77 protein-coding genes, 1 tRNA gene and 3 pseudogenes (1 of these 81 running past the window's edge) are annotated in these 92540 nt (G+C 65.7%); 48 read left to right on the top strand and 33 right to left on the bottom strand.

Annotated elements, in window-relative coordinates:
* From ACQG3P_RS10810 to ACQG3P_RS10785, 6 genes are all read left to right on the top strand, one after another.
* On the top strand, positions 1-193 hold a 193-nt coding region (locus ACQG3P_RS10810), incomplete at its 5' end, for a DUF3999 family protein (RefSeq protein WP_426805033.1).
* 132 nt (positions 194-325) lie between these two features.
* Positions 326-1501: a phosphoglycerate kinase gene (locus ACQG3P_RS10805; protein ID WP_426805032.1), complete on the top strand. Its 1176-nt coding sequence runs from the start codon at positions 326-328 to the stop codon at positions 1499-1501.
* Positions 1502-1506: 5 nt separating this feature from the next.
* Complete coding sequence (locus tag ACQG3P_RS10800; protein WP_426805045.1) at positions 1507-2187, top strand: HAD hydrolase-like protein; 681 nt, start codon at positions 1507-1509, stop codon at positions 2185-2187.
* 180 nt (positions 2188-2367) lie between these two features.
* Entirely contained in the window at positions 2368-3834 is a 1467-nt protein-coding gene (gene pyk, locus ACQG3P_RS10795; protein ID WP_068853848.1) for a pyruvate kinase, read from the top strand.
* A 140-nt stretch (positions 3835-3974) separates the two neighbouring features.
* Positions 3975-4979, top strand: coding sequence for a class I fructose-bisphosphate aldolase (locus tag ACQG3P_RS10790; protein WP_093533681.1), 1005 nt, complete (start codon positions 3975-3977; stop codon positions 4977-4979).
* Positions 4980-5066: 87 nt separating this feature from the next.
* A complete protein-coding gene (locus ACQG3P_RS10785; protein WP_426805031.1) occupies positions 5067-6485 on the top strand; it encodes a M1 family metallopeptidase in 1419 nt (472 codons plus the stop codon).
* On the opposite strand, the gene ACQG3P_RS10780 is transcribed toward ACQG3P_RS10785, so the two are convergent.
* Both ACQG3P_RS10780 and cysK read right to left on the bottom strand, forming a co-directional pair.
* Positions 6379-6975: an O-acetyl-ADP-ribose deacetylase gene (locus tag ACQG3P_RS10780; protein ID WP_068853846.1), complete on the bottom strand. Its 597-nt coding sequence runs from the start codon at positions 6973-6975 to the stop codon at positions 6379-6381. The genes ACQG3P_RS10785 and ACQG3P_RS10780 overlap by 107 nt on opposite strands.
* 230 nt (positions 6976-7205) lie before the next feature.
* Positions 7206-8165, bottom strand: a complete 960-nt coding sequence (cysK, locus tag ACQG3P_RS10775) for a cysteine synthase A (RefSeq protein WP_426805030.1) — start codon at positions 8163-8165, stop codon at positions 7206-7208.
* A gap of 169 nt (positions 8166-8334) precedes the next feature.
* On the opposite strand from cysK, the gene ACQG3P_RS10770 reads away from it, so the two are divergent.
* The 10 genes from ACQG3P_RS10770 to ACQG3P_RS10725 all read left to right on the top strand — a co-directional run bounded on the left by ACQG3P_RS10770 (position 8335) and on the right by ACQG3P_RS10725 (position 22861).
* Positions 8335-9318 carry a LysR family transcriptional regulator gene (locus tag ACQG3P_RS10770; RefSeq protein ID WP_426805029.1) on the top strand — a complete coding sequence of 328 codons (984 nt, stop codon included), beginning with the start codon at positions 8335-8337 and terminating at the stop codon, positions 9316-9318.
* Between the two features lie 238 nt (positions 9319-9556).
* Entirely contained in the window at positions 9557-10078 is a 522-nt protein-coding gene (locus tag ACQG3P_RS10765; RefSeq protein WP_426805028.1) for a DUF2946 family protein, read from the top strand.
* A gap of 74 nt (positions 10079-10152) precedes the next feature.
* Positions 10153-12213: a TonB-dependent copper receptor gene (locus ACQG3P_RS10760; protein ID WP_426805027.1), complete on the top strand. Its 2061-nt coding sequence runs from the start codon at positions 10153-10155 to the stop codon at positions 12211-12213.
* 393 nt (positions 12214-12606) lie between these two features.
* Positions 12607-13785, top strand: a complete 1179-nt coding sequence (locus ACQG3P_RS10755; RefSeq protein WP_426805026.1) for an efflux RND transporter periplasmic adaptor subunit — start codon at positions 12607-12609, stop codon at positions 13783-13785.
* The gene (locus tag ACQG3P_RS10750; RefSeq protein WP_426805025.1) at positions 13782-16907 is read left to right on the top strand and encodes an efflux RND transporter permease subunit; all 3126 of its coding nucleotides are present in this window, start codon (positions 13782-13784) and stop codon (positions 16905-16907) included. The genes ACQG3P_RS10755 and ACQG3P_RS10750 overlap by 4 nt, the downstream gene beginning before the upstream one ends.
* A complete protein-coding gene (locus ACQG3P_RS10745; RefSeq protein WP_320457616.1) occupies positions 16900-17433 on the top strand; it encodes a GNAT family protein in 534 nt (177 codons plus the stop codon). The genes ACQG3P_RS10750 and ACQG3P_RS10745 overlap by 8 nt, the downstream gene beginning before the upstream one ends.
* Before the next feature lie 96 nt (positions 17434-17529).
* Positions 17530-19047, top strand: coding sequence for an amino acid carrier protein (locus ACQG3P_RS10740; protein ID WP_210130952.1), 1518 nt, complete (start codon positions 17530-17532; stop codon positions 19045-19047).
* Entirely contained in the window at positions 19040-19873 is an 834-nt protein-coding gene (locus ACQG3P_RS10735; RefSeq protein WP_426805024.1) for a TrmH family RNA methyltransferase, read from the top strand. Before ACQG3P_RS10740 ends, ACQG3P_RS10735 begins: the two co-directional genes overlap by 8 nt.
* Positions 19874-20429: 556 nt before the next feature.
* Positions 20430-21422, top strand: a complete 993-nt coding sequence (locus tag ACQG3P_RS10730; RefSeq protein WP_426805023.1) for a hypothetical protein — start codon at positions 20430-20432, stop codon at positions 21420-21422.
* Positions 21422-22861, top strand: coding sequence for an alanine/glycine:cation symporter family protein (locus ACQG3P_RS10725; protein ID WP_307106382.1), 1440 nt, complete (start codon positions 21422-21424; stop codon positions 22859-22861). Before ACQG3P_RS10730 ends, ACQG3P_RS10725 begins: the two co-directional genes overlap by 1 nt.
* A gap of 49 nt (positions 22862-22910) precedes the next feature.
* Here ACQG3P_RS10725 and ACQG3P_RS10720 read toward each other — a convergent pair whose 3' ends face one another.
* The 4 genes from ACQG3P_RS10720 to ACQG3P_RS10705 all read right to left on the bottom strand — a co-directional run bounded on the left by ACQG3P_RS10720 (position 22911) and on the right by ACQG3P_RS10705 (position 26110).
* Positions 22911-24332 (bottom strand): M28 family peptidase, encoded by a 1422-nt coding sequence (locus ACQG3P_RS10720; RefSeq protein WP_426805022.1) that lies wholly within the window; start codon positions 24330-24332, stop codon positions 22911-22913.
* A 218-nt stretch (positions 24333-24550) separates the two neighbouring features.
* Entirely contained in the window at positions 24551-24955 is a 405-nt protein-coding gene (gene mscL, locus ACQG3P_RS10715) for a large-conductance mechanosensitive channel protein MscL (protein ID WP_184126686.1), read from the bottom strand.
* 58 nt (positions 24956-25013) lie between these two features.
* Positions 25014-25721: a fumarylacetoacetate hydrolase family protein gene (locus ACQG3P_RS10710; protein ID WP_093533691.1), complete on the bottom strand. Its 708-nt coding sequence runs from the start codon at positions 25719-25721 to the stop codon at positions 25014-25016.
* 113 nt (positions 25722-25834) lie between these two features.
* On the bottom strand, positions 25835-26110 hold the full coding sequence (locus tag ACQG3P_RS10705) for a hypothetical protein (protein ID WP_093533692.1): 276 nt from the start codon (positions 26108-26110) through the stop codon (positions 25835-25837).
* A 177-nt stretch (positions 26111-26287) separates the two neighbouring features.
* Between ACQG3P_RS10705 and ACQG3P_RS10700 the strand changes: the two genes are divergently transcribed.
* The gene (locus ACQG3P_RS10700; RefSeq protein WP_426805021.1) at positions 26288-26635 is read left to right on the top strand and encodes a Rieske (2Fe-2S) protein; all 348 of its coding nucleotides are present in this window, start codon (positions 26288-26290) and stop codon (positions 26633-26635) included.
* Between the two features lie 92 nt (positions 26636-26727).
* Here the strand turns inward: ACQG3P_RS10700 and ACQG3P_RS10695 are convergent, their stop codons facing one another.
* The 4 genes from ACQG3P_RS10695 to thiS form a co-directional block, all read right to left on the bottom strand.
* A complete protein-coding gene (locus tag ACQG3P_RS10695; protein ID WP_184126688.1) occupies positions 26728-28575 on the bottom strand; it encodes an SLC13 family permease in 1848 nt (615 codons plus the stop codon).
* Positions 28576-28602: 27 nt separating this feature from the next.
* Positions 28603-29337 carry a tRNA (guanosine(46)-N7)-methyltransferase TrmB gene (gene trmB, locus ACQG3P_RS10690; RefSeq protein WP_426805020.1) on the bottom strand — a complete coding sequence of 245 codons (735 nt, stop codon included), beginning with the start codon at positions 29335-29337 and terminating at the stop codon, positions 28603-28605.
* Entirely contained in the window at positions 29337-30131 is a 795-nt protein-coding gene (locus tag ACQG3P_RS10685; protein ID WP_068853829.1) for a thiazole synthase, read from the bottom strand. The genes trmB and ACQG3P_RS10685 overlap by 1 nt, the downstream gene beginning before the upstream one ends.
* A 79-nt stretch (positions 30132-30210) precedes the next feature.
* Positions 30211-30420 carry a sulfur carrier protein ThiS gene (gene thiS / locus ACQG3P_RS10680; RefSeq protein WP_095363624.1) on the bottom strand — a complete coding sequence of 70 codons (210 nt, stop codon included), beginning with the start codon at positions 30418-30420 and terminating at the stop codon, positions 30211-30213.
* Positions 30421-30623: 203 nt separating this feature from the next.
* On the opposite strand from thiS, the gene ACQG3P_RS10675 reads away from it, so the two are divergent.
* A complete protein-coding gene (locus ACQG3P_RS10675; protein WP_306987629.1) occupies positions 30624-32453 on the top strand; it encodes an autotransporter outer membrane beta-barrel domain-containing protein in 1830 nt (609 codons plus the stop codon).
* Between the two features lie 143 nt (positions 32454-32596).
* A tRNA-Gly gene (locus ACQG3P_RS10670) sits at positions 32597-32670 on the top strand.
* Positions 32671-32729: 59 nt separating this feature from the next.
* On the opposite strand, the pseudogene ACQG3P_RS10665 reads toward ACQG3P_RS10670, so the two are convergent.
* The 4 genes and pseudogenes from ACQG3P_RS10665 to ACQG3P_RS10650 form a co-directional block, all read right to left on the bottom strand.
* A pseudogene (locus ACQG3P_RS10665) lies at positions 32730-33739 on the bottom strand (tyrosine-type recombinase/integrase).
* Between the two features lie 35 nt (positions 33740-33774).
* Positions 33775-33976: pseudogene (locus tag ACQG3P_RS10660) on the bottom strand (DUF4224 domain-containing protein).
* 1069 nt (positions 33977-35045) lie between these two features.
* Positions 35046-35438 (bottom strand): hypothetical protein, encoded by a 393-nt coding sequence (locus ACQG3P_RS10655; protein WP_426805019.1) that lies wholly within the window; start codon positions 35436-35438, stop codon positions 35046-35048.
* A 6-nt stretch (positions 35439-35444) separates the two neighbouring features.
* Positions 35445-35645 carry a hypothetical protein gene (locus ACQG3P_RS10650; RefSeq protein WP_426805018.1) on the bottom strand — a complete coding sequence of 67 codons (201 nt, stop codon included), beginning with the start codon at positions 35643-35645 and terminating at the stop codon, positions 35445-35447.
* A gap of 284 nt (positions 35646-35929) precedes the next feature.
* On the opposite strand from ACQG3P_RS10650, the gene ACQG3P_RS10645 reads away from it, so the two are divergent.
* From ACQG3P_RS10645 to ACQG3P_RS10635, 3 genes are all read left to right on the top strand, one after another.
* On the top strand, positions 35930-36646 hold the full coding sequence (locus ACQG3P_RS10645) for a DUF4760 domain-containing protein (RefSeq protein WP_217539408.1): 717 nt from the start codon (positions 35930-35932) through the stop codon (positions 36644-36646).
* Positions 36647-37399: 753 nt separating this feature from the next.
* The gene (locus ACQG3P_RS10640) at positions 37400-37630 is read left to right on the top strand and encodes a hypothetical protein (protein WP_426805017.1); all 231 of its coding nucleotides are present in this window, start codon (positions 37400-37402) and stop codon (positions 37628-37630) included.
* Positions 37631-37856: 226 nt separating this feature from the next.
* The gene (locus ACQG3P_RS10635; RefSeq protein WP_426805016.1) at positions 37857-38216 is read left to right on the top strand and encodes a nuclear transport factor 2 family protein; all 360 of its coding nucleotides are present in this window, start codon (positions 37857-37859) and stop codon (positions 38214-38216) included.
* Positions 38217-38218: 2 nt separating this feature from the next.
* Here the strand turns inward: ACQG3P_RS10635 and ACQG3P_RS10630 are convergent, their stop codons facing one another.
* Together ACQG3P_RS10630 and ACQG3P_RS10625 are read right to left on the bottom strand one after the other, a co-directional pair.
* Positions 38219-39091 (bottom strand): NAD(P)H-hydrate dehydratase, encoded by an 873-nt coding sequence (locus ACQG3P_RS10630; protein ID WP_426805015.1) that lies wholly within the window; start codon positions 39089-39091, stop codon positions 38219-38221.
* 1 nt (position 39092) lies between these two features.
* A complete protein-coding gene (locus ACQG3P_RS10625) occupies positions 39093-39872 on the bottom strand; it encodes a histidine phosphatase family protein (RefSeq protein ID WP_426805014.1) in 780 nt (259 codons plus the stop codon).
* Positions 39873-40091: 219 nt separating this feature from the next.
* On the opposite strand from ACQG3P_RS10625, the gene rimK reads away from it, so the two are divergent.
* The 6 genes from rimK (at position 40092) to ACQG3P_RS10595 (ending at position 44700) form a co-directional block, all read left to right on the top strand.
* Positions 40092-40997, top strand: coding sequence for a 30S ribosomal protein S6--L-glutamate ligase (gene rimK, locus ACQG3P_RS10620; RefSeq protein WP_217538986.1), 906 nt, complete (start codon positions 40092-40094; stop codon positions 40995-40997).
* Positions 40998-41229: 232 nt separating this feature from the next.
* Positions 41230-41700, top strand: coding sequence for a hypothetical protein (locus tag ACQG3P_RS10615; protein WP_095363630.1), 471 nt, complete (start codon positions 41230-41232; stop codon positions 41698-41700).
* 7 nt (positions 41701-41707) lie between these two features.
* Positions 41708-42385 carry a response regulator transcription factor gene (locus ACQG3P_RS10610; RefSeq protein ID WP_017356179.1) on the top strand — a complete coding sequence of 226 codons (678 nt, stop codon included), beginning with the start codon at positions 41708-41710 and terminating at the stop codon, positions 42383-42385.
* Positions 42348-43715, top strand: a complete 1368-nt coding sequence (locus tag ACQG3P_RS10605; protein WP_068853821.1) for a sensor histidine kinase — start codon at positions 42348-42350, stop codon at positions 43713-43715. The genes ACQG3P_RS10610 and ACQG3P_RS10605 overlap by 38 nt, the downstream gene beginning before the upstream one ends.
* Positions 43716-43912: 197 nt before the next feature.
* Positions 43913-44293 carry a hypothetical protein gene (locus tag ACQG3P_RS10600; protein WP_426805013.1) on the top strand — a complete coding sequence of 127 codons (381 nt, stop codon included), beginning with the start codon at positions 43913-43915 and terminating at the stop codon, positions 44291-44293.
* A complete protein-coding gene (locus ACQG3P_RS10595) occupies positions 44290-44700 on the top strand; it encodes a hypothetical protein (protein WP_426805012.1) in 411 nt (136 codons plus the stop codon). Before ACQG3P_RS10600 ends, ACQG3P_RS10595 begins: the two co-directional genes overlap by 4 nt.
* On the opposite strand, the gene coaE is transcribed toward ACQG3P_RS10595, so the two are convergent.
* From coaE to ACQG3P_RS10580, 3 genes are read right to left on the bottom strand one after another with little or no spacing between them, the layout of a single operon-like run.
* Positions 44697-45314 (bottom strand): dephospho-CoA kinase, encoded by a 618-nt coding sequence (gene coaE, locus ACQG3P_RS10590; protein ID WP_426805011.1) that lies wholly within the window; start codon positions 45312-45314, stop codon positions 44697-44699. The two genes, ACQG3P_RS10595 and coaE, sit on opposite strands and share 4 nt — an antisense overlap.
* Positions 45315-45321: 7 nt before the next feature.
* Positions 45322-46185 carry a prepilin peptidase gene (locus ACQG3P_RS10585; protein WP_068853817.1) on the bottom strand — a complete coding sequence of 288 codons (864 nt, stop codon included), beginning with the start codon at positions 46183-46185 and terminating at the stop codon, positions 45322-45324.
* A gap of 6 nt (positions 46186-46191) precedes the next feature.
* Entirely contained in the window at positions 46192-47448 is a 1257-nt protein-coding gene (locus ACQG3P_RS10580) for a type II secretion system F family protein (protein ID WP_426805010.1), read from the bottom strand.
* Positions 47449-47804: 356 nt separating this feature from the next.
* Here ACQG3P_RS10580 and ACQG3P_RS10575 point away from each other — a divergent pair, with 356 nt between their 5' ends.
* The 7 genes and pseudogenes from ACQG3P_RS10575 to ACQG3P_RS10545 all read left to right on the top strand — a co-directional run bounded on the left by ACQG3P_RS10575 (position 47805) and on the right by ACQG3P_RS10545 (position 57967).
* Entirely contained in the window at positions 47805-48212 is a 408-nt protein-coding gene (locus ACQG3P_RS10575; RefSeq protein WP_426805009.1) for a pilin, read from the top strand.
* Positions 48213-48351: 139 nt separating this feature from the next.
* Positions 48352-49425: pseudogene (locus ACQG3P_RS10570) on the top strand (ISL3 family transposase).
* Between the two features lie 73 nt (positions 49426-49498).
* Complete coding sequence (locus ACQG3P_RS10565; RefSeq protein ID WP_426805008.1) at positions 49499-49909, top strand: pilin; 411 nt, start codon at positions 49499-49501, stop codon at positions 49907-49909.
* 56 nt (positions 49910-49965) lie between these two features.
* Entirely contained in the window at positions 49966-51699 is a 1734-nt protein-coding gene (gene pilB / locus ACQG3P_RS10560; RefSeq protein WP_426805007.1) for a type IV-A pilus assembly ATPase PilB, read from the top strand.
* A gap of 331 nt (positions 51700-52030) precedes the next feature.
* The gene (locus ACQG3P_RS10555) at positions 52031-52267 is read left to right on the top strand and encodes an RHS repeat domain-containing protein (RefSeq protein WP_426805006.1); all 237 of its coding nucleotides are present in this window, start codon (positions 52031-52033) and stop codon (positions 52265-52267) included.
* Between the two features lie 227 nt (positions 52268-52494).
* Positions 52495-57234, top strand: a complete 4740-nt coding sequence (locus tag ACQG3P_RS10550) for an RHS repeat-associated core domain-containing protein (protein WP_426805005.1) — start codon at positions 52495-52497, stop codon at positions 57232-57234.
* Position 57235: 1 nt separating this feature from the next.
* Positions 57236-57967: a hypothetical protein gene (locus ACQG3P_RS10545; RefSeq protein WP_426805004.1), complete on the top strand. Its 732-nt coding sequence runs from the start codon at positions 57236-57238 to the stop codon at positions 57965-57967.
* Positions 57968-58077: 110 nt separating this feature from the next.
* Here ACQG3P_RS10545 and ACQG3P_RS10540 read toward each other — a convergent pair whose 3' ends face one another.
* The 3 genes from ACQG3P_RS10540 to ACQG3P_RS10530 form a co-directional block, all read right to left on the bottom strand.
* The gene (locus tag ACQG3P_RS10540; protein ID WP_426805003.1) at positions 58078-58626 is read right to left on the bottom strand and encodes a SymE family type I addiction module toxin; all 549 of its coding nucleotides are present in this window, start codon (positions 58624-58626) and stop codon (positions 58078-58080) included.
* Between the two features lie 527 nt (positions 58627-59153).
* The gene (locus tag ACQG3P_RS10535) at positions 59154-60539 is read right to left on the bottom strand and encodes a sigma-54-dependent transcriptional regulator (protein ID WP_426805002.1); all 1386 of its coding nucleotides are present in this window, start codon (positions 60537-60539) and stop codon (positions 59154-59156) included.
* A 64-nt stretch (positions 60540-60603) separates the two neighbouring features.
* Positions 60604-62217: a sensor histidine kinase gene (locus tag ACQG3P_RS10530; protein WP_426805001.1), complete on the bottom strand. Its 1614-nt coding sequence runs from the start codon at positions 62215-62217 to the stop codon at positions 60604-60606.
* A gap of 243 nt (positions 62218-62460) precedes the next feature.
* Here ACQG3P_RS10530 and sucC point away from each other — a divergent pair, with 243 nt between their 5' ends.
* From sucC to ACQG3P_RS10505, 5 genes are all read left to right on the top strand, one after another.
* Positions 62461-63630 carry an ADP-forming succinate--CoA ligase subunit beta gene (gene sucC, locus ACQG3P_RS10525; RefSeq protein WP_068853794.1) on the top strand — a complete coding sequence of 390 codons (1170 nt, stop codon included), beginning with the start codon at positions 62461-62463 and terminating at the stop codon, positions 63628-63630.
* A 21-nt stretch (positions 63631-63651) separates the two neighbouring features.
* Entirely contained in the window at positions 63652-64527 is an 876-nt protein-coding gene (sucD, locus tag ACQG3P_RS10520) for a succinate--CoA ligase subunit alpha (protein WP_093533719.1), read from the top strand.
* Between the two features lie 137 nt (positions 64528-64664).
* Positions 64665-66299, top strand: coding sequence for an NAD+ synthase (locus tag ACQG3P_RS10515; protein ID WP_354276293.1), 1635 nt, complete (start codon positions 64665-64667; stop codon positions 66297-66299).
* A 108-nt stretch (positions 66300-66407) separates the two neighbouring features.
* Positions 66408-67331 (top strand): hypothetical protein, encoded by a 924-nt coding sequence (locus ACQG3P_RS10510; protein WP_249832990.1) that lies wholly within the window; start codon positions 66408-66410, stop codon positions 67329-67331.
* 150 nt (positions 67332-67481) lie between these two features.
* Positions 67482-67655 carry a hypothetical protein gene (locus tag ACQG3P_RS10505; RefSeq protein ID WP_179197348.1) on the top strand — a complete coding sequence of 58 codons (174 nt, stop codon included), beginning with the start codon at positions 67482-67484 and terminating at the stop codon, positions 67653-67655.
* 61 nt (positions 67656-67716) lie between these two features.
* Here ACQG3P_RS10505 and ACQG3P_RS10500 read toward each other — a convergent pair whose 3' ends face one another.
* A complete protein-coding gene (locus ACQG3P_RS10500) occupies positions 67717-68601 on the bottom strand; it encodes an outer membrane protein assembly factor BamD (protein ID WP_068853791.1) in 885 nt (294 codons plus the stop codon).
* A gap of 116 nt (positions 68602-68717) precedes the next feature.
* Here ACQG3P_RS10500 and rluD point away from each other — a divergent pair, with 116 nt between their 5' ends.
* From rluD to ACQG3P_RS10485, 3 genes are read left to right on the top strand one after another with little or no spacing between them, the layout of a single operon-like run.
* Positions 68718-69713: a 23S rRNA pseudouridine(1911/1915/1917) synthase RluD gene (gene rluD, locus ACQG3P_RS10495; RefSeq protein ID WP_068853790.1), complete on the top strand. Its 996-nt coding sequence runs from the start codon at positions 68718-68720 to the stop codon at positions 69711-69713.
* A gap of 11 nt (positions 69714-69724) precedes the next feature.
* Positions 69725-70522 carry a peptidoglycan editing factor PgeF gene (gene pgeF, locus ACQG3P_RS10490; RefSeq protein ID WP_354276291.1) on the top strand — a complete coding sequence of 266 codons (798 nt, stop codon included), beginning with the start codon at positions 69725-69727 and terminating at the stop codon, positions 70520-70522.
* A complete protein-coding gene (locus ACQG3P_RS10485) occupies positions 70507-70926 on the top strand; it encodes a thiol-disulfide oxidoreductase DCC family protein (protein WP_426805000.1) in 420 nt (139 codons plus the stop codon). Before pgeF ends, ACQG3P_RS10485 begins: the two co-directional genes overlap by 16 nt.
* A 19-nt stretch (positions 70927-70945) precedes the next feature.
* On the opposite strand, the gene ACQG3P_RS10480 is transcribed toward ACQG3P_RS10485, so the two are convergent.
* From ACQG3P_RS10480 to ACQG3P_RS10460, 5 genes are all read right to left on the bottom strand, one after another.
* The gene (locus tag ACQG3P_RS10480) at positions 70946-72214 is read right to left on the bottom strand and encodes an OmpA family protein (RefSeq protein ID WP_426804999.1); all 1269 of its coding nucleotides are present in this window, start codon (positions 72212-72214) and stop codon (positions 70946-70948) included.
* Positions 72215-72511: 297 nt separating this feature from the next.
* Positions 72512-73879 (bottom strand): alpha,alpha-trehalose-phosphate synthase (UDP-forming), encoded by a 1368-nt coding sequence (gene otsA / locus ACQG3P_RS10475; RefSeq protein ID WP_093533725.1) that lies wholly within the window; start codon positions 73877-73879, stop codon positions 72512-72514.
* Positions 73876-75657 (bottom strand): glycoside hydrolase family 15 protein, encoded by a 1782-nt coding sequence (locus tag ACQG3P_RS10470; RefSeq protein ID WP_068853786.1) that lies wholly within the window; start codon positions 75655-75657, stop codon positions 73876-73878. Before ACQG3P_RS10470 ends, otsA begins: the two co-directional genes overlap by 4 nt.
* A 21-nt stretch (positions 75658-75678) precedes the next feature.
* A complete protein-coding gene (otsB, locus tag ACQG3P_RS10465) occupies positions 75679-76449 on the bottom strand; it encodes a trehalose-phosphatase (protein ID WP_426804998.1) in 771 nt (256 codons plus the stop codon).
* A gap of 100 nt (positions 76450-76549) precedes the next feature.
* A complete protein-coding gene (locus ACQG3P_RS10460) occupies positions 76550-78997 on the bottom strand; it encodes a TonB-dependent receptor plug domain-containing protein (RefSeq protein WP_426804997.1) in 2448 nt (815 codons plus the stop codon).
* 256 nt (positions 78998-79253) lie between these two features.
* On the opposite strand from ACQG3P_RS10460, the gene ACQG3P_RS10455 reads away from it, so the two are divergent.
* From ACQG3P_RS10455 to ACQG3P_RS10445, 3 genes are all read left to right on the top strand, one after another.
* A complete protein-coding gene (locus ACQG3P_RS10455; protein WP_426804996.1) occupies positions 79254-79733 on the top strand; it encodes a DUF3574 domain-containing protein in 480 nt (159 codons plus the stop codon).
* Positions 79734-79877: 144 nt separating this feature from the next.
* Positions 79878-81599, top strand: a complete 1722-nt coding sequence (locus ACQG3P_RS10450) for a thiamine pyrophosphate-dependent enzyme (protein ID WP_426804995.1) — start codon at positions 79878-79880, stop codon at positions 81597-81599.
* A gap of 227 nt (positions 81600-81826) precedes the next feature.
* Complete coding sequence (locus ACQG3P_RS10445; RefSeq protein ID WP_426804994.1) at positions 81827-83425, top strand: hypothetical protein; 1599 nt, start codon at positions 81827-81829, stop codon at positions 83423-83425.
* A gap of 98 nt (positions 83426-83523) precedes the next feature.
* On the opposite strand, the gene ACQG3P_RS10440 is transcribed toward ACQG3P_RS10445, so the two are convergent.
* Positions 83524-84234 (bottom strand): glutathione S-transferase, encoded by a 711-nt coding sequence (locus ACQG3P_RS10440; RefSeq protein ID WP_426804993.1) that lies wholly within the window; start codon positions 84232-84234, stop codon positions 83524-83526.
* Positions 84235-84419: 185 nt separating this feature from the next.
* Between ACQG3P_RS10440 and clpB the strand changes: the two genes are divergently transcribed.
* Positions 84420-87005, top strand: a complete 2586-nt coding sequence (clpB, locus tag ACQG3P_RS10435) for an ATP-dependent chaperone ClpB (RefSeq protein WP_320457569.1) — start codon at positions 84420-84422, stop codon at positions 87003-87005.
* A gap of 52 nt (positions 87006-87057) precedes the next feature.
* Here clpB and ACQG3P_RS10430 read toward each other — a convergent pair whose 3' ends face one another.
* The 3 genes from ACQG3P_RS10430 to ACQG3P_RS10420 all read right to left on the bottom strand — a co-directional run bounded on the left by ACQG3P_RS10430 (position 87058) and on the right by ACQG3P_RS10420 (position 90904).
* Complete coding sequence (locus ACQG3P_RS10430) at positions 87058-87675, bottom strand: hypothetical protein (protein ID WP_426804992.1); 618 nt, start codon at positions 87673-87675, stop codon at positions 87058-87060.
* A gap of 13 nt (positions 87676-87688) precedes the next feature.
* A complete protein-coding gene (locus ACQG3P_RS10425) occupies positions 87689-88303 on the bottom strand; it encodes a hypothetical protein (protein WP_426804991.1) in 615 nt (204 codons plus the stop codon).
* Between the two features lie 120 nt (positions 88304-88423).
* Complete coding sequence (locus ACQG3P_RS10420) at positions 88424-90904, bottom strand: M13 family metallopeptidase (protein WP_426804990.1); 2481 nt, start codon at positions 90902-90904, stop codon at positions 88424-88426.
* Positions 90905-91115: 211 nt separating this feature from the next.
* Here ACQG3P_RS10420 and ACQG3P_RS10415 point away from each other — a divergent pair, with 211 nt between their 5' ends.
* On the top strand, positions 91116-92417 hold the full coding sequence (locus tag ACQG3P_RS10415; protein ID WP_426804989.1) for an O-acetylhomoserine aminocarboxypropyltransferase/cysteine synthase family protein: 1302 nt from the start codon (positions 91116-91118) through the stop codon (positions 92415-92417).
* 46 nt (positions 92418-92463) lie between these two features.
* Here ACQG3P_RS10415 and ACQG3P_RS10410 read toward each other — a convergent pair whose 3' ends face one another.
* Positions 92464-92540 carry the final stretch of a M28 family metallopeptidase gene (locus ACQG3P_RS10410; protein WP_426804988.1) on the bottom strand. 1828 nt of this gene lie beyond the right edge of the window, so 77 of the gene's 1905 nt are visible here — the last part of the coding sequence; its start codon lies beyond the right edge, outside the window — the gene reads right to left on this strand; the stop codon is at positions 92464-92466.

The raw sequence follows: 92540 nt of genomic DNA, 5'->3' as shown, positions 1-92540 counted from the left end.
TCAGGGCGCGCAGTGGCAACCGGCGCTGGCCACGGTGCAGGGCGCCGCGCAGCCGCTCGGCGGCGACGCGGCCGTGCAGCCGGTACGCGACTGGAAGCGCTGGCTGCTGTGGGGCCTGCTGGTGCTGGGCGTGCTCATCGTCGGCGGGTTCGCGGCCAGCCTGCTGCGACAGGCTGGCCGCGCCAGGGAGTGACGACCAACGGTCGTCACCTACCTGTCGGTTTCCCGTTGCGACCGTTGGTCGTTACGCGCCGAGGGATCGTTACAATGGGCGTCTGCGCCGTGCGCGGCGCCCTTTCCTTTTCCGCCAAAGAGTTGCTGCCCCATGTCCATCGTTCGCATGACCGACCTCGACCTTTCCGGCAAGCGCGTGCTGATCCGCCAGGACCTGAACGTGCCGATCGAAAACGGCCGCATCACCTCCGAGCAGCGCATCACTGCATCGCTGCCGACGTTGAAGCTGGCGCTGGAAAAGGGCGCGGCGGTGATGGTCACCTCGCACCTGGGCCGACCCCAGGAAGGCGTCTGGAGCGAAGCCGAGTCGCTGGCCCCGGTGGCGCTGCGCCTGTCGCAGCTGCTGGGCGTGAACGTGCCGCTGGTGCGCGATTGGGTCGACGGCGTGGACGTGGCCCCGGGTTCGATCGTGCTGCTGGAAAACTGCCGCATGAACGTGGGCGAGGGCAAGGATGACGAAGCCCTGTCGCGCAAGTACGCCGCGCTGTGCGATGTGTTCGTGATGGATGCCTTCGGCACCGCGCACCGCGCCCAGGCCTCCACCCACGGCGTGATCCGCTTCGCCCCGGTCGCCGCCGGTGGCCCGCTGCTGATGGCCGAGCTGGACGCATTGGCCAAGGCACTGCTCGCCCCGGCCCAGCCGCTGCTGGCGATCGTGGCCGGCAGCAAGGTCAGCACCAAGCTGGAGTTGCTGGCCAACCTGGTCGGAAAGGTCGACCAGCTGATCGTGGGGGGCGGGATCGCAAACTCCTTCATCGCCGCCGCCGGCTATCCGGTGGGCAAGTCGCTGTACGAGCCGGACCTGCTGGAGACCGCGAAGAAGATCGTCGCCGATGCCAAGGCACGTGGCGCCGATATTCCGCTGCCGACGGACGTGGTGGTGGCCAAGCAGTTCCTCCCGGATGCCGAAGCCACCGTCAAGGCGGTGGCTGACGTGGCCGAAGACGACCTGATCCTGGATATCGGCCCGCAGACCGCCCAGCACTACGCCGGGTTGATCGCCAAGGCCGGCACCGTGGTCTGGAACGGCCCGGTCGGCGTGTTCGAATTCGAATCCTTCAGCCACGGCACCCAGGCGCTGGCCCAGGCCATCGCCAGCTCGCCGGCGTTCTCCATCGCCGGTGGCGGCGATACCCTGGCTGCGGTCGACAAGTACGACATCGCCGACCAGGTCAGCTACATCTCCACCGGCGGTGGCGCCTTCCTCGAGTTCCTCGAAGGCAAGACCCTGCCGGCAGTGGCCGCGCTCGAAGCCCGGGGCAACTGATGGCAATGGCATCGGGGGTGGCGCCGACTGGGCGCCACTTCGATGAACGCCGGGACACGCTGTTCTTCGACCTCGACGGCACCCTGATCGACTCTGCGGTGGGCATCACCCAATGCGTGGCGCATGCGCTCACGGAAATGGGGCGCCCAGTGCCGCCGCAGGAGGAACTGCGGCGCTGGATCGGCCCGTCGCTGCGCACCAGCTTCGCGCCGTTGTTCGACGATCCGGCCCAGGTGGAGCAGGCGGTGACGTATTACCGCGAACGCTTCGACGTGGTCGGCTGGCGTGAGCACGAGGTCTACCCGCGCATCGGCCAGGTCGTCCAGGCGCTGCACGCCCGCGGCCACCGGCTGGCGATCGTCACCGCCAAGAACGAGCCGCATGCGCGGCGCATCGTCGAGCACCTGCCGTTTGGCGCGTGCTTCGAGGATGTCATCGGCGCCACCCCGGACGGCAGCCGCAGCGAAAAGCCCCAGCTGGTGGCCGAAGCGCTGCGGCGGCTGATGCTGCCGGCGGCGCAGTGCTGGATGATCGGTGACCGGCGCATGGATATCGAAGGCGCGCGCCATCACGGCATGCGCAACATCGGCGTGCTGTGGGGCTTTGGCGGTGCCGAAGAACTGCAGGCGGCGGGCGCGGGGAACCTGGCCGCGACCCCCGATGCGCTGCTCTCGTTGATCGATTGAACGTCGCGGCGGCGCTCCGTACGCCGCCGCATGTCGTGACCCGGTCCGCTACTGTCCTGAGCGGTCCGGATGGACTGTCTGCAGGACATCGGCGAAACCCAGACGCGACAATGCTGTAAACGTATTCATGGGACGTGAAGGGTGTGCTAATTTCAACCCTTTCCCGGGAGCCCTTTAACCATGATTGAGCGTCAGCGCCGTACGAAGATCCTTGCCACCCTCGGACCGGCAACCGACCCGCCGGGCGTGCTGGAGGATCTGTTCCGCGCCGGCGTGAACGTGGTCCGCCTCAACTTCAGCCACGGTGACCCGTCCGGCCAGGCCAAGCGCGCCGCCGACGTGCGCGCCGCCGCGCAGCGCGTGGGCGTGGAAGTGGGCATCCTGGCCGACCTGCCGGGCCCGAAGATCCGCATCGAGCGTTTCACCGAAGGCAAGATCCACCTCAAGGCGGGCGACCGCTTCGACCTGGTCGCCTCGGCCAATGCGCCGGCCGGCGACACCACCCAGGTCGGCGTGAGCTACCTGGGCCTGCCGCAGGACGTGGTGGCCGGTGACGTGCTGCTGCTCGACGACGGCCTGATGCAGCTGCAGGTGGTCGAAGTGCAGGGCGAGCGCATCGTCAACACCGTGCTCAACGATGGCGTGCTGTCCGACCGCAAGGGCCTGAACAAGCAGGGCGGTGGCCTTTCGCTGGGCGCGCTGACCGAACGCGACAAGGAGCTGATCGGCATCGTGGCCAAGATCGGCGTGGATTTCATCGCCGTGTCCTTCTGCCGCAACGCGCAGGACATGAACGATGCCCGCGCCATCGCCGAATCGCACGGCTGCTACGCCGCGCTGGTCTCCAAGATCGAGCGCACCGAAGCCATCGAGAACCTCGAAGAAATCGTCGACGCCAGCGATGTGGTGATGGTGGCGCGCGGTGACCTGGGCGTGGAAATCGGCGATGCCGAACTGCCGGGCCTGCAGAAGAAGATCATCAAGGCCTCGCTGGCCCAGAACAAGGTGGTGATCACCGCCACCCAGATGCTGCAGTCGATGGTCGAAAGCCCGATCCCGACCCGCGCCGAAGTGCTGGACGTGGCCAACTCGGTCATCGACGGTACCGATGCGGTGATGCTGTCGGCCGAAACCGCCGCCGGCGCCTACCCGGTGAAGGCCGTGGAAGCCATGGCGCGCATCTGCCTGGGTGCCGAACGCCAGTTCCAGACCGAAACCGATTTCGGCGCCTCGCCGCGCAACCTGGAACGTGCCGACCAGGCCATCGCCATGGCCACCATGTTCCTGTCCCAGCACGTGGGCGTACGCGCGATCGTGGCGATGACCGAATCCGGTGGCACCGCCCGTTACCTGTCGCGCTTCCGCGCCTCGGCCCCGGTGTTCGCGGTGACCCGTCACGACGGTGCCCGCCGCCAGATGGCGCTGATGCGCGATGTGTTCCCGATCAACTTCGACAGCCGCGGCTTCACCCCGCGCGAAGCCGCACGCGGCAGCATCCGCCTGCTGGTGGAAGCCAACCAGCTGCAGGCCGGCGACCGCGTGGTGTTCACCAGCGGCGAGCACATGGAAACCCATGGCGCCACCAACACCCTGCGCCTGCTGGAAGTAGGTGAAGACGGCCGCGCCAGTGGCTTGGGCGACCTGTAAGGAACGCCGGACGCTGGGTCGCACGCCGACCCAGCGGTCCACCCGTTCACATTGAAAGCGCTTCCATCCCCCATGAACGGCCAGTTCACGGGAGGGGACCGCTATAATCGTGTTTTTCCCGCACCCGCCACAGGAAATACATGAGCATCGAACAGCTGGCCGAAACCGCCCAGGCCATGGTCGCCCCGGGCAAGGGCATCATCGCCATCGACGAATCCACCGGTACCATCGCCAAGCGCTTCGCCAGCGTGGGCATCGAGAACACCGAAGAGAACCGTCGTGCCTACCGCGAGCTGCTGCTGACCACGCCGAAGCTCAACGAGCATATTTCCGGCGCGATCCTGTACGACGAAACCATCCGCCAGTCCACCAAGGACGGCGTGCCGTTCGCCAAGTACATGGCCGACAACGGCATGATCCCGGGCATCAAGGTCGACAAGGGCGCCCATCCGCTGGCCGGTTGCCCGGGCGAGCTGGTCACCGAAGGCCTCGACGGCCTGCGTGAGCGCCTGCAGGAGTACTACAAGCTGGGTGCGCGTTTCGCCAAGTGGCGTGCGGTCATCAACATCGGCGAAAGCATTCCGTCGGGTACCTGCATCGAGTCCAACGCCCATGCGCTGGCCCGTTATGCCGCGCTGTGCCAGGAATGCGGCCTGGTGCCGATGGTCGAGCCGGAAGTGATCATGGACGGCGACCACGACATCGAAACCTGCTACGAAGTCACCGAAGCCACCCTGCGTTCGCTGTTCGACGCGCTGTACCAGCAGAACGTGCTGCTGGAAGGCACCATCCTGAAGGCCTCGATGGTCATCTCCGGCAAGGGCTGCGAAGAGCAGGCCGACGTCGAGGAAGTGGCTGAATCGACCGTCATGTGCCTCAAGAGCACCGTGCCGGCGATCCTGCCGGGCGTGGTGTTCCTGTCCGGCGGCCAGGGTGACGAGCAGTCCACCGCGCACCTCAACGCCATGAACCAGATGGGCAACCTGCCGTGGCCGCTGAGCTTCTCCTACGGCCGCGCCATGCAGCAGGCCGCGCTGAAGCTGTGGGCCAAGGACACCAAGGCCAACGTCGCCAAGGCACAGCAGACCGTGTACGACCGCGCCAAGGAAAACGGCCAGGCTGCACTGGGCAAGTGGAACGGCTGATCCTGCCGGCCGCATGAAATGAAAAAGACGCCGGCGCCATGCCGGCGTTTTTTTATCGGCACCCCAACGGCTCTACAAGGCGGCTTCATGCGAGCAGGATGGACCTGGCTGTTCCTGTTGTTCCCCGCCACCGCAGCCAATGCCGCGGCGCGGGACTTTGATGTACTGCATTACGACCTCGCCCTTGTGCCGGACATCGCGCGTAGGCAGGTGAGCGGCCAGCAGACCGTGCAGCTGCGCTCGGAACGTCCCGGGCTGTCCGAAATCCAGCTCGACAGCGGCGAGCTCAAGATCAACTCGGTCGGCATGAACGGGCGGCCGCTGCGCTTCCAACAGCAGCAGGCAACCGTCACCATCTTTTTTGACGCACCGCTCAAACGCCACGAACAGGCAGCACTGCAGATCACCTACAGCGGCACGCCGGCGTACGGCCTCGAATTCGCCCCCGGGCGCAGCGAGGTCTACACCATCTTCTCCACCAGCCAGTGGATGCCCTCGGTGGATGCACCCGATGAGCGCGCCACGCTGTCCCTGTCGGTGACGTTGCCCAACGATCTGCTTGCCACCGGCAGCGGTCGCACGCTGCCCGCACGTGCGCTCGCCGACGGCCGCATCGAACACCGCTGGCGGCTGGATACGCCGATGCCCGGCTACGTGTATGGGTTTGCCGCAGGCCGTTACCAGCAGTTCCGCGCACGGCACGGCGACACCGCGCTGCGCTTCCTGTCCGCCGAACGCTCGCCCGGGCAGCTGCAGGCGATCTTCGCGCGCACCGGTGACATGCTCGATTTCTTTGCCGCGCGTGCAGGCCTGCCTTATCGCGGCGACTACGAACAGGCGCTGGTGGCCGACACCATCGGCCAGGAAATGGCCGGGCTGTCGCTGATGTCGGAGGCGTACGGGCAGGAAGTGCTGGACGACCCGGACCACGTCGCCCTGATCGCCCACGAAGCCGCCCACCAGTGGTGGGGCAACCGGGTGACGTGCATCGGCTGGGAGCACTTCTGGCTCAACGAAGGTTTCGCCAATTTCATGACCGCCGCCTACCTGCAGCAGGCGCAGGGCGAAGCGGCGTACCAGGCGCAGGTGCAGCGCTGGCGCACGCGGGTGGAGGCGCTGCGTGCCAAGGGCGCCGACCACGCGCTGGTGTATGGGAGCTGGAAGGCGCCTACCGGTGATGACCGCGCCGTGGTGTACCAGAAGGGGGCTTACGTACTGCACCTGCTGCGTGAGGCGTTGGGTGAAGATGCGTTCTGGCGTGGCATCCGCGAGTACAGCCGCGCGCATGATGGAAAGAGCGTGGAGACCGCGGATTTCCAGCAGGCGATGGAACACGCAGCAGGGCGTTCACTGCAGCCGTTCTTCAACGAATGGGTATATGCGCCAACGCCCGTCCGGCCTACGGTGCTGCAGCTGGAAGCTCCATCCCAGCAGCCAGCGGCGGCAACGGCCCCGCCACCTCCACCGGTTGCCCCAGCGCCGCAAGCGCCTGCTGGTACACCTTGAAGGTCGCGGCGTTATAGGCCACCAGGATGATCCGCTGCGGTTCGCGGTGCGAACGCTGCCACGTCAATGTCTCGGTGGCCGCGATATGCGCGGCCTGGTGCAGCGGGTAGCCGAACACGCCGCAACTGATCGCCGGGAACGCGATCGACGTCAGGCCCAGTTTCTCGGCCAGCTGCAGCGATTTCCAGTAGCAGTTGGCCAGCAGCGCCGGCTCATCGCGCAGGCCGTCCTGCCACACCGGGCCCACCGTGTGCAGCACGTGCTTTGCCGGCAGGTTGTAGCCGGCCGTGGCGCGTACTTCACCGGTCGGGCAGCGCATGCCCGGGCGGATCTCCGGCAACGCCGCACACTCGGCCAGCAGCTGCGGGCCGGCCGCGCGATGGATCGCCCCATCCACGCCACCCCCGCCAAGCAGGGACTCGTTGGCCGCATTGACGATCGCATCCACCGCCAGGGTCGTGATGTCGCCCTGCCACACTTCGATCTTCATGCGTGCCGCTCCTTCTATACCGGGTCCATACAACGGGATGACTGCCGCCACACACGCTAGCGGCCAGGGCATCTAGGCTGCGTCATCGTCGTCTCAGGCAGTGCGACCCGGCGGGCACCGCCCAACACCGCTACCTTGCGGCGGGCTGGCTTCACGGCAGATGAAGGTCGCGTTGGAAACGAAAACGCCCACCGCAGCGGTGGGCGTCACGTTCAGCCAAGGCAGCCGGTTCAGGGGGTGCCGGCCAGCCACTCGTCGTCGGAGCCTTCGTTGATGTCGGCAAACAGCGGCGTGGAGAAGTAGCGCTCGCCGGTATCGGGCAGCATCGCCAGCAGCACGCTGCCGGGCTCAGCCTTGGCCGCCACATCCAGCGCGCTGGCCACCGTGGCACCGGCCGAGATGCCGACGAAGATGCCTTCCTCGGCCGCCAGCCGGCGCGACGTTTCAATCGCGCGGGCGTCGTCGATGCTCAGCAGTTCGTCGTAGACCTCGCGGTTGAGCACGTCCGGCACGAAGTCCGGGGTCCAGCCCTGGATCTTGTGCGGCTTCCACTCCGCGCCGCCCAGCAGCGCCGCGCCTTCCGGTTCAGTGGCGATGATGCGCGTTTCCGGGCGGGCCACCTTGAGCACCTCGCCCACCCCGGTGAGGGTGCCGCCGGTGCCCCAGCCGGTCACGAAGTAATCCAGCCGCGTGCCGGCGAAGTCGCGCAGGATCTCGGCCGCCGTGGTGTTGCGGTGGTAGGCCGGGTTGGCCGGGTTGGTGAACTGGCTGGCCAGGAACCAGCCGTGTTCCTCGGCCAGCTCGCGGGCGCGCTTGACCATGCCCGAGCCGCGTTCGGCGGCCGGGGTCAGGATCACCTTGGCGCCGTAGGCGCGCATCAGCTTGCGGCGCTCGATCGAGAAGGTCTCCACCATCGTGGCCACGAACTTGTAGCCGCGCGCGGCGGCCACCATGGCCAGCGCCACGCCGGTGTTGCCGGAGGTGGCCTCCACGATGGTGTCGCCAGGCTTGAGCACCCCGCGGGCTTCGGCGTCCAGGATGATCGCAAGCGCCAGGCGGTCTTTCACCGACCCGCCGGGATTGAACGACTCCACCTTCGCGTACAGGGTGACGTGGTCGGGGGCAATGCGGTTCAGGCGCACCACCGGGGTATTGCCGATGGTGTCCAGGATCGAGTTGTACAGGGCCATGGGAAAGCTCCACGGATAGAGGGATGACGGGTTCCGCCAGACCGTAGCGCCGGCATATGAGCGCGCGAAATGACCTGATTACCTTCATAAACAACATTTGGTTATAAGCTGGTGACGGCAACTGCCTTACAGTCGGCTTGACCCCTTCCTTCCTGCTGCGCGCACGCCCATGACGCTGACCCAACTCCGTTACCTGGTCGCCATCGCCGACGCCGAGCTCAACATCACGCTGGCGGCCTCCCGGGTGCATGCCACCCAGCCCGGGCTGTCCAAGCAGCTCAAGCAGCTGGAAGATGAACTGGGCTTCCTGCTGTTCGTGCGCAAGGGTCGCAGCCTGGAAGCGGTGACCCCCGCCGGCGTGGAAGTGATCGGCCGCGCCCGCGCAGTGCTGTCCGAAGCGAACAACATCCGCACCTACGCCGCCAACCAGCGCCGCGAGAGCCAGGGCCAGTTGATCCTGACCACTACCCACACCCAAGCAAGGTTCGTGCTGCCGCCGGCGGTGGCGCGCATCAAGCAGGCCTACCCGCAGGTCAGCGTGCACCTGCAGCAGGCCGCCGAAAGCGACGCGCTGGATCTGCTCAGCCAGGGCGATGCGGATATCGCCATCATCAGCACCGCCGGCGCCGAACCCACCGCCGGCATCGCCATTCCGCTGTACCGCTGGCGCCGGCTGGTGCTGGTACCGCGCGGCCATCCGCTCGACCGCCCCGGTGCCGCCCCGGACCTGCTGGCGCTGTCGACCCAGCCGCTGATCAGCTACGAATCCTCCACCCGCGGCAGCTCCTCGCTGCAGCGCGCCTTCGCTGCCTCCGGGCTGACCCCGGACATCGCGCTGACCGCGCTGGATGCGGACCTGATCAAGACCTACGTGCGCACCGGCCTGGGCGTGGGCCTGCTGGCCGAAATGGCGGTCAATGCCGGCGATGAAGACCTGCGCTCGTGGCCGGCGCCGGCGCCGATCGACGAATGCATCGCCTGGGCGGTGCTGCCGCGCGACCGCGTGCTGCGCGACTACGCGCTGGAACTGGTTCACGTGCTGGCCCCGCAGATCGACACCCGCGACCTGCGCCGGGTCATCGACGGCAACCAAGAGGCCGATTGGCCGTTGCCGCCGACGTGGGAATCGCTGACCCAGACCATTACGGTCTGACGCCGCCCGACCAACGGTCGGGCGCTACCGGTCCGGCGTCCGGTAGGTGACGACCGTTGGTCGTCACGCGTTCCCTCGCTCCGGAGTCCGGTAGGTGACGACCGTTGGTCGTCACGCCGTCCCTCGGTCCGGGGTCCGGTAGGTGACGACCGTTGGTCGTCACGCCGTCCCTGCGACGCTTGGTCGCAGATGCCCATTCAGCGGCGTGCGCACGGAAACCCGCCGTTACAATCGCACCGTGAACCGCCGTCGCCGCCCGTTTGCCGTCCTGCTGCAGCTCGCCTTCGTGGCGACGCTGCTGATGGCGTTGGCGCCACTGGTCAGCCGCTGGCAGCAGGCGCAGGGCCCGTCGGTGATGCTGATGCCCGGTGGCATGGCGCACGTGATGCCCAGCGGCGCAGTCGACGTTGCCCCCACGCCGGATTCCGGCATGTCGCATCACGACATGCACGCGATGGCGGCAAGCGACAGCGCGACGCATGCCACGGCGATGCACCACATGTCCATGCACGACATGTCAGGGCATGCCGCCGCAGTGGCCGACACTGAACCCGCTGCCCCCATCGACCCGCATGCCGGCCATGGCGAGGCCTGCGAATACTGCATGATGGCCTCGCGCCTGATGCCGTGGCTGGCAGTGCTGATCGTCCTGCTGCCGGCGCTGCCAGTCATCGCCCCACCGGTGCTGCGCACCGTCGCCGCGCCGCGCAGTCTGCGCTGGCCTGCCCATGCCGCGCGGGGTCCCCCGCTTCACGCCTGAAACCGCCCTTTCATTTTCCTGCTGCGCGACGCCGTGATGGCGCCGCGCGCCTGTGCGTTTTCCGGAGTTCCAGCATGAAGCTTTCCTCCCGCAGCGCGGGCGCACTGACGCGCCTGTCTGTTTCCCTGTCGCTTGCCCTGGCCGCGCTGCCGCTGCAGGCCGCCGAGCGCGACGACGCGCGCACGCTCGACACCCTGGTGGTCACCGCCAGTGCGCCCTCGTCGCCGCTGCACTGGGTCACCGACCCGCGACTGCCGCGCCAGCCGGTGCCGGCCAGCGACGGTGCCGATTACCTCAAGACCGTGCCCGGCTTCGCCGCCATCCGCAACGGCGGCACCAATGGCGACCCGGTGCTGCGCGGCATGTTCGGTTCGCGCCTGAACATCGTCAGCAACGAAGGCAACCTGATCGGTGCCTGCCCCTCGCGCATGGACAACCCGCTGTCCTACATCGCCCCGGAAACCTTCGACCGGCTGACCATCATCAAAGGCCCGCAGAGCGTGCGCTGGGGTGCCGGCGCTTCAGCGGGCACGGTGCGGTTCGAACGCGATACCCCGCGTTTCGACGCCCCGGGCATCGACCTGGACGCCAGCGCGCTGGTCGGCTCGCGCAACCGCAACGACCAGGTGCTGGACCTCACCGCCGGTGCCTCGCAGGGCTACGTGCGCGTCAATGGCAACCGCTCCGAAGCCGATGACTACAAGGACGGCAATGGCGAGGTGGTGCCGTCCAAGTGGCGCAAGTGGAACAGCGATGTCGCCGTGGGCTGGACCCCGGATGCCGACACCATGCTGGAGCTCTCCGCCGGCACCGGCGATGCCATCGCGCGCTACGCCGGGCGTGGCATGGATGGCGCCGCGTTCAAGCGCACCAGCTACGCCGCGCGCTTCGAACGCGACAACCTGCCCGGCGCGTGGGACAAACTGCAGGCCAACGTCTACTACAACGACGCCGACCACGTCATGGACAACTACACCCTGCGCGAGCCGAACCCGGCCAGCAGCATGCCGATGCCCATGGCCTCGAATGTTGATCGCCGCACCACCGGCGGGCGCATCGCCTCCGAATGGCGCTGGCAGGACATCGCCATCGTCGCCGGCGTGGATGCGCTCGACAGCCGCCACCGCAGCCGCAACGGCATGGGCCGCAACACCTACCGGCTCACGCCATGGTCGACCGACGCACGCCAGAAGAACCAGGGCGTGTTCACCGAGATCACCCTGGGCGAAGGCACCGCGCAACGTTGGGTCAGCGGGCTGCGCATCGATCGCGCGGAAGTCACCGACGAGCGCGCCACCACCGGCATGATGGCGATGCCGAACCCCACCGCAGGCCAGCGCCGCCGCGAAGACCTGGGCAGTGGTTTCCTGCGTTTCGAGCGGGACATCAGCAGCGCGCTGACCACCTACGCCGGTATCGGCCACAGCGAACGCATGCCCGATTACTGGGAGTTGTTCTCGCCTGACATGGGGCCGGCCGGCAGCATCAACGCTTTCAGCGCGGTGCAGCCGGAGAAAACCACCCAGCTCGACATCGGCCTGCAGTACCGGGATGAGCGGGTCAACGCATGGGTCTCGGCGTATGCCGGGCGCCTCCAGGACTACATCCTGTTCACCTACCGCGACGGCGGCATGATGGGCAGCACCACCCAGGCCACCAACATCAATGCGCGGATTGCCGGTGCCGAAGCGGGCGCCGAGTTCGCGCTCGGGCAGGGCTGGAAACTCGGCGGCACGCTCGCCTACGCATGGGGCGAAAACCGCACCGATGGCGGCGCACTGCCGCAGATGCCGCCGCTGGAAGCACGCCTGAGCGCAGGCTGGGAAGGCGCGCGCTGGAGTGCAGGTGCACTCGCCCGCGCAGTGACCCGCCAGCACCGCGTGGCGCCGGGGCAGGGCAACGTGGTCGCGCGTGACCTGGGCCCAAGCGCAGGCTTCGCCACGCTCGCGCTCAACGCCGGCTACCGGATCAGCGACGCCCTGCAGCTCAGCGCGGGCGTGGACAACCTGTTCGACCGCGCCTACAGCGAGCACCTCAACCTCGCCGGCAGCGCCGATTTCGGCTTCCCCGCCGATCCGGTGCGCATCAACGAACCCGGCCGCACGGTCTGGATGAAGGTGAACTACCGGTACTGAGGTGAAGAGCAATGGCGTTGGTCTGCGCTACTGGCCGCGCACGACCATGCTTCGAGGAGGCCGGCGGGTAGCCCCCTACGGGACTGTCAAAAACATGGATGTTTTTGCCAAGCCCCCACGGATGGGTTTACGGCGTGTCCCGTAGGGGGCTGCCCGTCGGACTCCGGCTCGTGACATTGCGGACGCCGGCTTTTCGCCGTTGACTTTGCCAACGGCGCACGACGCAATCCGACATGCGTTGACACATGCCGTTACATGCTCCGCAGGCCCCAGCACGAAAGGGGTTGCGCGTGTCACCGGGTGATGTGAAGGTGCCGGTAAACGCTTGGCACATATGCCTGACGCGGGCGGTGGCTACACTTGCCGGTCGTGGAACATCAAGGGCTGTACTTCATGTCGGGACGCATCACCGCACGCATCATTGCCGGCCTCGGCCTGGCCATCCTGGCCGGGTGTGGCAGCAAGGACCAAGCCGCCCGCCGGCAGGCCGAAGTCGTGCCGGTGACCACCCAGGTCGTGCAGACCTCCGCCTGGAGCGACACCCTGCAGGCACTCGGCACCGCCAAGGCCCGCGAGTCGGTGACCATCACCGCCAAAGTCAGCGAAATCATCGACACCGTGCACTTCGACAGCGGCCAGCAGGTCTCCGCCGGCACCCCCCTGGTGACCCTGCGCGGCCAGGCCCAGGAAGCCGCCCTGCTGCAGGCCCAGGCCACCTTTGCCGAAGCCGACCAGCTGTACAAGCGCCAGCGTGAACTGGCGGCCCAGCAGCTCGTCGCCAGTGCCACCCTCGACACCCAGCGCGCCATCCGCGACGCCGCCGAAGCCCGCGTGCGCGAAATGCAGTCCGACATCGGCGACCGCCGCGTGCGTGCCCCGTTTGCCGGCGTGCTCGGCATCCGCCAGGTCAGCGAAGGGTCGCTCGTCACCCCCACCACCGTCATCGCCACCCTCGACGACATCGAACGCATGCACGTCGATTTCCAGGTGCCCGAAGCCGAACTGGCCTCGCTGGCCAAGGGCGACAAGGTCAGCGCCACCAGCGTGGCCTACCCGGGCCGCACCTTCGAAGGCGACGTGGCCACCATCGATACCCGCGTCGATCCCGGTACCCGCGCCGTCACCGTGCGCGCCGACTTCATCAACGCCGACCACGCCCTGCGCCCGGGCATGCTGCTCGACGTGCGCATGTTCCGTCCCGAACGCCAGGCGTTGGTCATTCCCGAAATCGCCGTGGTCCAGGTCGGCCGCGATTCGTTCGTGTTCCGCGTCAAACCCGACCACGTGGTCGAGCGCGTCGACGTGGTCAGCGGCGCGCGCCGCTCCGGCGTCGTTGAAATCCGTGAAGGGCTCAAGGCAGGCGACCGCATCGTCGTCGACGGCACCGGCAAGCTGCGTCCCGGCCTGAAGGTCAACGACACCGCCGCACCGGCCGCAGCGCCGGCCCCTGCGCCCGCCACCCCGGCCGCCACCCCGGCCGCGGAGAAGGCCACCGATCCGGCCCCGGCCGGCACTACCCGCGCCCCGACCGGCGCGACCGCCGCTGCAGCGCCCGTGGGCAGCGCCGGATGAAACTCTCCAACATCTCCATCCAGCGGCCGGTGTTTGCCGTGGTGATGAGCCTGCTGCTGGTCGTGCTGGGCATCATGTCGTTCACCCGCCTGACCCTGCGCGAGCTGCCCGCGATCGACCCGCCGATCGTCTCGGTCTCCGTCGATTACACCGGCGCCTCGGCGGCCGTCATTGAAAGCCGCATCACCCAGGTGCTGGAAGACGCCCTGGCCGGCATCGAAGGCATCGACACCATCAACGCGCGCAGCTCCAACGGCCGCGCCCAGGTCAGCATCGAATTCACCTCCAACCGCGATATCGAAGCGGCCGCCAACGACGTGCGCGACGCCGTCAGCCGCGTCGCCGACCGCATGCCCGAAGAGGCGCGCCCGCCGGAAATCGCCAAGGTCGAGAGCGACGCCGACCCGATCATCTGGTTCAACATGACCTCTTCCAGCATGAACACGCTGGAGCTGAGCGACTACGCCGACCGCTACGTGGTCGACCGCTTCTCCAGCCTCGATGGCGTGGCCCAGGTCCGCATCGGCGGGCGCCAGCGCTATGCCATGCGCATCTGGCTCGACCGCGACCAGCTCGCCGCGCGCGGCCTGACCGTGGGCGACGTGGAAACCGCGTTGCGCAACGAGAACGTCGAGCTGCCGGCCGGCCGCATCGAATCGGCCGACCGCGATTTCACCCTGCGCGTGGAGCGCAACTACGTAAAGCCGGAAGACTTCGCCACCATCCCGCTCGGCAAGGGCGCTGATGGCTACGTGGTGCGCATGGGCGACGTCGCAAAGATCGAACTGGCCTCGTCCGAACGCCGCGCCTACTACCGCAGCAACGGCGAGCCCGGCATCGGCCTGGGCATCGTCAAGACCTCCACCGCCAACTCGCTGGACGTGGCCCGCACCGCGCGCGCCGAAGCCGAACGGGTCGGCCAGACCCTGCCCGAAGGCACCCACATCTTCGTGGCCTTCGACAACACCACCTTCATCGAAGCGGCGGTGGACCGCGTCTACGCCACGCTGGTGGAAGCCATGCTGCTGGTGCTGGTGGTGATCTGGCTGTTCCTCGGCAGCTTCCGCGCTGCGTTGATTCCCGCCGTGACCGTGCCGGTGTGCCTGGTGGCCGCCTTCATCGCCCTGTATGCGTTCGGCTTCTCGATCAACCTGCTCACCCTGCTCGCACTGGTGCTGTGTATCGGCCTGGTGGTGGACGATGCCATCGTCGTGGTCGAAAACGTGCAGCGCCGCATCGACCTGGGCGAGCCGCCGCTGGTGGCGTCCAAGCGTGGTACCGCGCAGGTGGCCTTCGCGGTCATCGCCACCACGGCCGTGCTGGTTGCCGTGTTCCTGCCGGTCGGTTTCCTCGAAGGCAACACCGGCCGCCTGTTCCGCGAACTGGCCGTGGCCCTGGCCGCCGCCGTGGCGCTGTCGGCGTTCGTGTCGCTGACCCTGACCCCGATGATGGCCTCCAAGCTGCTCAAGCCGCACACCGGACAGCCGCCCAAGGGCCTGCACGGTTTCATCAACCGAAACCTCGACCGCGTCTCGGCATCCTACGGACGCGTGCTGGATGCCCACGTCGGCAAGATCTGGATCTACGTCGTGGTGATGCTGCTGTCGCTCGCAGCCAGCGCGCTGCTGTTGAAGGTGCTGCCGTCCGAATTGGCCCCGGCCGAAGACCGCGGTTCCTTCCAGATCATGATCGACGGCCCCGAGGGCGCCGGCTACGACTACACCGTGGGCCAGGTGCAGGAAGTGGAAAAGGTCGTGGCCGGGTACGTCGGCGCGGACAAGCCCATCGTGCGCGCCAACCCGCGCGTGCCCGGCGGCTTCGGGGCCAGCGAGGAAATGCACACCGGCCGCATCAGCGTGTTCCTGCAGCCATGGCGCGAACGTTCCACCGCCACCCCCGACGTGGCCGCCGAACTGCAGAAGGACCTCGACGGCATCCGTGGCGTGCGCGTGCGCACCCAGGTCGGCGGCGGCCTGGTCCGCAGCCAGGGCCAGCCGTTCCAGATCGTGCTTGGCGGCCCCGAATACGCTGAAATCGCGCAGTGGCGCGACCGCATGCTCGAACGCATGGCCGACAACCCCGGCCTGGTTGGGCCGGACTCGGACTACAAGGAAACCCGCCCGCAGATGCGGGTGAACATCGACCGCCAGCGTGCGGCCGACCTGGGCGTCTCGGTCACCGCCATTGGTTCGGCGCTGGAGACCATGATGGGCTCGCGCCGCGTCACCACCTTCGTCGACAACGGCGAAGAGTACGACGTGCTGGTCCAGGCCGGCCGCGAAGGCCGCGCCTCGCCCGACGACCTGGCCGCTATCCGCGTGCGCGCCACCAATGGCGAACTGGTGCCGCTGTCCAACCTGGTCACGCTCAGCGAAGTGGCCGAAGCGGGCAACCTCAACCGCTTCAACCGCCTGCGCGCGATCACCATCACCGCCGGGCTGGCCCCGGGCTACCCGCTCGGCGAGGCCATCGCCTGGGCCCAGCAGACCGCACGCGAAGAACTGCCGCAGCACGCGCAGATCGACTGGAAGGGCGAATCGCGCGAATACCAGAACGCCGGCAGCGCGGTGCTGCTCACTTTCGCCATGGCGCTGCTGGTGGTGTACCTGGTGCTGGCCGCGCAGTTCGAAAGCTTCATCCACCCGCTGGTGATCATGCTCACCGTGCCACTGGGCGTGCTCGGCGCCCTGCTGGGCCTGTACGTGAGCGGGGGCACCATCAACCTGTTCAGCCAGATCGGCATCGTGATGCTGGTCGGCCTTGCCGCGAAGAACGGGATCCTGATCGTCGAATTCGCCAACCAGCTGCGCGACGAAGGGCGCGACGTGCACCGGGCCATCGTCGAATCGGCCATGGTGCGCCTGCGTCCGATCCTGATGACCTCCATCGCCACCGTGGTCGGTGCCATCCCGCTGGTGGTCGCCGGCGGCCCGGGTTCGGCAAGCCGCGGAACGATCGGCATCGTAGTGATCTTCGGTGTCACCGTCTCTACCTTCCTGTCGTTGTTCGTGGTCCCGGCGTTCTATTCGCTGCTGGCCCCGTACACGCGCTCGCCCGAAGCCGTGGCCCGCGAGCTGGAACAGCAGGAAGCCGACACCCCGTCGGTCGGTGGCCATGCCTGACCGGCCGCTGCGGCTGGAAGGCCCCGGATTCGTGCTGCGCCCCTGGCGCAGCGACGATCTGGAGGCGCTGCTGCGGCATGCCAACGACGAGGCGGTCTCGCGCGGGCTGCGCGACCGCTTCCCGTTCCCGTACACCCGGGAAGACGGCGAGGCCTTCCTCGGCGGCCGGATCCTGGCCCCGGAGACGCTCAACCTGGCCATCGAGATCGACGGCGCCGCCTGCGGCAGCATCGGCGCCCAACCGGGCGTGGCCGAACGTGGGCACACCGCTGAGCTGGGCTACTGGCTGGGTCGCGCATACTGGGGGCAGGGCTGGATGACCCGCGTGGTAGGCCTGTTCGCCCCCTGGGTGATGGACGAGCTGCGCCTGTTCAGGCTGCAGGCCGAAGTGCTGGATTTCAACGAAGGATCGGCCCGCGTGCTGCTCGGCAACGGGTTCCAGGAAGAAGGAACGGCCCGCTGCGCCGTGTTCAAGCGCGGCCAGCTGCACGACCTGCGGCGGTTTGCCAGGGTCCGCACCCCGTAAATCGGCCCTATCGGGCTGGCGCTCGATGATGGAGAATCGACCGGTCCCTTCCAGCCGACGGGACGTCCTTCATTTTCCGCCGACTGGAGAGAGCGCGTGGAAGCAGTAGTTGAATTCATCAATGGCATCATCTGGAGCAAGGCACTGATCTTCCTGTGCCTGGCGGCTGGCCTGTTCTTCAGCGTGCGCACCCGCTTCATGCAGCTGCGTGGCTTCTTCGAAATGTGCCGGCTCACCGTGCAGGGCGAAAAGTCCGACGCCGGCGTGTCCTCGTTCCAGGCCCTGGCCATGTCCATGGCCGGCCGCATGGGCATCGGCAACATCGCCGGCGTGGCCACCGCCATCGCCTTCGGCGGCCCCGGTGCGATCTTCTGGATGTGGGTGATGGGCTTCCTTGGGGCGTCCACCTCGTATGTCGAGTGCACCCTGGCGCAGATCTACAAGACCAAGGATGCCGACGGCCGCTACCGGGGTGGCCCGGCGTACTACATCGAAAAGGCCATGGGCCTGAAGTGGTACGCAATGGCCTTCGCCATGGCCACGATCGTTGCTGCCGGTTTCCTGATGCCGGGCGTGCAGGCCAATGCGATCGCCGACAGCATCATCAACTCCTGCCGTGGCGGCGCCCTGTGCGGACCGCTGGATGGCCAGTTCATGGGCATGGAATCGGTGCAGGCGCTCAAGCTCGGCATTGGCATCGTCGTGGCCCTGCTGCTGGGCGTGGTGATCTTCGGCGGCGTCAAGCGCATCGCCAACTTCGCCGAAGTGGTGGTGCCGTTCATGGCCGCCGGCTTCATCCTGATGGCCATCGTCATCATGATCCTCAACTACGAGCGCGTGCCGGACATGTTCCGTACCGTGTTCAGCAGCGCCTTCGGCGCCCACGCCGCGTTCGGCGCGATGATGGGCCTGGCGGTGGAGTGGGGTGTCAAGCGCGGCATCTACGCCAACGAAGCCGGCCAGGGTACCGGCCCGCACGCGGCCGCGGCCTCGGAGGTCTCGCACCCGGCCAAGCAGGGCTACGTGCAGGCCTTCGCCATCTACTTCGACACCATGATGGTGTGCACCGCCACCGCCTTCCTGATCCTGGCGGCCGGCACCTACAACGTGTACTCGCCCACGCCGGGCGCCGAACCGGTGTTCGCCGGCCTGGCCGGTGTGGCCGAAGGCGCGGGCTACGCACAGGCTGCGGTGGAAACCGTGCTGCCGGGCTGGGGCTCGGGCTTCGTGGCCATCGCGATCTTCTTCTTCGCCTTCACCACGATCATGGCCTATTACTACATGGCCGAAACCAACCTCAGCTACCTCAACCACAACCGCAAGCGCCCGCTCACCGTGCTGGCGCTGCGCCTGGGCATCATCGGCATGGTGGTGTTCGGCGCCTTCCACAACGCCAAGATGGCGTGGGCGCTGGGCGACATCGGCGTGGGCCTGATGGCGTGGTTGAACATCGTCGCGATCCTGATCGTGCAGAAGCCGGCCCTGATCGCCCTGCGCGATTACGAGCGCCAGAAGAAGCTCGGCCTGGATCCGACCTTCGACCCCGATGCCCTGGGCATCAAGAACGCCGATTTCTGGCGTCACCGCAAGCTGGAGCAGTCCCGTAGTGAATGATCCCTGGAAAAATGCCCGCCGCCCCTCCTCGCGACCGCCGCGGGCCACCCCGCTGCCGCCGCGCGAAGGCGGCACCCCGCCACCACCGGGGCGCGGCAACGACGAGCTGCGCCTGTACGGCTGGAATGCCGTGCAGGCGCTGTTCGAGCGCCGCCCGCAGGCGCTGCGCAAGCTGTACCTGGCCGAGGCGCTGATCCCGCGGCTGCAGCCGCTGTTGAAGTGGTGCGTGGCCAACCGTGTCGGCTATCGCGTGGTGGAAGAGGGTGACCTCAACAAGCTCGCCGCCACCACCCACCACGAAGGCGTGGTGGCCGACGTGCTGCGCGCCCCGATGCTGGAACTGGGCGAGTGGCTGGCCGGCCTGCCGGCCGACAAGCCGGCGCTGGCGCTGTGGCTGGATGGCGTGGGCAACCCGCACAACTTCGGCGCCATCCTGCGTTCGGCGGCGCACTTCGGCGTGGCCGGTCTGCTGCTGCCGCCCGATTCCACGCTGGCGTTGTCCGGTGCGGCGGCGCGTGTGGCTGAAGGCGGCGCCGAAGCGGTGCCGCTGGTGCGCCTGCCGGCACTGCCGCAGGCAATGGACGCACTGCGTGCCGGCGGCTTCGGCCTGGCCGCCACGCTGGTGGAAGGTGGCGCGGACCTGTTCAAGGCCACCTTGCCGGCGCGGCTGGTGTATGTGATGGGCGCCGAAGGCGAGGGCATGGACCGTGCGTTGGCACAGACCTGCGACCTGCAGGTATCCATTCCCGGCAGTGGTGCGGTGGAAAGCCTCAACGTGGCATCGGCTACCGCCGTGTTGCTGTCGCATTGGTATGCACAGCGGTAAATTCGGGTAACGCTTGCGCGCTGCCCTGCGTGATGTGATCGACTTCTCCAAAGGAGTCGTGCCTACGGTGGATTCGGATTTTTCGCATGGTGCGCCGCGTTCTTGCTGCGTCACAGTGCAACGCGGCGCCGTACTGTGTAGGTGAGGAGAGACACCCACCCAGTGCGGCGCCGTTGTCCGGATCACGGTCTGTTCCGTGGCGCTCACCGCGTGGGGTGTGACGAATCCCGGTAGCCCGGCCGCTTGGCCGGGCTTTTTTTATGCGTTTTCGCGGTGCGCACGGGCGGAGTGCGACATTCCGGGCCTGCGCAAGGGGGCTTGCAACGTGTGCGCGCAGTGACGTTCCGGGCCGCGCGCGATGGAAATCCGGAAGCGCGTTTCCTGCTGCGCATCCGCTGAAAAACGCCGTTGGCGTGATAGGCATTTTCGTGCGTGCGCCCGCGCACAGAACGCAAGATTCGCGTGATTTACCGATTTTTCCGAGATGACTTCCTGTGCAGATTGCCGGTGCGGCGGATTGGCCTGCCGCATCACTCTGTCACCAAGGAGGCATTCCATGACATTCGATGCGCTGCGTTCCCTGCGCCCGATTTCCTTCGCCCTGATCGCCGGCCTGCTGCCCGCTGCCGCACAGGCTGCCGAGCACTCGCTGGACGGCGTCAATTTCATGGGGCCGCTGATCACCCCCAATCCGGCCGGGATGCCCAAAGGCAATCTCTTCATCGAGCCGTACCTGGTCCGCATCGAAAGCGACCGCTACTTCGATGGCGACGGCCGCCGGCATGACAGCGACGGCCGCAGCGCCGCCTGGCTGACCGTGGTGCCGATCGCCTACGGCCTGGGCCAGCGCGTGACCGCGCAGGTCAACCTCAGCGCCTCGCGCGCCGAGACCGGCAGCGAACGCAGCCGCGGCTTCCGCGCCGGCGATACCACCGCCATGGTGCAGTACCTGCTGCAGGCGCCGAACGAAGACGGCACCCGCCCGGCCATTTCGGTATCGCTGAGCCAACGCTACGCCACCGGCAGCTATGACCGCATCGATGGCAACCCGCTCAATGCCCAGGGCGACGGGGTGCAGCGCACCACCTTCGGGCTGGGCATGCAGCAGGTGGTGTGGCTGCCCAACGGTCGCCCGCTGCGCTGGCGCGGCCAGCTGAGCGCCAGCCCGGCACCGGCGCGCGTGGCGATCAACGACCACAGCGTGTACGGCACGCCGGATGGCTTCCGCGGCAACATCGCGCCGGGTTCGCTGATCGGCCTTTCCGCGGCCGGTGAGTACAGCTTCGACTCGAAGTGGGTGGGCGTATTCGAATTCGCCATCAGCCGGCAGAGCGACCGTCACCTGAGCGGCTACGCGCCCGCTGCCGACGGCACCATGCTGCGCATCGATGAACGTCGCCCCGGCAGCCGCAACGTCACCCTCGCACCGGCAGTGCAGTACCACTTCAGTCCCAGCGTCGGGCTGATTGCCGGCGTGGAGTTCACGGTCGCGGGCCGCAATACCGGCAGCTACATCAACCCGCAGGTCGCCCTGGGCATGTTCTTCTGATGGGCCTCGATGAGATCGTCGCCCGCCTGCTGGGCATCGTCTGGAGCCCGGCGCTGGTCGGGCTGTGCCTGCTGGTGGGCCTGTACTTCAGCGTGCGCACCCGCTTCATCCAGCTGCGCGGGCTCCCGGAGATGCTCAAGCTGATGTTCCAGGGGCGCAGTTCGGCGGCGGGCGTGTCCTCGTTCCAGGCATTGAGCCTGTCGCTGTCCAGCCGCGTCGGCGTGGGCAACATCGCCGGCGTGGCGATGGCCATTGCCTACGGCGGGCCGGGTGCGATTTTCTGGATGTGGATCGTCGCCTTCCTCGGTGCCTCCAGCGCCTTCGTCGAATCCACCCTGGCGCAGATCTACAAGCAGCGCGACAGCAACGGCATGTACCGGGGTGGTCCGGCGTACTACATCGAAAAGGGCCTGGGCAAACGCTGGTACGCGGTGCTGTTCGCGCTCAGCACGGTGATCGGCTGCGGGCTGCTGCTGCCCGGTACGCAGTCCAACGCGATGGTCAGCGCGTTGGACGAGGCATGGGGCGCCCCGGGCTGGGTTACCGCTGCCGGCATCGGCACGGTGGTCGCGATGGTGATCTTCGGCGGCGTGCGGCGCATCGCACAGGTGGCCCAGGTCATCGTGCCGTTCATGGCGCTGGGCTATCTGGTGGTGGCGGCCGTGGTGATGGCCCTGAACCTGGATGCGGTGCCGGAGATGTTCAGCATCATCCTGCGCAGTGCATTCGGCCAGGACGCCGCGTTCGGCGCCATGATCGGTACGGCCATCCAGTGGGGCGTGCGCCGTGGCGTGATGTCCAACGAAGCCGGCATGGGCAGCGGTGCGCATCCCGCCGCCGCAGCGGAAGTCTCGCACCCGGTGAAGCAGGGGCTGGTACAGGCCTGTTCGGTGTACATCGACACCATGGTGGTGTGCAGCGCCACCGCCTTCCTGATCCTGTCGGCCGGCACCTACAACGTGCATGATCCGGCCGCCCCGGCGCAGTGGATCGTGGCCAACGTACCGGGGCTGGAAGCGGGGCCGCGGTTCGTGCAGCAGGCGGTGGAATCGGCGTTGCCGGGCTTCGGGCGTTCGTTCATCGCCTTGGCGATCCTGCCGTTCGCCTTCACCACCATCCTGGCGCTGTACTACACGGCCGAAACCAACGTGGTGTACCTGTTGCGCAACCGCACCTCGCCGTGGGTGATGGCGTTGTTCCGGCTCGGCTTCCTGGGCGCCATGCTGTATTCGGCGTTGAACAGCGCCACCGTGGCGTGGTCGCTGGGCGATATCGGCGTGGGCCTGATGACCTGGCTCAACATCATCGCGCTGCTGCTGCTGCAGAAACCGGCCCTGGCCGCACTGCGCGATTACGAAGCCTCACGCGGTGCCGGAAAGGACCCGGTGTACCGCCCCGACAACATCACGCTGCCGGCCAGCACGGTGTGGTTGCGGTAACCCGAAACGGAAACCGGCGGCAGACACCGCCGGTTTCCACAGCATCCGCTTATTCGTTCGGCGGGGTGGTCGCCTTGGCTTCACTGCCGAAATTGCCATCGGCTTCGGCCGCCAGGTAGGCGAACACCGTGTACGCCGCCACGTTCTGCGCCAGCGCCGCCGGTTCGATCTTGTCCAGCGTGTCGTCGGCGGTGTGGTGCAGGTTGAAGTAGTCGGTTCCGTCCTGCGCCAGCCACGCCCATGCGCCGCCCTTGGCGGCCAGTGGGCCGATATCGGGGCCCGGGCCACCCTTGTCCGGGGCGTACTCGATGCCCAGCGGCTTGAGCACCTCGGCAATCTGGGCGGTCGCCTGGCGCGAGCCTTCCGGGTTCGGCGACCCGGTATTGAACGCATAGATGCGGCCGGCACCGAAGTCGCTCTCGGCGGCCAGCTGGTGCAGCACGATGTCCTTGGCATGCGCTTCGGCGTAGGCCTTGCCGCCGTACAGACCCTGTTCCTCGTTGGCGAACGCCACCACGCGGATGCTGCGCTTGGGCGCCTGCTTGAGCTGGCCGATCAGGTGGCCGGCGGCCATCGTCAGCGCCACGCCGGCGCCATCGTCGATCGCGCCGGTGCCCAGGTCCCAGGAATCGAGGTGGCCACCAATGACCACCACTTCCTTGGGCAGGCTGCGCCCGGTGATCTCACCGATCACGTTGTACGAGGTGGCGGTGCCATCCCAGCCGCAATCCAGGCTGAGCTTGAGCTTGGTCGGCCCCAGCGCGACCAGCCGCGCCAACTGGTTGGCATCGGGCACCGACAACGCCGCCGACGGCACCGGGGTCAGGCCGTCATCGAAGCGGGTGATGCCGGTATGCGGCACGCGGTGCGAATCGGTACCGGCCGAACGCATCACGAAGCCCACCGCACCCTTGCGGATCGCCTCGGACGGGCCTTTGCTGCGCACCGCGCCGCCCTTGCCGTAGTCGCGGCCGTCGCGGTAGGCGGTCATCTGGTAATCCACGAAGGCGATCTTGCCCTTGAGCGAGCCTTCCGGCGCGGCCTGCAGCGCGGCCAGGTCAGCGAAGCGCACCACCTCGGCCTCGACCGTACCGCCCGGGCTGCCGCCCAGCGCGGTGATGCTCAGCGGCTGTGCATGCTTGCCCACCACCTGCGCGTGTTCACTGCGGCGTTCCCACTTGGGGAAGGTCACCGGCTCTTTCCACACCTTGTCAAAGCCCAGTGCCTTGAACTTGGCTTCGGCCCAGGCCACCGCGCGGGCGTCGGCCTCGCTGCCGGCAATGCGGGGGCCGATCTCGGTCGTCAGCGATTCGACCACCTTCCAGCCGGTGTCGTCCTTCAGGGCCTGCTCGCGCAGTTCAGCAGCGGTGGCCAGCGATTTCGGCGGCAGGGTGGTGGTGCCCGTCGCCGCGAACGCCGGGGCGGCCAGCAGGGCGAGGGAAGATGCGATGGCAAGGACGCGGCGACGCATGGGACGGACTCCGGGGGGAACAGGGCGGAAGCCCCCGAGCTTAGCAGCCTGCCCGCGCCGCACATGGGCGGGAGGTCATGGTTGGGCGAATGCTGTTTTCCACCGGTGGGGCAGGGCGACGACCAACGGTCGTCGCCTACCGGCGCGGAGCGGTAGGTACCGACCGTTGGTCGGTACGCCATGCCAAGGTAGGTGCCGACCGTTGGTCGGTACGCCTTTTACCGCTTCAGGTTGTCCCGGATCTCCCGCAGCAGCACGATCTCTTCCTTCGGCGCCGCCGGTGCCGCTTCCTTCTTGCGCGCCAGGCGGTTGATCACCTTGACCACCATGAAGATCGCGAACGCCACGATCAGGAACTGCACCAGCGTATTGAGGAAATCGCCGTAGCCGATCACCACGGCAGGGATCTCCGTGCCATCGGCGGCCACGCGTGCCGGCGCCAGCGTCCAAGCCAGTTCGGAGAAGTCCACCCGGCCAATGGCCCAACCCAGCGGCGGCATGATGATCTTGTCCACCAGCGCGGTGACGATCTTTCCGAACGCCGCACCGATGACCACACCGACCGCCAGGTCGATGACGTTGCCACGCATGGCAAATTCCTTGAACTCAGTCAGCATTCCCATCGGGTTCTCCTGTAGCGGGGATAGCAAAGGTCGCCGCAGCGTAACGCGGCGCGTGTCGTCATCCGGCGATGATGCCGTGGCGTTCGGCCACGTTTTCCAGGCGCGCGCTGAAACGATCGCCCGGCTTCAGTGCGGCCACGCCGGCCGGCGTACCCATGAACACCAGGTCGCCCGCACGCAGGGCCCACAGCTTGGACAGCTCGTGCAGGATCTCCGGCACGTTCCAGATCATCTGGTCCAGCAGTGACTGCTGGCGCACTTCGCCATTGATTTCCAGCGACAGGTTGAGCGCGGCAAGATCGCCCACTTCACCGGCCGGCACCAGTTCGCTGACCGGTGCGGAATGATCGAACCCCTTGGCCGAATCCCACGGGTGGCCCTTGGCCTTGGCCGCCGCCTGCAGGTCGCGGCGGGTCAGGTCGAGGCCCACGCCGTAGCCGAACACCAGCGCCTCGGCCTGGTCGAGCGGCAGCTCGCCGGCGGGCGCGTCACGGCCGATCGCCACCACCAGCTCCACTTCGTGGTGCAGGTCCTGGGTGGAAGGCGGGTAGGGGATCACATCGTCATGGCCAACCACGATCGCATCGGCCGGCTTGCTGAAGAACATCGGCCGGCCGCGGTCATCGGCGGCGGGCACCGCAGCGCCCATTTCCTTGGCGTGGTCGGCGAAATTGCGGCCGACACAGTAGATGCGGCGCACCGGAAACGTACCGCCACCGGCGACCGGAATACGGGGTTGTTCGGGGGCCGGGATTACATCAGACATGCGCGCGTCCTGTGGGAAGGGGTCGCACGAGTGTATTCCGCCACGTCGCAAATCGAGTAGTGCCGACTGTTAGTCGGCAACCCAGCCAAACCCGGCAAACCGGCCAAACCCACTCAACGCGACAGCGGCAACGCCTGCTTGCGCACCACGCGGTACTCGCCTTCCACCACCTGCGGATCGGCCGCACGCGCGGCCTGCTTTCGCGAAGCCAGCAGCTTCCATGCCACGCCGGCGATGATCATCGCCGCGCCCACGAACACACCCACGAACACCAGGGCGGCCAGGATCGCCAGACCCAACAGGCCCACCGCAACGCGCACCAACGGATGGCGCGGCTTGCGCGGCGCAAACAGGGAGCGGAACTGGTTGAACTGGAAGCGGTTGTACATGGCGGTTCTTTGGCTGAAGTCAGCGAGATGTCAGTATCCCGGCAGTCTTTTGTCATTGAGTGAAAAACTCGTTAAACGGAGCCTGCGTTTATTTGAAATCAATGACTTGTGTTCATCGCAGAGCCAGCCAGATGAGGGCGTGAGACAATCGCGTACCGTGCCCTGGATGCTGTTTCCATGTCTGTTTCCGATGCCTCCGCCACTGCCCTGATCGCGCTGGAACATATTGTCGACGGGGGATTTGCCGAGGTGGAGGGATGCATTGACGGCGACCACGAGTCGCTGGTGCTGTACCGCGACGGCGACGATGTGCGCGGCTGGCTCAACATCTGCCCCCATGCCGGGCGCCGGCTGGATTGGGCGCCGGGCCAGTTCCTCAAGAGCAAGGCTGGCGAGCTGGTCTGCGCCGCGCACGGCGCATCGTTCTCGCTGACCGATGGCGAATGCGTAGCGGGCCCGTGCAAGGGCGACCGGTTGCGGAGCGTGGCGCTGGAAGTGCGGGACGGGCAGGTTTTCCTGGCGTGAGGCATGCCGACCAACGGTCGGCATCTACCCGTTCCATGCCGACCAACGGTCGGCATCTACCGGTAGGTACCGACCGTTGGTCGGTACACCACTCAGAACATCAGGTTGATCATCGCCACCACCACGATGGTGTAGATCAACGACAACGGCGCGCCCACCCGCCACAACTCGCGCGGGGTGTAGTTGGCCGGTCCGGTGATCATCGAAATCACCGGGTTTGAAGCGGTCATCAGGTTGTTGGACGCCGACAGCGCCACGATCAGCGCGAACGCGGTCGGGCTGCCTCCGGCCGCCAGCGCCAGGTTCACGGCAATGGGCACCATCACGATGGTCGCGCCTACATGGCTGATCACCAGCGAAAACACCGTGGTCAGAAGCGCCAGCGCGATCTCCAGCACCCACACCGGAATGCCGGTAGGCAGGCGGTCGATGGTGTGCCCGGCCACCCAGGCCGCCGCGCCGCTGCTGTCCATCGCCCAGCCCAGCGGAATCAGCCCGGCCATCATGAACACCGTTTTCCAGTTGATCGAGGCATACGCCTCGTCCATGCGCAGCACGCCGGTGAGCAGCATGCCGGCCACGCCGGTCATCAGGGTCAATGCCACCGGCAGCTTCGAGGTCAGCGCGATCAGGATCGTGATGGCGAAGATCGACATGGCGATCTTGAACTTGTGCGGGCGCTGTTCGCCCTTCGGGTAATCGGTGACCACCACGAAGTCGCGGCTCTTGGCGGCTTGGGCCAGGTCGGTCCAGATGCTGTGGAACACCAGCATGTCGCCGGCGCGCAGCGGCACGTTGCGCACGTCCTCGCGGATCACCTGCTTGTCGCGGTTGATCGCCAGCAGGCTGATGCCGCGCTGCTTGCGCAGGCGCAGGTCCGAGGCGCTCTTGCCGATCACCTCGGAGGTGGGCGGAATCACCGCCTCGGAAATGCCCGCGCGGCTGGGGTTGAACAGGTCGCCCAGGTGCTTCAGCCGCGAAGACATGCGCAGGAACTGGTTCTGGGCGAAATCGCCTACCTGCTGGCGGCTGCCCATCACGCCCAGCACGCTGCCCACCCAGATCCGCATTTCCGCCGGCGGTGCCAGCCGGGTGTCGTTGCCGGTTTTGAGCGCCAGCATCAGCGGCGCATCGTGCAGGTTCTCGGCCTCGCCCAGGGTCATGCCCACCAGCGGGCTTTCGGCGCTGACCACCAGCTCGAACACATCGCCCTCGATCCCGTAGGTCTTGGCGAAGTAGCTTTCCGTGCGGGCCGGGGTGACGCCGTCGTTGGCCAGCGTTTCTTCCTCCACCAGCTTGCGGTCGCCGAAGTAACGGAAGTACAGCAGCGACGCGGCCAGCAGCGCCAGGCCGATCGGCAGCGGCGCAAACATGCGCAGCGGTTCGATCGTGGCCAGGCCCGAAGGAAGATTGTTGTTGGCCGAGGCCAGCAGATCGTTGAGCAGGATCAGCGGCGAATTGCCGACCATGGTCAGCGCGCCGCCCATCACGATCGCCGCGGCAATCGGCAGCAGCAGGCGCTGCAGGGTCAGCCCGGTGCGCGCCACCAGCCGCGAGGCCACCGGCAGGTACAGTGCCATCACCGATGGGTTCTGCATGAACGACGAATTCAACCCGGCAATGGCCGTGGTCATCATCAGCAAGCGGGTTTCAACGCCATGTCCGCGCCGCAGCAGCCACGCCGCCAGCCTGTTCAGCGCCCCGGTGCGATCCAGGCCGGCACCGAGGATGGTGGTGGCGATGATGCTCATCACCGCGTTACCCGAGAAACCGCCGAAGATTTCCTCCGGCGCGATCAGGCCAGTCACGCCCAGCACCACCAGCACCACCAGCGCCACCACGTCGGCGCGGATGCGCTCGAACAGGAACATCGCCATCGTGAAGCCGACCAGCCCCAGGACGAGCTTCATGTCGGTGGTCAGCGTCAGCGTGGTGTCCATGGGGTAACGCGGTTCCTTGGATAGGGATCAGGTACGGTCGTACAACAGGTCCCACACCCCGTGACCCAGCTTCTGGCCGCGGGTTTCGAAGTGCGTCTGCGGCCGCCACTCCGGCCGCTCCACCTGCCCGCGCGGACCGGCGCGGTTGACCAGCCCCGGGGTGGCGTCCAGCACCTCCCACATCTGCTCGGCATAGTCTTCCCAGTCGGTGGCGCAGTGCAGCCGGCCACCCACGCGCAGCTTGCGCACCAGCAGTTCCGCAAACCCCGGCTGGATCAGGCGGCGCTTGTTGTGGCGCTTCTTGTGCCACGGGTCCGGGAAATAGATGCGCACTTCATCCAGCGCGCCATCGGTGATTTCCTTTTCCAGCACCTCCACCGCATCGTGGTGGTACAGGCGCACGTGGTCGGCGTTGTCGTCGGCCAGTGCATTGAGCAGCCGGCCCACGCCGGGTGCGTGCACCTCCAGCCCGATGTAATCGCGGCTCGGATCCTGCTGCGCGGCAAAGCGCAGCGCGGCGCCGTTGCCGAAGCCGATCTCCAGCACCTTCAGCGCATCGCGCCCGAAGGTGGCATCCAGGTCGCGCGGCTCGCCGGTGAAGTCCAGGCCAAAGCGCGGCCAGCGGTCGTCGAACGCGCGCTGCTGGGCGGGGGTGAAGCGGCCCTGGCGCAGCACGAAGCTGCGCACCTCGCGGCGGCCTTCGGTGACGGTGAAGGGTTTGGGCGGCGCCTTGGCGCCCGCGCTGTCGAAGGGATTGGTCATCAGCCGATCAACCCGTCCACCGGCGAAGACGCGCTCGCATAGCGCTTGCGCGGAATGCGCCCGGCCAGGAACGCCTCGCGCCCGGCTTCAACCGCCTTGCGCATCGCGCTGGCCATCAACACAGGGTTGCGCGCGCCGGCAATGGCGGTGTTCATCAGCACGCCATCGCAGCCCAGCTCCATGGCAATGGCCGCATCCGACGCGGTGCCCACGCCGGCATCGACGATGATCGGCACCTTGGCGCTTTCGATGATTTCCAGCAGGTTGTACCTGTTCTGGATGCCCAGCCCCGAACCGATCGGTGCGGCCAGCGGCATCACCGCCACGCAGCCGATCTCTTCCAGCCGCTTGGCCAGGATCGGGTCATCGGAGGTGTAGACCATCACCTCGAAGCCGTCCTTGACCAGCGTTTCGGCGGCCTTGAGGGTCTGCACCACGTCCGGGTAGAGGGTCTTCTGGTCGCCCAGCACTTCCAGCTTGGTCAGGTTGTGGCCATCGAGCAGTTCGCGCGCCAGCCGGCAGGTACGCACCGCGTCTTCGGCGGTGTAGCAGCCGGCGGTGTTGGGCAGGATGGTGTAGCGGTCTGGCGGCAGCACATCCAGCAGGTTCGGCTCGCCCGGGTTCTGCCCGATGTTCGTGCGGCGGATCGCCACGGTCACGATCTGGGCCCCGGCCGCCTCGGTGGCGATGCGGGTTTCGTCCAGGTCCTTGAACTTGCCGGTCCCGGTCAGCAGCCGGGAAGCGTAGGTCTTGCCGGCGATCACCAGCGAATCGGGGGAAGAATGAGCAGTCATAAGCGAATTATCACACAGCCCACTGCCGCACAGACCCGGTAGCGCCGGCCGTTGGCCGGCCCACGCGGACCGTGAATCGTCACCCGCCGCCCAATGCGTGCACGATCTCGACCACGTCGCCGTCCTCGAGCACGTGGGTCGCGTGCAGGCTGCGGGTAACGATTTCGGCATTGATCTCCACCGCTACCCGGCGCTCGGTGAGGTGTTCGGCCTGAAGCAGGTCCAGCACGGTGGCACTTTGCGGAAGCTGGCGGGGTTCGCCGTTGAGCGTGATGTTGACGAAGTTCATGGCGCGATTGTCCCCCAAAGTCGTCACTTCTGCGTACCCTTGCGCCCCCACCGATGCCCGTCCCGGCGCTTGGTGTCTGACGTCTGCGTGCCCCTGGCCCCGGCCATGCCGCAGCGCAGCGTGATGTCGCCGGGGTGCAGTGGAACCATGGCACCGTGCGCCGCCGTACGTCGGCCGTCATCACCCAAAAAGGAGTTTTTTCCATGCTGCTCAGCAAGCGTCCCCTGCGTTCCCTGATGGCCGTGGCCATCGCCCTGGCCGCCGTGCCGGCGATGGCGCAGTCGCCCTATTCGAAGACCATCTTCATCGGCGACAGCCTGACCGACCAGGGCTACTTCCGCCCGCTGCTGCCGGCCTCCGTGCAGCCGGTCACCGGCCAGTTCACCACCAACCCGGGTTGGGTATGGGCGCAGTACGTGGCCGACTACTACGGCACCAACGCCACTGCGCACGGCAACGGCCAGAATGGCGACAACTACGCCATCGGCGGCGCCCGCGTCGGCGTGGACAGCACCCAGACCCTGGCCCCGGGCACCCCGGCCATTCCGGTCTACTCGCTCAAGACCCAGACCGCGCAGTACCTGGCCGCGAACGGCGGCAAGGCCGACGCCAACGCCCTGTACACCGTGTGGGGCGGCGCCAACGACCTGTTCGCCATCCAGGCCGGCGCACCGCTGCAGGCCACCCTCGGCGCGGCCGTGACCGACCAGGTCGGCATCGTGGGTACCCTCAAGGGCGCCGGCGCGCAGTACATCGTCGTGCCGACCCTGCCCGACATCGGCCTGACCCCGGCCGCACGCGCCGGCGGCGCGGTGGGCATGGCGCAGGGCACCGCGCTGGCCAAGGCCTACAACGATGCGCTGTTTGGTGGCCTGAAGGCTGCCGGCCTGCAGGTCATCCCGGTGGATACCTTCCACATCCTGCAGGAAATCGTCGCCAGCCCGGCCACCTACGGCTTCATCAACGTCACCAGCCCGGCCTGCACCACGGCCTCGTCGCTGACCTGCAACCCGACCGCCTACGCCAACCCGAACGCGGCCAACAACTACGTGTTCGCCGACGGCGTGCACCCCACCACCGCCACCCACCAGATGCTGGGTGAGTACACCCTGTCGATCCTGGAAGCCCCGCGCAACCAGCAGATCCTGACCCACTCGGCGCAGACCGTGGGCCGTGCGCGCGCCGACCAGGTCAGCGGGCACCTCGACGGCCGTCCGGCCGATGGCCTGAGCTGGTGGGGTGGCCTGCGCGGCGACATGCAGCGCTACGACCACGCTGACCTGTACGACGGCCTGGCCCCGGCCGGTCTGTTTGGTATCGACTGGGCCCACGACGGCATGGTCGTCGGCGGCTTCGCCGGCTATGGCCGCATGGATGCCGACTTCGGCAACAGCAAGGGTGATTTCACCCAGTCCGACACTACCCTGGGCCTGTTCGCGGGTTGGTACGGCGAGAAGACCTGGGTCACCGGCCAGATCAGCTACAGCTGGCTGGACTATGACGTGACCCGCCGCGTGCAGCTGGGCCCGGCCGAGCGCACCCACACCGGTTCGCCGGAAGGCAGCAACCTCACCGCCGCGCTGAACGCCGGTTACGAATTCGGCACCGAAGGTGGCTTCCGCCACGGCCCGGTGGCTGCGGTGATCTGGCAGCAGGTCAAGCTGGATGGCTACGTGGAATCCAACCCGAGCGCCACCGCGCTGGGCTACGGCAACCAGGACACCGACTCCACCGTGGGCCGCGTGGGCTGGCAGGCCCGCTTCGACGGCGGCAGCGTCAAGCCGTACGTGCAGGTCACCTACGACCACGAGTTCGAAGACGGCAAGCAGGCCAGCGCCTGGCTGCAGACCATGCCGGACGTGGGCATGTACAAGGTGCCGGGCCTGGAGTTCGACAAGAACTACGCCACCGCCGTGCTGGGTGCGCGCATGAGCATGTTCGGCCTGAACAGCAATGTCGGCATGAGCACCACTGCGGCACAGAAGCGGGCACGCGACATCAGCCTGTTCGCCACGGTGAGCGGCAGCTTCTAAGCCGGAAGCCGGCGGTGCACGGCCAAATTCGCCGTGCACCCACCCGGTAGGGCACGACCATTGGTCGTGCCGAAAGCAACGGGCGGCCGCAAACCGCCCGTTGCCTTTTTACCGCTCCGGCGCATAAACTTGCCCGGCACCAAGCGGGTGTAGCTCAATGGTAGAGCTGTAGCTTCCCAAGCTACTGACGAGGGTTCGATTCCCTTCACCCGCTCCATGTCTCCCAAGCGTCGCGGTGTTTTCGCCCGCTCCGCAATCTCAGGCCCGCTCCGCAATTCACCGCGTTGGAGTCGCCTTCGAACCCCTCTTCTTCATCACATAGATCTCCGTCGTCGTCACCGACGAATGGCCGAGCTGTGCCTGCGCTTGGCGAATGTCCTGGGCAGAATCGGCCTTGTCCGTGCCGGCCTTCGCGCGCAGATCGCGGAACTGGAAGTCCGCGCTCTTGACCCCGGCGTCCCTGCGGGCCTTGTCGAACCGGTAGCGGAGCGCGGCTCGCCCGAGCGCCAAGCCGCTGTCATCAACGATCAGCCGCGTGCTGTACGGCTTCCCCCTGCCATTCGGCAGCTTGGCCTGCTTGCGCGCCGCGATGCGGTTCAGCAGCGCGGCGAGCTCCCCCGTCACCTCCATCGTCACCCTTGTTGTCGGTCTTCGCCTGCTGAATGACCAGGCCGCGCGCTGTGATGTGCCGAACGTCCATGGCCCAGGCATCGCCGACACGCTGCCCGGTCAGGTAGGCAAGGTCCATGGCGTCGCGCAGTGCTGCGTCGGCGTGCTGGTACACCGCCTGGAATACCTCGTCCTCAACATAGACCACTCGCCCGGTCTCCTTATTGCGGCGGATGCCCTCACAGGGGGTGGGCAGGTCGGTTACGCCCTTGCCACGCGCCCAGTTCCAAATATGCGAGAACAGTAGACCTCTCGATTGGCAATCACCTTGGACGGACGCCAGTCCAGGTACTGCCTGATGTTGATCGGGCGTATGACTTCGAACGGCGCCGGTGCACGTCGAAGAAGCTTAGAAGCGCGCTGATGCACCGGTTGTTTAGCCGCTAGGTGCTGAGCGCCTTGGTGGGGACAACTTCCGCCTGGTAGCGCTGGGCGACGAGGCGGAACGTCACGACAGCGGCTGCCGGGATCGTGCTGGCGTGCTCAAACTCCGCCCACTTCTTGATCGCCACGCCGTAGTCGCTCCAGAGGGGCGTATCCTTGCGCGGCTTGCCGCAGCGGTCGTAGTAGTAGTGGATCACGCCCGACTTTTGCCCGCGCGAGCGGACCCGGGGGATTGCCCCCGGCTTCTTCGGCTTCCTTCCCCATCACGCTACCTTGCTGGGGTCCATGTCGGTGGCTGCTTGGCAGCTGCAGCCGTTCCTTCAACGCTGGAGCGCAGCACGACCGGCCAGTCGTAGGCGTCTAGGTAGTGCGTGATTCCATTTTTTCGCAGAAATGCAGCTTGGCGCGCGCGCTTGGGGAGTGCGGCACAGGCTGGCGATCTCGTCGCGGGATAGGATTATTTCAACCATTGGCCGCCCTCCCTTCGCCCGGCATCGGCAGGCGCATCTGGATAACGTTGTCCGCTGGCGAAACGGTCGCGGGCAGCACCTTCCTAGCGGTACGGGGAGCCCGGTTGAGCCGCCGCCATTCGGCCAAGGCGGCGTCCGGCTCGGCGTGCTTGCCGGTAGCCCGGCAGCGGCATTCGACCAGATGGCCCCCCCGGCGGCGAGTCCGCGCAGATCGTGGATATGGCGCGCGCTGTGACCGGCGGCGCAGGGCGGAAGCGGCTCGGGGTGCCTGATGTGTCTTTGCGTCATATGTTTTTCCACGTGGATGTTGCCACGGCTTAGTCGGCGACACGCGGTGCCTGAGCCTGCGTGGTCAGGTTTGGCGAACCCACGCCGCTGGATGCAGAAAGGGGTAGCATCTGAGAGGACATTCCCCGACCTCGATATGATTTATGGCTTTCGCGCCCCACATCCCGCACGGACGTCAGTCTTTTCACCTTCGCTCTTGGCAGGACTTGGTCGCCAAACTTACATTTGAGACGGAGGAATTTGAGCGGACCCGTTTGATTGATCGTGAGGCGGAGTTCAGGACCTTTCGCGCCGTTAACGGGGCTGTTACTGCTTGGCACATCGGAGACTGGCTTTGGGACTGGATGGCCAGGCGTGCGCCGCAATACTTCGGGCCCGCAGCCGAACATGTCGGAAGGTCGGTTAGTGCCGAACGCGACACCAAGAGGATCGCCGCCTTGTTGTCCTCCGGGATGGCGGCGAAACATCGAGATTTGGCCATTTGTCGAACAATCACCAACGCGTACAAACACGTGAGAAGCACTCGCTTTCCCGATGTCCTCACGACGCATCCCGTTCACGTGCTTCAGCTTGTCCCGGGCACCAACCGAGCTAGTGGCGAGTCCTGGCACGATTTGAGAGTCTTCTCCGATGGCCAAGTTCTCGACGTGGCCGATGTCTTGAAGGGAGCGGCGGCTGCTTGGACTGTACTGTTCAGGGATTGTGGGCTTTGGTCTATCCGCGACGGATGGGCAGTGGATGCGCGGGCCTAGACTCGTTTGCAGAGCGAGCGTTTCCAGTTTCATGCGGCCGACGCCAATTCAAACGTTGCCATATCGAGATTGGCCTCGGCCAATGCGCGCAGCGGTGGTGGGCTGACGCTGTTGCCGACCATGCGCACTGCGGCGCTCGGGGTGAGCGGTGTGCTGTTAGCGGTGCGGTTGATGATGTAACCCGCAGGGAGGCCCTGAGCCTGGTACAGCTCATGCGGCTTGAGCATGTGCAGTCCAATATCGACGACATAGGGCGTTCCCCTGATCACCACCGTGACCAGCGCACGCCGGTCCTTCGTGGTGACGGTGTCGACCGGGTCGGCCAAGCTGGGCACATTCGCGCCGGTCCCGTAGTACTTCACCAGTAAGGCGGCGACACGCAGCGCGCCCGTCTCTTGCTCAGGACTGAGCTTGCACTCCACCACGGCCTAATTGCCCGCGCTGTTGATGGTCGGTACAGGCTGGTCGGCGGCCGCACCCGGGTGCGCGCTGGCGTTAGTCATCAGGTGCGCGATGACCAGCAGCTGCTGGCTGCCGCTGGCCGTAATCGTGCTGACGGGATGGCGAGCGTCGCGCCCGCCGCCTTCGTAGAAGGCCCCATTGGCTTGCTCAAGGAGCGCGGTTGCCAACGCGTGGTGCTCCCCCCTGCGCCGCGATGGTGGCAAGCGGTCCTGCGATTTGGCGCCGGCCAAGTTGTTGCGCAGCGTGCGCGTCCTTCAAGTGCAGTGTCTTGCTACCGTCGTCGTTGATTTCGACACGGTCCACTGAAAAACGAAACACCAGCAAGTCCTCTGCTCCAGATGCAAGAGGGCAAAGGCGCTGGCGTTAATCGCATTCGTTTAGCACTACCAAACTGAAGGTTATTCACATATAGTTCACATCCTTTCCCTACCACGGATTGCAGGGCGGCGCGATGAGTAAATACACTTGGATTGGCTGGTACAACGCGTGCGTGAAATACAGTTGGAGGATCATTGGCTCCCATCTGTTCTTTTTGGGGGTGGTAGGCCTGGTCGCGTATTTTACCTACGGTGTTTTCCAACAGGTGCCCACAGGTGTCAATGAGGTGTCCACTAAGGCTTCCGTGGTTCAGACTGGAGCTGTCGTCATTGGCCTCTTTTCTATTGTTCTCGCGGCCCTCCAAGTTCGGGTGAACGCCAGTTGGAACAAGGTACTTTCCTACCATAATCACTTCGGTGAGCTAATCACTCCTGACGTCCTACAAAAGCTTGAAGAAGTAGCGCGCGCTAAGGAATTTGAGGCAAATCTGAAGGCGGGAACAGCTATTTGTGAGAACACTGCGAAAGCGATTTTCGAGCATGGGCATTCAGATCGAGTGGTAAGTTGCTACCTCGACGAGTTTGAGGAGTTTGCCTGTGCAGTTAATGCAGGTGTTGTTGATGACGAGTATGCCTATCAGCTGGAGGGTACGCGTGTCGCGCGAGTGTGGACTGTCTTCCGCAACTATGTTCAGCATTGTCGATCCGCCCCAGCAAGCTCTCCTACTGTATACAAGCAGCTTCAGGCGCTGGCGCATCGCTGGAAAGACCGAAAGGAACATGAACAGAAGGCCAGAGAAAGGGCGCAGCGTAGGAAGGAGAGGAAGGGTGCCATCGGCTCACAGGTGTAAAACGTGCTAAAGTGAAACCGCTCCAACCCACAGACCGCCAACCGGAGAGCGCCATGAACGACAAGAACGGCTGGTAAGCCGCTGTCCTTCATCACCCTCGATGCATCCCCGAAGCCCCGCATCTTGCGGGGCTTCGGCATTCTGATGTCCCAAAAAAATGGCGTGCCGCCCTGCCAAGCGCTGCGGACTGGCCTGTTGTGGTCGTCTACCTCGAGACTCAAGTAAGCGGGGCGGAAGCTTTCGCGCGCCCTTAACGTTGCCATGGCGGTGCCAGGTGGAGGTTCTGCCCGAGACGGAAAGATCCAGCGAGGGGCTGTGCAGGATGACCGAGTGGGGCGTGAGGGCGAGACCTACTTTATGCGGCGATTTTTCCCGTTAGGTCAGCCGGGCAAATTAAGCTTGGGGCTATCATGTGTAGCTCCGAGGCACGGCGTTTCACTTGTTCGTAATAGACCAGTCCCTCGCAATAGGTCGGCACTCCAAAATTGAGCGATTCAATTTCCGGAGCGCCATCGTAAGCAAGCATCCATGGTGCCTTCATGCTCCGCCAACTTAGCGAGGCGAGCGTGATCGCCGGGCCGGGAGAAGCTCAGATAGAGATCACGGCCTTGGGCGAATAGCGTCGCAAATGCCAAACCGATCTGAGGGGCTGTCTTGTCATGTCGGTCGGTCGGCGGCATCTTTTGTCGGATTTACCCTTCGATCCCCTGGGAGCCGTCGGCCACCATGTGGGCTATGGTCTGGAGCGGCGTGATGACTGCAAAAGACGTTTTTGGCGTCTTCATCCGGGGCTATTGCTCTGTGATCGAGCTGCAGCCGACGATGTCGTGCAAAGCGGCAAGAGACGCGATCATCGATGCGCAGGCCGGAAATCTTTATGACGTCTGGTCGCAGCCAGGCGACCTGCTCAGGGAGGCGCAGTGTGAGTTCTCACGGAAGAAGACGGTGCAATCGAGTGATGAGGGCTCGACTCGATCACTCTAACGGCGCCGGACGCGGGCGAACCTGATTCCGCGTGCAGCCAGCACAATCTCTTCGGCGCTGCAACACTCGGGTTGCTGGTGGTGCCATTCCTTTGCGGAGCCAATTGAGCCGCCAGGAGCTCCCGCTTTGGCCCTGACACTGCGATATCAATCTTCTTGCACTGCATTAACCCGGTTGCGGTGACCATCCACCCGTCGGCGTCCTGCGCCATCGGTGGAGCATTCCCATGCCTGGTACCAACAAGTCCATCCTGCTGCAGGCCAACGAGGCCATCGTTGGGGGCGACCATGAAGGATTCCTTTCCCATTGCACGGACGACATCCGCTGGACGACGGTGGGCGAGGGTACGCTGGAAGGGAAGGAGGCGGTTCGGCAATGGATGAAGGGCGCCTACGCCACTCCACCGCAGTTCAAGGTTGATCACCTCATTGCCGAGGACCACACGGTGGTAGCACTCGGCACCATCGTGGCCAACGGCGATGATGGCCAGCCAACGGAGTTCACCTACAGCGACGTGTGGCGCTTCCGGGACCGGAAGATGGCCGAACTGCGCGCGTTTGTTGTTCCAACAGGGAAGTCGCGGTAGCCCTAACTGTCTGCGCAGTTGAAGCGTTGCAGGATTCCCGGAACCTGCAGGGAAATCTCCCGGGCGAGGAAGCCCAATGGGCCGACCGACCCGGCAAGCAGGCGACCGGCCTCGCCATGCGTCCACACGCCCCACAACGCAGCCTCCATCGGCGTTGCACCACGGGCGGCGAAGCCGGTGATGAGCCCGGCGAGTGCATCACCCGAACCGGAGGTGCCGAGGCCGGGACCTCCGCCCTCGTGAATCCACGCCTCTCCATCAGGCCCGACGATCAACGTGCGCGGTCCCTTGAGCACCACCACGCTGGAGGTGTCACTCGCCATCTTGACGGCATGCTCCAGCGGGCTGCGCTCCACGTCTTCTTTGCGCCCGCCGCACATGAACGCCATCTCGCCCGCATGCGGGGTGAGGATGAACGGCGCCCCCACGGCTGCGCACACGCCGCCGTTGAGCGCGCCCGCGTCGAGCACCACGGTCGCCTTCATCTGATGCAGCCGTCCCGTAAACCGGGTCAGGAACGGCGTGGCGCGCATGCCCGGCCCGACGAGGACGGCGTCGCACTGCTCCAGGGCGGCCTGCAGGGCAGGGCTGCCGGGCGCTATCTCGCCGGTGGCGTCCTCCGGCAGGCCGATTACCAGCGCTTCGGGAACGGCCACCCCCAGGGCCGTGGCACAGGAACGCACCGTCGCGATCTGCAGCTTGCCCGCCCCGGCGCGCAGCGCCGCCTCCGCAGCCAGCAGTGCCGCACCTGGAACCTGCACGGAACCGCCCACGACGCACAGCCGCCCGCGGTCCTCTTTGCTGGTGCCCGGCGCCGGCAGGGGCATCGCTTGCAGCGCGGCCGGCGTCAGGTCACGAACCACAGGCCGGTCCATTTCAGCGCGCTCCGGCCGGCGTATCCGGCGCGCCCGTGCGGCCCTGCTGTTCCAGCTCGGCAGGAACGAAGTTGGTGGTCACCAGTTCCAGCGCATCACCGGCATCAGATGCCCGGTATTCGGTGACCCCGCAGTTGGGCACATCGCCCTCGCGGTCGATATCGAGAATCGCGCGCTCATCCAGTCCTTCCAGCAGATACCGCATGCAGTTCACGATCACCTGATGGCCCACGACCATGACGTTGGCACCCACATGGCTGCGCTGCAGGTCGCCAATCACGCCACGCAGGCGCAGGATGACGTCGCACCAGCTCTCGCCACCGGGCGGCCGGAAATAGAACTTTCCGACCAGTTTGCGCTGCTCGGCCAATTCGGGGAACGTCGCGCGGATGCCGCTGGAGGTGTATCGGTCCAGCACCCCGAATTCTTTTTCGCGCAGGCGCTCATCCACGATCAAGGCGCTGCTGGGATGCCCAAGTACCGCCGCAACGGCCTCGGCGGTCTGGCGTGCCCGCACATAGGGAGACACCAGCACCACGTTCGGGCGATCTGCTTCGGGCATCTTCGCGACCCAGTCCGCCAACGCGGCCGACTGGCGTTCCCCCAGCGCAGAGAGGGGCACATCGGCATCGCGGTGCTCCAGTTCGATCAGCGTGATGCCTTCGGCTTCGGCGTGGTCACGCGCCACGTTGCCTGCACTCTGCCCGTGGCGAACCACCCAGATCCGGTCCGGCCATCGAGCCGTGACGCCTTCCATCGCGCTTTTCTGGTCCACCTGCATCTCCCGGCTGCCTGCGCGATCGCGTCGCGTCGTTCCAACACACGCTAGAGGGGCACTTGTTAGCCATGCGCGTAGCATCGTGAAGACCGGCTACACGTGCCGGACACGTGCTCCCGGCCTGCCGCCTCTGCGGCAGTGCCGCGGCGTCGCGATGCCGTCATCTGCACGCGCTCACTGCACGCTATGCTTCGCGCTTTCCCCCACCCTGCACATGCCGCCATGAAACTGGCCATCCTTTCCCGCAACAGCAAGCTCTACTCGACGCGGCGGCTGGTGGACGCGGCGCGTTCGCGCGGGCATACCGTGCGGGTGCTCGACCCGTTGCGCTGTTACATGCGCATTGCCGCCGACGGCTTCACCATGCATTACAAGGGCCGGCCCATCACCGGGGTGGATGCGGTGATTCCGCGCATCGGCGCCTCGGTGACCCGCTACGGCACCGCCGTGCTGCGCCAGTTCGAAATGATGGGGGCGGTTACCCCCAACCCGTCCGATGCCATCCTGCGAGCACGCGACAAGCTGCGCGCGCACCAGATCCTGGCCTCCAAGGGCATCGACATGCCGGTCACGGTGTTTGGCGACAACCCCGATGACACCGTGGACCTGCTCTCCATGCTGGGCCCGCCGCCGCACGTGGTGAAGCTCAATGAAGGCACCCAGGGCCGCGGGGTGATCCTGACCGAAAAGGCCAGCGCCTCGCGCGGCATCGTCGAGGCCCTGCGCGGGCTGTACGCCAATTTCCTGATGCAGGAGTTCATCGGCGAGGCCCAGGGCGCCGACCTGCGCTGCCTGGTGGTGGGCGACCACGTGGTGGCCGCCATGCAACGCCAAGCCCCGGACGGCGACTTCCGCTCCAACCTGCATGCCGGCGGCAGCGCCCGCGTGGCCAAGGCCACCCGGGCCGAGCAGCAGGTGGCGGTGCGCTCGGCCCGGGCGCTGGGGCTGGGGGTGGCCGGGGTGGACCTGATCCGCTCCAGCCGGGGCCCGCTGGTGCTGGAGGTCAACTCCACCCCCGGCCTGGAAGGGATCGAGGGGATCAGCCAGGACGACCTGGCCGGACGCATCATCGAACACGTGGCTGGGCAAGTGGTTGCTGCGAAAAAGCCCGCAAAATCAAAGTCTTGAATTTTAGTTCGGATCAGTGGGCCGGTTTTAACACCGGTTTAATCGCCCCCCGCGTAGGCTTCAAAGAACCGCAGCTCTGCCCTCCTCAGCAGATAACGGTAATCGGGAATGACTTCAGGCCCAGGCGGGATCCGTCTGGGCCTTTTTCTACCCGTGCCGTAGCTCACTTGCTGAGGTGAAGGCGTGGGGGCTACATTCGGCGTTCCGTTCAGTTGACTAAGGATTGGTTGAAATGAAGCGAGTGATTCTGGCCGCCGGGACCGCGGCCCTCCTGCTGGCGCTGGGTACCGCGCAGGCAGCCCCCAACGAAGAGGTTTTTGCGCGGAACAAGCCGCTGGCCGAGCAGATCCAGCGGATCGAAGTAGAAATGGGAGATGGCAAAACCTATTCCGAACTGCGCCTGGAAGACCGCAGCCGTGTCCGCGAAGCCTTGAGCCGTATGCATGGCGTGCTCGATCAGTACCCGGATCAGGCCACCCTTCCCGAACCCTCCAAGATCGCCCTGTTCAACGACCAACAAATTGTGAACACGATTTTGACGAAGGCGCGCGAAGATAGCCGCCAGGTCTGCGTGCGCGAAAAGACCACCGGGTCCCACCGCGCCACTACCCAGTGCATGACGGTTGCCCAGCGTCAGCGCGCCAAGGACGACGCGCAGAAGAACCTGACCAACGCTCAGCGCACGGGTCAATCCATTTTCTAGAGGTCACATGCGAATTCTTGTAATTGAAGACAACAGCGACATCGCCGCCAACCTGGGCGACTACCTCGAAGACCGCGGCCACACCGTGGACTTCGCCGCCGACGGCGTGACCGGCCTGCACCTGGCGGTCGTGCACGAGTTCGACGCGATCGTGCTGGATCTCAATCTGCCGGGCATGGATGGGATCGAGGTCTGCCGCAAGCTTCGCAATGAAGCACGCAAGCAGACCCCGGTGCTCATGCTGACCGCACGGGATTCGCTGGACAACAAGCTGGCCGGGTTCGACTCCGGTGCCGACGACTACCTGATCAAGCCGTTCGCGCTGCAGGAAGTGGAAGTACGTCTGAACGCCCTGTCGCGCCGCGGCAAGGGCGTGCAGACCCGGGTACTGGAAACCGGCGACCTGGAATACAACCTCGATACCCTCGAGGTTCGCCGCCAGGGCAAGCTGCTGCAGCTCAACCCTACCGCGCTGAAGATCCTGCAGGCGCTCATGGAGGCGGCCCCGGCCGTGGTGACCCGCCAGGAGCTGGAAACCCGCGTGTGGGGCGAAGAGCTGCCCGATTCGGATTCGCTGCGCGTGCACATCCACGGCCTGCGCGCCGTGGTGGACAAGCCGTTCGAGGTGCCGTTGATCCAGACCCGCCATGGCATCGGATACCGCATCGCCGCCCCGGAAGCCTGATCCGGTGACGGGCAGGGGGGAGCGCCGCCGGGGCCCGTACCGGCGCCGGCTGCGCAGCCGCATCATCGTCTCATTCGTGCTGTTGGGCTTCTGCCTGACAGCATTGTTTGCCTTCGCCACCAACCTGGCCCGCGCGCGCGTGGAGAACCAGCTGGTCGAAGATGTGATGAACCGCAACATCAACGAGTACGCGCGCCGCTACTTCGCTGATCCCTCGCGCAACCCCGACCTTCCCGTGCAGCAGATGCGCGCGCGCATCGTGGGGCCGGACAAGTTCGAAGCGCTGCGCCAGGAAGAGCCGGACTGGTACGAATTCCGCGATGGCATCCACGGCCTGAGCGGCGTGGACGAGCGGGGCAACCCCTTCTCCTACAAGCTGGCGGTACGCAAGACCCCCGACGCCTGGTTCTTCCTTGCCTACGACATGACCGAAAGCCTGCGCGGCGCAGAGCAGTTGAACCGCGCGCTGTTCTTCTCGGTGCTGGTGTTCAGTGCGTTGTCGCTGGTGCTGGGCTGGTGGTCCGCCTCGAAGGTGATGAAGCCGGTATCCGACCTGGCCGCGCGCCTGCGCGCTTATCGGGGCGGTACAAGTGACCCCACGCCTTTGGCGCCACGTTTCCCCGACGACGAAGTGGGGCAGCTGGCGCAGGCGCTGGATGACTATTCGGCCCGGCTCACCGAAGTGGTACAGCGCGACCGCGAATTCAACGCCGACGTCAGCCACGAGCTGCGCACCCCGCTGGCCGTGATCCGCGGTGCCACCGAGCTGCTGCTGACCCGGCCGGACTTGGACCCCAAGGTGCTGCAGCGCCTGCAGCGCATCCAGCGTGCCGAACAGCAGTGCACCGACCTGATCGGCGCGCTGCTGCTGCTCTCGCGCAACGAGCGCGGGCAGGGCAGCAGCAACGTGGCGCGGGTGGCCGAGCAGCTGCTCGATTCGCACCGCGCCCAGCTGGGCGGCAAGCCGCTGGAGCTGGTACTGGAGGGCGACCGCGAACTGGTCATCGATGCCCCGGAATCGGCGCTGTCGGTGGCACTGGGCAACCTGATCGGCAACGCCGTGAAGTACTCGCAGGAAGGCTCGGTGCGGGTGCTGGTCACCGGCAACCGGGTTGAAGTGATCGACAGCGGCCCGGGCCTCAGCGCCGAAGATGCGGCCAAGCTGTTCCAGCGCGGCTATAGAGGCACCCACGCCGGCCACTCGCAGGGCGGCGGTATCGGCTTGTCGATCGTGAGCCGCCTGTGCGATCTGTATGGTTGGCAGGTCAATGTGCGGCCAGGCGAAACCCGGGGCGTGGTGGCCACGCTGACGTTCGCCCCGGCGGGCTGACCGACACCCGTGCTGCCAACTGGCACGGGACCGCCAACTGGGACCGCTCCGCCAGTTGTCACCGCCCGGGGCCGCTCCGCCGTAGAGCCACGCCCTGCGTGGCTGCTCTTCGCCGGACACCGCGCCAGCCACGCAGGGCGTCGCTCTACCGTGTGTGCCGTCTTAAAGTGCGACAGGCTCACCTTACAAGGACGTGGATGATCAGCTTTGACGATTCGATGAACAACTGCCTTTTCTACTTTGAACAGGCAGCGAAAACCATTTCAGGTGGGCCTGAGCACGCGGCCCAGCAATTCGAAGCTTTTTATGCCGCGGCTTGGGAGCTCAGGCAGGAGATTATGGTTGGATCGTCGCTACTCGCTTGGGACAGGGTGTCCGTGACGCTTCGCGAGAGCATTGAACATCTGGTTTCAGTCGCCACGGACCTTCCGAAGGAGGCGTTTGCCGGGTATGACGCCAATGAGCTGTTTCATCCTGCCTGGGTGCAAGTCAGGGATGCGGCGACCCGGTTTCTGGCTGCCGCCGAAGCTGAGCGGCCTCAGGTGGGGGAGGGAAGTGAGTTCGGGGGCGTTCCATGAAGCGACAAAGGGCCCGTGCCATCGTTGATGCCTCACCACTCACACCGGCGGGCATCCGAAGGGTGGTGCTGTCCGTCTTTCCACGCAGGCATGACTACGGTGACTTTGATCTCGCTGATCTCGTCACGGAGCTGGCGGAGTTTGGTATCACCACGGTCAAGCCTCTCCGTCTTCTCATGAAGAAGCACAGGAAGCAGATACTTATCGATGAAAGGGTAAAGATGCCTCGCGCGGAAGCGCTTTATCTGGCAAGTGAGTACAACCCGGCGGGGGTGGACCTTCACTCGAACACATCCTGGTACGCGGTACCGGGGTTGGTCAGGCAGGCAATGGAAAAGGAATTCGGTTGGGATGCCGTAATCGGCAATCAGGAAGTGCGGCCGCAAGACCACGCTGGCCAGCCCTAAGGTCTGCTGCTTGCCATGCTCCGGTAGGCCGCATCCAGCCGCTCCACTTCGGCCTGCAGATGATCCGGGTGCCCATCATTGACTACCACGTCATCCGCCAGCGCCAGGCGCTCCTCGCGACTGGCCTGCGCCGCAATCATCCGGTCGGCCAGATCGGCCGTGGTGCCATCGCGCTGCATCAGCCGCGCATGCTGTACCGCCACCGGCGCATCCACCACCAGAATCCGGTCCAGCCAGGGGTACTGCTGGCGGCCGCCCGCTTCGGCCAGCAGCGGGATGGCCGCAATCGCATAGGGGCTCCCGGCCTGCTCACAGGTCTGCCGCAGCAGCTCGCGGATGGCAGGGTGGGTAATGGCTTCCAGCGCTTGCCGTTCCTGTGCGGAGCTGAAGATGCGCTCGCGCAGCGCAGCGCGGTCTAGCTGGCCATCGGCCAGCAGGATTCCGGAACCAAAGTGCGCCACGATCCGGGCCAGGCCATCGCTGCAAGGAGCCACCACAGCGCGGGCGGCCACGTCGGCATCGGCGATGGTGATGCCCAGCGCCTCGAAGCGCCGGGTTACCTCGGTCTTGCCGGCGGCCACGCCGCCGGTCAATCCAATCACGAACTGGCTCATCGCTGCCTCAGCGCAGGCCGGACACCCGCAGATACGCGTTGATCAACGGCTCGCCCCACATGAACACGATCCAGCCCGCCAGGGCCAGGTAGGGCCCGAACGGAATCGGCGTGGCCCGGTCGCGGCCGCGCGAGTACAGCCAGATCGAACCGATGATCGCCCCAAGCACCGACGAGAGCAGGATGATCGGCAGGATGCCCTTCAACCCACACCAGGCGCCCAGCGCGGCCAGCAGCTTGAAATCGCCGTGGCCAATGCCTTCCTTGCCGGTGATCTGTTTAAACAGCCACCACACCGACCACAGCAGCAGGTAGCCGGCAATGGCGCCCAGCAGGGCAGGCTTGGCCGGCATGTACAGGTTGTCGATGCTGCCTATCAGCCCCAGCCACATCAGCGGCAGGGTGAGCTGGTCGGGCAACAACTGGGTGCGCAGGTCGATACCGGACAAGGCCACCAGGAAGCAGCTCAGCACGATGGCACCGAAGCCCTGCCAGCCGAAGCCGAACTGCCAGACGCTGGCCACCACCAGCAGGCCGGTCAACAGCTCGACCAGCGGGTACTGGATGGAGATCGGCGCGTGGCAGTGGCGGCACTTGCCGCCCAGGACCAGCCAGCTGAACAGCGGGATGTTCTCGTACCAGGACAGCTTGTGCTTGCAGTGCGGGCAGTGCGACGGCTCGACCACGATCCCGGGCGGGGGTGGTTCGTAGATGTCCGGAAGCTCGAGCACCTCGCGGGCGTCGCGCTTCCACTGCCACTCCAGCCGCTTGGGCAGGCGCAGGATCACCACATTGAGGAAGCTGCCAATCAGCAACCCCAGTGCGGCCGCGGCCGGATAGCCGAGGCCGGGATGCTGGTCGAGAAATGCCATGTGCCGTTAGACCACCGAAGCCAGTTTGAAGATGGGCAGGTACATGCCGATGACCATGCCGCCGACAATGGTACCAATGAATACCATGATCATCGGCTCCAGCAGGCTGCTCAGGGCGTCGACGGCATTGTTCACTTCCTGCTCGTAGTACTCGGCCACCTTGAACAGCATGGCATCCAGCGCGCCGGCCTCTTCGCCGATGGCGGTCATCTGGATGACCATGTGCGGGAACAGGTTGATCTGTTTCATCGCCATGTTGACGGGATAGCCGACCGAGACATCGTCGCGCATACGGAGAACGCCTTCTTCGTACACCTTGTTACCCGTAGCACCGGCAACGATGCCAAGTGCCTCAACCAGCGGAACGCCGGCCCGGAAGGTCACGGCTGTGGTGCGCGCAAAGCGCGCGATCGCGCTGTTGTGCATGATCTGTCCGATCACCGGCACCTTCAGAATGGTTCGGTCCATGGCGTGCTGCATGGACGGCGAACGCTTGTAGGCAAAAATGAAGCCGCCGATGGCGCCGCCGGCAATCAGGACAAGCAGCCACCACCACGACACCATGAACCTCGAAAGGTTCACGATCATCTGCGTGAATGCCGGCAGTTCAGCGCCGAAGCTCTTGAAGACGTCTTCGAACTGCGGCACCACCCAGACCAGCAGGATGCCGCTGACCAGAACCGCCACGGCCATCACCATGGCCGGATAGAACAAGGCCTTCTTGATTTTGCCCTTCAGTGCCTCGATGTTTTCCTTATAGGTGGCCACCGTGTCCAGCACCGTCTCCAGCACGCCGGCGCCTTCACCTGCTTTGACCAAGTTGCGATACAGCTCGTCGAACTGGACAGGGTGCTTGCTCACTGCCTCGTACAGGGAAGAGCCGCCCTCAATGTCGGTGCGGACACTGTCCACCATCTTCTTCATACGCGGGTTTTTGTGCCCGCTACCGATGATCTCCAGTGCCGATACGATCGGCACACCGGATTTCATCATGGTAGCCATCTGACGGCTGAAGAACGCGATGTCCTTCGCGCTGATCGCTTTGCCCGCAGCCCCGAACAGCGGTTTGGGTTTCGGTTTCACAACACTTGGCATGATGCCCTGCCGGCGTAATTCAGCGCGCAGCAAGTTGGCGTTCTTGGCGGGCTGCTCGCCCTTCATCTTCACGCCCCGCTTGTCGGTCCCCTCCCAGACAAACGGCTGCATCTCCGTGGTGCTACGCGCCACGGGCTCTTTCTTGACAGCACTACGGCTCACAGACATACAGGCTCCCCAGCCGCGCCATCCCCAGGCGGGCTTCTGGACCGAATGGTAGCCGGTTCCGGGGCATCGTGGCATCCCTTCCGGGCGACAATCCGTGACCTTCGTCGAGGACCGGGGCCGTCAGAAGGTGACGCACCGCGTCACAATGCCGGTTGTGTCGCAAATTACCGTGAGGGGGGTTCCAATCCTGAAGATTGCTGCCATCATTGCGCCGGGGAATGCTGGGGAGCATTGCTGAGAAGTTGGCACGCAACCTGCTTTCAACCACCCGCACGGGCGATTGCCATGCTCAGCCGGTCTACCGGCCAGGCGCGACCCAGTGTTCATTTTTCAAACCACCTCTAGGGGATGTACTCATGAAGAAGCAGCAGGGCTTTACCCTTATCGAACTGATGATCGTTGTCGCGATCATCGCCATCCTGGCCGCCATCGCCATTCCGGCCTACCAGGACTACGTGGTCCGCTCGCAGGGCGCGTCGGCTCTGGCTGAAATCACCCCGGGCAAGGTTGGCTTCGAGCAGGCTATCAACGAAGGCAAGACCCCTTCGACTGACGCGGACGCCGCCGGCTTCATTGGTGTTGCTCCGGAAACCTCGTACTGCGAAGTCGTCGTGACCGACGACGCCATCACCTGCACCACCAAGGGTGGCAACGCAACCAAGTTCAACGGCCAGACCGTGGCATGGACTCGTGACGCTGATGCCGGCACCTGGGCTTGCACCTCGAGCCTGGCCGACAAGTACAAGCCGGGCAAGTGCGAGTAATCAGCTGCTGATTACTTGATCAGGAAGCCCCCGCCAAGAGCGGGGGCTTTTTTTTTGGTTCTTCTCCCATCTGAGGGGAGAAGGCGCACGGCCGACCAGCTGGATTTGTAGTTGTCGAGAAAGCAAACCGAGGCCGGCCGTGGCCAGGCTGGATTGTATGCCGTTGCCGGGAGGCTGGGCGGGGTGTCGCCTGGATGGATGGCGCCGCGAGGCACGTGGCGGAGCCACGTGGCTGGTGCTTTCGCTGCTGCCTGATCCGCGACGCCGACGCCGACGCCGCTGCAGTGCTGCGGCAAGTAGGTAGTGGCCATCCACGACCATGCGCTCCGGCGCATACGTGACTTGCCTGTGTTCGACGAGCCGTTGGAGTTGGAAGTCCAGCGCCACCGGAAAACAGTCAAGGCGCTTGATTTCAGGCATCTGATGCAGACGCTGGCCCGGTGGACCTATCGGACGTACGGGTGATCGCGATGGATGAGTTTGCGATCCAGAAGGGGCATCGCTACGCCACCGTGGTCGTCGAGCCATCGCGCAAGCGCGTGTCTGGGTCGGCCGAGTACCCAGCCGCGCTGACAAACGCCCCTTCTTCGAGCTACTCGGCAGGGTCGGTTGTGTACGCATCCAAGCCGTGGCGACGGACATGAATTCGGCCTTTGATGTCGACGTCAAAGCCCAGTGCCCCAACGCTGAAGTGGTCTACGACCTCATCCACGTGGTGGCCAAGTACGGGCGCGAAGTCATTGATCGGCTGCGGGTGGACGATGCCAACCATCTGCGCACCGACAACCCTGCGCGACGTGTAGTGAAGACCTTGCGCTCGCTCCTGCTGCGCAATCGGCACAACCTCCCTGCTGAGCGGCGCGTCTAACTCAAGGAGTTGCTGGCCGCCAACAAAGCCTTGCTGACCACCTATCTGCTCAAAGACGACCTGAAGCAACTGTGGGGCTACCGAAGCCAGGGCCGGGCGGAAAAGGCCTGGCGGTCATGGAGGCATCGCGTCCTGCGAGGCGGGCTGGAGCCGCTGCGCATCTTTATCCGCCGTCTGCAGCCTTATCTCCCGGGCACCTTGGCCCACTGCCGGTGGCCTCTCGGGACGAACCTGGTGGAAGGCGTCAACAACAAGATCAAGGTCATCAAGCGCGTCGCCTACGGATGCCGAGACGACGCGTATTTCTTCCTGAAGATCCGGGCGGCCTTCCCCGTACTTGGGTGAAGAACCTTTTTGCCCCAATGAACTTGGCACGAATTCTGCTTTCCTTGCTGATTAACGATAGGGGAGCGTTCCAATGCAGAGGTCCAAAGGCTTCACGCTGATCGAGCTGATGATCGTGGTGGCGATCATCGCGGTGCTCGCCGCGATCGCCATTCCCGCCTACCAGGGCTATGTCGCCAAGACCCAGGTCACGGCAGCGCTGGCCGAGATCGCGCCCGGCAAGAACGGGGTTGAGTCGGCGCTGGCGACGGGCAATGCGTCCCTGGTCGACGCCGCCTACGTCGGCCTCGCCACCCCTACCAGTCATTGCTCGACCGTGGTCGCGTCCCTGGCTGCCGACGGTTCGGCGCAGATCAGCTGCGTCGTGGTTGGAAACCCGCAAGTGGTGGGTGCCAGCCTGAGCTTGAATCGGGATGCGGGCGGCCAGTGGAGCTGCGAAGCGCCCAGCCTCGCCGAGCGTATCCGCCCCCGCAACTGCAATTGATTTCCCATTGTCTGGGTTAAGCTGTAGCCCCCGGAGCAATCAGCCGTGACGCCCCTATGAATGCAGTAGTGACCGCCAATCTCGTCGGCATCACCGGTATCGCCCGTCGTCTCGTGCAGGACGGTGCGCTGGATGAGGCTGCAGCGCGCGATGCGATGGCCAAGGCGGCTGCAGCGAAGCAGCCTTTGCCGCAGTACTTTGCTGAAAAGAAGCTGGTAACCCCGGCGCAGCTGGCCGCAGCCAATGCGCTCGAATTTGGCATGCCGCTGCTGGACGTGTCGGTATTCGACAGTGCCCAGAGCGCCATCAGCGTGGTCAGCGAAGAGCTGCTGCGCAAGCATCATGTTCTGCCGCTGTTCAAGCGCGGCGGCAAGCTGTTCGTGGGTACCAGTGACCCGACTCACTCGCTTGACGAGATCAAGTTCCACACCAATCTGGTGGTGGAACCGATTCTCGTCGACGAGGAGCAGATCCGTCGTACGCTGGAACAGTGGCAGTCCAAGCATGACGCCCTGGGCGGTTCACTTGGCGGCGGCGACGACGACGGCATGGCCGACCTGGACGTGTCGGGCGGAGATGATGAGGGTGGAGCTGGGGCAGATTCCGGTCACGACGCCAAGGGGGACGACACCCCGGTCGTGAAGTTCGTCAACAAGGTGCTGGTGGATGCCATCCGCAAGGGCGCATCGGACATCCACTTCGAGCCGTATGAAGACGACTACCGCGTGCGGTTCCGCATCGACGGGCTGCTCAAGAACGTGGCCAAGGCGCCGGTGAAGCTCAACCAACGCATTGCTGCACGCCTGAAGGTGATGTCGCAGCTGGATATTGCCGAAAAGCGCGTGCCGCAAGATGGGCGCATAAAGCTCAACCTCTCCAAGTCCAAGCAGATTGACTTCCGCGTCAGCACCCTGCCGACCCTGTTCGGCGAAAAGGTGGTGCTTCGTATCCTGGACGGCAGTGCTGCCAAGCTGGGCATCGACAAGCTGGGTTACGAGCCCGAGCAGCAGAAGCTCTTCCTGGAAGCGATTCATAAGCCGTACGGCATGGTGCTGGTCACTGGTCCCACAGGCTCGGGTAAGACGGTATCGCTTTACACCGCGCTGGGTATCCTCAACGACGAAACCCGCAACATCTCCACGGCGGAGGATCCAGTTGAAATCCGACTGCCTGGCGTGAACCAGGTCCAGCAGAACGTCAAGCGCGGCATGACCTTCGCAGCCGCGCTGCGATCCTTCCTGCGACAGGATCCAGATATCATCATGGTCGGCGAAATCCGCGATCTGGAAACGGCCGAGATCGCCGTCAAGGCAGCGCAGACCGGCCACATGGTGCTCTCCACCCTGCATACCAACGACGGTCCGCAGACCATCGCGCGCCTGATGAACATGGGTATTGCACCGTTCAACATCACCAGTTCGGTCACGCTTGTGATTGCTCAGCGACTTGCGCGCCGACTGTGCAACAACTGCAAGCGGCCGGTGGATCTGCCGCCGAACGCCTTGCTAGCCGAGGGCTTCACTCAGGCTCAGCTGGACGCGGGTGTCACACTGTACGAGCCGGTTGGCTGTGAAGAGTGCACCGAAGGCTACAAAGGTCGTACCGGCATCTACCAAGTCATGCCGATGAGCGAAGAAATCGCGGTGATCGTGCTTGAAGGTGGTAACGCCATCCAGATCGCCGAAGCAGCTCAGCGTGCAGGCGTGAACGACCTACGCCAATCCGCGTTGGTTAAGGCCGCCGCCGGCACCACCAGCCTGGCTGAGATCAATCGCGTTACGAAGGATTGACCCCCTGCAGGGCGCAGATCAGCTCGCACGGGTGCTTGAGTATTCAGTGGTCAACGGGCGGGGTGTGAAATCGGGAGCTTGCTCTCGGTTCTAAAGGTGGTTTTCAGCAATACTTCGGCAGGGACCTGAGGGGTACGGACGAGCACGTCCGCGCAGGAAGCTTCATTCGCAATTGACAAGGACGTCGATGTGATTCCACGATTTTCGATGGTCTTCGCACCGCTGATGGTTGCGTTGCACGCTCGACGCGGCCCAAGCCGATGACAGAGATTGGCGATGGGACGCAGTTCCCCCCAAACTCGCAGTTGTAAGGCCCTAGAGCGCGGACTGAGTGCATTACGACTCCGGTTACCATGCCAATGGCGAGTGCCGCTTCCGCAAGGGCGACCTGCGCGCTGAGATTGACCCGCTCGGCCGACGCACCGAGTACCTGAAGTACGACGCCTTCGGCCGCGTCGTGCAGGCCCGAGGCATTGACGGGGTCGTGGTGGAGCAGCTGTTCGACCACACTGGCCGCCCGCGCGGGCAGGGGTTCCGGTTATTAATATGCCGAAGGAGGGCCCCGTAATGCAGGGTCTTTCTATTACAGGCGGCCTAGCTCGCCGAGGCGTGTACTTTCACGGGGCTCACTGTTACGAGTGGCGTTGAAATCTCCCTTTGCATCTCATTAGGGCACTCTTGTTTCCGGGACGTAGCTCCCATTCCAGACCGCCCTCTTCAGTCAGACTGCGGTTTGTAAATTCATAAGGCCGCCTGTGCGCGTGCCTCCAATTGCCAATCCACAAGGAGGTGGTCGTGCATGTTCGAATTGTGAAGGCATTGGTCTTGTTGTTGGCGCTTTCGTTGCCCTCTGCCATCGCGACTGCGGCACAACAGCCACCGATCGAGCCGAAATTCTGCTTCGGCAATAAGTGCTTCCCGACCCTAAGCCAGGCTGAGGCCGAGCTTCGTGCCACATCTGGTCCATATGGCTCGTTGTGGACCCACGAAAAGGTCTCCCACTACAGGGACGCAGTGCCCGGTGGAGCGGTGCTAAGTCACAGATACGTGGTCAGAGATCAAGAGGCGCTAGCGGCGTACAAGGCCGGCTACCGGGTGGGTGGTAATGGTGCAAAGGAAGGCATCTGCACTGCCCAAGTTGACCCTCGCGATCCATTTCTCTGTGCGGACGAAAGTGAGGCCGTTGAAGGAATGATGGCGAAATATCGAGCTTCATCCCTTGACTGCACCTACTCGGATGAGCGCTACGAAGGCAGCTACGGAACACCCTATGTATCCGTGCGCGACGGTGGTGGATATGGCTCGGTCTATTACAGCAAGCCCTCAAGGCCCGAGCAGCGATTTTATAGGTACTCAATTTGGTGTCCTGGTTGGGGGTCGCCCACTCCTAGCCCACGTGAGCTACAGCTGACCAAGATTCAACATTTCGAATGTGCAGTCGGCTTCACGCCGATCTATGCAGATAATCCTGCCTACACGTCCAATGGTACTGCCTTGGAATGGCCGCGTGTTTGCCGCGCGACCATGGCGGCACAGTACATCTACGCATGGAATGTGAATCAAACCTGCTCTGCAGCAAGCACAAATAATCCTTGCTTCCCAGCGACGGGGGATAAGGCACGCGCCGAAGTGGATTTCACCTTCGCAGGCAGGCCCTTCATTCGTCACTATCACTCTGTTAACCAACTGCAGGGGGCGGCTGAGCTTGGTACAGGTTGGTCGCATAGCTACTCCGATTTCCTGCTTTCCACGAATCGAAAGATACGTGCGGACGATCGAGGTTATCTCCAGACGTACGGAACTAGCGGAAGAGGGAGTCAGGCGTCTGCCGAGCTGCTCCGCGCCGGCGCAAACAATACCGCAGAGCTCATCGAACCCGACGGGACGGTCCGCCTGTATCGGGGAGATGGGCGGCTGATCCGGGTTGATACCGGCAAAGCGCCCACCAGCGTGACCATAACCTACGACCCCAAGTCCCGAATCGATCGCATTACAGATGATACGGGACGGTCGTTGCTGTTCGGGTACGTGCATGACCGACTTTCCTCGATCACCTTGCCTGACGGATCGCAGGCGCGATATACCTATGACGAGTACGGCAACCAGACCGGCGTCATTCGTCCGGACGGTTCGTCTCGGACGTACGTCTACGGAGAAGCCGGCCACGCCCCGTCGGACGTCCGCAACCTTCTTACGGGCATCGTTGAGGGCAGAGTCCGGTATGCCACTTTCTCCTATAACGCAAGCGGCAAGGCGGTTGGAAGCTATCTGCTTGCTGGCGGTCAGCCGGTCGACGCCGGGTCCATTACCTACAACGCGGACGGGTCCGCAACCACAGTAAATGAACTGGGGGATGTGAAGCAGCTTGAGATCGGTGGCGCGCAGTTCCGAGCCATCACCAAGACAGTGGACGCCCAGGGGACACGCTCCCAGATCTTCGACACCAACGGCCGCCTCACGTTGAAGGTCGACGCTGTCGGTAGTCGGACGACCTTGTCCTACTTGGAGCCCAACAGTGGCGCAGTATCGCAGATCGTCACCCGCACCGTGGAGTCCATCGGCCGCATAGGCCGCACAACGCGCGATTCGAACAACCGCGTCGTAGAGGAGCGTGTCAGCCAGAAGATCACCGGCGGCGAACAGCTCATCTCCCTGCATCGCCAGGCATACGACACCCAGGGCCACGTACTGTTTTCTTGCCAATACGACGCCAACCTACCCACCGACTATGTCTGCGGCTCCTTGGTCACGGCGCCCATCAACGTGCGTCAGTCGCAGAACACCTATTGCACCGAAGCAGACGCAGCTGCCAACCCCGTACTCTGCCCATTGCCCGGCTTGCAGCTCACCGCTGTCAACCCAGCCGGCGCCATCACCCGCTTCGAGTACCATGCCGCCAATGACTCCGGCTGTGATGCCAACGGTGAGTGCCGCTTCCGCAAGGGCGACCTGCGTGCGGAGATCGACCCGCTCGGCCGCCGCACCGAGTACCTGGAGTACGACGCCTTCGGTCGCGCTGTGCAGGTCCGTGGCATTGACGGTGTGGTGGTGGAGCAGCTGTTCGACCACAACGGCCGAGTCCTTGCCGAAACCATCAAGGGCGACGTACCGGCCAATGATCGAATCCGGCTCTACGAGTACAACTCCACCGGCAAGCTGACCCGCGTCACCCAGCCCGACGGGGTCTGGACCCGGATGCATTACGACACCGCCGACCGCCTCACCAGCGTGGAAGACGCGGCAGGCAACCGCATCAACTACGTGCTGGATGGAGCGGGCAACCGGGTGCGCGAGGAAGTACGCGACAGCAGTGGCGTGCTTCGGCGTGGGCTGGACCGCCTGTTCGACACCGCCAGCCGTATGACCCGGGTAACCGGGGCATACGGCCAGGCTACCCAGCTGCGTTACGACGCCGTGGGCAATCTGCTGGAGACAGAAAATCCAGTCGGTACGATATCCAAGAGCACGTACGACGGCGTGGGGCGGCCGACCAGGCAGATCGATGACCTCGGCGGCATCAACGCCGAGATGCGTTACGAGTACGCGGCGAACGGCCAGGTTGAACGGGTGGTCGATCCCAAGGGCCTGGCGACCACCTACGCCTACGATGGCTTCGGCCAACTTGTCACCCAGACCAGCCCCGATACCGGCATCACCCAGTTCACCTACGACCGCCTCGGCAATACGCGGACTCGTACGGATGCCCGTGGCGTCACAGCGCAATACGAGTATGACGCCATAGGCCGCGCTACGGCCGTGCGCTTCGCCGACCCCGCCGCCGATATCCAGTATGTCTACGACCAGCCATCAAGCCAATGCCCGGCCGGTGAGCGTGCGGGCATAGGCCGCCTTTCCAGCATGATCGATCCCAGCGGCCGTACCGACTACTGCTACAGCCCGGTTGGGGATCTGGTACGACGCATACAGGTGGTTGAAGGGCACGCGCTGGTGCTGCGCTATGCGTATGCGCCGTCAGGGCGTCTTCAGTCGATGACGTATCCAGACGGCAGTCTGGTGGACTACGGCTACGACACCCTCGGCCAAGTCAGCAGCGTGGGGGTCACCCCGGCAGGCGGCACCCGTGAGGTGCTGCTGCAGGGCGTGCAGACGCTGCCCTTCGGGCCGGAGCAATCCTGGACATTCGGCAACGGCCGCCGCCTGGATCGCAGCTATGACCAGGACTACCGTCCGCTGACCATCAGCGACGACCGCGACGGGTTGAACGTGGCCTTTGGATTCGATGGCGCCGGCAACATCGCGTCGCTGACCGACGGCGGACCGCAGGGGCAGGGCGCGACTCTGGACTACGACGCAATGGGGCGCCTGACGGCATTCAAGGACGCGCAGTCGGGCGTTGCCATCGAGCAATACACCTATGATGCCACCGGCAATCGCCTGTCGTTCGGAAACTCAGCAGGAACGCAGACATACGCATACCCGGCGGATAGCCATCGATTGGCATCAGTGGATGGCGCGGTCCGTACGTACGACGCAATGGGTAACACGCTGACGATCGGTGGTGAATGGCAGTACACCTATGACGTCGCTGGCCGGCTTAGCCTCGCCAGCCGTACGGGGTCTTCCCAGGTGAGCAATGTTCACAACGCCGCTGGGCAGCGAGTCCTTCAGGTGTCCGGCGCTGAAAGCAAGCTGCACTTGCATGGCGAGAACGGCGAGTGGCTAGGCGCCTATGGCGCCAACGGTACTCCGAGTCAGCAAGTGATCTGGCTGGGTTCCCGGCCCGTGGGTCTGATCCAAGCAGGACGGTTGCTGTACATTGAGTCCGACCATCTGGGCTCGCCGAGAGCCCTGCTCGATCCCCAGCTCGATTCAATAGTGTGGCGCTGGAGCCTGATGGGCGAGGCTTTCGGGAGCGGCCCACCGGAAGAGGATCCTGATCATGACGGTGTTTCTCAGGAGTTTTCGCTTCGTTTCCCTGGTCAACGGGTGGATCCGGGCATTGGCCTGAACTACAACTACTACCGGGATTACGAGCCACAAACAGGACGATATTCCAAAAGCGATCCGATCGGACTGGCGGGCGGCGTAAGTACCTACTCGTATGTTTCGTCATCCCCCCTTACGCTCATAGATCCGCAAGGGCTGTACGAGACGACCGTCTCGGCCTTCTGTCGGCAAAATCCCGGGCACTGTGTCATGGGGGCGACTGGTGCCTTGGCAGGTGCAGCCGCACTCCCGAAATCAGATTCGATGTCTGATGGTCAGTGCAATACGGATGACCGTTGCCGACAGATCGTGGCAGACATGCGAGCGGCGATGCATGAGGTGAACAGGCGTAGGGAGGAAATGCGCATTGATAAGTGCAATATGTACAATCTGGCCCGTATTGCGCCAAATCCAGCGCTCGGCCCCAGCTGCCCTGGCTCATGGGATGGACACGGGCAACAGATTAGAAACTGGCAGAACAGGCTCAGGAAGCTGATTGAAAAAGCTCTTGCGAATGGTTGCTACCTGCCTTCGGGGGTCTTTGATGCGGCGTATGGTGGTCTACCCAGCATGCCGAGAGGATACTAAGTTGGTTCATGATTTTGATGAGACAGATGAGGTCATCTTCCTGCTCTCAACAGACTGGTTCTCGTCCTGGATCGTCTCGCTGGGTCAGTGGCGTGGCGGACAGGCTTCGATAGAGCGGACGAAGAATATCGCTAGGCGTGCTACATCAGACCTTCTTTCGGGAGCCGCTGACTACTATTTCACTGATCTGTCGCCGACCAGAAAGGCGGCGACCTTTGATCGGTTCATGAAGGCACTGAGGCCGAGTTTGGATGAGCAAGAGTTACGCGATTTGTTTCGGTTGGTGAGATTTGTATCCGACCAATCGCTGCTCACCCGGGAGCAAAGGTGGGCGCTCAAGGCAGCTTTGATTCATGAGATGGTCGGCGGTTTTGAGGCTGACGCCCGCGCTGCATTGGGCGCGGGAGTGGTGGTCGTCGTAGTCAACACCTTGGAGCTGCTCGGTGTCGGCGAGATCCCATTCCAGCCTGAAAGCAGGTGGGACCTGGAGCTTGATGGCAAATTTGGTGGTCTTTCTGGAAGGCTCGAAGACTACGCAGGCTCTGTCTATGCCCCCAATGTGCTCTTGCATGAAGTGGCAGGCGCCACTCGTCGTCTACAGTACACCCCGTTGGACGTGGAGCTGCTGTCAGATTGGTGGGCGTGCACTGCTCAGCATCTTTCCATGTATGTCGATCCTCGCTCACTCGCTATCCTGCTCTCTCGGTTTACCGAGATGGCTGGGGAATCGTAGGCGCCTCTCTCATTTCCGATGAGAGCGATGTCGAGGTGGCGTTGAAGTATTGGCCGGCCCACTCTAAAAGGGATCGTCACGCAGGGCGTGACTCTACGGCTTTGATGCTCTCAGCGTATTGATCGGTGCTTGTGCTGCAGGTCAAGCCACAAGCCCTGCGAGGTGCGGCAGAACGGTCCCAAGCGCTGGGCCAGATCGAGGTCCAAGTCCTGGTCGCCAGCGAGGAAGCACTCAGCGAAGTCCTGCGATACGCCGATGGCGTGGGCGAAGTCCAGGGTGGAAGCGCCCATCGGGGCGAGGATGAGTTCGCGTACCAGCCAGCCGGGGTGCTCGACGATGATTCGGCTGTCCGGGGTGGTGCGGCCCAGCTTGGCGATGTGCTTCTCGAAGGCGGTGGAGGTGCTTCGGCGCGCTTCTTCGGGGAACTCGATCAGGGTCACGATCATCTGGCCCTGGGTTGCTTCGATGCTTACGCTTGCGCCGACTTTGAAGCCGGCGCTCTCCAGCCATCGGCCGTGTATGGACAGACATGGGACTGTGCCGCCGTCGAAGGTGTCCATCCAGGCGTAGGTGTGTACGCGGACGGTGTAGTGGCGCGGTCGGTCGGCCGTGGGCAGCAGGAGTTCGGGGAAGAGGGGGGTATTGCGTGGCGAGCGCATGGGGAGCCTCCGAGGGGAAAATCTCCCTTGCCATTGCGGCAAGGGAGCCGGGAGGTTCGAAACCGCATGCGTGCGAGCGGCGTGGCGTATTTCCCCCGTTGAGGGGTCTTGTATTAGCCACCCTCCCGGCATGGGACGTCCATAATTTTGCACACATCAGGAGTTTCGAAGCTCCGTCCCCACCATGCGCCGTGGTGGGGGCGGTAGCCAATCGATTCTGTCTGTTGGTTTTGCCGGGTTTGATAGGCGATGCCAACAGGTTGTCGCTAGCGACCCGGGTGGGGGCGGTAGTGCGACGGCGGTGCGGTTTTGTTGGGCTATTGGCGACAGGGTATCTGGCGTTACGTGGGGCACGCATGGAGTGTCGCTACGCGGGTTCGTGCCTGTAGCGACACGCCGTGCGTGTCCAGCGGGATGTCTGGTGAAGCGGTCCCGTGAGCGGTTGGGTTGGTCGGCGCGTCTCAGCCACGCAGGGCGTGGCTCTACGGTTTCATTGCCGCAACGTTGCATTCAACCCGATTCCGGGTTCAGTCCATTCCCAGCTTCTTCAGCTTGTACCGCAATGCGCGGAACGTGATCCCCAACTGCGCGGCAGTCCGCGTCTTGTTCCAGCGGTTCTCTTCCAGCGCCTTCTGGATCGCGGTGCGTTCCATCTGCTCGATATACGAAGGCAGCGCGCCGCTCCCCGCCGGCAGATCCACCACCGCTTCCTCATGCGCCGCCACCGGCGCCCCACCATGCCGCGGCACACCCTGCTGCGGCAACCGCAGATCGCTAGCCCCGATGGTGTCACCCTCGGCCAGCGCCAACGCGCGCTCCAGGATGTTTTCCAGCTCGCGCACGTTGCCCGGGAAGTGATACGTGCCCATCGCCTCCAGCGCCGACGGCGCCAGCAGCGGAGTGGGCCGCCCATGCGTACGGGCCAGCCGGGCCAGGATCGAAGCCGCAAGCTGCGGCAGATCACTACGGCGCTCGCGCAGCGGCGGCACACGCAGCTCGATCACATTGATGCGGTAATACAGGTCGTGGCGGAACCGCCCATCTTCCACCAGGTCGCCCAGGTCCTTATGCGTGGCAGAAAGAATGCGCACATCCACCGGCACTTCGGTGGCCGCGCCCACCGGGCGGATCGACTTTTCCTGGATCGCCCGCAGCAGCTTCACCTGCATCTGCAGCGGCAGTTCGGCCACTTCATCCAGAAACAGGGTGCCGCCATGCGCGGCCTGGAACAGGCCCGGCTTGTCGGCATGGGCGCCGCTGAAGCTGCCCTTCTTGTGCCCGAAGAATTCGCTTTCCATCAGTTCCGATGGAATGGCGCCGCAGTTCACCGGCACGAACGGGCCGGCCGCGCGCGCGCTCTGGCCGTGGATGGTGCGGGCTACCAGTTCCTTGCCCACGCCCGATTCGCCCAGGATGTACACCGGCGCCTGGCTGCGGGCGACCTTGGTGATGGTGGCGCGCAGGCCATCCATCGCCGCCGATTCGCCCAGCAGGCGTGCGGTGGTGTCGCTGGTCAGCGGCGGCGGGGCGGGCCGTTCGCTGTTGTTGAGCTCCAGCGCATGCTTGACCAGCCCGCGCAGCACCGAGATGTCCACCGGCTTGCTGACGAAATCAAACGCGCCGGCCTTCAACGCTTCCACCGCCAGGTCCATGCTGCCGAACGCGGTGATCATCGCCACCGGGGTGCGCGGGTAGTGCTGGGCGATTTCAGTGACCAGCTCGATGCCGTTGCCGTCGGGCAGCCGCATGTCGGTGATGCACAGGTCGTAGGGGTTGCTGGCCAGCAGCTCGCGCGCTTCGGCAAGGTTGGCCGCGGTGCTGATGCGCAGGCCCATGCGGCCCAGGGTCAGTACCAGCAGTTCGCGGATGTCGCGTTCGTCGTCGACGACGAGGGCGCTGCGGTTTTCGTTCATATGGGGGAAAGATAGCCGAGTGCGGTTGAAAACGACAAACTATTGACGCCTGCAGAGTAGCGCGTCATTGCGGCCGCATGGTGTGCGGCCCCGGAAGTACCAACCGGAAGCAGGCGCCGCCGGCGGGCACCGAGACATACTCCAGGCTGGCCTGGTTGCCCTTGCACAGCTCACGGGCGATATACAGGCCCAGTCCGGTGCCATGTTCGGAGGTGGTGTAGAACGGGCGGAACAGCTGGCTGGCCACCGATTCGGGAATGCCCGGGCCCCGGTCCATCACGTCGATCACCGCATTGCGGTCCTGGCGTGCCACACGCAGGCGTACGCGGGCCGGGTCCTGGCCGGTGCGGCCGTACTTCAAGGCGTTGTGCACCAGCACGGTGAGGATCTGGTGCAGGTGGCGCGGGTCCACCAGCCCATGCACGGAAGACTCGCTGATGATCGGCTCGATGCTGTCGGTTTCCAGCGTGAGGCTCTGCTTGTACTCCAGCACGAAGCGGCGCACGAAGGCGGCCAGGTCCAGGTTTTCCGGGTTGGCCCGCTCGCGCCGGGCCAGGCCCAGCACGCTTTCCACGATGCCGTTGGTGCGCTGGCACTGCTGGTGGATGATCTGCAGCAGGCGGCGGTCGGTATCGCCAATGGCGGCGGATTCCTCCAGCAGCTGGGCGGCGTAGTTGATGGCTGCCAGCGGATTGCGGATCTCATGGGCCAGGCTGGCCGAGAACCGGCCCATGGCCGAGAGGGTGAGCGATTCGGCGCGGCGTGAGACCACGGTGGAATCGTCCAGGAACACCAGGGTCAGGTCGCTGCCGGCCAGCAGGCGGGCAAAGCGCGGCTGCACTTCGGGCTGGTCGGGTGACAGCTGCAGGGGGGTTTCTTCGTTGGTCCAGCCATTTCGCCAGCGCTGCAGGCGGCGGCTCAGGTCGGGCGCGGCGCTGCCCAGTTCCAGCAGGCCGCTGCCGCTGTTGCCGTCGTTGTCGCCGATCAGGGTGGCGGCGGCCTCATTGGCCAGGGTGATGCGGTTGGCGCCATCGACCACCAGCACGCCGGTGCGCATGCGGCGGATGATCAGTTCGTTGATCTCGAACAGGTTGGCTACTTCGGCGCCGCGCTGGTTGGCCAGCTGCTGGTTGCGGCGGGCGCGGTTGCCCACCTGGTAGCTGACGAAGGCCAGGGCCAGGAAGCTGGTGATGAACATGGCCAGCTCGGCCAGGGTGCGGTTGGGCACGCCGGTTTCCAGCAGGTTCCAGACGTATTCGCCGGCGGTGGCGGCGCTGGCGGTGAGGGCCAGGCTCAGGCCCATCGACAGCGGCAGCAGGGTGGCAGCAGCGGCGATATTGAACAGCAGGGCCATCGACAGTCCGGCGCTGGCGCCGGGCAGGGCGTGGGCCAGCAGCACGGTGGCGACGATGTCGATGAGCACGCTGCCCACCACGATCGGGCGCAGCCAGCGCTCGTTGCGGCCGGCCACCAGGATCAGCAGCGACAGCGCCAGGTAGCTGCCGCTGACGACGGCAGCCAGCTGCGGGTGGGTGGATTCGCCCACCATCCCATTCAACGGGCTGAACAGCAGGGCGGCGATGACCGCTGCGATCAGGACCCGGTAGAGGGCGAAAAAGTACAGCTCCCGCTTCGGCATGGACTCGATGCGGTCGATCAATGAAGCACTGGGTGACACGCCGGAACTCCCCTTCTGGCTGGGCCCAGTATAGGCATAGGTTTGGGCCCCGAGCCGCGCATTTTGACCATTCCCGACCCACCCCCGGCGGGGCGGCCCGGGCGCAACTGCCTGAATGAAGGTGGAAATCTCCCCCTCTTCACGCCCGGGCCCCGGTTTCTTTGCGCCGCGCCGCCGGGTCGTCCACAATAGTGGGCCCGCCGCGGTCCGTGCGTGCGGTCGTTCCTATTCCCACGGTGACGCATGAATTTCCACGAATACCAGTCAAAACAGCTGCTTGCCGAGTACGGCATTCCCGTCCCGGCCGGCAAGGTCGCGGCAACCCCCGATGAAGCCGTCGCAGCTGCCAACTCCCTGGGCCAGGGCCCCTGGATGGTGAAGGCGCAGATCCATGCGGGCGGTCGCGGCAAGGCTGGCGGCGTCAAGTTCTGCAAGACCACCGATGACGTCAAGGCCGCTGCGGCCAAGATGCTCGGCACCAAGATGGCCACCTACCAGACCGCTGGCGTTGAACTGCCGGTCAACCTGGTGCTGGTGACCACCGCTGGTGAGATCGTCAAGGAGCTGTACCTGTCGGTGCTGGTTGACCGTGGCACCAAGACCATCACCTACATCGCTTCTTCGGAAGGCGGCGTGGAGATCGAGCAGGTGGCTGCTGAAACCCCGGAGCTGATCCACTCGCTCAACGTTGATTTCGTTGAAGGCGTGCAGGGTTACCACGGCCGCGATTTCGGCTTCAAGCTCGGCCTGACCGCCAAGCAGGCCGGCCAGTTCGCCAGCATCATGGTGAACCTGTACAAGCTGTTCAACGAAAAGGACCTGGCGCTGGTTGAAATCAACCCGCTGGCCATCCTGGACGACGGCAACCTGTACGCGCTGGATGGCAAGTTCGACAGCGACGACAACGCCGCGTTCCGTCAGAAGGCCCTGGTCGCCATGCGCGACAAGACCCAGGAAGACGAAACCGAAGTGACCGCTTCGGAGCTGGACATCAACTACGTCACCATGGACGGCAACATCGGCTGCATGGTCAACGGCGCCGGCCTGGCCATGGCCACCATGGACGTCATCAAGCTCAACGGCGGCGAGCCGGCGAACTTCCTGGACGTGGGCGGCGGTGCGAACAAGCAGCGCGTCATTGAAGCGTTCAAGCTGATCCTGTCTTCGGACAAGGTCGAAGGCATCTTCGTCAACATCTTCGGCGGCATCGTCCGCTGCGACATGATTGCCGAAGGCATCATCGCCGCTGTGAAGGAAGTGGGCGTCAAGGTTCCGGTCGTGGTGCGCCTGGAAGGCACCAACGTGGAAGAAGGCAAGCAGCTGCTGCGTGACAGCGGCATGGCCATCATCCCGGCCGACAACATCAACGACGGTGCCAAGAAGGTCGTTGAAGCTGTCAAGAACGCCGCCTGATCCGACACCGAAGGAATAACAATGTCTGTTTTGATCAATAAGAACACCAAGGTGATCGTGCAGGGCTTCACCGGCCAGCAGGGTACCTTCCACGCCACTCAGATGATCGAGTACGGCACCCAGGTTGTTGGCGGCGTGACCCCGGGCAAGGGCGGCACGACCCACATCGACCTGCCGGTCTTCAACACCGTTGCCGACGCCGTGCAGGCCACTGGCGCCAACGCGTCGGTCATCTACGTGCCGCCGCCGTACGCGGCTGACGCGATCCTGGAAGCTGCGGCTGCCGGCATCAAGGTCATCGTGTGCATCACCGAAGGCATTCCGGTGCTGGACATGCTGCGCGTGAAGAACGTGCTGACCCGTTCGCATCCGGACACCGTGCTGATCGGGCCGAACTGCCCCGGCGTGATCACCCCGGGCGAGTGCAAGATCGGCATCATGCCGGGCCACATCCACAAGCCGGGCAAGATCGGCATCGTGTCGCGTTCGGGCACCCTGACCTATGAAGCGGTCAAGCAGACCACGGAAGTGGGCCTGGGCCAGTCGACCTGCATCGGTATCGGTGGCGACCCGATCAACGGCCTGAACTTCGTTGACTGCCTCAAGCTGTTCAACGAAGACCCGCAGACCGAAGGCATCATCATGGTCGGCGAAATCGGCGGCGACGCCGAGGAAGCTGGTGCGGAGTACATCAAGAACCACGTGAAGAAGCCGGTCGTCGGCTTCATCGCGGGCGCTTCGGCTCCGGCCGGCAAGCGCATGGGCCACGCCGGTGCGATCGCATCGGGCGGCAAGGGCACCGCTGAAGGCAAGTTCGCTGCCATGGAAGCTGCCGGTGTGGTCACCGTCCGCTCGCCGGGCGACCTGGGCGCCGCCATCGCCAAGCTGGTCAAATAAGCGCGCCAGCCAACCCTGCGTAGTGCCGACTGTTAGTCGGCAAAGGAAAAGCCGCCCCAAAGGGCGGCTTTTCTGCTTTTGCAGTCCGCCGAACCACCAGCGCTACAATGGGCCATCGCAACCACAGGCTTCACCCCATGACGTCGATCCGCATCGCGATGGCCCAGTTCGATTTTCCGGTGGGCGCGGTCGCGCAGAACACCGACAACATCATCGCGATGATCGCCGAGGCGCGCGATGAGTTCGGCGCCGAGCTGGTGGTGTTCCCGGAGCTGGCCATCAGCGGCTACCCGCCCGAAGACCTGCTGCTGCGCCCGCGCTTCCTGTACGACTGCCAGGTGGCCATGGGCCGAATCGCCGAATCCACCCACGGTATCACCGCGGTAGTTGGCTGGCCCGAGGCCACCGGGGCAGTGGTCTACAACGCCGCCAGCGTGCTGCGCGACGGCGAGGTGCTGCACACCTACCGCAAGCGCGAACTGCCCAACTACGCGGTGTTCGACGAACGCCGTTACTTCGATATCGACCCCGATGGCGGCAGCTGCGTGTTCGAGCTGAAGGGCGTACCGGTGGGCGTGCTGGTCTGCGAAGACCTGTGGTTCCCCGAACCGCTGGCCGACACCGTGCGCAGCGGCGCCGAGCTGGTGGTGATTCCCAACGCATCCCCTTACGAGCGCGGCAAGCACGCCCAGCGCGACGCGCTGCTGGCCGAGCGCACCCGCGAAACCGGGGCGGCCCTGCTGTACGTCAACATGGTGGGCGGGCAGGACGCGCTGACCTTCGATGGCGCCTCGGTCGTGGCCGATGGCGATGGCACCGTGCACCCGGCCGCGGCGGCCTTCACCGACCAGTGGCTGGTGGTGGACTACGACGCCGAAAGCCGCCGCTTCCTGCCGCGCGAGTGGATGGACGACGGCGACGAGAGCATGGATGCACTGGCCTGGCGCGCGGTGACCCGCGGCATCCGCGACTACTGCGGCAAGAACGGCTTCAAGAAGGTGTGGCTGGGTCTTTCCGGCGGCATCGATTCGGCGCTGGTGCTGGCGATGGCGGTGGACGCGCTGGGCGCGGACAATGTCACTGCGGTACGGCTGCCCTCGCGCTATACCGCCGACATGTCCAACGACCTGGCCGCCGAGCAGTGCCGCGCGCTGGGCGTGAAGCTCGAAGCAGTATCGATCGAGCCGGTGTTCGAAGGCCTGATGACCGCGCTCGGCCCGATGTTCGAGGGCCAGCCCGCGGATGTGACCGAGGAGAACCTGCAGTCGCGCGCGCGCGGGGTGATCCTGATGGCGTTGTCCAACAAGTTCGGCGGGCTGCTGCTCACCACCGGCAACAAGAGCGAATACGCGGTGGGCTACGCCACCATCTACGGCGACATGTGCGGTGGCTACGCGCCGCTGAAGGACCTGTACAAGACCGAGGTGTTCGGCCTGTCCAAGTGGCGCAACACCGTAGGCGGCGCGCCGGTGATCCCGCCGGCGGTCATCGCCCGGCCGCCGTCGGCCGAGCTGCGCGCCAACCAGACCGACCAGGATTCGCTGCCGGCCTACGACGTGCTGGACGGCATCCTGTACCGCTACGTGGACCAGGAGCAGTCGCGCGAGGAGATCGTCGCCGCCGGCTACGCCGCCGAGGTGGTCGACCGCGTCCTTCGTCTGGTACGCACCAGCGAGTGGAAGCGCCACCAGGCCGCACCGGGGCCGAAGGTCTCGCGCCGCGCATTCGGTCGCGAACGCCGCTACCCGATCAGCAACGGATACAAAGGCTGAACGAACGGGCGTATGACCGGGCGCGGCAAGCGCGCCCGATGACTTCATGAAAGTGGCCACAATCGGCGGGACCTAGAGTGCGCGCCTGATTGCCTCGGTTTCTGCTGCATGCCCAACATCAACACCAAGATCCATACACTTGCACAAGCGCTGTGGAACAAGCGCAACAACGTCTCGTTGTCGTCAAAGACTCGGCTCAAACTCACCGAGATCGCCAATGCCGAGTTCGGTGGTAGTGCCAAGCATGTATTCAACGGCAAAGCCGGAGGCGTGGCTCGGTTCGACGGTGATGGCGCGGGGCTACGCACGGCGATTGTTGGTGGGCTGATGAATGTACGTTCGCCGGTTTTGCGGAAAACAATGAATCAGTGGCTTGAGCGACTGCCTGCTCCCGGTCCGCATCCAGGTAATCGGTTCGAACTCAAGGTCACACAGCGCTTCGCGACGGCCCCGGATCGCATGTCCATCGTCAGGACATGGCTCGCCACTTCCCCGATCGGCGGCGCCGCGCAGCGGCAGGAGCTGCCGGCCGTAGAGATTCCGCGCGAGGACTACCAGACGACCCGGATTCCCGCCGCCGGGATTCCGGAGCCGGATTATGACGACGCGCAGGTGCCGATTCTGCCTGAGGAAGATGACCATGAGCCATTCCGTCCAGAGCCAGAAGCACGTCAGTCCCGCGGCGCGCAGGACGGGCCTTGCGTTCGATTCAATGACACTGTGCATGTCGTGCCCGCTGCGCCGGTAGACGAGACGGAGATGTCGTCGGCGCCTGAACCGTCTCAACTGAGAGAGGCTTCCAAGTCAAAGCACGACATCCTGCTGTCTCAGTTCCTCGAGGAGATAGCGCAGTCGCGCGAGGAAGGCAGGCCGCAGGGTGATTTCACTCCGGAGGAGCTGGAAACGTTTGCGAACGCGGCGCTCCGCTCAAACGCCGTGTCCAGGCGGGCGAAGGCCAAGATAAGGGATATCGTGGCCACCACAGCTGCGGTGCCCACCGCGACGCGGCTTGAGCGGCTGATCACCCGCTAGGGACTGAGCGAAACGAGAAAGCGCATCCATGGGTGGTGGCTAGAGTCAGGGTTTTCCTACGGAGACACCCTTATGCATGTTCCTTCCCCCGAAACGCGAAACGTCGGCCATAGCCCTTACCCGGTCCCGACGCAGGCGCGAACGGCCACCGTGGCTGATCGCCCCGTGCTGGCGTCCATCGCCAATGCGCACATGGCGCGGACCGCAACGACCGTAGCGCCGATGAGCTACGCGGTCGGGCGCTTCCAGGTGGCCAACGTCACCGTGCGACAGGCCGAGCCCCGGGATGCCATCCCGGCGCCGGATACTCGCTCGATCTCCTGAAGCCGCAAACGAAAAAGGGTCCCGCCAGGGACCCTTTTTCTGTTTCAGCACCGCGCTGGTATCAGCGGCGATTCATCGTGGCGTTGCGCTGGCCGGTGCTGGCGGACTTCTCGCCGGCGAACGGGTTCAGCTTGCGGATCATCCACGGATACTTCGGCCAGTTGCCCTGCAGCCACGGATGTTCGGGCTGGTTGAGTTCGAGCACGCGGCGGGCGTCGTCGGCCAGGGTCTTGTTGCCTAGGTGGGTGTAGGCCTCGCCCAGGGCGGCCACGGCGTCGTACTGGAACGCGCTCTGCGGGTAGGTATCCAGCAGGTAGTTGGCGCGGCCGGCGGCGGAGACGTAGGCCTCGCGGCGCAGGTAGTACAGCGCGTTGTCCAGCTCATGCTGGGCGAACACGTCGCGCAGCTCCAGCATCCGGCTGCGTGCATCGGCAGCGTAGCGGCTGTTGGGGTAACGCTCGACCACGATGTTGAAGTCGGCGTAGGCCTGGCGTGGCGTGGACAGGTCGCGGCGGCTCGGGTCGAGCGACCACACGCGGCGCAGGAACACCGTGTTGCGGTTGCTGTTGGCCAGGCCACGCAGGTAGTACATGTACGCGATGTTGCGGTGGGTCGGGTAGGTGCGGATGAAGCGGTCGATGCTCGACACCGCGTCATCGTGCTTGCCGGCCTTGTACTGGGCGTAGGCGGTTTCGATCATCGCCTGCTCGGTGTACGGGCCGTACGGGTACTGGGCGATCAGGCGGCGGAAGGTGGCTTCGGCGCCACTCCAGTTGCCCTTCTGCATCAGGCCGTGGCTCTTGTCGTAGATCGTTTCGACAGGCTGGCCTTCTTCCGGGTTGTCACCCTTGGCGCCACGGTGGCAGCCGGTGGAAACGAGGGCCAGGACCAGCATCAGGGCCGCGGTGCGGACGGGCGCGGACAGCAGGGAAGAGCGTCGGATCATGGGGTCAGGGCGGGACGCGGCTGGAATACGAAGGGTCGATGATAGCCTAGTGGCCTGTCCTGCGACTGAAACTGGTCGCCGGGACCCCCAATTTGTCTTCCTGCGGTGTGCTCCCCATGTCCGATAACGCTTCTGAAACCGAATCCACCCGTCAGGCCGTCGTGCCCGATACCGCCGCCGGGCGGCGCTTTGACGCCGTGCTGGCCGACCTGTTCCCCGAATTCTCCCGCTCCAAGCTGAGCGAGTGGATCAAGTCCGGGGACGTGCTGCTGGACGGCGAACCCGTGCGCGGGCGCGACCCGGTCCGCGGCGGCGAGGTGGCCAGCCTGCATGTCGTGCTCGACACCCAGACCCACGCCGAGCCCGAGGACATCCCGCTGGACATCCTGTACGAGGATGAACACGTTTATGTGATCAACAAGCCGGTCGGCCTGGTGGTCCACCCCGGTGCGGGCAACCCCACCGGCACCCTGGTCAACGCGCTGCTGTTCCGCGACCCGGGCCTGTCGGTGCTGCCGCGCGCGGGCATCGTGCACCGCCTGGACAAGGACACCAGCGGGGTGATGGTGGTGGCCCGCACCATCCAGGCGCAGACCGCGCTGGTGGAGCAGCTGGCCGCGCGCAACGTGCACCGCCAGTACCTGGCGGTGGTGGTGGGCGCGCTGGTCTCCGGCGGTACCGCCGATGCGCCGATCGACCGCCACCCGCGCGACCGCATCCGCATGGCGGTGCGCGAGGACGGCAAGGACGCGGTGACCCATTACCGCCTGCGTGAGCGCTTCCGCGCCCACACCGCGCTGGAGTGCCGCCTGGAAACCGGGCGTACCCACCAGATCCGCGTGCACATGGCGCACCTCAAGCACGCCATCGTGGGCGATTCGCTGTACGGCGGCGCGCTGAAGCTGCCCAAGGGCGCCACCGACGAGCTGGTCGCGCAGCTGCGCGGCTTCAAGCGCCAGGCGCTGCATGCTGAAACGCTGGAGTTCGCCCACCCGATCACCGGTGAGCCGATCCGCAACAGCGCGCCGCTGCCGGCCGACATGGTGGCGCTGCTGGACGCGCTGCGTGAAGACACCAAGCGGTTCACCGAGCTGGAACGCGGTCGCCGCTGATGGCTGCGCCCGTGGCCTCTGATTCGCCGCACGCCGCGCTGCTGCCGGTGCTGGCCGCCGACTGGGCGGCCGCGCCCGGTGTGCATGCGCTGACCACCCTGCGCCACGGCGCAGGCGGCTCGAAGGCGCCATTCGACCAGTTCAACATGGGCAACCGCACCGCCGCCGACGGCGACGACCCGGACCAGGTGGCGCGCAACCGCGCGCTGCTGCAGGCCGGGCTGGGCCTGCCCTCGGCACCCCACTGGCTGCGCCAGGTGCATGGCACGGGGGTGCTGCGGTTTGATGCGCCGCCGGTGGAGAGCGGCATTGACGCCGAACCCACCGCCGATGCGGCGGTGACCTCGGTGCCCGGGGTGGTGCTGGCGATCCTGACCGCCGACTGCCTGCCGGTGGTGCTGGCCGCGCGCGATGGCCGCGAGATCGGGGCCGCCCATGCCGGTTGGCGTGGGTTGGCCGACGGCATGCTGGAAGCCACGGTGGCGGCGATGCGTACACCGCCGGGCGGGTTGCAGGCGTGGCTGGGGCCGGCCGCCGGGCCGGCCGAGTACGAGATTGGTGCGGACGTTTTCGCGGCGTTCGTGGATCTGGATGCGGGGGCGGCGGAAGCCTTCGTGGCCACCCGCCCGGGGCATTGGAAGGTGGATCTGTACGCGCTGGCGCGGCGGCGGCTGGTGGCGGCCGGGGTGGACCCGGGCGGGATCAGTGGTGGGCAGCTGAGCACGATTGCCGAGCCGGAGCGGTTCTATTCGCATCGGAGGGATCGACGGACCGGGCGGATGGCGACGTTGGCGTGGATGGCGCCGTGAGCCCCGATGCCGGTGCGGTGATCGTGTTTGATGGCGTTTGCGCGCTTTGCAGCCGCTGGGTGCGGTTCCTGCTGCGGTTTGATCAGCGGGGGCGCTACCGGTTCGCGGCGATGCAGGGGGCGCATGGGCGCGCGTTGCTGCAGCAGCACGGGCTGGATCCGGATGACCCGTTGTCGTTCCTGCTGGTGAAACAGGGTCGCGCATGGAGCGATACCGATGCCATCGTGCGGGTGCTCGCCGGGTTGGGTGGGGCGTGGAAGGCCGCGCACGTGCTGCGGGTGGTGCCGCGTGGGTGGCGCGATCGTGCGTATCGCGCGCTGGCGCGTAACCGGTACCGGTGGTTTGGCCGGCATGAGCAGTGTTTCCTGCCCACACCGGCGCAGGCGGCGCGCTTTCTCGATTGAAGGCGCGCGGACGCGCGTGTCACTGAAGAACGCTGTATTCAATCCGCCGATTACGATCCCGCCCACTTTCCAACCGGTTGTCGGCCACCGGATGTTCTTCGCCATACCCGCGCGGCTCCAGCGCACTGGCCGGCACCCCCAACGCCTGCAGTTCCGCCACCACCACATCCGCGCGCTGCTGGCTCAGCTGCAGGTTGGTTTCGGCAGCCCCCAGGCTGTCGGTATGCCCGCCCACTTCGAGGCGCACACCGGGCCCGGCGGCCAGGATCGCCTGCGCACTGGCCCGCAGCATGTCGCGCCCATCGGCCCGCAGCACCGGGGACTTGTGCTCGAACCCGACCTTGCCCTGGTTCAACGCCGCCACCAGCGCGTGCGGTTCGGGCTGGGCCGGCAGCTGCGCCAGCGCGATCCGGCCCGCGTCCCATAGCCCGCTCACCTGCAGGTGGCCAAACGCGCGGCGCAGGGTATTGGACACCGCGATCCGGTCCCCTTCCGGCAGCCGGGTCATGTCCACGTGCAGCGCGTCGCCGGTAAATGACAGCGAAAGCCCGGGATGGCGCAGCACCGGGGCCAATGTCACCAGCCGGTCCAGCCAGCGCGGGGCCTGTGCCTGTGGGTCACGCAGGATGTCACCGGTGACCCCGCCCTGGCCGTACTGGGCCACCAGCGCGCTCCATACCCGGCGGCGGTCGGCCTCGCCTGGCAGGCGGCCGCGTACGTCGATCACGCCGCCGCTGTTCACCAGCGACAACCGGGGCGGGTGCTGCTGTTCGGCGTAGGTCGGCGCGGCACCGGTACTCACCCGCGTCTTCTGGTGGATCCAGCCGGTCAGGCACAGCAGCACGCCGGCTACCATCACCCACAGCAGCCCGCGCGCGGCGGTGCCCCGTACCAGGCGCAGGGTGGGGCTGCGCGGCGCCACCTGCTTTACGGGATGGGGCGTCTGCGCGCTGCGGGCTTCCTGCTCCAGGACATCCAGCAGACCGGGCAGCAGGTCGGAGGCCACCACCGCGAACATGCCGGTGGGGAACGCGGCCCGCCGCGCCAGCACGGCCAGCTCTTCGCGGCCGATCACGCACTCCAGCTGGCTGGCCAGCAGCCGCGAGGGCCGTTCATCACCGGGAAAACGGCTGCCCAGGCCCACGGCATCGAAACGACGGCGCAGGCCATGGATGCCGCCCGGCAGGCCGCGGATGTAATCGACCAGCACGTCCACCAGGTTGCGCGCGCGGTGGCCAAGGCCCATGTGCAGGGCGGTGTCTTCGATGAAGCGATCCAGCAGTGACATCAATCCGATTCCCGGTTCCAGCCCCTGCGGCATGCACGGGCGTTGCGGGAGTCAATGTCGGACCGGCCTGTCAACGAAAAATGAAAGTTGCGCGCGCCGCAGGTTGCGAATCGGTCGTAGTTTCCGACGATTTAGGAGGCCTATCGAAATGGCACGCTTCGCTTATCGGGATTTCCACCGCGGGAAGTGCAGAAAACGACACACTCCTAAAACGAGCGCATCACAGCGGATGATGCGCATGGCGGGTGCGAGTTCAGGCCAGAAGCGACACATTTCTGGCCCGACAACATGTCGTAATCAGCCGTTTTCCAGTGCCTCCAGATAGCTCTGGCGCCAGTGGTTGATGTCATGGGTGCGCAGGTGATCCATCATCGCCTGCCAACGCTCCACGCGTTTGCGCAGCGGCATGGTGGCGGCGGTGGCGATGGCATCGGCCACGCCATCCAGGTCGTGCGGATTCACCAGCAACGCCTGCTTCATTTCGTCGGCCGCGCCGGCCAGCAGCGACAGCACCAGCACACCGGGGTTTTCCGGGTCCTGCGAGGCCACGTACTCCTTGGCCACCAGGTTCATGCCATCGCGCAGCGGAGTGACCAGGCCGACGGCAGCGGCGCGGTAGAAGCCGGTGAGGGTGGCATGCGCGAAGTTCTGGTTCACGTAGCGCAGCGGGGTCCAGTCCGGTTCGGCAAAGCCGCCGTTGATGTGGCCGGCGATCTGTTCCAGCTGGCTGCGCAGCTGCCGGTACTCGGTGACATCGCCGCGCGACACCGGGGCGATCTGCAGGTAGGTGAGGCTGCCACGCTGGTCAGGGTGGCGTTGCAGGTAGCGCTCGAAACCCTGGAAGCGTTCGGGCAGGCCCTTGGAGTAGTCCAGCCGGTCCACGCCGATCGCCAGTTGGCGGTCGCGCAGGCTGTTGCGCAGGTCCCGCACGGCCGGCTTGTTGGCACCGGCCTTGGCCTGGCGTTCGATGTGCGCGGTATCGATGCCGATCGGGAACGCGGCGGCGCGGAAACGGCGCCCGCCGGGGGCTTCCAGCATGCCATCGGGCAGCACCTTGCCGCCGGCGAACAGGCGCACGTAGGACTGGAAGCGATCGGCGTCGCGCTGGGTCTGGAAGCCGACCAGGTCGTAGGCGTACAGGCTGGAGAACAGCCGCAGGTGGTCGGGCATGGCCTGCAGCAGGTCGGCCGAGGGCATCGGCACGTGCAGGAAGAAGCCGATGCGGCAGCCGATGCCACGTTCGCGCAGCAGCGAGGCCAGCGGGATCAGGTGGTAATCGTGGATCCAAACGATGTCGTCTTCGCGCAGCAGCGGCGCCAGCTTTTCGGCGAACAGCGCGTTGACCCGGCGGTAGGTTTCGCGGGTGGCGCGGTCATAGTCCACCAGGTCCAGCCGGAAGTGCAGCAGCGGCCACAGGGTGCGGTTGGCGAAGCCGTTGTAGTAACCGTCGACGTCGCGCTTGTTCAGGTCCATGGTGACGTAGCGGATGTCACCCTCGGTCTGCTCGTGCAGCTCGCCGCTGTCATCGCGCACGGATTTGCCGCTCCAGCCGAACCACAGCCCACCGCGTTCCTTCAGCGCGGCCAGCAGTCCCACCGCAAGCCCACCCGGGGCGGCCACGCCGGGCGCTGCCACGCGGTTGGACACCACGACAAGGCGGCTCATGAGGCCTCCTGCCAGCTGCGCGAGAGCCGCATGGCGGCGGTGACCAGGCCCACGTGCGAATAGGTCTGCGGGAAGTTGCCCCAGGCCTCGCCATTGTCGAAGGCCAGGTCTTCGGAGAGCAGACCCAGGTGGTTGCGGCGCTCGAGCAGCATTTCAAACATCTCGCGCGCTTCGTCCAGGCGGCCGATGGCAGCCAATGCGTCGATGTACCAGAACGTGCAGATGGTGAAGCTGGTTTCCGGCTCGCCGAAATCATCCGGCGCCACGTAGCGGTACAGCGCGTTGCCGTGCTTGAGGTCACGGCCGATGGCCTCGACGGTGGCGACGAAACGCGCATCGTCGGCGGCAATGAAGCCGATGTCGGCCAGCAGCAGCAGCGAGGCATCCAGGCGGTGGCCGCCGTAGGTGTCGGTGAAGTGGCCCAGCTCGTCACTCCAGGACTCGCGCAGGATGCGCGCGTGGATGGTGTTGGCGCGGTCGCGCCAGTACTCGGCGCGGTGGTCCAGCTTCAGGCGCACGGCGATCTTGCACAGCCGGTCGCAGGCGGCCCAGCACATCGCGCTGGTGTAGGTATGCACTTCGGTGCGGCCGCGGAATTCCCACAGGCCGGCGTCGGGCACGTCGTGCAGGGCGAAGGCCTGTTCGCCCAGCGGTTCCAGCCGCGCGAAGGTGTGGGCGTCGCCGGGGTCCTGCAGGCGGCGGTCGAAGAACAGCTGGGTGGACGCCAGCACCACGCTGCCGTACACATCGTGCTGGCGCTGCACCCAGGCCAGGTTGCCGCGCCGCACCGGGCCCATGCCACGGTAGCCATCGAGGGAGGCCACTTCGCTTTCTTCCAGCTTGGCCTCGAAGCCGATGCCGTACAGCGGCTGCAGGCTGCCATCGCCGGTGGCGAGATTGAAGATGTAGCCCAGGAACTGTTCCATGGTGCGGGTGGCACCGAGGCGATTCAGCGCGCGCACCACGAAGGCGGCATCGCGCAGCCAGCAGTAGCGGTAATCCCAGTTGCGGATGCTGCCCGGCGCCTCGGGAATGGAGGTGGTCATGGCGGCGATGATGGCGCCACTGTCTTCGTACTGGCACAGCTTCAGGGTGATCGCACTGCGGATCACCGCGTCCTGCCATTCCAGCGGAATGGACAGATAGCGCACCCATTCGCGCCAGTAATCGCGCGTGCGCTGGAAGGATTCCTGCACATAGCCGCTGAGCGAACGGTTCAGCGATTCGTCCACGCCCAGCACCAGGTGCACCGGGTGGCTGAGCACGAACGGCAGCTCATCGCGCACGAAGCGCAGCGGCACGTCGGTGGTCAGGCGCAGCACGTGGTCGGGCAGCACCCAGCGGATGTGGTTGCTGCCCCAGGTGGCCTCGGGCACGCGCGCGCCCCAGTCCGCCAGCGGCCGGGCGCGCACGATGATGCGCGGGTTGCCGCCCAGCGGGCGCACCTGGCGGATCAGGCTTACCGGCCGGTAGAAACGATCGTTCTGGCGCCAGCGCGGGGCGAAGTCGATGATTTCCAGCGAGCCGCCGTGCTTGTCGTGCAGCACGGTGCGCAGGATGGCGGTGTTGGTCAGGTAGCTCTGTTCGCTGCTGACCATGTCTTCCAGTTCGATGGCGAAATCGCCACCGACCTGCTGGTTGGGCTGCAGCAGTGCGCAGAAGGTGGGGTCGCCGTCGAAGGTGGGCAGGCAGCTCCACACGACGCGGGCGTGGCGGTCGATCAACGCGCCGAAGCTGCCGTTGCCGACCACGCCAAGGTCCAGGTTGGAATCAGTCATGGGTGGGGGTCTCTGGGTACATCAGTCAGCGTTTTCCTGCAGCCAGCGGTGTACGTCGCGCACACGGGGCAGGGCGAAGACCGCGGCACTGGGCTCGCGTTCGCCCACCAGCACGCTCCAGCCATGCAGGGTGTTGGCGGCATCGAAGCCGTACTCGTCGGTCAGGTCGTCGCCCAGGAACACGGGAATGCGGCCGCGGAAAGGCAGTTGCTGCATGAGCTGGCGGATCGCGCGGCCCTTGTCGCTGCCTTCGGGAATGAATTCCACCACGTGGTCGCCGGGCTGCAGCCGGTACCCGGTGTTGCCGCCGATGTGGCGTTCGGCGAACGCACGCACTTCGTTGGCGGCATGCGGCGCGCCACGCCAATGCAGGGCCAGGCTGCGGCCCTTGTCTTCGACCAGCACACCGGGATGGCCATGCGCGAACCGCATGGCCTGCTGGTGCACGGCGTGCAGCCATTCGCTGGTGTCGCTGTCAGTGGCGGTGCGGCCGTCTACGGCGTGGGTGTCACCGCCCATGCCACGCACCTGGTGGCCGTGCAGGCCAGCGGCGGGCAGGTGCAGTGGCGCGAACAGGCGGTCCAGCTGGGCCAGCGGTCGCCCGCTGATCAGTGCAACCGCACCGTCGAGCCGGTCGCTGATGCGGCCGATGGCCTCGCGCACCTCGGGCAGCAGGGTGACGGCCTCGGGGTCGTCGGCAAATTCAATGAGGGTGCCATCCACGTCCAGGAACAGCGCGCACGCATTGTCCAGCAGTGGTGGCGGCGGACGGAGGGGGTAGTCGTTGGCCATGTTGCCAACATGCCACCGGAAGCGTGATCGTCCAGTAGACGATCACGCTTCCATTCAAACGCGCCCGGCAGCGCCAGGCCCTGCCTGGCGGTAGCAATGATCAGAACGTGTAACGAACGTGCCCGTAATAATAGGCACCATTGCTGCCAATCGGCGACAGCACGTCATACGGCAGGTTGCCGAAGTAATAGATGTCCTCGTTGGACAGATCCGAATAATTGTCGGTCAGGTTCTGCCCACCCAGCGCCACGCTCCACTGCGGCGTGATCCGGTACTCCACCTCGGCATCCAGCTGCCACTCGGCGCCATAGGTCTGCCGCGGCACATACCCATCGCCGAAGTTGAACACCCGGGTCACGCTGCCGTAACGACTCAGGCGGCTGCTCAGCGTCCAGCGGTCGTTGGCCCAGGTCGCCGCCAGCTGCGCCCGCGTGCGCGGCGTGGCATCGGTCAGGGTGTTGGTCTCTTCCAGGCCGAACAGCACGTAGTCCGGGTCCAGCGCCAACAGGCTCGCCGGCGTGGCCAGCACGTTCTTCAACGTGGTCTTGTTGTAGGCGTAGGTGCCGGTCAGCAGCAGTTCCCCATCGCCCAGCCCTTGCCGCCAGTTGGTCACCAGCTCGGCGCCGCGCGTGCGGGTATCGGCGGCGTTGACGAAGAAATTGGCGCTCTGCAGCCCGGCCACGCCGAACTGCTGCTGCACGTAATCGGTGAGCGCATCGCCGGTGATGCTCTCCGACAGCGCGATGCGGTCATCGATATCGATCTGGTAGAAGTCCAGCGACAGGTCGAAGTGGTCGCCGATGCGGCTGGTGAAGCCCACGCTGGTGTTGACCGACTTTTCCGGCTTCAGGTCGGTAGCGCCCAGGCCGCGCGCGATCGGGTTGTTCACCGACAGCGTGCGGCCCTGCACGAGCTGGCCGGCGGCGTTGTAACCGGTGGAGGTGGATTCATAACCGATCTGCGCCAGCGACGGCGCGCGGAAGTTGTTGGAGATCGCGCCACGCAGTGCGAACGCCGGGGTGAACTCATAGCGCAGGCCCAGCTTGCCGGTGAGCTCGTCGCCGTAATCGTCGCTGTGCTCGTAGCGTGCGGCCAGGTCGCTGGAGAAGTGTTCGCCGAATTGGCTGGACAGGCTGGCATACGCACTGGTCACGTCGCGGCGGAGCGAGGTGGCGTCCTGCGGGCTCAGCCCACCACCAGCCTGCGAGCCGGTTGGCCGGTCGGTGTAGGGGCCGGCGGCGTAGCTGGCGGGGTCACCGGGGCGGGTCTGGAAGTGGTCGCGGCGCGCTTCCAGCCCCAGGCCCAGGCTGTGGGTGTTGTCGCCCTGGGTGAACACCCGGCCGAGGTCGAAGTTGCCCACGGTCAGTTCATTGCGGTAATCGCCGGTCTTGAACCGGGTCGGGCTGCCCGGGCCCAGCGAGGCGTTGAGCGAGTTGCGCAGGCGGTAGGTGAAGTCATTGAAGCCGTAATCCAGGCTGGCGTCGTAGTTCCACTCGCCCCACTGGCCCTTGGCACCGGCCACGGCCTGCACGTCGCGGTTCTCGCCTTCGGAAACCGGGCGGTAGCCGTTGGGGTACAGCTCGGTCCAGTTGGCGTCGCTGTCGGGGTAACGGAAGTAGTTGGCGCCTTCGCTGTCGCGCTGGTTGAAGGTGCTGAAGAAGTAGAACTTCGAGGTTTCACCGAATGGCAGTTCGGTGTTGATCCAGGCGTTGAGGTCCTTGGTCTTGCCGTCGCCGAGCACATAGTTGCGCTGGCCCTGCAGGGCCAGGTTCGCATCGGTCTGGTCCCACGGCGGAATCTGGTCGAAGCCGGCGCGGTTGGTGCCTTCGCGGTTCTTCAGCTCCAGGCCCACGCGCAGGAAGCCGCCGTCTTCGCCCAGCGCGGTGCCGACCTTGGCGCTGGCGAAGCTGGTCTGGCCATCGGTGAGGGTGCGGTCGATCGGCTTGAGGTCGGTGTGGTTGGCACCGAAACTGGCTTCGATGGCGCCGCCTTCCGGGGCGTCATCCAGGATCACGTTGATCACACCGGCCACGGCATCCGAGCCGTAGAGCGCACCGGCGCCGTCGCGCAGCACTTCGATGCGCTTGATCGCGCTGACCGGGATGGAGTTGAAGTCCACCGGGGTGGTGCCCTTGCCGATCTTGCTGTCGGTGTTCACCAGCGCGCTGGTGTGGCGGCGCTTGCCGTTCACCAGCACCAGCACCTGGTCGGGCGACAGCCCGCGCAGCTGGGCGGCGCGCACATGGTCGGCACCGCCGGAGTTGGACTGGCGCGGGAAGTTGAACGAAGGCAGCAGCGCCTGCAGCGCGCTGCCCAGTTCGCCATTGACCACGCCGGCGCGGCGGATGTCCTCGGCGGTGAGCACGTCCACCGGCGAGGTCGACTCGAGCACGGTGCGGTCGATGGCGCGGGTGCCGGTGACGATCACCGTGTCGAGCGTGGTGGCGGAGGCGGGCGCGTCCTGCGCATGAAGGTCCTGGGCCAGCAGGGGAGAGGACAGGACCAGGGCAATGGCGAGGCCAAGGCGCGACGCGGACGGACGGGACATGCGGGCTCCAGCAGCAAAACGAGGGGGAGGGTGGTGCCGGGCGCTGCCCAGCTGGTCCCAGATGAAACTATTGTTCCATCCGGATGAAGCGATATATTATCTTGGCGTGAACCCCACCTGTGATGCAAGTCCCAATACAGACGGCTATCAGCAGATAACCGGAGGTGATCAGCATCGATCCCGGACTCTGTCCATCACGTAGCGACACGCCATGCGTGTCCCACGGAACCCTCGCAACACCCGGAGCCCCCGCACCATGAAGCTTTCCCCCCTCCTGCTGGCCGCCTTCCTCGCCCTCGGCGGCTGCGCCACAACGACCAGCCCGACCCCGCGCGCCCCAGAATCGGCCACCGCCACCCTCCAGGGCGACCCCGCCCGCCCGGATGCGGCGACCAACTGGGTGCGCAGCGAGCTGTACTTCGGCGTGGGCGAGGAGAGCGGTGCCTCCGACCGCAAGCAGACCGATGCGATCAGCGAGGCGCAGTGGCGCGACTTCCTGGACAAGCAGGTCACCCCGCGCTTCCCGGATGGCCTGACCGTGTTCGATGCCTACGGCCAGTGGCTGTTCCGTGGCGCGAAGGAGCCCAATCGCCTGCGCACCAAGGTGCTGGTGGTGCTGCACGAAAACACCCCGCAGCGCCGCGCGGACATCGAGGCGATCCGCCTGGCATGGAAGCAGGCGACGAAGCACCAGTCGGTGCTGTGGTCGCAGCAGGCGGTGGACGTGTCGTTCTGACAGCGTACCGACCAACGGTCGGTACCTACCTTGAACCGACCAACGGTCGGTACCTACCTTGGTATGAATCGGTGTGCATTCGCACGCCGATGTCACCTGCGCGGGTCTAGGCTCGGACTTCCCCCAGAGCGTGGAAGTGCCGCCATGAGCAAGCGCGTTGCCGAAATCGTCGTCGATACCCTACAGGCCGCCGGTGTGCGGCACTGTTACGGCATCGTCGGCGACACCCTCAACCATGTCACCGATGCGATCCATCGCAGTGACATCGACTGGGTGCACGTGCGCCATGAAGAGGCGGCCGCGTTCGCGGCAGGGGCCGATTCGCTGATCAGCGGGCGCCTGGCGGCCTGCGCGGGCTCGTGTGGCCCCGGTGGGCTGCATTTCATCAACGGCATCTTCGAGGCCAACCGCAACCGCACGCCGCTGGTGCTGATCGCCAGCCAGGTGGTCACCACCGAGCTGGGCATGGAGTTCCCGCAGGAAGTCGACTTCAAGGCGGTGTACGCCAGCTGCAGCGTGTTCTGCGAGCAGGTGTACACCCCGGCGCAGGCGCGGCGGATGGCGACCCTGGCCTGCCAGGCGGCGATCAGCCGGCGCGGCGTGGCGGTGCTGATCCTGCCTGCCGACATTGCTGAAGCCGAGGTCAAGGACGATCAGCCGTTTTCCGTGCACTACACCCAGCCAGTGCTGCGCCCCAACGACGACGAACTGCAGCGCATCGCGGCGCTGATCGGCGCGGGCAAGCGCATCGGCATTTATGCCGGTGCCGGCTGCGAGCACGCGCACGATCAACTTGTCGCGCTGGCCGCGCACCTCAAGGCGCCGATCGCGCACACCTCGCGGGCCAAGGATTTCGTGGAGCATGACAACCCGTACAACATGGGCATGACCGGCATTTTCGGCATTGAATCGGGCTACCACACGCTGATGGCGTGCGACACGCTGCTGCTGCTCGGCGCCGATTTCGCCTGGGGCCAGTACTATCCGGACAAGGCGACGTTGATCCAGGTCGACCGCGATGGCAGCCACCTGGGCAGGCGCCACCCGGTGCATCTGGGCGTGGTGGGCGACATCGGCCCGACCCTGGAGGCACTGCTGCCGCTGCTGCCGGAGCGCGAGGACCGCAGCTTCCTGGACGAGTGCATCGGCCACCGCGAGAAGGCGCTGGAGACCCGCGCTAAGGAGGAGCACCCGGGCGAGGGCGAGCTGATCCATCCGCAGCATCTCACCGCGCTGCTCGACCGGCATGGCGATGACGATGCGCTGTTTACGGCCGACTGCGGTTCGCCGATGGTGTGGATCCTGCGCCATATCCGCGCCAACGGCCGCCGCCGTACGCTGACCAGCCTGCTGCACGGCACGATGGCCAATGCCCTGCCGCAGGCGCTGGGCCTGCAGAAGGCGTTCCCGGGCCGGCAGGTGATCGCGATGTGCGGCGATGGCGGCATCGCGATGCTGCTCGGCGAGCTGCTCACCGCCGTGCAGGAGAACCTGCCGATCAAGGTGGTGGTCTACAACAACAGCTCGCTGAACTTCGTGGAGCTGGAGCAGAAGGTGCAGGGTCTGCTGGATAACTACACCGACCTGAAGAACCCCGATTTCGGCCGCCTGGCCGAGGTGATCGGCTTCTACGGGCGCACCGTGACCCGCAGCGAAGACCTTGAGCAGGCGGTGCAGGACCTGTTGGCCCACCCCGGCCCGGCGCTGCTGGACGTGCACACCAGCCCGACCGAGCTGGTGATGCCGCCGCAGGTGGAGGCCAAGCAGGTGGCCGGTACCGCCTTGTATGCGGCCAAGGCGCTGCTGCACGGGCGGGTAGGGGACGTGCGCGACCTGCTGGCCAACAATTTCCTCAACAAGCCGTAAGGGTGTCTGACGAACGTCACGACCAACGGTCGTGACCTACCGGCCAACGGCGGTCGCCCCGCCGGTAGGTACCGACCGTTGGTCGGTACGGGCACATGGCGGTCGCCCTGCCGGTAGGTGCCGACCGTTGGTCGGTACGAGGCGCGCCCCGGTGTTCCACGCATGCGTCTGTCGCCGGGCGCAATGAACGCCTACCATCGGGTACCCCCCACCCCGTGCCCGCTCGCATGCCTGCATCCGCTCCTGTCTCCGGACGCCCCCGCTGGTTCGTCGCCGGCGATCTCAATGGCTTCTTCGGCCTGGTGGTCGACAACCTGTCGATCCTCGGCTTCATCGCGATGGCGCTGGTCGGCATCTTCCAGTTCCCCGCCGACGTGGTGTTCGGGCGCATGTTCCCCGGCACCGCCTTCGGCGTGCTGGTCGGCAACGTGCTCTACACCTGGATGGCGCGGCGGCTGGCCGCGCGCACCGGGCGCGATGACGTCACCGCGATGCCGCTCGGCCTGGATGCGCCGACCAGCATCGGCATGGCGCTGCTGGTGCTGGGCCCGGCGTTCCTGGCCTTCAAGGCGCAGGGGCTGGCTCCGCACGATGCGGCCATTGCCACCTGGCAGCTGGGCATGGCCTCACTGGTGATCATGGGCGTGCTCAAGACCGTGCTGTCCTTCTTCGGCGAGGCGGTCACCCGCGCGCTGCCACGCGCTTCGCTGCTGGGCTCCATCGCCGGCATCGCGATCGTGCTGATGGGCTTCCTGCCGCTGCTGGAAACGCTGCGCTCGCCGGTGGTCGGCTTCGTCACGCTGGGCCTGCTGCTGTACGTGCTGGTGGCCAAGCGCAAGCTGCCGATCCGCGCCCCGGGCGTGCTGGTGGCGTTCGTGTTCGGCACGGTGCTGTATTACGGGCTCGGCCTGGCCGGGCTGGGTGCACCGGGCTTCAAGGTGCCCGAGTGGACCCCGCTGCAGATGGTGCTGCCGTGGCCGACGCTGGGCTTCATCGATGGCCTGCCCACGGCGATCACCTACCTGCCGCTGCTGCTGCCGTTCGGCCTGCTGATGGTGGTGGGCGGCATCAACGTCTCCGAAAGCGCACGTGCGGCCGGCGATGACTACCGCACCCGCGACATCCTTCTGGTGGAGGCGGTGGCCACGCTGGTGGCCGGCCTGTGCGGTGGCGTGGCGCAGACCACGCCGTACATCGGCCAGCCGGCGTACAAGCACATGGGCGCGCGCAGCGGCTACACGCTGCTGACCGGCCTGTTCGTGGGCATCGGCGGCATGCTGGGGGTGATTTCCGGGTTGGTGCAGTGGCTGCCGCTGGCGGTGCTGGCGCCGATCATCGTGTACGTGGCCATCGACATCACCACCCAGGCGTTCCAGGCCACCCCGCGCGAGCATGCCGGTGCGATGGTGCTGGGGTTCCTGCCATCGGTGGCCTACCTGCTGGCGATCAAGGCGCCGGGCTGGATCCCGCCCGAGCAGCTGGCGGCGATGACCACCACGCTCGACGGGCATGGGCTGCCGGAGCTGGCGGTGATCTTCACCCTGGGCAATGGCTTCATCATCACTTCGATGCTGTGGATTGCTGCAGTGGTGGCGATGATCGACGGCAGGCTGCTGCGCTCTTCCGGGATCCTGCTGGTGGCCGCGGCGCTTACCCTGTTCGGGCTGATCCATTCGGTGGACCCGCGCGGTGGGATCTACCTGCCGTGGACGTTGGAAGGCTTGCCGGAACAGATCATGTGGCAGTTCGCGGGCGCGTATGTGGCGCTGGCGGCGCTGCTGGGCCTGTTGTCCCTGCAGAAAGGCAATCACGACCAACGGTCGTGATCTACCGGTGGGTCACCACCCGTCGAGCCCCGGTAGGTCACGACCGTTGGTCGTGACACAGATGCCGGTAGGTCACGACCGTTGGTCGTGACCGGACCTCAATCCTCGGCATCCAACTCCGGGTAATGCCGGAAAATGCCGTTGGTGTTGAACGCCAACCGGCGTTCCGAGGCCAGGTATGCGGCGATGTTCGGTCGCCGTTCCACCCGGTCCTTCAGTGCCTGCAACAGCGGCAGCGACGGCCGCAGTGCCTGCATGCGGCGCGGAAACATGTAGTCCAGCCCGCTCAGCAGCTGGAACAGCGACAAGTCCACGTAGGAATGCTCGCGCAGCGGGTGCAAGCCGCCATTGGCCTCCAGCACGCTTTCGAACCAGCCGAGGAACTTCGGCAGCCGCTCGCCGCGCATCGACGCCGCGCGGGCCTTCGCTTCCTTTTTCTGATCCTCGTAATACTGCGAGGCCGCAATCGGGTGGTGGGTGTCGTGGATCTCCGCGACCAGGTCGGCGATGGTCAGCTGCAGCTGCAACGCCTGCACCCGGCGCGAGGCGGCTTCGGGTACCAGCCCCAGCTCCGGCCCCAGATGATCGAGGATCGTGCCCACCTGCGCGATCACCTGCCGCCCACTGACCAGGAACGGCGGCGCGAACGGGCGCAACCCCTCGGCCTTGCCGTCCAGGAACGGCTGCATCACCTCGTCGCCGTGCACCCGCGCCATGTCCGTATAGGAGGCGCCAGCATCTTCCAGCGCCAGCCGGATGAACTCGCCCCGGCCCTGGATGCCGGTCCAGTAGTACAGCTCGTAATGCATGCGCACGCTCCGCGACAGGAGCGCCCAGCCTCCCGCCCGCGCCGCCAAGCACGCGTGATGGGGATGTCGCTGCCACGTCGTCCGGGGCCTGAATGCGTTCTCATCCCCCCTTGAAACACGCCTGCATAACCGCATCTGTCAGATAGTGCTGGCTCGGCCAGCGGCAACATATCGAGGATTCCCCCATGCGGATGGACAAACTCACCTCGCGTTTCCAGCAGGCGCTGGCGGACGCACAGTCGCTGGCCGTGGGCCGCGACCACAACATCATCGAACCGGTGCACGTGCTCACTGCGCTGCTCGACCAGCAGGGCGGCAGCACGCGCCCGCTGCTGGCCCAGGCCGGGGTCAACGTGCCGGTGCTGCGCGAGCGCCTGACCGAGGCACTGGATGCGCTGCCGAAGGTCTCCGGGCAGGAAGGCAACCTGTCGATCGGCAATGACCTGAACCGGCTGCTCAACAAGACCGACAAACTGGCCCAGGAGCATGGCGATGCGTTCATCGCCAGCGAGTGGTTCGTGCTGGCCGCGCTCGACGATGGCGGCACGCTGGGGATGGCGCTGCGCGCTGCCGGTGCCGACAAAAACAAGATCGACGCGGCCATCGACAAGATTCGTGGCGGCGAAAGCGTGCAGTCGGAAAATGCCGAAGAACAGCGCCAGGCGCTGGAGAAGTACACCATCGACCTGACCGCGCGTGCCGAGAGCGGCAAGCTGGACCCGGTGATCGGGCGCGACGAGGAAATCCGCCGCACCATCCAGGTCCTGCAGCGCCGCACCAAGAACAACCCGGTGCTGATCGGCGAACCGGGCGTGGGCAAGACCGCCATCGTGGAAGGGCTGGCCCAGCGCATCATCAACGACGAAGTGCCCGAGGGTCTTCGCGGCAAGCGCGTGCTGTCGCTGGACATGGGCGCGCTGATCGCCGGTGCCAAGTTCCGCGGTGAGTTCGAAGAGCGCCTGAAGGGCGTGCTGAATGACCTGGCCAAGAGCGAAGGCCAGATCATCCTGTTCATCGACGAACTGCACACCATGGTCGGCGCGGGCAAGGCCGATGGCGCGATGGACGCGGGCAACATGCTCAAGCCGGCGCTGGCGCGTGGCGAGCTGCACTGCGTGGGTGCCACCACCCTGGACGAGTACCGCAAGTACATCGAGAAGGATGCCGCACTGGAGCGCCGCTTCCAGAAGGTGTTCGTGGGCGAGCCCAGCGTGGAAGACACCATCGCCATCCTGCGCGGGCTGAAGGAAAAGTATGCTGTGCACCACGGCGTGGAGATCACCGACCCGGCGATCGTGGCTGCGGCCACGCTGTCGCACCGTTATATCGCCGACCGCCAGCTGCCGGACAAGGCCATCGACCTGATGGACGAGGCGGCCTCGCGCATCCGCATGGAGATCGACTCCAAGCCGGAAGAACTGGACCGCCTGGAACGGCGCCTGATCCAGCTCAAGATCCAGCGCGAGATGCTGAAGAAGGAAAAGGACGACGCCTCGCGCCAGCGTCTGGCCGACCTGGAAACCGAGATCGATGCGCTGGAGCGCGAGTTCTCCGACCTGGACGAGATCTGGAAGTCGGAGAAGGCGGCGCTGCAGGGCACCACCAAGATCAAGGAGCAGATCGAACAGGTGAAGCTGGAACTGGAAGCGGCGCAGCGGCGCCAGGACTTCGGCCGCATGAGCGAACTGCAGTACGGCCAGCTGCCGCAGCTGGAAAAGCAGCTGCACGCGGCGCAGGAAGCGGAGAACACCGAGTTCAAACTGGTCCAGGATCGGGTCACCGCAGAAGAAATCGCCGAGGTCGTGTCGCGCTGGACCGGGATTCCGGTCAACCGCATGCTGGAAGGCGAGCGCGACAAGCTGCTGCGCATGGAGGACGTGCTGCATGAGCGGGTGGTGGGCCAGGAAGAGGCGATCAAGGTCGTCTCCGATGCGGTGCGTCGTTCGCGTGCCGGCCTGTCCGACCCGAACCGGCCGAGCGGCTCGTTCCTGTTCCTGGGCCCGACCGGCGTGGGCAAGACCGAGCTGTGCAAGTCACTGGCCGAGTTCCTGTTCGACAGCAGCGACGCCATGATCCGCATCGACATGAGCGAGTTCATGGAAAAGCACAGCGTGGCGCGGCTGATCGGTGCGCCCCCGGGTTATGTGGGCTACGAAGAAGGCGGTTACCTCACCGAGGCCGTGCGTCGTCGCCCGTACTCGCTGATCCTGCTCGACGAAGTGGAGAAGGCGCACACCGATGTGTTCAACATCCTGCTGCAGGTGCTGGACGATGGCCGCCTCACCGATGGCCAGGGTCGCACCGTGGACTTCCGCAACACCGTCATCGTGATGACCTCCAACCTGGGCTCGCACCAGATCCAGGACATGTCCAGCGATGACAGTCCGGAGGCCTACACGCAGATGAAGGCGGCGGTGATGGGCGTGGTGCAGGCGCACTTCCGCCCGGAGTTCATCAACCGGCTGGACGACATCGTGGTGTTCCACCCGCTGGACAAGGTGCAGATCAAGCAGATCGCCCGCATCCAGATGCAGGGCCTGGAAAAGCGGCTGGCCGAACGCGGCCTGCGCATCGAGGTCAGCGATGCGGCGTTCGAGCTGCTGGGCAACGTCGGCTTCGATCCGATCTACGGTGCCCGCCCGCTCAAGCGCGCGATCCAGGCGCAGCTGGAGAACCCCTTGGCACAGAAGATCCTGTCCGGCGACTTCGTCGGCGGCGATGTGATCCAGGTGGATGCGGCCGAAGGCCGGCTGGCATTCGCCAAGGGTTGAGTGGCGATGTGATCCAAACAGAAGGCCCCGGTTTCCCGGGGCCTTTTTTTCGTTACTTGGCGACGAACTTCAGCGGCCCCTTGTAATCGGGCCACGAGATGGAGCGCTCGTCGCGCACGTTGAGCGCCACCGGCTCGGCGGGCGCTGCCGTGGTGTCAGCGCTGCCTTCCACCGCCACGGTGGTGAACAGCGTGGGAGTGAAGAAGGTGGCGAACAGCGTGCGCTCTTCGTCGACGATCAGCGGCTCCATGGTCATCGTGGTGATCTTGCCGGCCTCCACCGTGAATGACAGGACGTCCGGGTTCACGTAGGCACCCTTGGCCAGCACTTTCTCCACGCTGAAACCGGTGTGCGGTTCGAACCCGACCGTGGTCAGGCGGTAGGTGCCGGCAGGCAGCTGCAGCGTCTGGGTACTGCCGTAACGGGTCATGTAGTTCACATCGAAATCGACGAAGCGCTTGTTGAGCAGGGTGACCACCATCTGCCCATCACGCAGCCCCCACTCGATGCCGCCGGTCTTGAGCTGCGATTCGATCTTGGGCTTGAGTGCCACTTCGGAACGGAACGGCTTGAGATCCAGTACCAGCGTACCGGTACCGGTTTCGGCCGAGCTGGTGAAGCTGCCCAGCAGCAGCACCGAAGCCAATGCAAAACGGATGGCAAAACGCATATGTCGTCCTTGGTCAGCGTGGAATGAACTTGATGGGGCCGCGGTAATCCGGCCAGGCGGTGGAGCTGTTGTCGCGCAGGGTGACTGCTTTACGCCGGGGCGCTGCGCCGCCCGGTGCGTCGCCGTCCGCGCTGGACACGCTGGCGAACAGGGTGGGGATGAATACCGCCGGGTTGAGGGCGTCCTCATCCATGATCACGGGCCCCACCCGCACGGTGACGGTCTTGCCGGCTTCGATCGTGAAAGACGCCACGTTGCGGTTCACGAAGGTCGCCCGGTCCAGCAGCCGCTGTTCGCTGTAGCTGCGGCGGGGTTCCCGGCTCACGGCGGTGATCCGGTAGGTACCCACCGGCAGCTGCAACGCGTGCCGGTACCCATAGCGGGTGGTGAAGCCGTAGTCGAAGTCGAGGTACCGGGTATCGACGACGGTGAGCACCAGTTCGTTGCCCTTGATGCCCCAGTCCACGCCGCCGGTGCGGATCAGTTCCTGCAGTTCCTTGCTGAGCGGTACTTCCGATTGCAGCTTGTCCACTTCCATGACCAGCGTGCCGGTGGCCGTCTGGGCCAGGCAGGCGAAGCTGCCCGACAGCAGCGCAGCCGCCAGCAGTGTGCGTAAGGCAAAGCGCATGTTCCGTCCCTTGGTGACAATCGCAGGGACCCCGCCCCTGCTGCGACGTCGCCGGAAGCTTCCCGGGCGACCGTCGCGGAGTATGCACGTTCAGCTGGCAGTTTGAAATGTGAGTAGGCGTTAGAGGTAAACGACCCGCTCCGAGGCGTTGCGGGTCATGGGGGCTCCGGGCTGGCACTGGAACGCGTGTGCGTAGGCGGGCATGTTGGCCGGGCCGACGTCCGCGCGTGGGGGGCCGAAGGCGTGCACGTCCGTTTCCACGTCCCTCTGCAGGCGTTCGCGGGTCCGCATCTCCCGGTACAGCATGCCCCAGCTGAGGAAGAAGCGCTGTTCGCGGCTGAGCCCGTCGATCATGGGATCTGTCTCGTTGCGGTGGGCGAATTCCAGTGCGTCCAAGGCGATCGCCAGGCCGCTCAGGTCGGCCAGGTTCTCATTGGCGGTCAGCCGCCCATTGAGCGGCAGCCCGTCCACCTGCTGCTGGTCGAACTGCGCAGCAAGCTGCGCGGAGATCGCGGCAGCGCGCTGCCGGTCGGCATCGCTCCACCAACCGTGCAGGCTGCCGTCCAGCCCGAACTGGCTGGATTCGGCGGAGAACGCGTGTGAAATCTCATGCCCAATGACGGCACCGATCGCGCCGTAGTTGAGCGCGTCGTCAGCCTCCACGTCGAAATAGGGCGGTTGCAGCAGCGCCGCCGAGAAGGCGATGTCGTTGTTCATCACGTCGTGGTACGCGTCCACGGTCTGCGCGGTCATGCGCCAGCGCGCGCTGTCCACCGGCGCGCCCAACCGAGCCAGTTCGTTGCGCTGGGCGAACGCGGTGGCCGCGCGCAGGTTGCGCAGGTAGCCGCAGGACTCGGTGTGCAGCCCGGACCAGTCCGGCCAGCGTTCGGGGTGGCCGATGCGCGGCCGGAACGTATCGGCCTTGAGCAGCGCGGTGGCGCGCGTTTCGGGGTCCATCCACGGCACCACCGCCAGCCGTCGCTTCAGCGCAGCCATGATCTGCTCGATCAGGGCGATCGCCCGTCCCCGGGTTTCCGCCGGCAGCGCGACCGGCACGTACAGCTCGCTCAGCGCTTCACCGGCTACGCGTTCGATGGCGGCCAGGACCTGCTTCCAGCGCGGCGGCATCGCATCCTGGCCCTGCAGGGTCCTGGCGTGGAAGGCATGGTGGGCGCGGACGAAGTCGTCGCCCAGGAAGGGGCTGGCCGAATCGAGGGTATGGAAGCGCAGGTAGGCGCGCCAGGTGGCCGGTTCTTCGTTGGTCAACGCCCGGCCCACCGCCTGGTGGAAGGCGGGCGTGGCCAGCGAAAAGCGGTCCGGCGGGGCCACCCCCAATGCCTGGAACAACGCACTCCAGCGGAACCCGGGGGTGAGCGCATCCGCCTCCGGCACTGTCAGCGGATGATAGAAGTTGGTGACGTTCTCGTTGAGCTCGTCCCACGGCGCTGATGCGTTGGCAAGGCGTCGTTCCAGCGAGAGAACCGCATCGGCCTGTCGCTCGGCCTCGGCCGGCGCATCACCGGCCAAGCGCAGCACGTGCGCGACATGCGAGCGATAGGCGAGAGCGGCCTGCGCGTGTTCGGCGTCCAGGTAGTAGTTGCGGTCCGGCAGCCCAAGGCCGCCCTGGAAGGCGTAGGGGATCTGGCTGTCGCGCGCGTCCATGTCCAGGTCGACGCCGAACCCGAACACGGGGTTGAGACCGACCGCCGTGAGCGCGTGCAGATGCGCCTCGATGGCCTCAGGCGTCTGCAGGGCGTCGATTGCCGCAAGCTCGGCCCGCAACGGTGCGATGCCGTCGGCATTGATCTGGCGCTGGTTCATGCCGGTGCGCCAGAGATCGGCCACGATCTTCTCCACGTGGGTTGGCGTGTCCAGGTTGGCGGCCTGTTCCACCACCCGCCGCTGCAACGCCAGCGAACGTTCCTGCAACATCGTCGGCATGTTCCACAGCGACTGGTCGGGTGGCCGCTGCTCCGTCGCATGCCAGCGGGAATTGATGTGTGCGTACAGCGACTGGCAGGGCGGGTGGTCCGGGTCGATGTCAGCCGGGTTGAAGCGCAGCGGCGCGGGCAGGCCATCGGCGGTATCCGGCGTCTGGACCTGCGAGTCGGCAGCAGGGAGACCCGCGAAGCGGGTAGTGCACTCGTCCCGGGCTGCGCGGTGGCCAGCCTGGTAGCCCAACCACCCGCCGACGAGCGCACCGCCCAGCGCGGTGACGGCGGCACCGGCGAGGAGTTGCGGACACTGGCGGGGTCGCGACAGGCAGCCCGCAGCGGTCGCTGAAGCAATTCCGTTCAATGGCTCCTGCGCCGGCACGGCCAGGTACGCCTCGCCCCGCGACGCGCCCGCACCAGGCAGCAGCGCCGGCCGTACCGGCGGCGTCGAATCCGCGCGCGCCGTGGCCGACGCGGACGCCGGTACGATCAGGCTGGAGAGCGCGGCGAGGGTGAGCACGCCCGCGTTGCCCACGCGCAGCAGCGGTGGATGGGCGCTACCGAACCGCTGGTGCCGGGCGTGATCCTGCGCGGGCTGTTGGCCGCGCAGCGACCGATGAAATTCGCCCACGCTGCGGCGGTGTTGTTGTACGGCATCGGCACGCATGGCGTGACCTCCACTATCAGTCGTGCGGGTGCCTGCCGTCGCAGGCGGAGCGCGATCATGACCACGGGCGCGCAGAACGCCCATAGGAGTGGTACGAAACGCACCCTGCACATCACCACAGCGACGGTACTCATGAGCAACCGGCATGACAGGGCGCGGTGGGGCTCGGCTATGGTGCGTGTTCGCACGCACCGTGCGCGGAGACCTCACGATGTCGGAACCGGACACCTCGCTGCCGCCGTGGAAAGCGGAAACCATCGCCGTGCATGGCGGGTATCGCCCGGACCCGACCACGCGCGCGGTGGCGGTGCCGATCTACCAGACCGTGGCCTACGCATTCGACGATACCCAGCACGCGGCGGACCTGTTCGACCTGAAGGTGCCGGGCAACATCTACACGCGCATCATGAACCCGACCACCGACGTGCTGGAGCAGCGCCTGGCGGCGCTGGAAGGCGGCATCGGCGCACTGGCGCTGGCGTCGGGGCAGGCGGCCATCACCTATGCGATCCAGACCATCGCCGAGGCGGGGGACAACATCGTGGCGTCGAGCGCGTTGTATGGCGGCACCTACAACCTGTTCGCGCACACCCTGCCGCAGTTCGGCATCCAGACGCGGTTCGCCGATTACCGCGATCCGGATGCGTTCGCGGGTCTCATCGATGACCGCACCAAGGCGGTGTTCGTCGAATCCATCGGCAACCCACGCGGCAACATCACCGACATCCAGGCGGTGGCCGACATCGCGCATGCGCACGGAGTGCCGCTGATCGTCGACAACACGGTGGCCACCCCGTACCTGCAGCGCTCGTTCGACTTCGGCGCGGACATCGTGGTGCACTCGCTGACCAAATACCTGGGCGGGCACGGCACCAGCGTCGGCGGGGCGATCGTGGATTCGGGCCGGTTCCCGTGGGCCGAACACAAGCAGCGCTTCCGCCGCCTCAACGAGCCGGACGTGAGCTACCACGGCGTGGTCTATACCGAGGCGCTGGGTCCTGCGGCCTACATCGGGCGTGCCCGGGTGGTGCCGCTGCGCAATACCGGCGCGGCGCTGTCGCCGTTCAATGCCTTCCTGATCCTGCAGGGCATCGAAACGCTGGCGCTGCGGCTGGACCGGATCAATGCCAACGCGCTCGCCATTGCCGGTTTCCTGCGGGACCACGCCAAGGTGGCGTGGGTGAACTACGCAGCGCTACCCGACCACCCCGAGCACGCGCTGGTGCAGCGTTACCTGCGCGGGCATGGCTCGGGTGTGCTGACCTTCGGCCTGCCGGGCGGCCGCGCGGCGGGTGCGCGCTTCCTGGATGCCCTGCAGCTGTTTACCCGGTTGGTGAACCTGGGCGATGCCAAGTCGCTGGCCACCCATCCGGCATCGACCACGCACCGCCAGCTGGACGCGACGGAACTGGAACGCGCCGGGGTGAGCGAAGACACCGTGCGGCTGTCGATCGGCATCGAACACGTGGACGACCTGCTGGCCGATCTGGAGCAGGCGCTGGCCAAGGCGTGAGGCGGGACCACCCCGGCCGGTGCGGGCCGGCCGGGGTGGGTTTTTATCAGGGCGCCGACGCGTGCAACCACGCGTCGATGGCGTTCTCGATCACGGCGAGCGCGGCCATGGCGCGACGCGGGT

This window comes from Stenotrophomonas sp. SrG, assembly GCF_050031795.1.
GTDB classification, from domain to species: domain Bacteria; phylum Pseudomonadota; class Gammaproteobacteria; order Xanthomonadales; family Xanthomonadaceae; genus Stenotrophomonas; species Stenotrophomonas rhizophila_A.
Note: the sequence above shows the minus strand (reverse complement) of the source record. Positions and strands in the feature narration are given on the sequence as shown.

Bases quoted from the DNA above. Each gene is read 5' to 3' on its own strand.
- ACQG3P_RS10805 (WP_426805032.1), top strand. From the start codon at position 326: ATGTCCATCGTTCGCATGACCGACCTCGACCTTTCCGGCAAGCGCGTG.
- ACQG3P_RS10800 (WP_426805045.1), top strand. From the start codon at position 1,507: ATGGCATCGGGGGTGGCGCCGACTGGGCGCCACTTCGATGAACGCCGG.
- pyk (WP_068853848.1), top strand. From the start codon at position 2,368: ATGATTGAGCGTCAGCGCCGTACGAAGATCCTTGCCACCCTCGGACCG.
- ACQG3P_RS10790 (WP_093533681.1), top strand. From the start codon at position 3,975: ATGAGCATCGAACAGCTGGCCGAAACCGCCCAGGCCATGGTCGCCCCG.
- ACQG3P_RS10785 (WP_426805031.1), top strand. From the start codon at position 5,067: ATGCGAGCAGGATGGACCTGGCTGTTCCTGTTGTTCCCCGCCACCGCA.
- ACQG3P_RS10780 (WP_068853846.1), bottom strand. From the start codon at position 6,975: ATGAAGATCGAAGTGTGGCAGGGCGACATCACGACCCTGGCGGTGGAT.
- cysK (WP_426805030.1), bottom strand. From the start codon at position 8,165: ATGGCCCTGTACAACTCGATCCTGGACACCATCGGCAATACCCCGGTG.
- ACQG3P_RS10770 (WP_426805029.1), top strand. From the start codon at position 8,335: ATGACGCTGACCCAACTCCGTTACCTGGTCGCCATCGCCGACGCCGAG.
- ACQG3P_RS10760 (WP_426805027.1), top strand. From the start codon at position 10,153: ATGAAGCTTTCCTCCCGCAGCGCGGGCGCACTGACGCGCCTGTCTGTT.
- ACQG3P_RS10755 (WP_426805026.1), top strand. From the start codon at position 12,607: ATGTCGGGACGCATCACCGCACGCATCATTGCCGGCCTCGGCCTGGCC.
- ACQG3P_RS10750 (WP_426805025.1), top strand. From the start codon at position 13,782: ATGAAACTCTCCAACATCTCCATCCAGCGGCCGGTGTTTGCCGTGGTG.
- ACQG3P_RS10745 (WP_320457616.1), top strand. From the start codon at position 16,900: ATGCCTGACCGGCCGCTGCGGCTGGAAGGCCCCGGATTCGTGCTGCGC.
- ACQG3P_RS10730 (WP_426805023.1), top strand. From the start codon at position 20,430: ATGACATTCGATGCGCTGCGTTCCCTGCGCCCGATTTCCTTCGCCCTG.
- ACQG3P_RS10725 (WP_307106382.1), top strand. From the start codon at position 21,422: ATGGGCCTCGATGAGATCGTCGCCCGCCTGCTGGGCATCGTCTGGAGC.
- ACQG3P_RS10720 (WP_426805022.1), bottom strand. From the start codon at position 24,332: ATGCGTCGCCGCGTCCTTGCCATCGCATCTTCCCTCGCCCTGCTGGCC.
- mscL (WP_184126686.1), bottom strand. From the start codon at position 24,955: ATGGGAATGCTGACTGAGTTCAAGGAATTTGCCATGCGTGGCAACGTC.
- ACQG3P_RS10710 (WP_093533691.1), bottom strand. From the start codon at position 25,721: ATGTCTGATGTAATCCCGGCCCCCGAACAACCCCGTATTCCGGTCGCC.
- ACQG3P_RS10705 (WP_093533692.1), bottom strand. From the start codon at position 26,110: ATGTACAACCGCTTCCAGTTCAACCAGTTCCGCTCCCTGTTTGCGCCG.
- ACQG3P_RS10700 (WP_426805021.1), top strand. From the start codon at position 26,288: ATGTCTGTTTCCGATGCCTCCGCCACTGCCCTGATCGCGCTGGAACAT.
- ACQG3P_RS10695 (WP_184126688.1), bottom strand. From the start codon at position 28,575: ATGGACACCACGCTGACGCTGACCACCGACATGAAGCTCGTCCTGGGG.
- trmB (WP_426805020.1), bottom strand. From the start codon at position 29,337: ATGACCAATCCCTTCGACAGCGCGGGCGCCAAGGCGCCGCCCAAACCC.
- ACQG3P_RS10685 (WP_068853829.1), bottom strand. From the start codon at position 30,131: ATGACTGCTCATTCTTCCCCCGATTCGCTGGTGATCGCCGGCAAGACC.
- thiS (WP_095363624.1), bottom strand. From the start codon at position 30,420: ATGAACTTCGTCAACATCACGCTCAACGGCGAACCCCGCCAGCTTCCG.
- ACQG3P_RS10675 (WP_306987629.1), top strand. From the start codon at position 30,624: ATGCTGCTCAGCAAGCGTCCCCTGCGTTCCCTGATGGCCGTGGCCATC.
- ACQG3P_RS10645 (WP_217539408.1), top strand. From the start codon at position 35,930: ATGAGTAAATACACTTGGATTGGCTGGTACAACGCGTGCGTGAAATAC.
- ACQG3P_RS10640 (WP_426805017.1), top strand. From the start codon at position 37,400: ATGACTGCAAAAGACGTTTTTGGCGTCTTCATCCGGGGCTATTGCTCT.
- ACQG3P_RS10635 (WP_426805016.1), top strand. From the start codon at position 37,857: ATGCCTGGTACCAACAAGTCCATCCTGCTGCAGGCCAACGAGGCCATC.
- ACQG3P_RS10630 (WP_426805015.1), bottom strand. From the start codon at position 39,091: ATGGACCGGCCTGTGGTTCGTGACCTGACGCCGGCCGCGCTGCAAGCG.
- ACQG3P_RS10625 (WP_426805014.1), bottom strand. From the start codon at position 39,872: ATGCAGGTGGACCAGAAAAGCGCGATGGAAGGCGTCACGGCTCGATGG.
- rimK (WP_217538986.1), top strand. From the start codon at position 40,092: ATGAAACTGGCCATCCTTTCCCGCAACAGCAAGCTCTACTCGACGCGG.
- ACQG3P_RS10615 (WP_095363630.1), top strand. From the start codon at position 41,230: ATGAAGCGAGTGATTCTGGCCGCCGGGACCGCGGCCCTCCTGCTGGCG.
- ACQG3P_RS10610 (WP_017356179.1), top strand. From the start codon at position 41,708: ATGCGAATTCTTGTAATTGAAGACAACAGCGACATCGCCGCCAACCTG.
- ACQG3P_RS10605 (WP_068853821.1), top strand. From the start codon at position 42,348: ATGGCATCGGATACCGCATCGCCGCCCCGGAAGCCTGATCCGGTGACG.
- ACQG3P_RS10600 (WP_426805013.1), top strand. From the start codon at position 43,913: ATGATCAGCTTTGACGATTCGATGAACAACTGCCTTTTCTACTTTGAA.
- ACQG3P_RS10595 (WP_426805012.1), top strand. From the start codon at position 44,290: ATGAAGCGACAAAGGGCCCGTGCCATCGTTGATGCCTCACCACTCACA.
- coaE (WP_426805011.1), bottom strand. From the start codon at position 45,314: ATGAGCCAGTTCGTGATTGGATTGACCGGCGGCGTGGCCGCCGGCAAG.
- ACQG3P_RS10585 (WP_068853817.1), bottom strand. From the start codon at position 46,185: ATGGCATTTCTCGACCAGCATCCCGGCCTCGGCTATCCGGCCGCGGCC.
- ACQG3P_RS10580 (WP_426805010.1), bottom strand. From the start codon at position 47,448: ATGTCTGTGAGCCGTAGTGCTGTCAAGAAAGAGCCCGTGGCGCGTAGC.
- ACQG3P_RS10575 (WP_426805009.1), top strand. From the start codon at position 47,805: ATGAAGAAGCAGCAGGGCTTTACCCTTATCGAACTGATGATCGTTGTC.
- ACQG3P_RS10565 (WP_426805008.1), top strand. From the start codon at position 49,499: ATGCAGAGGTCCAAAGGCTTCACGCTGATCGAGCTGATGATCGTGGTG.
- pilB (WP_426805007.1), top strand. From the start codon at position 49,966: ATGAATGCAGTAGTGACCGCCAATCTCGTCGGCATCACCGGTATCGCC.
- ACQG3P_RS10540 (WP_426805003.1), bottom strand. From the start codon at position 58,626: ATGCGCTCGCCACGCAATACCCCCCTCTTCCCCGAACTCCTGCTGCCC.
- ACQG3P_RS10535 (WP_426805002.1), bottom strand. From the start codon at position 60,539: ATGAACGAAAACCGCAGCGCCCTCGTCGTCGACGACGAACGCGACATC.
- sucC (WP_068853794.1), top strand. From the start codon at position 62,461: ATGAATTTCCACGAATACCAGTCAAAACAGCTGCTTGCCGAGTACGGC.
- sucD (WP_093533719.1), top strand. From the start codon at position 63,652: ATGTCTGTTTTGATCAATAAGAACACCAAGGTGATCGTGCAGGGCTTC.
- ACQG3P_RS10515 (WP_354276293.1), top strand. From the start codon at position 64,665: ATGACGTCGATCCGCATCGCGATGGCCCAGTTCGATTTTCCGGTGGGC.
- ACQG3P_RS10510 (WP_249832990.1), top strand. From the start codon at position 66,408: ATGCCCAACATCAACACCAAGATCCATACACTTGCACAAGCGCTGTGG.
- ACQG3P_RS10500 (WP_068853791.1), bottom strand. From the start codon at position 68,601: ATGATCCGACGCTCTTCCCTGCTGTCCGCGCCCGTCCGCACCGCGGCC.
- rluD (WP_068853790.1), top strand. From the start codon at position 68,718: ATGTCCGATAACGCTTCTGAAACCGAATCCACCCGTCAGGCCGTCGTG.
- ACQG3P_RS10480 (WP_426804999.1), bottom strand. From the start codon at position 72,214: ATGTCACTGCTGGATCGCTTCATCGAAGACACCGCCCTGCACATGGGC.
- otsA (WP_093533725.1), bottom strand. From the start codon at position 73,879: ATGAGCCGCCTTGTCGTGGTGTCCAACCGCGTGGCAGCGCCCGGCGTG.
- ACQG3P_RS10470 (WP_068853786.1), bottom strand. From the start codon at position 75,657: ATGACTGATTCCAACCTGGACCTTGGCGTGGTCGGCAACGGCAGCTTC.
- otsB (WP_426804998.1), bottom strand. From the start codon at position 76,449: ATGGCCAACGACTACCCCCTCCGTCCGCCGCCACCACTGCTGGACAAT.
- ACQG3P_RS10460 (WP_426804997.1), bottom strand. From the start codon at position 78,997: ATGTCCCGTCCGTCCGCGTCGCGCCTTGGCCTCGCCATTGCCCTGGTC.
- ACQG3P_RS10455 (WP_426804996.1), top strand. From the start codon at position 79,254: ATGAAGCTTTCCCCCCTCCTGCTGGCCGCCTTCCTCGCCCTCGGCGGC.
- ACQG3P_RS10450 (WP_426804995.1), top strand. From the start codon at position 79,878: ATGAGCAAGCGCGTTGCCGAAATCGTCGTCGATACCCTACAGGCCGCC.
- ACQG3P_RS10445 (WP_426804994.1), top strand. From the start codon at position 81,827: ATGCCTGCATCCGCTCCTGTCTCCGGACGCCCCCGCTGGTTCGTCGCC.
- ACQG3P_RS10440 (WP_426804993.1), bottom strand. From the start codon at position 84,234: ATGCATTACGAGCTGTACTACTGGACCGGCATCCAGGGCCGGGGCGAG.
- clpB (WP_320457569.1), top strand. From the start codon at position 84,420: ATGCGGATGGACAAACTCACCTCGCGTTTCCAGCAGGCGCTGGCGGAC.
- ACQG3P_RS10430 (WP_426804992.1), bottom strand. From the start codon at position 87,675: ATGCGTTTTGCCATCCGTTTTGCATTGGCTTCGGTGCTGCTGCTGGGC.
- ACQG3P_RS10425 (WP_426804991.1), bottom strand. From the start codon at position 88,303: ATGCGCTTTGCCTTACGCACACTGCTGGCGGCTGCGCTGCTGTCGGGC.
- ACQG3P_RS10420 (WP_426804990.1), bottom strand. From the start codon at position 90,904: ATGCGTGCCGATGCCGTACAACAACACCGCCGCAGCGTGGGCGAATTT.
- ACQG3P_RS10415 (WP_426804989.1), top strand. From the start codon at position 91,116: ATGTCGGAACCGGACACCTCGCTGCCGCCGTGGAAAGCGGAAACCATC.